Consider the following 115,343-nt stretch of genomic DNA (forward strand, 5'->3'; position numbering starts at 1 on the left):
CTAAGGCAGTAAACAAAGGCACGGCATTTTCAATCGCAGCATTTCTAATCAAGCGGCCATCGCTTTCAGCACGGTCATCTGCTTGAGTTGTGTTAATAACAACCTGCACTTTTTGTTGACGCAGTGCTGCAACCGCATTATTATCTGATTCCGAAATTTTATCGAGTACTTCCACAGGCAAGTCATTGTCTGACAAGTAAGCACCCGTACCGGCAGTTGCAAACAAAGCAAATCCCAAATTATTGAATCTCTTTGCTAATTCGAGCGCCTCTTCTTTGTCATCATCAGCAACTGTGAATAAGACATTGCCGTAACGTGGTACTTTGATGTTAGAAGCAATAAAGGCCTTATACAACGCCTTGGACAGGTTAATATCTGACCCCATGACTTCACCAGTAGACTTCATTTCTGGGCCGAGCAAAGAATCAACATCGGGCAACTTTGTGAACGAAAATATTGGTGCTTTAACGTGCACCATATCATCGTTAGGAACAAGTCCCGTCTCAAATCCCATTTCTGACAATTTTTCACCTAACATAACTCTTGTTGCTAATTGAGCGAGCGGAAGATGCGTGACTTTCGATATGAACGGTACTGTCCGTGATGCACGTGGATTTACTTCGATAACATATGCCGTATTTTCATGGATAACAAACTGCACGTTCATCAACCCTATTGTGTTCATAGCTTTAGCCAAATTAATAGAGGCTTGCACCATTTCATCTTGAACCTTTTGTGACAAGTATTGTGGTGGATAAACTGACATGGAATCCCCTGAGTGGACCCCCGCCCGTTCGATATGTTCCATAATACCTGGGATTACAGCTGTCTCACCATCTGACAAAACATCTACTTCTGCTTCTTGTCCCACTAAGTACGAATCAATCAATACCGGATGATCATTTGAAACCTTGACCGCACGCTGCATGTAGTCCTGGAGTTCATCGTCAGAAGAAACAATTTCCATTGCTCGACCACCCAAAACGTATGAAGGACGAATCAATACAGGATATCCAATGGATTGTGCAGCTGCTAATGCACCGTCTACTGTGGTTGCTGTTTTACCAACAGGTTGTGGTAAAGTAAGTTCTTTTATGACCTGATCAAATGCTTCACGATCTTCGGCACGATTTAGATCCTCTACAGAGGTTCCTAAAATGTTTACGCCATTGTCTAACAAAGGTTGAGCTAAATTAATTGCAGTTTGTCCGCCGAATTGCACCACCACACCGACTGGATTCTCTAAATCAATCACATTGAGAACATCTTCCAAGGTAAGTGGTTCAAAATACAATTTATCTGAGATAGAGAAATCCGTTGAAACGGTTTCTGGATTAGAATTCATAATAATCGCTTCATATCCAGCCCGTTGAATAGCCTTAACAGCATGAACAGTTGCATAATCAAATTCAACACCCTGCCCGATGCGAATCGGTCCAGAACCTAGTACAAGTACCGATTTTTTTGTACTAATAATCGATTCATTTTCCTGTTCATAGGTTGCATAATAATACGGTGTTGCCGATTCAAATTCTGCCGCAACAGTATCAACCATTTTATAAACTGGCTTAATTTTTTTATCTTTGCGTAGTGTTCTAATATCAGCAGCTGTCTTGCCCCAGATTTTAGCAATTGTTTCGTCAGCAAACCCATTCTTTTTAGCATATTGCAACTGATCAATATCTCCAACATGGCTGGCAAGGTCTTGCTCAATTTCGATAACATGCAATACTTTATCCAAGAAAAATTCATCGATTAGTGTTTTATCATGAATAGTTTCAATTGAAACACCTCGGCGCAATAAATCAGCAATCATAAACAAACGATCATCTCGAGCAGGCATTAATGCTGCTAGCAGTTCATCATCTGAAAGATACTTATAGGTTATATCATCTAAACCAATAGCCCCAATCTCTAGTGAGCGAACAGCCTTTAACATGGCTTCTTCCATATTGCGACCGATAGCCATCACTTCACCAGTTGCCTTCATTTGCGTGCCTAGGCGACGATCTGCTGTTGAAAATTTGTCAAATGGCCAGCGTGGAATTTTAAACACAACATAATCTAATGCTGGTTCAAACTCTGCCTTTGTCGTGCCAGTTACTGGATTGATGATCTCATCAAGTGTTAAGCCAACGGCAATTTTTGCAGCCATTTTGGCAATCGGATATCCAGTCGCCTTTGAAGCTAACGCTGAAGAACGACTGACACGTGGATTGACTTCAATAATATAATATTTGTATGAATCAGGATCAAGTGCCATTTGAATATTGACACCACCCTCGATTTTCAATGCACGAATAATTTTTAACGCTGCATCACGCATCATTTGAACTTCGCGATCAGATAATGTTTGAACTGGTGCAGTCACAATCGAGTCTCCAGTATGAATACCAACTGGATCAAAGTTTTCCATTGAAGCAACAACCAATGCGTTGTCATTAGCGTCACGCATCACTTCAAATTCAATCTCTTTGTAACCCGCAATCGAACGTTCAATCAACACTTGTGTTACAGGAGAAAGTTCTAATCCATTGGCCGTAATTTCCGAAAGCTCTTCATGGGTTTGAGCAATACCTCCGCCGGTACCGCCTAACGTGTAGGCTGGACGAACAATTACTGGATAACCATGTGTGTCAGCAAAATTAAGTGATTCTTCTAAAGTAGTTGCAATGATGGACTCTGGAATGGGCTCATTCAAACGTTCCATCAAGGCTTTAAATTCTTCACGATCTTCGGCCTCTTCGATTGCTGATAGCTTAGTTCCAAGTAACTCGATATTTAATTCATCCAAAATTCCCGCTTCGGAAAGGTCTTTAGCCATATTTAATCCAGTTTGACCACCTAGCGTTGGCAAAATAGCATCTGGACGCTCTTTACGTAAAATACGTTCAATAAAGTCAATTGACAAAGGCTCAATGTATACCTTGTCAGCAATTTCAGCGTCAGTCATAATCGTTGCCGGATTAGAATTTACTAAAATAACATGATACCCTTCTTCCTTTAAAGAGAGCGCGGCTTGTGTGCCAGAATAATCAAATTCGGCTGCTTGACCAATAACAATTGGTCCAGAACCAATCACTAATATTTTACTAATGTCTTGACGTTTAGGCATTTGTAGTCTCCTTCTTTGAATCAGCTATCATATCCAAAAATTCATCAAATAAATATTCAGCATCGTGTGGACCAGGTGCTGCATCTGGGTGGAATTGAACAGAGAAAGCATTGTAGCCTTTTAGACGAACACCTTCAACAGTCTGATCATTAATTTCCTCGTGTGTCACAACTAGATCTGTTTTCTCTAAGCTTGCTCGTTCTACTGCGTAGCCGTGATTTTGTGACGTAAAATCTAATCTCGCTTTGGAAATCGTGCGCACGGCATGATTAAAACCACGATGACCGAATTTCATTTTGTAAGTTTCTGCGCCATTGGCGATTGCGAACAGCTGATGTCCCAAGCAAATGCCCATTAACGGTAAATGCTTTTGTAGCTTCTGAATTGTTGGAATGGCATATTTTACATCTTTGGGATCACCAGGTCCATTCGACAATAAGATACCGTCAGGGTTCGCTGCCAATACTGTTTCTGCGTCCACATTAGCAGGAAATACCATCACGTTAACACCGCGCTTGGCAAGCGAGCGAAGAATTGAATTTTTCAGTCCAAAATCAATGAGCGCGATTGATACACCATCAGTTGGGTTTTGATACTGTGTCTTTGTTGTTGCATCTGCAACCATTGTTTTCGATGTTTCAAACGCTTTTAGTCTCGCAACGACTTCGTCCGTTATTTCATCAACAAGCGCTGCTTTCATGGAACCCTGATTACGTAACTCTTTTGTTAAAGCGCGCGTATCAATGCCCGTTATACCGGGCATTCCAGTTTTTTCTGCCCATTCAGGCAAACTCATTGTTTTGCGCCAATTGCTTGGTCGTCGAGCGATTTCGTGCACCACAATCGCAGATGCAGCTGGTCGCAAACTTTCAAAGTCATCACGATTAACCCCGTAATTACCGATTAGTGGGTAAGTAAATACAATAATTTCACCTCGGTATGATAAATCTGTAATTGATTCTTGATATCCGGACATACCAGTATTAAAAACTAACTCGGCCATGATATCAACATCAGCACCAAAAGCTTCCCCTTCATATACTGATCCATTTTCTAATAATAAGTAGCGTTTTTTCATTTTACGTTATCCTTATATACAATTTCACCGTCAACCCATGTGGCCAGTGTTTTTCCATACACTTTCCATCCAATAAATGGTGAGTTTTTTCCCATCGATTCAAAGCTTTTAGTATCGATTTCATAGTTATTATCTAGATCAAACAGAGCGAGGTCTGCTCGCGCACCTTCTTCGATACTAGTGGGCGCTTGCAAGTGAAATGCACTGACTGGAGCAGTGATCATTCGCTCAAGCAAAGTTTCTAGAGTCATCACACCATTTTTAACCAAATAAGTATAAAGCAGTTGGAAACTCGTTTCGATTCCGGTAATGCCAAATGGTGCCTCTCGGAAAGACTTCTGTTTCTCTTCTTTTCCATGTGGCGCATGATCAGTAGCAACCATATCGATGGTTCCATCCAACAATCCAGCAATGACTGCTTCACGATCTCTCTGAGTTCGTAGTGGTGGATTCATTTTAAACATTGCATTATCAGAATTGATATCTTCTTCTGATAATAATAAGTGATGCGGAGAAACCTCTGCAGTAACATGAACACCTTCATGTTTAGCAATTCGCACCAATTCAACCGATTCCTTAGTTGAAATATGCGCAACATGGTAATGAACGCCAGCAGCTTTAGCTAGTACCAAATCTCGAGCAAGTTGTGAACTTTCCGCCAATCCTGTAATTCCTGGTAATTCTAATTTTGTTGATGCTTTCCCCTCGTTCATGACACCATCATGAACCAGCGTATCGTCTTCCAAATGCGCGGCTAAAGGTTTGTTAACCGATGCAGCGGCGACCATTGCTTGGAGCATAGTATTTGCTGTCTGTACACCTTTACCATCATTTGTGAATGCTTTGGCCCCAGCTGCTGACATTCCTTTAATATTGGTTACTTGAGTTGACGTCAAATTATTTGAGATTGCCCCGTACTGTTCAATATGAATCACACCATTTTGTTTATTTCGTGCGATTTGATTCGTTATCTTCTCTTCGTTATCAGGAACTGGATTTAAGTTAGGCATAGCAATCACAGTCGTAAACCCACCGCGTGCAGCCGCCTTAGATCCGCTATTAATCGTTTCCTTATACTCAAAACCAGGTTCACGAAAATGTACGTGCACATCTACTAATCCCGTGGAAAGGAAGGCCCCTTTGGCATCAAAAACGGTAGCTGCTTTACTTTCAAGATGATTACTAATCTTTTGAATGATTCCTTGGTCAATTAAAATATCTCGAAGAACGAGTTGATTGTTCCATAAAATTTTAGCATTTTTTATTAGTTGCATTTACTTACTCCGTAACGTATTCTAAAATGGCCATTCGTGCATAAACGCCATTGGTCATCTGGTCAAATATGCGTGATTTTGGTGCTTCAACTAAATCATCGGCAATTTCAACGTCTCGATTAACTGGGGCCGGGTGCATAATAATACTATTTTCTTTCAAATTTTCATAACGTGATTCAGTCAAACCATACACTTCATGATACTTTTTTGCCGAAAAATTTTGATTTTCAGTATGTGTAATTCGTTCATGCTGTACTCTAAGAAACATCACAACATCTTGTTCCGACCAACCAACATCAAGGTCCACATGTTCGCCAAATGAATCAAAATCAACTGGTTGCCAGTCTTTTGGTCCACTGAATGTCACTGTTGCGCCAAGCTTGTTGAGTATCTCTGCATTTGAACGCGCTACTCGTGAATGTGCTAGGTCACCAATAATTCGAACCTTCAAACCTTCAAAATGTCCAAACTCTTGGTAAATTGTCACTAAATCTAACAAACTTTGTGAAGGGTGTTGGCCGCTACCGTCCCCCGCATTTACAAGTTGTGGAATTGCATGCCCTTCACTCCGTAAGACGTTTTCATACCATGAATTTTGAGAGTGACGAATTACTGCAACATCCACACCAATCGCTTTAAGGGTTTTTAATGTATCAACCAAACTCTCTCCTTTTGTCATTGAACTAGTTTGAGGGTCGATTTGTATCTGTTTCCAATTAAGTTGATTCTCTGCCATTTGGAAACTACTATGCGTTCTCGTTGAATTTTCAAAAAATAAATTTACAGCCGTTATCGATTTTGTTTTAGGTTGCTCACCTGATTTTAACGCCAACGCACGTTGTATTAAGTGTAGCACGTCATTTTTATTAATTGCATTTATATTCAAATAATTTCGCATATTACCCTTCTTTATACAAAAAACCAAGCGATCTGAGCGACCGCTTGGTTCTAGAAAATGAGGGTAAAAGTGTACACTTCACCAAAAGTATCTAAAGCCTTGCAGGTCTCTCTGGACCTGATTAAAGGTTTTATTTTATTGATAGTAATCATAGCATTTTTTAAAAGTTAATGCAACTTACTTACTAAAGAAATTTTTATTCCCTTGATTGACATTTGCTTTAGCTGTTTTGTTACTATTCCAAAATGGAACAATGACTTTACCAACAACGTGCTTTTTATCTACAAATCCAAAATACCGACCATCATTTGAAACTGACCGATGATCGCCCATGACAAAATACTTACCTTTTGGAACTGTAGAATTATTGCGATCCTTTTTCTGCCATAGCGTACCGGAGGAAAGTGTCTTAAGAGACCATGTGCTACCAAAAGACATTTCCGTTCCCTGTGTACGTTCATTCAAACTAATGAAGCTTTGATTAACTTTCTTGCCATTGACGTACAGATTAGACGCTTTGTATTCAACTGTATCACCTGGGATCGCAATAATACGCTTCACATACTTATCGTCCCCAGACTGGTACCTAGGATCTTCATCTTTAGCGTTAAATACAATAACATCTCCACGCTTATAACTTGCCACTTTGTTTAGAAACACATTCTCGTTATCTTGCAAATTTGGTTCCATTGATGGTCCACTAACTTTTACGCGTGTGAATAAAAATGAGCGAATAAGCACAACAATAAGAATTGCAATGGCAATTGGAAAAACCCACTCCTTCAAAAATTTCATAAACATAAATAACTTCCTTTACATAAAATCACCAACAGCATAACTGTCGGTGATAGTGAGCTTAATTTACTTCTGCAACTTAGAATATGCTTCGGCAACGGGTTTTGTAACGATGTCATTTAATTCCGTTAGCAAAGTGTTCAAAGCCTGTTCTGCTTCCATCAGCGCATTAATTTTTTCGTCTTTTTGTACTTTTGCAGCAACAGCATCCCATTCCTTTTCTTGTTCAGGTTTTGGTTGTTGCTGACTTTGCATCATTTGTTGTACTGCCATTTGAATTTCTTGGAATTCACCAAACAACGCCTTAGAATCAGTGTCATTTTGTATTGCGTTAAATGCATTTTGCCATGCAATATATTGTTGTGTTTCTGTCAAAATATTTGCCATTTCATTGGCGTTATCGTAAATATTTACTGTCATGTTATTTTCCTTTTTTTAACGTTATTCTATGTCACTAAAATCATATCACAACCCATAACTAATGTGAAACACTAATCAATCTAAACGATTAATTACCAAATAATCCTTTGACATTATTCCACAATTGACCCGCTCCTTCAACAGCTTTGTCAACGCCACTATTGAAATCATCTTGAATCGTTCCCCATAAGTCACTACTTTGACTTGTACTACTTGATGTAGTGTTAGGATTTGTTACTGTAAAGGCGGTTTGATCCGTATTTGGCAAAATTTGTTCCAAAGACGTTTTAACCAGTGGTCCCATTGTAGACGTTAATCCTAACGGCAAAGAACCAGTATTGTTCCCTTCCAGTCCCATCCAAGTTGCTTGAACAATGTCTTTCGTATACGCCATTGCCCATGAATCCTTTGACGAACTAGCATTATTGGTACTATTAGGATTTTCAGTAGTACCAGTTTTACCAGCAATAGTGTAACCCGATGGTGCAGATCCAACACCTGTACCATCCGTATAGGTACCTAGCATCATACGTGTCATATTATTTGCAACCTTACTACTGATGACCTGTGTTTGTTTTGCCTTTGGTGAGCTAACAATTACTTTGCCACTCGCATCAACTATTTTAGTAATATAATGTGCCTGACTCATCACACCACCATTGGCAAAAGCTGTGTATGCTTGTGCCATTTGTTGTGGGGATACACCTTTGGTCAATCCGCCTAGTGCTAGTGATAGGTTCTTATCCTTTTTGGTTAATGGTAAGCCAAACTTAGTACCACTCTTATAACCAACCTCTACACCCATTTTATTAAGTAAATAAACTGCCGGAATATTATACGAATGTTCCAAAGCTGAATACATAGGAACATCAGCCGTTTCAACGTTCATGGCATTGTTTGGTGTATAATTGTTCGTCCCAAAACTCATCGATTGGTTAGGCAATTTTGTACTAATACTATAACCTCGTTGTAGAGCTGGTGCATAAACGACCATTGGTTTGATTGCTGAACCAGGTTGTAATTGTGATTGATTAGCACGATTAAAGCCACGGAAAGTATGCGATGTTTCACGACCACCAACTACAGCCAATACCCCACCAGTTTTAGCATTCAAAACAATAGATGCTGCTTGTGCGTCATCAACATAGTTAAATAATGCTGAATTATCGAAATCATTTTGTAAATTCGTTTGATCCTTTTGGTTTAACGTTGTGTATATTTTATACCCACGATTCATAACATCGTTTTCTGTTAAACCGTAGGTATTAATGGCTTCGTTAATCACTGAATCGAAATACCAAGGATAATTATAATCACCAGAATCATCATAAGTATCATTTAGCGTATCCGTCGTCGATTTGGCTGCACTAGCCTGCGCTGAAGTGATCTTTTTATTCTCAACCATGGTTGTCAAAACTAAATTACGTCGAGCCTTGGAAGCTTCTGGATAATCGATAGGATTAAATTTGGCGGGACTAGTTAACATACCCGCTAGTGTAGCCGCTTGTGTTGTCGTTAATTCACTAGCATGAACACCAAAATATTTCTGTGATGCATCTTCTACGCCCCAGACACCATGACCAAACCATGCATTATTAAGGTACATCGTAAAAATTTCATTTTTAGTGTAATCTTGTTCAACCTGCATGGACAAAAAGATTTCTTTGGCTTTTCTGGTAAATGTCTGTTCTTGCGACAAATAAGCATTTTTAACCAATTGCTGTGTTAACGTAGAACCGCCGCCAGAAATAGTATTAGATCCGGTTATTTTGTTTTTAACCAATAAAACAGCTGCACGTGCAATCCCTTTTACCGAGAAGCCATACTCATGATAAAAATTACGGTCTTCGATTGATAAAACTGCATCTCGCATGTTCTGTGAAATCTTATTATACGAGACATAGGTGCCTTTTTGTGAATATAATTCGCCTGCTTTTTCACCCTGATCATCGTAAACTGTTGCCGTTTGAGAGAGCGTTGCTTCTAAATTTTTAACGTGTGCAGTTTTAGCTAAAATTGCTAAGTAGGCACTTGTGACCAAAAATAATGTTAAAAATAAAATAATCAGCAAGCGACCAAATTGCCAACGATGCCAAATTGGTCCTAACTTATCCCACACTTTTTGACTTATTGCTTTCAACCACTTCATTCATCAACCTATCAATTCCGCCCAATGATCAGCTAGCTTTGCGGCATCTGTTTCATTTTTACTTGTAACGTAAATTGTGTTAAATCCCGCTAGTGTCGTAATAACTTCAGGTAAATTCGCGTCATCGATAATGCCAGCAACTGAGTTACCACTACCATCAGTCGTTTTAATAATCGTTAAGAACTCAACGTGAGTCACGAATGAAGCATATTCTTTGATTGCTTCATCAACGGCGTTAGTCGTTACCAAATTTTGAACATTTTTCGTTGTATCATTGAGTTGCTGGTAACGTAACTGTCCGCTGTCGCTCTTTTGGCGAATAATATTCATTGCTCGAATATCACGTGATACGGTTGTTTGTGTTGTCTCAACACCATGCTTGATAAGTTGAGCAAGCAATTCTTCTTGGCTGGCAATGATATTATCCTGGATAATATCTAAAATAAGCTTTTGCCGTTCTTGTTTTGAAATCATTGATTTCTCCTTTGTATCATGATGCACGGTTATCTAAAAATATATCATTTACTACCGTTTTGTGCATCACTTTAACAGTTAGCTTAAATAGCACTTGATCTGTCCAGATCAGTTACATTTCTTCAGGTGCCTTGACACCTAATAATCTCAAACTTTCTGTCAAAACAATAGACACTGATTTAACCAACACCAAACGAGCATTTAATTGAACGTCTTCTGTTAATATTTTTGAGTTGGCATAGTACTTGTTAAACGCTCTTGACAAATTCAACGCATATTTAGCAATAATACTGGCCTCGCGTTGTTGCCAAGCACGTTGCACTGTCTTGGGAAAGTTGTTCAGTGTCGTAATAATATCCCATGTTGCTGGATCAGTCAAATTCAAGTCATCACTCGTCAATTGAACCGACGTCTTGCGTAAAATTGATTTTGCTCGGGCATTCGTATACTGTACGTATGGTCCAGTATCTCCTTCAAAACGGACAACTTCTTCTAAATTAAAGTCAAAGTTGTTGGTACGATCATTCATTAAGTCATGAAACACAACAGCACCGGCGCCCACTTCTTCTGCCACTGTATCTTTATCACCCAAAGCAGGATTTTTCTCTTGAATTTGCTTCAAAGCCAATTCATGAGCATCATCTAATACATCCTTCAGTAAAACAACATCACCCTTACGTGTTGACATTTTTTTGCCATTAAACGTAATTAGACCAAAGGCAATGTGTTCAATGTCATCAGACCACTCAAAGCCCATCAATGATAAGACGGCCTTCATCTGCACAAAATGTTCTCGCTGCTCACCACCGACAACATACAACGATTTCGCAAAATCATATGTTTCTTTTCTATAAAGTGCGGCTGCTAAGTCACGAGTCATATATAAAGTTGCACCATCTGAACGCTTAATCATGGCCGGTGTTAGATTTGGATTGATATGGCTCAAATCAACAATCTGTGCCCCCTGTGATTCAACTAGAAGATTTTTTTCTTCTAAGAGATCAACTACCTTGTCCATTTTATCATTATAAAATGCTTCGCCGTTGAATGAATCAAACGTTATATCTAAGCGGTCGTATATTTCAGAAAACTCTTTCAACGACTCAGCACGGAACCATTGCCACAAACGGTGTGCCTCTTCATCACCATCTTCAAGTTTCTTAAACCAAGCACGACCTTCATCATTTAGTGAGTCATTTTCCTTAGCTTTTTCGTGAAACTCAACGTAGTACTTTAACAAAGTGGCAATTGGGTCTGATTTGACTTCTTCTTCAGAACCCCATGCTTTGTAAGCATATATTAGTTTACCAAATTGCGTACCCCAGTCACCTAAATGATTTATTTTAACCGGTGCATAACCATTTTTTGCTGTGATGTTTGCTAGTGCATTACCGATAACAGTCGAACGTAAGTGTCCCATCGACATTGGCTTGGCGATGTTTGGGCTGGACATGTCAATCGTGACTTTGGCACCCTGTCCATCCACATTGTCACCGTAGGCACCTTCCAAGTCAAATACTGTCTTCAATACTTGATTAGACGTAGCTACTTTGTCCAAGAAAAAGTTAACATAAGGCCCAGTAGCAACAACTTTTTCAAATCCTTCTTGATCAATTGCAGCAACGATGTCTGCTGCAATTAATTGCGGTGCTTTATGTAATGTCTTGGCTAATGTAAATGTTGGAAAAGCAACATCTCCAAGGTCAGATGATTTTGGTGCTTCTAGTTTTTCAGAAATTTCTTGTAAAGTAAGGTCAGTTAGCACTGCGTTAAGTGCCTCAACAATTTGTATATTATCTACCATTTTTTTCCCTTTTGGTTTTTAATTATGATTTTTAGTAAAAATACATTATAATCAAAAATTCGATATTCTTATTATACCGTATTTTAGGCATTATTCATCTAAAAATAAATAAGCTCGCCTCTTGTTTTCATCAACAAAGAGACGAGCCTAGCCCGCGGTACCACTCTAATAGCTTTCGCCACTCAAATTTATTAACTTTGGACTCTTAGTACGCGCCGTTTTGACTATGGCTTGACTTCCATCAACTCAAGCTCGCTTAATCATAGTTCCAAAACATCTTTACTTATCTTCGTCTTTTACAGATTTTTCAGGCGCAGGGCCGTGTTTAATCACTTCAACCTCATCCATGCGAACAACCGCACGATGGTTCATTTCGTTAACTGCTGGTTGGTCAGCTGGAGCATTTTCCGTAATCTCAACCAACAATGAGTTTTCATAAATTTTTTCAACTTGACCTGTAAAAGGTTTTTCTAAATTACCATAAGCTGGTGCTAATAAAACATCTCCAAGGTTAAATCCAGAGGTATTTTCTTCTACTTCTTCTGCCATGTTTGCCTCCATTTTAACGTTATTTAACAGTTTATTTTAGCATAAAACAGATGTTTATGCGAGTGTTTTAACTACTCTATCTAATATAGCCCGCGCAATGTCAATTTTTGGTAACAATTCAATTTTTTCTGGGTCTTTATCACGTGATAAAATCGTTACTTTATTATTATCAGAGTCAAAACCACTATCCACATTACTAACATCATTAGCAATTAAGAAATCTGCATTCTTCTTTGATAGCTTTTTTTGTGCAGACGCGAGAACATTTTGCGTTTCAGCAGCAAATCCCACAACAATTTGCCCAGCTTTCTTCATATGACCAATATCTGATAATATATCAGGATTTTGAATTAATTCAATCGTTAAATTCTCATGACCTACTTTTTTTATTTTGTTTTCAGCTTGTGAAGCAGGACGATAATCAGATACAGCTGCCGAACTGATGAAAACATCCGCATCAGAAAATTCTTGCACAACCGCCGTATGCATGTCACGTGTAGAAGTAACAACTATTTCTCGGACGCCGTACAATTCTTCACGTTTTGTTGTGGTTATAAGTACCACCGTTGCACCTAACTCTGCAGCTGCCTGTGCCAAAGCATAGCCCATTTTTCCTGAAGAACGATTTGTTAAATACCGCACTGGATCAAGCGCTTCACGTGTCCCGCCAGCTGTAATAACAAGTTTCTTTCCTTTTAGTTCACCGCCACGCGCCTGTATACGAATAGCTGCCTGATTTATAATTGTCACAGGTTCCGGTAGGCGACCTTGCGACTCGTAACCTTCGGCTAAGAAACCAATCGCTGGGTCAATAATAAACCAACCATCACTTTTTAATAAATTCAAATTACGAACAACCGCGTCATTATTAAACATAACATCGTTCATCGTTGGGGCGACAACTTTAGCCGCAGGTGATGCCATTACCGTCGCAGTCACAGCATCATCAGCGATACCATTTGCTATTTTTCCAATAATGTTAGCAGTGGCCGGCACAACAAATATCATGTCTGCCCACTTAGCCCATTCAATATGAGTAACCGCAGCCTTCTCATCACGAAAAAGATCAGTTAACACATCATGTTTAGATAAAACAGCTAATGTTTGTACAGTAATAAATTTTTGGGCCGCAGTCGTCATTCCCACACGAACATGAGCACCGCTTTTAACAAATTCGCGTACTAATGTTGCTGACTTGTAAGCTGAAATGCTACCTGTCACAATCACTAATATATTCTTATTTCTATAGAAATCATTCATGCCATTTATTATATCATGGAATGTTTTAAACACGATTCAAAAAGCGATATTCTAAGAATATCGCTTTCTTCTAGGAACTTGCAGAACTAGAATTGTGAGATTGTGCTTTAACATAATCAATTGCTACCACTACCGCCACAACAACAGATTCCAAAGACTCGTCCTCAATTTTAATGTCATAGGTGCTTGTCATTGCTAACCAGCGCTGATCAACAGAGCCAATTTCACGTCCATCTTGCAGGATGGCAAAATTCATGTCCCAGATATTACCTTCTACACTTAGACCAAGTCCTTCAATTTCGTATCTTGGTTTTAAAAAGGAAAAGCGTTTAATGATTTCAACTTCTTCTGGAAACTCATTAATAATTAACTTAAACTTTGGTAAAAAAGTAAACACTTGATGCGTTAAACGCGCAATAGGTATACTGTTCAAATCTAGAATATCAAAATACTTTGGAATACTAAATGTACTGCCAGAAACGGTGTAGCGTGTGTTCTCACTGTCGTCAGTTATATCAAACTTTCCGCCCAACGAAAACAAGTGTTGTCTCATCAGTAAATGTTTCATTTAAGTCCTTTTTCTAGTAATTTACCAGCAACTGGTATTTGACCCAACTGATCTAATTCCTGACCATTCACAACTACCAAATTGCTAGATGATTCAGCCAAAGTTGAGAAAGCATTGATTGACTGGTTTTGGAAATACTTATCATCAGCACCAGCTAAACCAGCCTGAACAGTGTCAATACGATATTTTTCAGCTTCAGCACGAGTTTTCGTAGCATCAGCTTCAGCCTTGGCAGTAGCCATCAATGCATCGTTTTTAGCTTTTGTTGTCAATTCAATTGAACGTGCTTCACCTTCAGCCTTAGCAATTGTAGCAACTCGCTCACGATCTGCCGTTAATTGCTTATCCATTGCTTCTTGAATTGAAGCAGAAGGGCGTAATTCATCAATATTGATACGATCAACATTGATACCGTACGTATTCGTTAAATCACCAATGGCATCCGCTAATTGGACATTAATTTTGGTAGTAGAACCAAGCGCTTCGTTTAACTCCATGCGACCAATAATATCACGTAAGTGCCCACGCACAAGTTGTGCCATAGATTCAACTGAATCCGTGTTTTCGTACATATATTTAACTGCGTTAGTTACATGATAATTTAAAGTAACACTTGCCTTAATATCAGCGTTATCGGCAGTAATCACCGAGTAATCAGGCAGACGTAGTGGGCGCATAGCCAAACTTACCTTACGAATTGTTTGAAAGAACGGTACATAAAAATGTAATCCGGCCTCTCTTCGGGCACGATATTTTCCCAACGTCTCTACAAGACCCGCATTGTTCTGCGGAACAATCTTAAAAAAAAGCATAACTTCTCCCTCTAATCTTTCATGATTTGTCGTAATGTCAAGATATTCCCGTTTGCCTCGAGAATCACGTAATCTTCATCACTTTTAGCAACAGCACTATTATCAATCAAATATCGATAATAGATACCAGAAACGTTGACCAAACCGCTTTTAATATCAATATCTTTACCTGAAATGACCTGACCCACAAATTGACGGTCTTCAAAGTTGCTTGGATGATAGTTAGCCATCAGTAATTGGGTGATGTAATTATTTAATGACCTCCCCTCCTTGCTGGCCTGTTCCGCCAAAAACTCATGTAGTTTGGGATCAATTCTCAATGGTATGTTGCCTGACTTCATGTTTTTTTCTTTAACCATATCTTTATGATATCACATTTAAATCATTTTGCAATTATTAAAATTTTTTTTTACATAATAAAAAACGCCTAACTACTGCAAGCTAGGCGCTTTTTATTTGTTAATTACTTTTTATCGTTCTTTAAATTGTCAATACTATCTTTGACAGCATCTTTGGCTTCCGTTACGGCATCCTTAGCTTTTCCAAACAAGCCTTGGGCCTTACCTTCTGCTTCACGCTGCTTATCACCGGTAACCTTGCCTTCAACTTCTTTTGCTTTACCAGCAACCTTGTCCTTAGCATTATCAAACTTTTCTTCAACTGACATATAATACGTTCTCCTTGAGGTTTATTTGATGTTACAAGTTCATTGTAACATTTCTAATAAAAAATGACAGTAAAAAAGAACCACTAGAGAAGTTAGACGTGGTTCTTAACATTGGGAGTTGTGATTTTCGGGATAATTAAAAACCACAATTTTATTCTATGCCTATGCAAAGGCTAAAACAACGTATTTCCCTGGTCAATTGACTATCTTATGTTCAAAAAAACCACGTGGCATGAGCAGACACGTGGTTTAAAGATTAGAGTTCTGGTTTTCGTGGCAAATAACAAATCAAAAACCATACACACATTTTAGTTTTATTGATGGCAGAATACAACAGTATTTGCTGGGCAATCTCATTTAGTTTGTTCAAAAATAATTTTATTTTAATTCTTGGTTTTCCAGATGTTACACACTGGCCATTTTATACACAAATCATTAGCTGATAGTTGAAAAGACTTTTTGCGAGTTTTGCTTGACGTAGATATCCCAATTCAGTCCAATTATTATTTGTTTAAATAGTATTGACAATGAGAAAATTTCGCTATTCACATATGTACGATGCCCCCGAAGGGAAGAAGCAATACATTTTGGGAGTGTATTTAATAATTTCTAGGGACATCTTACCTAAATGTTAGCACGCTAATTACATTTTCTCTAGCAATAACACTTATAACAGCTGGTTAAACGTTCGACAATACATCAATTAGAATTTAATACACAATAAAATGCCCAACCTGAGTTTCGGGATAAAACATACAAATGGTTGGGCATTTGATAATGTCTAAATAACATTACAAAATTTAGTATATCGGATCAATCATTTAAAGATATAAAATATGTTAACTTTCTTGACAAAATTGACAAAACAAATACCGACCAGAATGTCTTCTAGCCGGTATTCTTTGAAATGAGTTTCACTCGTTCTATTTGAGATATTCACTCAAACTAAATTCTTCCCCATGCATAAAGCATATCATGAAACATCAATAGAAAATTCAATTGTTTATTATTAAAATTAACTTATTTAATTCAAATTTAATTATCATTTTAAGCGTTTAAATAGCCAGGATTTAATTTTTTCATCAATATCATTAACAAACTTCAACTTGCCGTAGTAAATATTATCTAACGCGTCTATTGCGTAGACCTTAATTTTTTTCGCATCTTGATCCGTGATAATTACTCCTAACTCCTCCTCAACCCACGGCATATTAAGAGGCAAAGCTGTTTTTCCTATAATTTCTTTGTTGGGCTCAAAGCTATATTTTGCATAGTTCTTTTCTCGCAGATCTTGCCAAGTATCAGCATAAGTAAACTCTTTGTCAGTAATACCAGCCTCAACTATTTTCATATCAATATCACCAACATTTTTAACATTGATTTTAAAATATGTATTTTCGTAATTTTCCTTGGACCGATGATCTTTGTTTTGTGGAACAGGACGTTTGATATCTTTTTTGAAATGATACAAATATCCCTTTATCTCAATCTGAATTTTTTTATCATGAGAACGGTAAAAGGAACCCACAAAAATAGCAATTATCGCCCCTAAACCACCCAATCAGCAAGTGGTCCCATTTCACTTGTTGTTAAAGTCGTCATAGTATAGCGCCCTCCAATAGACAGCAAAAAAAGCATCCGAAGATACTTTTAAGTGATCCAAACAACGGTGTTATGATTTTGTATATTAATCAAGTTTCAGGAAATTACATAGTGCATTTGGATCACCACGAGCTAAATATTAGCACACTAAGCCTGTCTTGTCACTAAAATATTTGTACAATACAAATAATTGGAAATGTAGTGGTCTTTATAAATCGCCTTGCTTATGAAAAACCCTTAGCGAATCTTTCTGGTTGCAGGCTTTTGGTAACAAAAAACAAGGCTTAATCCTCACTCAAGAAAAAGCCTTGCAAACTCAGTAATTCTCGGCTTACCAAGCTTATTGATATACATTTATGGATGAATATCATTCTTGTAAACATTTTTTGGCAACGCTTACATAATGATTATATACAATTTTAATATGATTGGCAATAATTATTTTGCTTAGTTTCTTATAGGTAGTTATTTGATTTTCCATTCATTGTTTTAGTGATATACTTTTAATAAATCAAATAGGGGGAAACATGTTAAATATTATTACTGAAATACTAGTTCTTATCATGTTTGTAAGTGGCGTTGGTTCATTTCTCACCTTAAGGCCAGCATATGAAATACGCTCAAAAACACAAAAAATATGGGTGTCTATTTTTCTTACAGCAATTATTGCCGCATTCATAATAACATTATTAACTGCAGTACCTGACTTCATTCACGGCTTTATAGACGGAATATCAGGCAAATAAATAATGAAACATCATCTTAATTGATGGTGTTTTTTACTTGATTTAAAAATAAAAAACACTTGAGTGCTCAATTAACCCTGGTACAACAAACATTTCACAACTATTAAGTAATACTCTTCCAACTCAGAAGTTAATTCTAACTCGATCATCAATAAAGAAACCGATGTCTATTACTACAATAACGAGCGGATAAAAAAAATGGCCGGAAGCATTCCGGTTCAATACCGAAATCTTGCCAACCAGTTAGCCACTTAAACTTCACACTCAATTTTCGAGGTGAAGTTCATATTTTTTGTTTATATAATACTCTGTAACCCTTGTCGCTCTAAAAATGAGCCTTAATCTTATAAATTGGTTGACCCTTAGCCATAAACTTTTGTTCATACTCGGTCTCAACGCCCTTTAAATTTCTTACAATGCTTATAAGCTGTTATAAAGGTATCCTAATGAATTTAACCACCGTATAGAAGTTCACAAAATTCATAGGAAGTCCCCAAATTTTCCCCAAAATAAAAAGCCGACTAGATTGATTTCTATCCGGCTTTTTAACGAGTTTCATCTAAATAAAAACCTAACAGGATTTGTAATAAATCGATAATCATCTTGGAGGATATTATCATGGAGTCTACATGCCTGCTTGGTATAATTTATTCTACTATGTTCACTTGAGTTTATGCAAATAAAAAGCCTAACAGATTACCGACGAGAAATCATAACTCAGGTAATGATTTTGTATAGAGCGAAGAAAGTCTGTTAGGCTTAAATTTATTATACACTTTATGGTTCTGAAATATTTTTTTATATAGTTTTGTAATAAAAAAACCTGATAGGGGTAAAGCTTCTCGGAATGCTATCAGGCCATGCAATCATAATCTCTACAATTACATGATTATTTTAACTGATAAAATCATCAAATACAATAATTAAAAATTCATATTATTCTAAATCACCAAGTTCCACACTTACGTTTGTCTCTGTTTTGATACGTTTCGCTAATTCAGGCATACGATCCTTTTCAGATTCAACGTATCTGCCTATTTGTTCAGAGTGTGTGGCCATGCCTATTTTAGCGTATTCAAAAAACACGTTTAACTGCTTGGAGTATCTTTGGTACACGATGCGCACCCAATACAAGGTGTTCTTCTTCTTCGTGAACCGCTTCTGGATTTCTTCGATTAGTTTGTCGTCGTAGTTCATAATGTCACCTCTATGACATTATACGAACAAACGTTCTTGCTTGCAAATAAATAATTATTAATATAGTATTTATTTTATATTGTATGTTGAAATGGAGAGACGATGGATACATTTTTAATTACTATCATTAACCATATTTCGCTATTTGAAGTACTATTTTTTGTTCTTTCCTTAGTTATTTTAATGTTTATTTATGAATATTTAACTGCGCCTAGAATGTTGAAAAAGTCTAAAATATTGCCTGATTTACCCGAAAAAGAATCAGATTTAACTACAAATTTATTCGCCTGTTTCTTTATAATTGCTTTTGCGATTGTAGCCTACATGTTAATAGCCGGAAAGTCTAATGGTCTCTTGCCATCCGTCATCACGTCCATGCTATCTTTTTTTGGTTTATCATTTGCAATATATATAATTTTTAACGCTGTGAAAGTATATAAAGTATTTCAAGTCAATATCGGAGTTGCTGTAATATTATTGATTTATCCATTCCTAATTATTATATTCCTCATTGGTTCGTATTTTAGTATCTTTGAATTATTTGTTTACGCTTCGTTAACAAATGGATTGTTATTTTCCGAATCAACTATTTCAGGTTTTACAACAGGAACTATCACACTTTTTGGGGCATTAATGACTGGATTTATTGCTTATAATTCTCATAATCAGCCCCAAAAAACAAATAAAAAAAGCTCAACCAGAGTTTAATCTAGTTGAGCTTTTTTGTTATATTTAATTTTGTAAGGCATTAACCTTTTCTTGTGCAACAGCTAATGCTTGTTGTGCTTTCGCTAGCTCATCAGCCTTGGCTAATTCACTTTGCTGTTGTTCAGCTTGCTCTTGTTCCTTAGCTTGTTCCTCGGTCATTTGGGGATACGTTTGATCTAACTCACTAATCAATAAAGCGTATTCTTTCTCAACTGCATTTTTAATCAATGTTTCATCGGCATCTGATAGACCGAGTGCAGTAAGCATTTGCTTAACGATTGCAACCGCTCCTGATTTCTTGGCTTCACCTTCTAGATACTCAGTAACGCCTAGCTTTTGCATCGCGATTACTGCATCTTTGGCCAGTGGTGATAGCACTTGAATCAAGGTAACAACCTGCTTATTGCCTAGCAACACTTTCCCGATATAGCCACCGATAATCGGAATAGCTGCAATCGCAATCGTTGTAATCAATTTAGTAATTGTATTTGTATCCATGTGTTCTCCTTAAATCATTTAATTGTGGCAAACGCCTTCATCATACTAACGGGTTCACCGCCGATTTCAACATTAACCGTTGTTGCTGTTTGGCTAATTACCTTGTACTTCCCATTCAAAGTGAAGTACTCCATACGTCCGTTGTTCCCTTGGATATATTGATTACTCAACTTATTACCATATTTATCAGTCAATGTCATGGCTGAAATAGGAATATAGTTGTTGTAATCAATAGGCTTGATACTCATATCAAAGTTCACACCATACATCTTGTTGTTATAACCTACCCAGTAATCAGCGACATATACACCACTAAATGTAGCGTATTGAGTCTTAGCTGGTGTACTTGGTGTGTTCGTTGATTGACTAGGCTTAGATGCAACTTGCTCAGCTGGTTTGTTGTTATCCAATGAACCAACCACCATGACATTCCCATCAACACCATAATGATTGTCTGCGTACTGCCAAATCTTCACATTGGAATAGTTAGGGAAATATTGCATAGGTGGTGTTGCTTGATGTGCTGTAGTTAAGTACCAAGCTAACCACAAGGCGTTAGGATAACGAGCGTTGATACGGCTTAAATCAACGTATGAGTTGACATAGCTAGTGTAGCTATAAAACATAGGCTTATACCCTGAGGCATAAATCTGATCCATGAACGCAAGAATAGCCGTTGTGTTGTTGGCCTTATTTGCACCAGCACCAGCTTCATAATCCATCGCAATATATGAACCTTTAGCCAGTCCTGCATTTTGTGCATCCTGAACGGCTAATTGAGCTGAATAAGTAGCTTCACTGACTGAGTCACCTACTTGCGCCCAGAAGTAACCGCCTGTTTGCATACCAACTGCATCAACGTTGTGGATTTGTGCGTAGGCTTTCGGGTTACTATAATGAGCACCCTCACCGCCTCCTCGTCCACCTAGCTTAACCATTGTAAAGTTATCGCCAACTTGCTTAAACGAATTGAAATAACTTGTTGTATCTCCTTGATAACTGGCAACATCAATACCATTAGTATTGGCTGACACGCCTGTGATCATTGCACCAAAAAAGGCAACCGCTCCAATTGAAGCGACTACCCATCGTTTTAATTTATTCAATTTTCAAACCTCCCATTTATCGTGTTTCCACGTTTCCAATTTAGTAAGCCGTATCTCATGGTTGTCCGTGATGCTATTAGATATTTTTAGCTCATCTTTCAAGCTAGCTATATCTGTTCTCAATCCATTAATTGAGTTCACAATGGTATTCTTCAATACCCACCACAAACCACCCAGAAGAATAGACCCCACACTTAGCCAACTCAACAAATCATGTGGCATTTGCATTCATTCACTTTCTTTAATCAATACGGTACATAATTGGTATCTGTAATCAACTATACTCTATTGGTGTTATCCAGCATATGATTACAAATTGCTTAATGTCATTTAACGTGAAAAAATCGGAATGATATTCTTTTAGTAAATTAAACATTATCAGTTTCCTCTCTTATTTGGATTTGTGATAGCAATTTTTCAATGATAACCTTACCCGAATACTTTTGAACGATATCGCAAACCAGACATAAGAGAACATACCCAAGAAAGATACATTAGCGAGTATCATCGTGTTATAAATTCATTTGATGTATAAAGCTAGATAGGTTAACCACTCCCCTTATTCAAGATAAACTAAATTAATATAGGAAAACGGTTGCTTACGCCACCGTTGCTAAATTTTGGGACGTTATGAAATCATCGCTAAAAAACGCCCATATTGATAGATTGATAAAGAGGGATAATTGGTCTCGTGTCAAGATTAGGTCAACCAAAAGCAAAGCACATAATGATGTTTTATCTGCACAAGATTTTGTCAAGTAACAATCCAATCTTTATCAGCATATTGAAAATGACTCCGAGCTCGGTATTTTGATAGCCCTAGAAGCAGGTGCCAAGCTTGGAGAAATAGCCGCCCTAACTATGAATGATATAAAATTTAAAAATAGTACAATAGACAATTCCCCAGAAGACTAAATTACATCTTAAAAAAACTCAATATACCGAGAATAAGATTTCACGATTTACGCCATTCACATGCTAGCTTTTTATTATACAATGACGTATCAATCGATTACGTTTCAAAAAGGCTTGGCCATAAGAATACTCGCATCACCTTAGATGTTTATGCTCACATGTTGAAAGAAAAGGAACAGGAACAAGACCAGATAGCATTGACCTTTTTATCTTCAAGTCTCCAAATGTCCCCAGAAAGCAAAAACAACGCCTAAATTAGACGTTGTTTTTTGTTTATATGATACTCTGTAACTCTTGTCGCTCTAAAAGTGAGCTTTAATTTTATAAATTGGTTGACCCTTAGCCATAAACTTTTGTTCATACTCGGTCTCAACGTTACCCTGTACCTTGTCTTCATCGGCATGCAAGTCCAGCGTGTAATCTTCTGGTGCCCAGCGCATGCCATAGTCCATAAAACTAACCATTGAATACTCAAATAAATGACGATTATCTGTTTTGAATTCAACTTCGCCATGTTCTGGCAAAACTGCTTCATAAGATTTCAAGAATGACTTATACGTTAATCGACGGGATTCATGACGCTTTTTTGGCCAAGGATCAGAAAAGTTCAAGTAAACTTTGCTAACTTCGCCTTTTTCAAAATATGTCTCAACACCATTACCATTACCATAAATATAACGCAAGTTTGGCAATGTGCCGACCTGATCAAAGCTCTTACGTGCTGCAATGGCAATTGCCGTCTCTTGAATTTCCATGCCAATATAATTAATTTCCGGATGTGCCAAGGCCATGCCAAGAATAAACTGACCCTTACCAGCACCAATCTCCAAATGTATTGGTTGTTCTTGGTCAAATAATGATTGCCACTGTCCAATTTGTGCTGTTGCACGATCTTGATCAATCACTATATCTGAATGCTCAGCCAGCCAATCGCTAGCCCAAGGTTTTGAGCGTAAATGCATAAAATCTCTCCGTTACTTTTTCATTTTTTTAATCATGTATGGAATATAACTTTTTTGTAGCGCAATAGTAACTACAATCAACAATACAAATAATAACAGTATCCGTTGTAAAGAGCCACTTGTCACGGCTACCGTAACAATCAACAACGTGCAAACAATGTAGTTCACCAATCTATGCACCTGAATAAATGCGCTCTGTTTCTGAGAATTGGTGATTGGCATCAAACGCGTCCAAATTTTCTTTTGCGTATCTGAAAATAGTGGCAATAACTGAAAATTAACAAGATATACTGTCAATGCACCAACTACAGCAACAAGCCAATCGGGTGCAGTCTGCAACACACCTACGATAATCATCCCCACAATTATTAATCTAAGAACCAAAGGCAATATTTCCGTGTCTCGCGCTAAACGTGTCCAATATAATCGCAACATTGCTGGTTTATTCTTTATCAAACGTTGCAGACAAAAATCTAGGTAACGTCGTCTTTTAATTGATTTAGGTTGATTGGGGATTTCAGCAAAAAGTGCAAAAAAGTGCAATACTCTTTGCTTTTGTTGTTGTGCTTGTTGTGTTGCGATGGCCCAATTGATTGCGAATGAGTTTGCCTTATGATTGCTGATATGAAAATAGTAAGCCGTTACTACCATCAATACCAACCAAGCACTCATCAAAATATATACTTGCGTCTGGGTCAATATAAGGATAAATTCTAAGAAAATGCTAGGCAATAAAACACGGAAGAGAAGCCCCTCAGCTGTTGAATTTGCTTCAAATATCGTAATCGTTTGCACGCGTTGCTTCAAGAATAGCTTATCTCGTTCAAATAACAATAGAAGCAACTTATAACTAATTGCAAAAATCAGCAACGAACTAATTCGTAATAAACCACTGACATAAATTCGCAATAGAATTGGTATGATAGCACTGACAAAAACAGCTTGCCATACGCTAGCATATAAAATACTCAAATTTACAGAACGCGTCAAATATTTCTTGATAATTTCCGAGTCGTTTCCTAATAAGTAAAGCCTATCTGCTGGCTTGAAGTACGTAATTAAATCACCTATCTGTAGCCCTATCAGTAACCACGTAATGATGATTACTTGCCACCAATTAGAGCGCCAAAACATCATCGACTGCGGCGTACTGAGCAGTTCGCGATAAGCAAGCACAATACCACCCAAAGCAATAATCAAAAAAATCACAAAATGATCATTAAATAATAATCGCAGATATTTAGCACTTGTCCGCTGTTCGTCTCGAAAGCGCCGCCAAAATAAATCGCTAGCCTTCATTAGCTAACTCCTTTTGCATTAAATCAAACAAATCATCAAGATGATCAACTGTTAACTGATTTTCTTCTGCTAAAGCGGAAGGTGTGCCCACGAAACGTACTTTACCATCATGTAGAACAACGAACCTGTCCACAAATGTTGCCGCTGAAGCTAATAAATGAGTTGTCATCAAAATACTATTTCCAAGTTTTGCTTGTTCTTTCATCAAAGATACAACATCCCTTTGCGCTAATGTATCTAAGCCCAAAAAAGGCTCATCAACAATTAGCAATGGGGCGTTCAACATAAATGCAGATACAAGCATTACTTTTTGTCTCATCCCCTTAGAAAAATGGATTGGTAGCCAGTTTAACTTATCCTCTAATCTAAACATGGTTAATAATGACACAACACGTTCCCAAGTATTCTCATTGTCTTTTTCATGCGCCGCTAGCATCAAATGTAAATGTTCAGCCAACGTCAATTCGTCATACAATATTGGTTGTTCGGGAATATATGCAAGTTGTGATTTAAAAGCTGTCGGCTCTGATACTATATTAGTATCATTAAGAACTATTGATCCCATCTGAGGCTGTAGTTCTCCAATAATATGATTAACTGTCGTTGATTTTCCAGCACCATTTAGACCAATTAAGGCAACGATTTCACCATTAGGCACGTCAAAAGAAACGTTTTTCAATATATTATTGCCTGCGTACCCGCCAGATATATTGTTAATTTTTAATCCCATACATTTATTATAGCAAGCATTACATGATATTTGTATGAAATCTATAAATATAGATAATGACCGTCTCTTTTCAATTTGTTTACTAAAAATAACACTTCATTTTTGTTATATAACCTTATTTGTTATAATGAAAGATAATAAATAGAAACGGAGATTATTACATTGGATATTTTTGACAAAATTATTACAGGTGAAATACCAAGTTATAAAGTTTATGAAGATGAAGACGTTCTCGCCTTTTTGGATATCTCACAAGTAACCCCTGGACATACACTCGTTGTACCAAAGAAAAACGTTGATAATATTTTTGACTACGATGACGATACCGCCAAAAAAGTTTTGTTGAAGTTGCCTGTCATTGCGCGCGCCATAAAAGCCAGTGACGACAAGATTACAGGTCTAAATGTCCAATCAAACAATGGTCCTTCTGCTGGTCAAACCGTTATCCATTCTCACTGGCACCTAATTCCTCGTTATGATGATGATAATCTAAATAGCGTGTTAGCACCAACTATTGATAACAGTGCTCATTTTTCAGCAGAACAGTACCAAGCCATTGCTGATAGTATTGCTTCGCAATTTTAAAACATCCGACGTAACGATGTTTGGGAGAAATAATATGAAATTATTTGATCAATTCAAAAATCTCATCACGAATATAAAAGAAATAACAGCTTTGCTCAAACAACTCCAGTTACAACAGCATGAATTAACAGAACAATTAAAAGAGATACAGAGTGTTTCTGAGGATATTCAGTCAGACATCGAAAAAATGAATTTCAAAAATCAACCACATATTTCACGTATTAATGAAGCTACTGAGCATTTAAATACTGAATTATCTAAGTTTAAAGCGCATTAGATTCATTTATGGTAAAATACTTAGTATTGCATCTAGAAAAGGAAAGTATTATCACATGCGAAAATTTATTTGGGGGCTTCTCGTCGTTGTTTTTGTCGGCGGACTGGTCTTTCTTGGTTTTAACTCGTCAAAAACATTAATGACTTCAAAAGTTGGTAAAATTACTGAAAAGCAATTTTACGAAGATATCAAAACATCATCAGCTGGTCAGCAAGAATTTGCTAATATGGTTATTAATAAGGTCCTAGGGGCCGAATATGGCGACCAAGTTTCTGACACAGATGTACAAAACGCCTACGACGCACAAAAGGCGCAGTACGGTTCATCGTTCAAGACTGTTTTGGCATCAAACAACACAACTGATGCCCAATTTAAAAAGAATATCAAAAATAATCTGATCATCAACGCTGCCATCAAGGCTAACTATAAGGTAACCGATAAGCAACTGAAAACTGCTTATACAAACTACCACTCAGACACGACGATTTCGATGATTACAGCCAAGAATGAAGCTAAGGCTAAAGAAGCAATTGCTGCATTGAAGAACGGTGATAACTGGAATACAGTGTACAAAAAGTATTCTACAGATAGTACTTATAAATCATCAAATGGTAAAATGCCAGCGTTTAATTCAACAAATACAAGCATCGACTCAGCCGTGCAAACTGCAGCATTCAAGCTCGATAAAGTTGGCGACTACTCAACGGAACCTGTAACTGGTACAAGTGGCAGTTACTATGTCATTAAATTGAATAAGAAAACAACAAAACCTTCAATGAGCAGTTTGCGTAGTACCTTATCAACTCAGATAGTGACTGACTTCATTAATGATTCAAGCAACACCAGTGAAATACAAGCCATTGTCGGAAAGATTTTGCGTAAAAACAATGTTAGTGTTAAAGACAGCGACTTGAAAACTGCTTTGAATACCTATCTAACGGCTGGTATTTCTTCTTCAAGTTCTTCAAGTTCTTCAAGTTCTTCAAGTTCTTCAAGTTCTTCAAGTTCTTCAAGTTCTTCAAGTTCTTCATCAAAATAACTGCTGAATCATTTATTGTCAATGATTGTGCAAAGAAAAACGATCTAATTGCTTAGATCGTTTTTTATACCAATTTTTTTATGTAGGAGCCGTTGAATTGTCCAGTTCTCCTTTCTTCAATAATACGTAACTGATCATTAAGGCACCACTAGCAATGTAAAATAGATTATTCAACGGCATAAATTGACTCAGGTATGCACCAAGAATAGATCCAGCTAAACTACCAAGTGATTGTGCCGATAAACTCATACTAAAAACCGAACTCAATTGATTACTAACTTTTGACAATAATACTTGTATCATTGGCGTCATACCAGCGTTAACAATTCCAATTAAAAATCTTAGTCCTGCAAAAAACATTAAACTGGTGGTCATACCAAGCAAAGCATAAATTATTATTGCTGCAAGTTCACACAATTTAAGTATTTTTAAAGTACCAAAATGGCTACTCATTTTACCAACAAAGGTTGCAAATACAGCTGTTGCGACACCTGGCAAAGCAGAAACAATACCCGTCATGATAGTCAAATAATGCTCTGAAAATAACAAATCTTTAATCATCAAACTAACATAAGGAATTATGGCACTCTCTACAAACTGAATTAGCATGGTAGCACTGAGCAATATTAAGATTGGCACAGTCCAAACGCTTTCCTTTTTAGATGAGGCTAACTTTTCGGTCGGACTTGTATTGATTTTCTGAAAGTTTTCCTGAATACCATAAAAACTGATGAAAGCTACGCATAACAAAATTATACCCGTAATAAAAAAGGTCATTCTAATGCTAAATATTGTAGCGAGTACGCCGCCAATTAGCGGGCCCATTAACCCGCCAATAATATATCCGGTGGATAATTTACTAATCACTACGGATCGCTCCTCAAGTGGCGTTTCAGCAGCAATTAAGGCAATTACACTGGGTGTATAACCATCAAAAAGCCCTTGACAAAGACGGAGAATAATAATCTGCCAAATATTCGTCACACAACTCAATAAGATGATTACAATCCCCATCCCCGCGGCTGTGCGAAGTAGCATTGGTTTTCGCCCGTGTTGGTCTGCAATTTTACCCCAAATTGGTGAGACTAATATCACTACTAAATACGAAGCCGCATATGAAATACCGGCATAAAAACTAACTTGTGCCTGATTAAAATGACTAATTTGCATGATATAAAGAGCCAAAAAAGGCATGGCTTCACTAAATGCCATGCCCGCCATAAATGTTCCTATCCATGCTATCTTGAAATTTCTAATTCTTTGTTCACTTTTGATTTGCCCCACACTTCCACCTCTTAGCTGAGGCTTTTTTGATTGTTTAATTTAGCCACGGCAGCTTGAAACCTGTCCAAAGCTTCTTTTAGAATTGATAAATCCATTGCATAGGAAATTCGAATAAATCCTTCACCAAATTCAGTAAAAGCGGAGCCATGAACAACAGCCAAATCCACTGTCTCTATTAGAAACTTCACGAAGTCTAATGAAGTCATGCCAAACTTTTCAATATTTGCAAAGACATAAAATGTTCCCTCTGGTTTAATATAGCTAATACCAATTTCATCCAATCGTTTCAGAACATAGTCTCGCCTTTCTCTAAATATGGGCACGATCTCAGACGGGTTATCGCGATCCACTGTTAAAGCTGTCATTGCAGCTTCTTGAGAGATACTTGAGGCACAGCCAACATCGGTTTGATGGATTTTATATAATTCATGAATTAAACATTCTGGCCCTAATAAATAACCAATGCGCCAACCCGTCATACTGTGCGATTTAGATAAACCGTTTAATACTAAGGTTCTTTCCTTCATATCGGGCACACTTGCAATAGATGGTGCGAAATCTTGATCGTAAACTAAACGATTATACACATCATCTGTCAACACATATAAATCATGTCTCTTGATGACATTAGCTAATTCTACTAACTCTTGAGAAGATAAAACAACGCCACTCGGATTATTCGGATAATTGAGTATAACTAATTTACTTTTCTCACTAATGACCTCCTCTAATTGATTTGGTAATAGCCTAAAATTACTCGATCGTGTATCAACAACTACTGGAACACCCCCTGCTAAAGTAACGGCTTGCGTATAAGCAGTATAACCAGGTGAAACAAGGATGACTTCATCACCAGGATTCACTAGTGCTCGGATTGCTAGGTCAATGCCTTCACTTGCACCAACTGTCACTAGTACCTCTGTAACAGGATTATAAGGTTCACTGTAAAATTCTTGCGCGTACTCAGTGATGATTCTTCTAAGTGCTAATATACCCATATTATCAGTATATTTTGTGTGATCTTGCTCAATCGCTTTAATGCCAGCTTGCTTGGTAGCAAATGGTGTTGGTAAATCAATTTCACCAACTGTCAGTTGAATGACCTCGTTTACCGGCTTTTTTATAAAATTAGAAACCAAACGAATACCTGACAGTCCTGTGTTATGAACATTTTTATTAATATTTTTTGTCATTAATGGCGTACCTTTCATCACCTAATTGTGCTAGTTTAATCTGTATATCGGCTTTTGGTTGTTAAAAAAATCAAGAACGCTTGCCACTACTTTTTCAGCAGTCAAGTATTCGGATTCTACTGTATTTGCACCAATATGTGGTGTAATCACAATTTGATCATGATTCAATAAAGGACTAGCTGTTTTTATGGTCTCATAACTTGTTGTGTCTAGACCTGCACCTGCTATTTTTCCAGTATTTATTGCCTCAACCAATGCCTCTTCATCTACTAAAGCAGCTCGTGCTGTATTAATTAGAATAGCGTTCGTTTTCATCTTTGAAAATGCTTCATGATTTAAAATACCACTTGTTTCTGGTGTAGCAGGAATATGTAACGATATGATATCTGATTGTGCTAGTAGTGTGTCATACGATACAAATTGACCATAAATCGTTTCTCGCTTTGTTCGACTATAAACCAATACATGCGCCCCAAAACCATGCAATATTTTTTCTAAATTTTGCGCAATTTGACCATACCCGATGAGTCCTATTATTTTCCCAGATAAATTATGACCCATTAAACTTGCTGGATATGTTAATACCTCACCTTTTTGCACGCTATTGGTTGCTTGGTTGACCTTACGCAAAACTGTTAATATCAAAGTAACAGCCAATTCCGCAACAGCAATAGCATTTGCACCGGGTGTATTTGTCACCCACACACCGTGTTTGGTAGCTGATTCCACCGGAATGTTATCATATCCTACACCACGACGGGCGATTAATTTTAGATTTGGCAAGGCATCAAACCAATTCTTGTCAAATGCCATATCAGTCATAATAATGACCGCTGCATCAGAAGCTAAGGACAATAATTTTTTTTCATCATAATTCGGGCTATGCGATACATCATATCCTGCACTGGTAAATTTTTGAATAGCAACTTCGTGTAAATCACCTACAATGTGTATGCGTTTTTCTGACATATATAGTTCCTCAATTTTTCATAATACTTTTCCCAAAAATTCCTTTGTTCTGACATGCTGTGGTGCGCCAAATATCGCATTTGGAGATCCTTCTTCAACGACCACACCATCGGCCATAAAAATAACCTTATTAGCTATTTCTCTGGCAAAGCCCATTTCATGGGTCACTACGATCATGGTCATGCCCTGCTTAGCTAAATCCTTCATTACTTCAAGAACATCATCAACCATTTCTGGATCTAAGGCCGAAGTTGGCTCGTCAAACAATAAGTATTTAGGATGCATCGCAAGCGATCTCGCTATTCCTACACGTTGCTGCTGCCCACCAGACAAAGATTTAGGATAGGCATTCACTTTGTCAGATAAGCCGACTAATGCCAACAGTTTTTTTGCCTCTTCATTGGCCTCATCAACACTCAAGCGCTTCACGCGCTTAGGCGCTAATGTTATGTTTTCTAACACGGTTAAATTTGGGAACAAATTAAAATGTTGAAAAACCATTCCCATCTTGGCTTGAATACTAGAAATATCGTTATTCTCATCTGTTATATCTTCACCATCAACATGGATATACCCGCTTGTTGCAACATCTAAGTGATTGATGAGTCGCAGCAATGTTGATTTACCAGACCCTGATGGTCCAATGATAACAACGACTTCATTTTCTGGCACTTCTAAGTTAATATCTTTTAAAACATCATTGGTACCAAATTGTTTTGAAATGTGTTCTACTTTAATCATTTTGCGCCATTTTCCTTTCCCATAGTTTCATTAGTCGACTTGCTGACAAGGTCAAAATCAAATACAGTACGGCAACTGTGAGATATGGCGTCCAAACAACATAGTATTGTGCATTCATAGCTTGAGCCCAATACGTAATTTCTGGTGCGGATATTGCTGATACCAAAGATGAATCTTTGATTAAACTAATAAATTCGTTTCCTAATGCCGGTATCACTATCTTTATGGCTTGCGGCACTATGATAAAACGCATCGTATCAAATTGAGACAAACCCAATGTTCTAGCCGCCTCACGTTGCCCTTCAGAAATGGATTGAATACCTGAACGAAATGTTTCAGCAATGTAGGCCGCTGCATTCAGGGACAAGGACAGGGCACCGGCTATATATGGATTGGAATGTCCAAAAATTGCCGGTACGACACCAAAGTTGGTAATCAAAATTTGTACAAACAATGGTGTGCCACGAAACAAACCAATATAGGTTTTAAATATTCCAGAAATAACGGGGTTTTTCGACATACGGCCAAGTGCAATAATCAGTCCAAATATCGTTCCAAAAACTACCCCACAAAGGGAAAACAGCAAAGTGTATAGTAAACCATGCATGAAAAATGGGGCGTAATCTAAAATCATTTCATAACTAAAACTCATTGATCATCTCCTCATTGCTGTGACTTTATGACATCAAGTGATGGCTTACTACCAAACCACTTTTCATAAATTTTTGTATATTCGCCATTGTCAATTATTTTTTTCAAAGCAGCGTTATATGTTGAACGGTATTTTGAATTTTTAGTAAACATCAAACCAAAATATTCTGGTTCAAAGTTTTTATCGTCATAAATAACTTTTAATTTGTATGAGGGATTACTTGCCACATACTTTTTAACAGTGGTTTCGTCACCAATTGCAGCGTCTGCTTGCCCATGAACAACCTGTAAAAATGTTGTGCCGCCTTTGTCTTTGCTAATATTTGAACTATTCTTGCCAAGGATTGATTCAGCAGCTTCCTCTCCGGTTGAACCTAGCTGAACAGCAACTTTTTTATTCTTCAGATCAGTTGCATTTTTAATTACTGTGTCAGTTTTCTTAACAATGATTGCCTGTCGAGAAACAAAGTAAGGTTTTGAAAACGAATATGTTTTTTGACGATCTTTTGTAATTGTAATACCAGAAATAGCTGCATCAGCTGAACCAGAATTTAATTGTGTAAACATCGAGTCCCAACCAGTATTCTTAATCGTATACTGATAGCCCGCTTCTTTAGACAAAGATTTCAAGATATCTAAATCAAACCCAACAACCTTACCATTTTTTATGTATTCAAACGGGTTCCAGTTAGCATACGTTAATACTGATATTTTCTTTTCTGATTTACTTTTGGTGGTTGCTGAATGTCCCACCAATTTTGTTGTGCCTATGACAATCCCTACAATAACGACACCTAAGACAATATACACAATATTATTGTGTGACTTTTTTTGACGTGGAGCTACCATGTTTATTCACCTTCCTCTAACTCTATCTGAGATAATGCATACTCAAAGTCATGAATTAAGTCTGCTTCATCCTCAATACCGACACTAACACGCAGTAGTTGGTCAGTAATACCAATCTTTGCTTTCTCTTCTTCTGGCGTATCATAATGAGATGAAGAGACTGGATGTGATATTGTTGTTCGTATGCCTCCAAGGGTCATGGCATACTTCGTCAAGTTTAGCTCCTGTAAAAACTTATTAATTGTTTGACGATCGCCTTTTAATTCAAAACTCAACATGCCCCCATATTGGTTAGAAAATTGCGCTTCCGCTAAGTCATGTTGTGGATGGCTCTTTAAACCAGCGTAATAAACCTTGCTAATTAGCTGATGGTTTTCCAAAAATGTTGCTAATGACAAAGCATTACTTGATTGTTTTTTAACACGTAAGTCTAAGGTTCTGATACCACGTGTTGCTAACCATGAATCAAAAGGATCCCCTGTCGTACCCAGCAGCACCTGAAGGTTATAAATTTTTTCTATTATCTCAGCCTTAGCGCTAATTGATCCTAATGTTACATCACCATGGCCATTTGCAAATTTAGTTAAACTATTAATCACAACATCTGCACCATCAGTTAGTGCGTGAAATAAAACTGGCGTCATAAAGGTGTTGTCAACAATAAGATAACTTTGGTGGCTATGCGCTAAATCTGCAATTGCCTTAATATTTGCAACTGTCATCATGGGATTGCTAACTGTTTCTGTATAAAGAATTCGAGTGTTCGCATTTATAACCGAAGCAACCTCATCTAGGTTTGTAATGTCAACAAAGTCAACTAAAATTCCGTATTTACTTAGTGTCTTAAGCAAATCAATTGATTCACCATACAGCGTTTTATCAGCCACAACGTGATCACCTGATGTCAAAAGTGCTAAGAGTGTTGTTGATATAGCAGACATACCTGTGTTCGTGATGACACTTTTTTCTGATTGCTCCAAGTAGGTCATAAGTTCTGCAATCCCATCACGATTCGCATTATGGGACCTCGTATACGCATAACCTTTTCGATCATAAGTATTTTGCAGATCATCTAAATCTGCCACATTATGAGCTGTTGACAAATATAAAGGCATCACTTCTGGATCACTGACACGATTGGGGTCAATTTTATTCCCTTTGTACAATATGTTTGTGTTTTGTTCATTTTTGTATGTCATTACGACAATACCTCCCTTAAAATAAAAATAAAAATGCACTGATTTGTATCAAAGTTCGTATTTACGGATCCGCTATTTGATATTGCAGTCTACTCTACATACTTATCTATTTTATTTCATTAGTTAAATTGCCTTTTTAAAAATATAATTTGTACAAATTGCACAAATAACATCTCTTTTCAGGAACAAAAAACAGCATACCTAAGTTAGGTATACTGTTTTTAGAAAACTATTTACTCGCAATGTTTAAATAATCTTATCTTGGTTCCACTGAATAAATGCTATAATCGATTAACAACTTTTTTTGAAAGTGTGGTGCGTATGGAAATTAAGCAATTAGAATATTTTGTTACTGCCCATAACTGTGGCAGTTTGAGCAAAGCTGCCGCTAAACTGTTTACAACCCAACCCAATGTCAGCAGGGTCATCAAACTTTTTGAACAAGAGTTAGGCTCTCCTCTATTTGAACGAACTAGCAAAGGATTGAAACTAACAGCGTATGGCAAATCAATTTATAGTTATGCTGAAAATATTTTGAAAAACGTAAATTTGATTACTGATACAAATTCTATATCAAGTAATAATAATTTTTCCGTAGCAACCTATCCCAGTAATATCATGTCATGGCTGTTAGTTGAACTATACCAGAAAAACCCAGATATGATTCTTTCTCACCAACAAGGTACCGTTGAAGAAATAACGACTCAAGTTTCCCAAGGATTCTCTGAGCTAGGCATTCTATACGTTTCTCAAAACCAGTTAAAGGCTTTTCGACATATTATTTCTCACAAGAAACTAAAATTTATTGAGATTGAAAAAAGAGAGGCGTGTATTTATGTCGGACATAACAACCCTCTTTACAATAAAACATCAATCTCGTTTGAAGAACTACTAAAATTAAAATTTGTCCGCGGATTAAATGATTTTTTTTCTATGGAACACCAATTGGAACAAGTTAATGTTGGTGGCTTCGCTACAGATACGCTACAACCAACTGTTTACACCAATAGCGAGCATCTTTTAACAAATATCATTTTAGAAACAGATGTCGTTGAGCTAGGTATTAATATGGTTTCTCCTGGCCATAAACAATATGATATCAAAAATTTAAAAATTGAAGGAGAAGATGCCTACTTAACATTTGGCTATGTGATCCAACAGGATCACAATCTCAGTCATAATGCGCAAGAACTACTAAAAAGTCTCGAAAAATTACTAAAGCCATAACAAAATGTTATGGCTTTTTACCTATAAACTCGTAATTGTTCTAAATAATTATATCAGGTATAGTGATTGTATATTAATCATTCGAAAAAGGCCACTTTTGAATGAAGCAATCATTATACTTTAAAACTTCAAATCAGCGATAACCCACACTCATGCGAAAATTCATCTGCCAGTAAATAAATATTATAATACAAATACTCTTTAAATCTAATTTGTCTACCCTTATTTAATTGTGACATGGATTGACTATATTATATGGAAGAAAAAAATATTTTTTGTTCAATGTCCTAATGTCCAACCACCGTCAATTGGTACTACTGTGCCATTAATATAGTCAGCTTGTGGGCTTGTCAAAAACATTGTTAAATCAGCGACTTCCTGTGGTGCAGCCCAGCGCTTTGCGGGGGTTTGATTGGCAACTTGTTGGGCCATACTAGCATCGCCAGCAAAATCTTTGGCATTCATTGGTGTTTTAATTGCTCCCGGCGCGATAGCATTAATATGTAATCCCTTTGAAGCATAATCAAAAGCCAACTGTTTGGTATATCCAATAATTGCATGTTTACTGGTTGTATATGCCGCCCCGCCCCCACCAGCAGTAAAGCCAGCTATAGACGCCATGTTAATAATATGTCCATATCCAGAGGCAATCATCTTGGGTAATACAGCATTCGATAAAATAAACATCGGTGTTAAGTTTGTATCCATCACCCGTTGCCAAGTCTCCAAGTCAATGGTTAAAGATGGCTGATAATCATCTAAGATTCCTGCTGTATTCAATAGAATGTCAATTGAAACATCACTAGTTATGTGTTCCACCAACATTTCTAGTTTTTTGTGTTGTCTAATGTCAATTTGATACGTATGCAAATGTTTGTGTGTGTACGTAATTTTTTCTTTGTCTAAAGCATACACTGTTGCGCCTTGAGACAAATAAGTTTTCAATTGCGAAAAACCGATGCCTGAAGCAGCACCGGTTAATAAAACATTTTTATTTGTATAATTTTGTTCAATCATTTGTCTAATTTAATAATCTTACTAAGTGCAAAAATCAAAATACCACCAACAATCAATGACACAATTTCTCCTGGCAAAACACTAATATAGTACGCCAACCATTGTGAAAAAAGACCGCCTGATGCGCCTGAAGGAAATGAACCACTGGCACCAATATTAAAGGCAAATGTAAACTCTGCTGCTAAAATACCCATTCCTAATGTAGAAACTACAAAAGAGCTAATTAAAATTTTTACCAGCGTGCTTGTTACTTTGCGAGTCAACAGATAAGTTACAGTGGTCATAATCAAGGTACCTGCGGTACCAAATATCCAATCAACCCAACCTAATGGCGAAATGAGATTGGCGATAAAAACGCCTAGCCCCAATGCCAAAATATATCGTTTATTCCATGCGGATAAGTGATTTAAGCCCTCAGATAAACGTAACTGAACTGGTCCAAATCCGATTGGTGCTATAACTAACGTAATTGCTGCATACAACGCAGCAACAATCGCTGTTAATGTGATATTTCTAGTGCGATTGCTTTGTCGCGCACTTACTGTTTTTTGCATAAATAGTATCTCCTAGTTTTTTTAAGCGGGATGGTTGATGAACCGCTATTATTAAGTCTCAGAACACAATCAATTAATTCGTACTCTCATCCATGAAATCCTTCAATTGTTTTGAACGACTTGGATGACGTAACTTTCGTAACGCTTTCGCTTCAATTTGACGAATACGTTCACGTGTTACACCAAATACACGGCCAACTTCTTCCAATGTACGTGTACGTCCGTCTTCTAATCCGAAGCGCAAACGCAAGACATTTTCTTCTCGATCAGTCAATGTATCCAAAACAGATTCCAATTGTTCCCTGAGCATTTCATATGCTGCAGAATCAGCTGGAGAAACTGCCTCATTATCTTCGATGAAATCACCCAAATGAGAATCATCTTCTTCACCAATAGGTGTTTCAAGAGATACTGGTTCTTGAGCAATTTTTAAGATTTCACGTACTTTGTCGGCCGTCAAATCCATTTCAGCACCGATTTCTTCTGGAAGAGGTTCACGTCCCAAATCTTGTAACAATTGACGCTGTATACGAATCAGCTTATTAATCGTTTCAACCATGTGGACTGGAATACGAATCGTACGCGCTTGATCGGCGATAGCACGTGTAATAGCCTGACGAATCCACCATGTAGCATACGTTGAGAACTTAAATCCTTTGGTATAATCGAACTTATCTACGGCTTTCATTAAGCCCATATTTCCTTCTTGGATTAAATCCAAGAATTGCATACCACGACCAACGTAACGCTTGGCAATCGAGACAACCAACCGCAAGTTGGCTTCTGCTAACTCTTGCTTGGCTTCGACGTCCCCATTTTCAATACGCTTAGCGATATCAATTTCTTCATTTCCCTTCAACAAATTGACACGGCCAATTTCTTTGAGGTACATACGCACTGGATCGTTAATTTTAATACCAGCTGGGGTTTCCTCGGCTTCTGCTAACTCTTGATCAGTGGGTTTGTTCTGCTTGGCCTTTAACACTTCTGGCGCTGGATCGCCATTGTCATCAACAATTGCTATACCGGCATCTTCAACTTTTTCCATCAGACGTTCGATGTTTTCTTCATCTAAGTTAAAGGGCTCAGCTAAACGCTTTGAAAGTGCTGCATATGTTATTTGTTTTGCTGCTTTATACTCAGCAATTAACGCTTTGGTTGCCTTGTCGTACTCAGGATTTTTTAGTGGACCAGACTTTTTGGCTGATTTTGGCTTTGAAGCTTTTCCAGCTGCTGCCGCTTGTTCAGGAGTCTTTCCTTGTGCCAAAGCTAATAGTTCAGCCTTCTTTGCTCGACTATTATAAGCAATTTTTTGCTCATCAAGATAATCTTTAATATCTGAAATTTTACTTGAACTTGAAATAATTGTCATTTTTACTCCTATATTTTACAATGAGGCTATTTAATTAACATCGATTCGACTAATGTTGTCGTTTTTTTATGTTAATTAATTCGGTTGAAAGTTGAACTAGTTTGGCATCATCATGCTGTTGCTTAGCAATTTCAATTAGTTGTTTTAATTCCTGAACACGATTTGACACAGGTGCTTCTTCCATAATTATACGCAAATAATCTTGAACCGCATCATTTTCGACCTTTATATCGCCAAAACTGTGATCAATGGCCATAATTTTTTGATTCAAATTTGGCTTTTGTATAAAATCCATAAATTGAGCAATATCAAATGTCCCCAAATGATCTCGTTGATAAATTTCAGTCAGCATCATTAGCAATTGATACTCAGGATGAACAAAAGCAAATCCCGCTGTCGATTTAACACGTTCCAGCGTATACGGATCTTTAATCATTGCCATGATTAAGGCACGCTCTGCCAACTCAACCTTTGAAATTTTTTGATATCGATTAGGCTCAACTGGAAAACCAAATTCATATTCAGGGACCTTTGGGCTAAAGTCACTCGCAACATGAGATGATTGCGAAACTGATTGATGACTATTTTGCACTTTTACTGACTGCTTAGTTTGTTGTAGTTGTGCTTGTAATGCTTGCTTTGATGTACCAAACTCATTTGCAATCCGAGTCAGCTGAATATCTTGTTCAACTGGCGTAGCTGTATATAAGATTTGCATGACTTCATGCAAGAACGTTAGATACTGCGCTTGATTACTTAGATTCTTACCATTTCTGGCTGCATTGACCAAAAACTCAATTGGTGTTAAGATGCTTTGATTTAGTGACTTTTTTAAAACTTGTAATCCGCGCTGTATTCGAACTTCATCCGGATCAAGCAAGTCAGGCAGATGGACAACACCGACCTCTATATCTTTAGCATTATTTTTAAAGAGCTCAATTGAACGCCTTGCAGCATTTTGCCCCGCTTCATCACTATCATAAACAAGAAGTATTCTTTTCGCAATGCGTGAAAGCTGTCGGACATGATCAGGTGTTAGCGCGGTTCCCATGGTTGCAACGCCAACTTTTTCATCGGCCATGTGTGCTGAAATAACATCCATAAAGCCTTCAAAAATCATCGCCGTACCCGTTTGTCTAATGACGTTTTTCGCTCGATCTAGATTATATAGAATACGTCCTTTAGTAAAAAATGGGCTTTCTGGACTGTTCATATATTTGATTGAATTTTCAGCGTCTAGCGATCGGCCAGAAAAGCCAACAACTTGACCCCGTTCAGTTTTTATTGGCCAAACGATACGCCCTGAAAAACGATCACGCATGTCACCACTCACAGTATTCGTGATAAATAGCTCGGAAGCCATTAATATTTCATGAGATAAATTTTTCTCCTTCGCATAACTCAATAGAAGGTTATCGTCCGGAACAAAACCTATCCCAAATTCCTTAATAATCTCATCACTTAATTGCCTTTTATCATGAAGATAGGCTAGTGCCTGTTCACCAGAAACAGTGTTAAGCAATGTGTGTTGGTACAATCGTTGCGCATCAGTGTGTAGCTGATATATTGCTTGTGTTGTGCCATCAATTTGATTACCATTATTCGCAGAAATACTTGAGTCAATTGGAATATCAACGCTTTCCGCTAATGATAAGATTGCCTCAGGATAGCTGTATCCTTCCTTTTCCATAATAAAGGAGAAAACGGAACCAGAGCGACCACATGAAAAGCAATTAAATACTTGCTTGTTTTCTTCAACAAATAAGGAAGGATGCCTGTCATCATGAAAAGGGCATGAGCCCGTCCATTGTCGGCCTTTTTTTACCAATTGTGTATATTGGCCGATAACATCAACGATATTTACTTTTGATCGCACATTATCAATAAAAGCTTGCGGAATACGATTTGCCAATGGAACCACCTTTCAAACAATAAAAGTCGCAAACTATTTGGTTTGCGACTGAAATCATTCAACTGTTTTAATTATAATAGTTTAAACAAATCTTGTCAACCCCTAGTTTCGAAGTAGGAATACCTCTATACCAGTGTTTGAAGCTATTTTCATTTTAAGGGATATAGGTATTATGTTAACTAAAAAGGTTTCGGAACATGTCAACCCCAAATAGAAAATATATAGCCTTTTTAACGGTTATTTTTAATTTTGACGCCTGTTTATATCTGATACGGTGCGGTTTCTAGCGTTTATTACATTTTGGTTACATTTTTCAGTTTTTCCAAAAGTTTTGCCCCTTTTTTTAACGAAGTTTTGAATCACTTAAAAAATTCATTCTCACTCTCTAATTTAATGACACGAAAAACAGGCATCCACTGAGTGAATGCCATTCTGATTATGCTATTTTATAAGTCAATTTTTGGACTTTTTCTCCCGTCTGGCTAAATTAAATTTATCTGCTGGCGTATGCCAATTCAATACCCTTAAGGGCTTTTCATTAATCAGTTTAGTTACTGAGTTAATTCTAACTTGCAATATTTTAGTAAATACAGTGCCTTTAGGAAAGTATTCTCTGATTCTGGCATTACGTTCTTCATTTGAACCTCTTTGCCATGCAGCAAAAGCATCAGTAAAGTAAATCTTTTTATTAAACTCATGCGTAACGGTCAGAACATTAGACGTATTGGTAAATTCATTACCACGATCAAAGGTCATACTTTTAACTTGATCACCATAAAATCTAAAAAAGAACGCCATAGCCTCTCTAATGGACTTACCCGTTTTGCTTTTGGTCTTCACAGCGACTAAAAAGCGTGTTTTGCGCTCTAAAAATGTCAACAAGAGCGTTGAACTGGAAATTGGGCCTTCTACCCCATCAACCTCCCAATGGCCAAATTCGGTCCTTTCTGTAACTTTCTTGGGCCGTGAACTAATGTGATGAATCTTGAACATCTCTCGGTCCGTCTTTACGCCGTGGTAGTGCTTTTTTTTTAGCCTATATTTCTTCGGTCGATATTTTAATAAGCCATCACGTGCGTAACCATAAAGCGTATTTGTTGAATAAGGTACACGAGTTGCCATAGCAACTTGTTGTAAAGACCAATCTCTATCTAAATACTCGTTGATAACCTTTTGCCAGTGTCTCGTCATCTTTGTTTTACGCATAGATGCTTTCTTTCGACGGTATTCTGATTGAACCTGGGCCCAATCGGCATTATAGGTAAATATTTCGGTATTTCGAGTGACATCTGGTCGCATAGTATTGCGGTGAATTTCATTATAAACCGTTGAGACTGAGCGATGAATTTTCTCTGCGATATAGGCATAGGTATGCCCTTCTTGTCTTAAAGTTTCAATTCTAACTCGGTCACCATGCTCTAAATGTCTAAAACGTCTCATTTTGTATTTCCTATTTTTATCTACTAATTGTTAACAGAGAAAAAAGTTTGACCCCCACAAACGACTAGGAATCAAACTTTTTAATATTTATTCACTGCAATTATTGACCACTTTTGTTATTGTATATCATCTGGGTTGAACATAGTATTGTCCTTGTTGAAATCCTTCACCGTATCATAATAACATCCCAAATCTTTTAATTTGCCTGTCTTAACTGCATCATAAATTGTATCTAGTGCTTCCGTATCATAATCACTGTTTTTTATGGAATCAGGGGTGCCAAAACTTATACTTGCAGCATATTTTTGTTTTTGAGTCATTTGTGAGTATTTTTCCGCCCACTGGTTCACATAGGTTTGAAAATCCGAAAAAGTCCATTTAGTGAAGTATACATCATTTTTCCCACTACCTAGGGCAATCACATGTCCTTTCATCTTAGCGGCTTTTTTAGCATAGGCTTTTTCTGTATTTTGATCCTTTTCAGATGTTGAAGCAGATGATGCCTTCACACTTGAGGCATAACTTGATGATTGTGCTTTAGGACTGTTTTGTTTTTGTTGGTGCAACATGGCCAATAAAATGGCGATAACAATAATTCCAATAACCACAATTGTGATCCAGATTTTATTTTGCTTTATTTTCTCCATCGGTATACTCCCTAAAATCAACTAACGTTAATTTTACCGTATTAGCCTACAAATTAAAAGTTTCACTTGTCATCTTTACTTGACATGGTCTGTTGAGTTTGATTTTTGGCTTTCTGTTTCGCAATCACACTCTCAGCCCAAGCACGATCCTTTTCTTTTTGTTGCGCTGGTGTCAACGGTTGCGTTACCGTCTTTTTGCCAGGCAATGTACCGCTCAAACGTGGTGTGTTTGGACGTGACATGGTTGCTGGCGTTGCACCTACTCCTTTAGGTTGAACAACTGTCCCACCACTAACAATTGGCCTTTTTGAATTAGTAGCATTAGGTTTGTTTGAATTATTCCCAGTTGGTAAGCCACGGTGTGCATCTGCCATAGAACGGCTCATGTTGGATTGACCTGCTGTCTCTTTTGGATGAGCATTAGGTGAATTTGTCGCAGCCTTTGAAAGTGCTTCATGAACGTTACGTGGTTGAGCAGAAGTAGATGATGTATTACCAGTGGTTGATTTCGGTGTCACAGGTGAATGTCTTTTGTTAAAGGCTTCAACGGCTTGTTGTCCACCAGCAAAGCTATCAGCGACACCACCAGCATAATCTTTGACATTGCCAACGGCTTTGTTCACGCCACCTTTCACTTTTTCACCAGCAGCCCGCCCAGTGTTTTTCAATAAACTACCTGGATGCTTCATTGCGCCTACTGTACGTCCTGCTACCTCAGCGGCTTTAGCTGCCTTTCCTGAGGTTTGTGCGGTACTATCAATACCAGTATCACTTAGGCTATGATCAGTAAGTGCTTTACTATTATCCAATCCTTGAACACCACCTGAATTGGCAATTTTCTTACCTAATTCCCGATTCTTCTTTTTTTGTTCTGGTGAGAGAGCATTCAAGCCTTTACCAATATTTTTCTTAGCCGCTTTAGATGCGCCACCAATCATGTGTGCCGCTTGATTAGCCAATATCATTGAAGCCACTGGATTATGACCAGAACGGACACCAGTCCATTGCTCAATCATTTCAAATCCACCTGCAAGCCCTTTACCACCAGCTAACAGGGCAGCAATCGACAGAATGGTGAACGGCCACATTCCAAGGTTTGGAATGCTTTTAATGGTATTAAAAGCAAATTCAACCCAAGCAAAGAAAAATATTAAGGAAATTGGCATCATTACAATGCCTGTAATTTGTCCCTCAATCATGCCTAAAATTTGCATAACTCGTTTACCTTGTGTGCCATCACGTAGCCCGAAATAAACAATTGAGCCTGCCATGAAAGCCATTTTGTAAACCGAGGCTAGCAAACGCACAATAGCCCCCGCTACAACGATTATAAAGACAATCTCGCCGCCAATAATGCCTAACCAATTGGTTTTCATGACTGGGTATTCATCCGCAAATGTTTTACCCAAAACAAGTGAGTCACCAGTAATGTCAATCATCTTACCATTGCCACCAATCTTTTTAGTGAAAACAGACTTTTGCGCATCATTTAATCCGTCTGTATAACCTGCATCACTCATTACTGAATGATAGTCAGAGCCAGTTATTTTGGCATCCGCATCAGCGAAAACATTCTTATCAAATTTGTACTTAGTCATATCGAAATTGTGTTTGGCCAAATACTTTAAATCGGTTGAATTTCCTTTCCATAATTGTGTGATAATAGTTGGTTGATCAGTGCCAGACACATCTGCCACCGTAGTCGTACCAATATTTGACATTAAACCAATAATCATTGGCAAAGCACTAATCACTGCAACGGTGATGGTGATGCCCTTAGGCCATTCACGTCCTTTCCGACCAGAAGTAGCCGTGTATTGAATCCACTGAACTAGCATCATAATGCCAAAAATGACAAAACCTAAATACAGGAAATCTTTTAGAATATTGCCTAAGTTCCAATCTGTATAGACTGCATTCTTAGGCTCAAAGAAAATATTCATAAAGTCTAACAGTTTAAATGAGTCTTGATAGGCCTCATAAACGGTATTGGCAATGTAATAGAATATCAAAGCAATACTATGCATAAATAGCATAATTAACGTTAAAAATATGTGTGGTAAAGGGCTGAGATACTGCGACCATTCACTGTAAAAATCTGGTGTTGGCCCATTTACTGGTAATGTTTGTGCTAAAGTTTGGAGCATTATTTTTCCCTCTTTTCAATGCGGGTGTTTTCCTGCACGTACATTTTCGTTTGTACTTTAATACAGGTATGGCTCACTCTAGCAGCTTTTAATAAAATGTCATAAGAAGCCCCACTTTTTCGTGAAGACCCCCCCAGTCCCCCTGATCATTAACTTGACGGGCGTGGTTGATACCACACCAGTAAAGTTAATTGGGGGTTCAAAATCCTCACTTCCGTTCGCATCGCCCAAATTGTTCTGTTTGCTCTGTGCCGTTTTCACAATCGCATGATAAAGAGTCTGTAAGGCGCAAGCGCCAAACAGGCTCTATAAAGAAACACAAGGACGTGGCAAGTTGCTGCGCAATCCTTGTGTTGCTTTGGTTATCATGCCAATTGTTACCCGTCACGACGCAACCAGCTCAATTGGAGCGATTGCCAACAGGAAAAAGTTTTGAAATGGAGAAAAAATAATGACCAAGCAATTCTATGATGATTTTAGTAAGTTACCAATCGCCAAAATGGCACAATCAATCGCTGATATGACTTATTTGTTTAATGAGACCAAAGTGCCAACCAGTCACTATAAAGCCCAATTAAGTAAAGGCTTTGAAGAAATGGTTGAAGCGAACGTTAGTATCTCATTAGTCAGCACCATTTTTAACACTTTACAAGCCTTGCAAAAAGAAAGCCCAAAGTTGTTTTATCAAGCTATACTCTGCCTTGATACCAAAGTAAAGCCTAGCAGTATTACGCCTAGTCAATATCAAGCAATGGAATTTACTTGGTCACAATTTGAACTGAACAAAAATAAAAATATGCTCGATAAGGACTTTATCCAAATGTTCAATCAAGTTGAAGAAAATGGACTAACCTATTACACGAAAAACCAACAGAAGACTAATGACAATGAATGATGAAGTCATGGAAAATATAGCCATACGTTACTTTTCATGGTCTGATGACTTTCCTATGGGCGGGAGTGAAATTCATGTCAGTGAGTCCACTAGCAACGACAGTGGCGAAATTGATTTATCAGATGATGAAGCGCTACGTTTAAATTCATTTATCCTGCAAGAATTAGCTGAGGGTAAACACGTTACCCTCAGAACCACCATTTAAGGAGAAAATTATGGCAATCGTCAACGTTAAATATACGGAAACATTGGTTAGGACTGTGGCAGTTAATGTCCCTGATACATTCACAGATGAGCAGAAACTGACACAGGCTGTTGAAATTGGTAAACGTCACTATTTTGACGAAAAAGTTATTTTAGGAGCAGATGATTTAGATTTACGTGAAATCAGTGCAGAGTACAAACAAGAGACAACGGACTACGAGGAATTTTAATCACAGATAGGAGTGTGTTTATGGGTGTATTCGTTTTCAAACTTCTCATGCTAATTGCCATGCTGGTCTATATTTTATATTACCTAGTCGATGTGATTATGATTGCGCGTGAAGATGGTAAGCGGTAAATATTTTTTGCCGTGTTCCCCAGACCCGCAAGCGGGATCAAACACGCTACGCTTGTATGCCTTGCTCTTGGGTGCCACTTCGCTTTGAGTCAAACATTGTGCCACAACCAGTGCCTTGTAAGCTGTGGTGGTTATACCACAGCAACAAGCACTAGCCCAGAATAAAAGGGATTCGTAAATTCGCTACGCTCACCCTTGTATTCTGCGCTGCTTGTGTCCCCATGTTCTTCGTCAAAACGAAATAACACACCAATCACAGGCAGGGCCGACAGGAAATGGTTTCTGCCTGGTGCGTACATAATCAAGGAGAACTACTATGAATCAAATTACCAAAGTTATCACTACTATTGCCGCATCAATTATCAGTGTGGATGTCATCTTGATGGTCATCAATGGCACAATGTTGTATGTCTTACTCACCCTGGCTGGCTTTTATGTCTTAGCTAGCTTGGCTTTTAAGCAGTCCGCTTATAAAACGATGCGTAGCTGGACTAACACTGGTCACCTGCCCCATAAGGAGGAAACTCATGTCAAAACTCACAACTAAAACATTGTCTACCACTAATAATGCCAACAGGTTAGTCATTTTAGAAAGTAATGGCCAATATATTTATCCAGGTTTGGCACAAGCAATCTTTGACGATGCTATTTTTAGTCCGCGTATTTTAAAGCGACTGCAACGTCTTTTTGTTGATCACCCACATGGTCTGAGTGAATCAGGTCATGACTGGTATTTTGGTTACCTGGTCTGCGCTTATACGCAAACGCATTTTGGGATTAAGAACCTATTGAATTATCCCTCAGTGACAAAGGAACTCTTTTCACTCTGTCTGACAAAACTACCCGATTAGGATGATACTAGTATGTTAATTTTCTGTTTATGTCTATTAGCAATGTTCCTTTTTTGGTTATTTGGTCACATTTTAGGAACTTTACTTTATTTATTAATTCTTATTTTTGGTCATCTTTTTAATTACTGGCACTTCTACTTACCCGCTTTTATCGTTGCTTGCATTTGGCACCATATTGGCACCCAAAATATGATTGTTTTCATACTGGGTTTAATGGCATTGGGATTCATATATATAACTGAACTCATTCATTTTGGCAAGCAAAAGTAATTCTCAAAAAAATGTGGCATACATTCAACATTAAATTATTATCTGTTATAGTATTCTCGTGATAGAAATTATTAACATTTGAGTTTCACATTTTGATCAATTAAAAAGTCAATCGCTCCTGTTTAATATATAGGATCAAAATATGTTGGGTTAACTCTTCCTCGGTTTATTTTTATCACTAGACATTGTGTGGCTGTGTGATTGGAGCATTGTCAGGTAGTCTATCTACTCGTCAATTAAGCACATAAATACTTTGTTATTCACAAAAGGCGCTAACTTGCTTAATTTGCAAGTTAGCGCCTTTCGCCTTTTATACAACACTTATCAGCAACTAATCCTACCAAGTATTAAGACAAAGGCTCCAAAGACTTTGTTATAGTTTTTGGACCCATCAATTTTTACACCTTTGAAAAGTTTACATATTGATGGTTTGTATGACTGTTTTTTTTGTACAGTTTAATTGATATACAGGAACATTATGATGCACACGTTACCCTAATTGCTCTCTAAGATTTTTAGAATACTCTTTGTTTTTATAGAAATTTTTTAATTAATCTTGTTGAATATAATTTAAAATAGTTGTGCGCAAAATATTGTTAATCAACTTCGAATTCTATTAATTAATATTTAACATTCTCATAAAAATGTTTTTTATTAATTAAAAAAAGTAAATAATTCTTCTAGTGGTCTCCAATGGACACTATCCGACACACTTTCATCCCACTGAGTATTGTTGTACATTAATCTGTTGAGCTTTTTATCTTTTCTAACAAATGCAAAGCGGGCGTTGCCACTCCACCTACCCTTGACATATTCGCTCAGCGCATTGAATTTCTGTTCTGAATATTTATCAATATTCTCACCATCTGCTCCTTTTGTCTCAATGATGTAGGTAAAACCATCGACACCTTGTACCAAGTAATCTGGAAAAAAGCCCTCTTTCTTAGAACCGTAAACAATTGAAAAATATTGTTCCCCTCGGTCTTTTGACCTATAAAACCACCTAACATCATCAGACTCTTGCATCCATAATTCAAATTCTTTTTCTGGTTGAGATTGTTTCACCCAGTTTCTTGTGGAATACCCTTTATAAATATTCTTATCCAGAATGGTATATTTTTCCTCATCCATAGTAGCATAAATATCAACTTTGGGTGTTTTAAACGGAATAATATCTGCTCTACCTTCATTAATCTCAGTAAACAATACCAATTGCTTTGAAAAAATGCCACTGTCCATTTCAAAGGCATCAGTTCTAATTTTCTTGAAATTGTTGATTATAAAAGCCCATAATTCCAAATTCTTTAGCATTGTAATCGGTGGCTGTATAATTCCTGCTGCTCGATTACTAAATAATTCAACCAATATTTTATTCACATCAGACGGTGAATTTACATGCATTGGTTTCATTATTGATTGTTCTGCATCTAAGAGCCTTAGCCTATGTAAATCAGTGTTTATCGGAATACTAATATCAACATTTTGCAAAGTGTTTTCTAATATATCAACTGATAAATCATCTGAAGTTGCTATTGTCTGACTAATATTGTTACCAAAAATATAACCAGACTTCTGTAGAATTTCTTTATTTTTTTCAGGAACTTTTGTTAGCCCGTACTTAGTGTAGAGATGATTATAAAACTGTCTTACCACTTCTTCATTTGTTACCTTAGCATTGGCGTTCGGCTTTATTGAACTAACACCAAACTCAGGTGACTCAGGATTCAATTCAAAACTCACCAATTTTGTTGCCAAACCTTTATTCATAACGTCCGAAATGTATTGTGGATCATCTGAATAAATATATCCATTATCCAATAAAGGAAGACCATAATGCTTGTGCTCTGGCATTCGCCTAATACGTCCAATAGTCTGTAAAGTAAATGTAGCATCACTTCGCAATCTAAATTTAACAAGTATTTTTGCTCTCGGTGCATCCCATCCAGTTGAAATAGCCTGTTTCATCAATAAATAATTAATTGGACTATTGTTTTTTTCAATTTCTTTGATGTTCAGATGATCATTACTTAACCAACGTGCAATTGTAGGATAATTATCCTCTATCTTTTGCCCAAGCCCTTCAATCAAATAATTTTGTACACGATTAATTAATGCGTTGCGTTCTTCCTTGTTTCCAGCCTTTTCATCTGGAAATTGAATAAGTACTAACGGATTAATTTTTTTCCCTAAATGAGAATATTCCTTACGTATGTCTATTCGTTTTTGATCAGCCAGGTCTAAAAAATACGTAACTGTGTCTGAAATACTTATGTTCTGAGGCACGTCCTGATTTAATGCAATTTGGCGGGTAATTAATCCTTGGGCAATCACATCTTCATCATTTACACGTACAATATCCTTATCAGGTCCATTTGAAAGAGGTGTTGCGCTTACCCTAATTATTTTATCGGCATCAAATAGGTCAATGATTGTCTGAGCCTTTGATGTTTGATCTCTGTGCTCTTCATCTATTATCAAAACAAAATGAATACCTTTTTCTTTAGCATGTTTAATCTGATCAGACAAATTTTCTCTTTCTCCAGACTTCAATGCAATATTAAATTTACTGTTCTTTACCAATTCCCAATTTATGAACGTTGCTGTGTTCGGTAAAAAACCATTTGTAAGAGCATCAGTGAGAAACTGTGATTTTAGTTCCAACGATTTTTCCGATGATTTCTTCCAAGACTGTTCTTCTAGTTCCCCGTTACCAGGAGTCAACCAAATAAACGAATAATCAAATGAGGATGGATTCGTGGATATAATTCTATCCATCAAAGCAATCATCATAACTGTCTTTCCAGATCCTGTAGGAGAATACAACACACTAATTTTCTTGGAAGATTTAAAAAATTTATCCCTTAACGTATTTACAGCTGTCTCCTGAAAAGCGAATAGTGAATAGCTCATAGTCCTATCTCCCGTAGTTCCTTGTTGAAATAATTTTCCGGAATATCTATAATTTTAATACCTTTCTCGTTGATTCTTTGCATCTGTTTTCGGTTTAACATTCCATGAACTTGTTCGCGCATATAAATTTTCTCTATTCCTTCAAGCTTAGTGTGCTCTATAGACTTTAAATTTATGATGATTTTTATCGATGATTTTTCAAGTTCCACGCCATTCTCTAGCTCCACCATAGCCCGAACATTATCTATTAGCTGATTTTCCACGCCGTGGGAAGCTTTACTAATAAAATCTGTTTTAAAGTATTTTAAATTCCCCCCTAAACCAGCAACAGTCTCCTGATAATTTTTTGTTCCGATCAATACAATTGACTGATCAATTAACTTGACATTCAAGGAATCATAATCATTGTTTACACTGGCAATCTTATCGATTTCATTCATCAAAAGTTCAAGCCTACCAGTTTTGCCATCTAAATTTTTAAGTTGAGTAAAGTCTAAAATACGAAGCTTTTTTTCAAACAGTTTGTCAACTATTTTTTCAGGTGATTTGTACCCTAGGATTACACGCTTAATTCTTTCATACGTTATTTTTTCAGCAATATTATTTTCATTGTTTGTAGCCAATATAAATTTGACATCGTCGTTATTTTTTGCGTTCCAATCCATTACAGAATGCCCAGTTGTACCACTGCCTGCAAAAAAATCTAAAACTAGTTTTGCCCCTGTATGTTTGATTAAATATTCAACTAATTCAATAGGTTTGGGATTAGAAAATACATCTTTTTTACCGAAAATCTTTGTTAATAACTTATCCCCATCAGTATTAGTAGCAAAATTGTACAGAATGCTTCGTTCTTTAATTATTTTTTTTGCTTTTGTATCTATGGGCACTTTTTCAAATGGTACTAATCTGTCATTATTTTTTAACCACTCAATATTGTCAGTAGCTATCAGTTTATCCATTCTGCTTTTACCGACACGCCACCTTCCAGGTTCGCCATCGGGTGCAACTGGATAGAAGTCATTTCCATTTGGATTTTTAATTGAAAAATACATGCTTTCACGGTCCTCTTTATGGGCTGATGAACCCCATTTTTCAAGTTTTACCAAGCTGTATCCTCTTTGTAGTGATTTAAAGTCATATTCTTTTTCTACCATTTCATCAATCCATCTGAATTGATTTGTTCTTCTCCAACCGAATATATACTCATGTTCAGTTACAAATGTAGCTCCTTGTTGCCCCCCACCTTGTTTTTTCCTCCAAATAATAGTGCCAATAAAGTTAGCATCCCCAAAAATTTCATTTCCTAAAAGTTTTAGCGTTGCTTGTTCTTCTTCATTTATAGAAATAAAAATAGCACCAGATGAGCTAAGAAGTTGCTTAGCTAAAGTTAACCTACGCTCCATGAAGCTTAACCATTTTGAGTGTAAGAAAGAATCATTTTTTTCTACATAATCATCATTATATTTAAAGGTATTATTTCCAGTATTGTATGGCGGATCGAGATAAATCAAATCTACTTTTCCACGATGAGTTTTCTCTAATAGGTGAAGACTATGAAGGTTATCCCCTTCTAAAATAAAATTATATTCCTTTTCGGGATTCGTAATTATTTCTTTATCTTTATCCTCGGAAAAAATCGGGATTTCAAACTTCATACGTTCTTCAACTTTTTCAGAATGAGGTTCCCAAATCAATCCATACTTTTTGGTATCCAGCAATCTTCTAATTTCTTCTAACTCTTGTATTTCCTTCTCATTCTCGTTGTTTAGTGTCTGCTCTCTGGCAGAACGTTTTTTATCAATCGTTTTGTTTAAATACTCAAGGGCTCGCTTCTTCTCATTTTCGTGCGGCCTATAATCAATTTGTTTTTCCATGAACATTATTACCACCTTTTAAACCAACTTCAATAATAACATGCAATGCCGATTTTCTGTTAATGATAAACATGTATATTGATGTCGTCTTAGTTTGTTTTATGAAAAAAGTAAAATAGAAACTGCGTATTAAACGCAAGAATAAATATTTTTAAAATGTGTAACTGAAAAATATTGAATTTTTGTATGATTGCTTATCTGGCTTACATCCTAAATTAAGAATGGTATTTTTATTCAAGGGGTTAGTTTACTTATACAATCTACCCTGTCCCTTTTACTTTAAAATTGGTTGCACTAGCATAATAACAACGCTATAGTATTAATTATGGAAAATAAATATTTTGAAAACATAAAAATCAAATTGAAGGAACGCCCTAATAAAATTTTCAGTTTAAATCAATGGTTGTTTATAACCGTAAATACCGCTAAATCGATCATCGATAACTCAGATAAAACTCAGTTTGAATATTTGAAAAACTTTTTGCTTTGTAAAACAACGAGTGAGATACAACACTTATTTGACACAATACAAGGCAAATTTGGAGATTTCCGTTTTTCGCAAAGAAATAATCCGAATTATCTTTATCTGTGTTCATTAGTTGCAAAATTCCCAGAAACTATACTAACAGATGATGAACAAGAAACAATCAACACTTTTTTTGACATAAATCAATACTTAATATATGAATTATAAATAGCCTGATCAATTGAAAAATCAAACTCTCTTAACGTTAGTGATTGGTCTAAAATTTAATCCCTTGTGAAATTTCAAAAGGCTAGTAATCAAATAAAGCTTCCGAGAACTTTGTGAAAATTTTTTGGAAGCCCTATTTTTTTACACTTGTTAAACGTTGATACAGCAATACTTTGGATAGTCATTGTTATGTAAAGTTCAATTGGTATACAGGAAATTTATGAGTGCCCTTCCCTAATTACTCTTTATTTTTATAGCAATTTACTTTCAATTAAGCTATGGAAATATCATTCACAACAATCACCCGAAAAATGTTATTAGTGGATTTCGAACTTAATTAATTAAAACTCGAAATTCCCATAAAACTATTTTTCAATAATAAAAAAAGTAAATAATTATTCTAGTGGTTTCCAATGAAGATAAGACACTTCTTGACTATTTCAAATTCTTTTATTTTTTACGATGATTCCATAATAATAATGGGTTGCTAAAATAACTTGACAACAAAAAAATGGCAAAACATGGCAAATTATTTTTTAAGCCAAAAGTTAGTTGAATAAAAAAAGCTAAACTTTTTATAAACAGAATAAAAATAAATAGAAAAACTTAATGATTTCTACCAATGTAAACAAAATCAATTAGAGAATGTAATTTTTTTATTTCAGAATTACATTCAAAACTTTTATTATTACTGTAAAAAGTAAATGCTGAATCGAATGAATCATAAAGCTTTCCCTGCTCATTAACCGACGTTTTTGGATCATCAATTTTGTTTTCCAACAAATCATAAACATTGTCAAAGCAAGGAAATTTTATACTGATTACAATTTGTCCGAAATCATTTTCAACTCCACATTTTTCAATATAATTAGTAATTTCTGAATTAGTCGGATACTGAATACTTCTTATTCGTGACTCGTTATTATGGAGCCATAAATAAGCAGACTTTTTGCCATATGTCTTTATTATTGCAAGTATAAATTTGTTTAAAATTTGTATATTTGCTGGATCATCTATCAATAATCTATCAAGCGTTTTAAATCGTATAATAGGAGGTAACAACGAAAAGTCACTCATGACCTCATTTTGAGTAGTAAGTTTCATTGGATGCTCATTAAAGTAATCAACAAATTGGTAAGCAATTAAGTCAAATATAGCATCTAATGCTTCATCGTATTCTTCAAATGAAAACTCCTCTGTACGTTGAGTATGTGTCGCTTCATTCGCCAATTTTTTTATTCTATCAATAATTTCAATTAGTTCATTCTTTCTATCTTCGGACAGAATACCCACCTTCAGCTTCGCCAAAAATTTCTCATTCTTTAACTCACCTAGTGTAAAGGGAAATTCAGAACCCAAGTTCAAAATTCGTCTAACGTTTATTTCTGCGTATTTTCTTAATTCAGTTAACTTTGTTTCTATAGAGTTATCATCGTTATCCGCCGCTTTGATTATATTCAAAATTCTTGGAGTATATTCATTCTCATCAAAGTTATCCATAATTTTTCCCCAATAATCGAAATACCGTTAACAAAATTACGTTTCGTTATATGCCAACATATATATCTGTTAACCTTAAAGGTGTTGCTTTTTGAATTAAAATTTCTTAGTTTTAAGATGTTTTGAAACACGTCCAACAAATATAGTTTTTTGTGAATTATCAATGTAAATAGACCAATTTCTATTCAACTTTAAGTGAAAATATATTTCTTTATCTTTCCCACTAAACTTTACTATTCGTTGCGTTTTTAGCTTTTGATTTTGCTTGACAGACATTGACTCATCATGAATTTTGTAATCCTCAAATCTCTTCCTGCCAAAAATAATTTGTGAAAAAATTGAATAAATTTTGGTTTGAATGTTAATAGGCGCTTTGACAATTTGAGATTCAAAGTTATCATGAAATAATATCTCTTCAAAATCATACACATTATTCCCACCACGAGAGAACCTATCACCATTCAATATTTTTTGCTCTAATATATTATGACTCCAATAATTTTCTAAATAATCTAAAGTACTATCATCATCAAAAACGTTGTTTAGTCGCATCGAAAAATTGTTACCAACAACGTCAATATAATCCGTTTCCCAATTCTGACCCAAATTTGGAGAAACTAAGCAAAAAAAGACATTTTGAACAGGCTTGCATAAAGAGACAACATCAGGGAGTTGTCCAATTACTGGTGAACTAAAATGGACAGGTCCCGTTTCCTTAGCATGAATGCTTGCTAAAAATAAAGTTAAAATACTTCTTAGACTAGAATCTGAACAAACAATTGGGTCTGCAAGTATCTTCTTCATGTTTTTGTCGTAATTCAAGGTTACTTCATCAAATTTTTGAATAAGATTTCTCATTGCGATTAATGCGTTAATTCTCTTTACCAAAATGTCTCTGTCTAAATTGTCAAACAATTGTGTATTACAATAAAATTCAATTCGATTCATAGTAACTCCAACAATTGTTTTTCATATTGATCAAAAAAGCCATCTAGGGATTTACTCATTCTGCCATCAGAATCAATTGACAGTGGCTCAAGTCTAGCGACATTCTTAAGAAAAAGAATACTTAAATCAGTCATTGCTAAATCAGAATTTTTAACCAAAACTCTTAGTGTATTTATGACATGATCACTATGAGTTTCCATAATTACTTGATTATCCATTTCATAGGCAAGTTTATTTATTACTTTGACCAACTTTACTTGTGCACTAGGATGCAAATGGAGTTCAGGGTTTTCAATACATATAGTTGATTTATAATTCGAAATAAGTGTTAGTAGCAGAGGTAATGTATATTTAATACCAGTTCCAACATGGTCAATTTCGACGTCATCGACGAGAATTTGGTAACTATCATATTTCTTATTGATTTTAATGTCATTTTTGATTAACCCTATTTCAACCATCAGTTTCGAAATCTTTTTAATCAAACCATCATCTGATAGTGATTGAGAATTAGAAAATAAATAATCAGCAAAGAAAGGGTTGCCACTTTCAGGTACATAACCTGATTCAATCCAGCCCCCCTCTTTTTGTCTGGTAGTACTTAGAAAACGATCAGCCCTAATAAAAATAAGATTCAATTCATTATTACGCTCTTGGTTCGACTTAACAGATGCATAATTATTTTTCGGAGCACGTTGGAAAAAAAACTCGGAATATACTTTTTTCTCACCATCAATTCCGATTTCAAATGATTCAGAGTTTGCATCATTTTTCAAGAGTTCACTGAAGCCTATGAAATCCCAATCTTTTTTGAATCTCAAATCAATTGTGAACTGTGCATTAGCTTTCATGGAAAAAAGCTTTAGAGACTGTATTATTGTTGATTTGCCTGAAGAATTTGTTCCAGTCAATAAATTTATTTTTTTAAAATTAATAGTTTGATCAGAATAGCATTTAAAATTTTTTAATGACAAATCTTTAATCATGATGAATGACTCCTCGTTATTTTGTTTAATAATTTTTTGATTTGTGAATCTACAAATTGAATATTTTTGGTATTATTTGTCGCTGATGATATAGACAACAACAGTTCTGAGTCAGTATTTAGAATATTATCAAGATCAGACTTGAATATTCCAGCTTCTTGATTAGCTGGAATTTCAATGTCGACATTTAGCAAATTAATTAGTATTTGAGTATATAGCAAAGTATTGATTGGGCCCTTACGTTTAGTGTAAGGCTTCCTAAAGGCGTCCTTGCCAAAAAGCCAATATGCTTTAAATAAAACTTTATAGTAAACATTTTGAATTTCATTAAGCTCATAATTATCCAGATTTTTCATATGAATTAACAGTTTATCCAAGAATGTATTCATATTTCCGTTATAGTTAATTTCATGTTTAACTTGCCACAAAAATGTACCTGCAAATCTCAAAATAAACTCGTGATGAACAAATCTATTGGTATTTACTGAGCTTGAGACTAACTCCTTAAAGTATTCATTTTCTTCAATTTTTTTATAAAACTCACGAATGCGGTTTGAAGTTACCGAATTTCGAAGTTCTTGTGGTGATAACCTAATTCCGGTCGTATTTAATCTCTTAAAAATATCAAGTTTGACTTCATCCGGAGTACTGGAATTTATAACAAAACAAGTTATTTGATAATCCCTTATTCTTCTCTTAATGTGTATCGGAAGTTCTTTATCACTATTGCGAATTTTTTTATATTTGAAGCCATTCAAATTCGACAGGTATTCCAAACCACTGAGTTTAAGATCCCCTGACATAAATTCATAAATAGCATTCAATCTTTGTAATCCGTCAGCTGGTAAATAGCTTTCTGAACTGTTTTGATTCAAGTAAATTGACGGTATAGGAATATTTAATAGCATCGATTCAATCAACAAACTTTTGGCTCTATTTGTCCACACAAAGTTTCTTTGAAAATCTGGCCTTAAATTAATAGTTGGTTCTTCCTCCCCTTCATAACCAGAAATGTAATTAAAAAGAGTTAGAACGGAAAAAAGTTTTAATGCATATCCAACATTTTCAGGATTATAAGGAGGTTTGTCAATATCATCATCATCTAACTCAGTACTTTCTAATCCATCTAACTCCCGTTCCGATTTCTCATTGAACTTTTTTTGATAAAACTCAATAATTTGATTTTTAGGGATTGTACCATTGTAATTTTCAACGACGTCATAAATATCGGTATTTTCACCAATTTTTATTTTGATATCTTTATCGATTAAGATATATTCATTATCTGCTTTTAAATCCATTTACAAACCACCTTTGACTGTGTTTTTTCACTTACACTATTAATCAATCTACAGCTAGATAGCAGTCGACTCACAATTCGTATTAAAAAATTACTTATATAACAATATTAATATAAAGACTTTTAACCATTTTATGTCCAATATTATACTCGTTTGGAATCATTAATCAAATACGCTTCAACTATTTAAGGTAAGAAACAATTTTAAAATTCATTTTCTTAATTAAATACAATTTAAACATTGTTGTTTCTAAGACAAGAGATACAACAAATACATAATCAAAACAATTCTGAATATTGTTAATTTATAAAAAGTCTATCTTTAACTACTATGAACTCTAGAATGGAATTACCTATTTATGGGGATTATTTGACTACAACCACTTCGATTTGAAACATCTTGAAGCGCTTAAATATTAAAATATCAAAAGAAAAAGATATAATTAAATTTTTCTACAATTTAATTATATCAAATTCATTGTTGTCAATAGTTATCATTTCCAATAGCCTATCCAATCCTGCATCAGTGACTTCAAATTTATCAGCCAACATTTCTTTTCGATTTTGGTCAAACGTCTTAGGCGTAAAACGTCCTGATAAAATACTGGTTATTTTTTGTGCAACAGATGGCGCTGGCAAGTGATGATATTGATCGCTTTTATCATTCGCATATATTGTTAAATAGTCATTGATTGTCATGAATTAATCCTCTATCTTCCCCTTGAGACATGATTTTCATATTCCTCTTGTTGTCGTTCCACAACCTCTTTGTGTTGATTTTCCATAAAGCGCCGCTCAGCGGTTAATTCAGCGCGTACTTCTTGTTGCCAAATTCTACTAATTTTATTAATTGAGCGGTTATTTTTAAAAATTTGAGGCTCTGATTTACGATTTAAGACAGCTTGATTATTCATTGAATATCTTTGCTTATCAATATCTTTTAAAACCTCAGAACGCCATTGAGAGCCATTTAACTCTTTGTGAGAGTTTTGCGTTTTTATTCGTTCAAATATTGGTGCCAACTGCCGATCAATCGTCTCTGACTCTTCTATGTCATTCAAACGTCGATACAATTGATTAGCTAAGCGTTTTTTAAGTTCTGCCTCTTTATTCTCGGACCATTTACGTTGCCCTTTCCTCATCACACCCTGATCTTCGATATTAATATCGTCGTATTTTTTAGCCAACGAGACAAACCTATTGTAAGCGTTTTCTTCGCTATTTTGCAAGACTTTTTTAATTAAATCATTGGTTAACAAATTGGCTTTACCCATCCTACCTCTCCCACTGTTCAGAGTTGTATTACCAACTTGCCATTTGCCATGCATCTCTTGTGGTAATGCCTGATAAATTTTTTTGATATGTTTAGCATATTGATCACTGGTTAAATGCTGGTCTGTACTGGCAATGATTTCATCTTTACAGGAAGCTACACCTTTCAATATTTCTTGTCGCCTATTAACCTCTGATTCAGACATTAACTGATTGCGAAATTGTCGTTTAGCCTTCTCAATTTTTTTTAATGGTATGACACCAACTTGCTGTCCTTTATATGGCCCAGTTTGTTTTAACATCTCAGGGCGAGTTTCAGGACTGATTTTTGCAAACCATAGATGCATATTTAAGTGGTCCGTATCTTGATGAATAACACCAAACCATGCCACATCTTCTGGGGTTTCTCCTAAGGGCAAGCTAAAGCCCTGATTAATTAATTTTTTGGCAACTTCTTGCTCTGCGCGTTTTAATTTGTTTTGATCTAATATTTTTGTTTCAGGCTCATAGAGTTTATTCTTCACTAACCAATCACCCCTGATAGAAAAAGCCAACTCATAGATATTGTTGCCATTTTGTTGTGCTTCATCCAGTCTTTTTTTTAAACGAGAGATATCATGGTTATCATAGTTTAGCTTGTCATGACTAAATACTGGTTGATTTTCAGTAACTGCGCTTGAACGTGTTGCATAGCCCTGACTACGACTACCTTCAAATTGTTCTGACAACGTTATCACATCCTCTATTGTGCCGTTATTGGCCTCACTAGTTTTAACCTTGCCATTTTGGTCTTTAAGAGAGTAATCAACTAACTCACTATACTGCCAACCATTCTCGTTAGCGATATTCGCCGTGACAAAATGGGCCGGCATATTCACCATAGCTGTCTTTTTTTCACCCATTGTAAATGCGCCTAATTTACCAGTCTTCACCATTCTCAAGTGCCTCCTGAATTTCTTCTAGAGATGAAAAATCTTGTTTATATTTTTTAATTAAGTCAAAACCGTGTTTAACTGATATCTGTAAGATATAGTCAATATTGTTATACGACATTTGATAATTATTTTTTAAGATCAAAGCCATCTGAGCTGTATAGTAATTTGTTTTGTCCCGTTCATATTGACTATCCGCCATCTCATTAGCTTGCTCTGGATGATGCCAATTAAACTCATCAAGCTGCTGTATATACTGTGCAAGTTGAACTTCTCTTTGTGTTTTGTTCTTAATCGTCATCTATTTGTCCTCCTGCTTGATGATATTTTTTGATCAGCTGCTTATCACGACTACGAATCTTTTTATACTCAGCATAGGATTGTGCTAACTCATTGTTTGGATTGAGTTCTGTTGGTGCGCCAAATTGTTGAAACTCTGTTGGATTGATTGGATTAATGGCATATTTGACAAAGCCATTATCTAAATTAATCCCTTCTGGTATGTACTCTAATTGTCGCTGTTGCATGGTTAACAGAAAGCCGAGTAACGTCTCGATATTGCTGAGCTGTGTGTCCCGTTTTTTGTCCGCCTTAGAGGGGCCAGTGTGATTTACCTTCTGGGCAAGATCACTATAATTCAACTTTGCATTGCTAGGACTTAATGCAATGTTTTCTACGAAAAAGTGCAATGCAAATTTGTAGATGCCGCCTTTTGAAAGTTGTCCATTTAAAGCAGCTGGATGACGTTGCACCCAATGACTCATCTGCTGAAAATACCACTCTTCTTCTCGCGAGTTTCTGATATTGATTGCTTTGGATTGCACGTTGAATACCTGCTCATCAACATCCATTTCACGAACTACGTTATCAATAAAATCTAACTCTGATTTCACTTCTAGCGGAATATCTTCGGGTAAGTAAGTATCGTAAGCCTTCAGTAAATAGTTTTTTCGCTTCAACAGTGTTTTCATGTGTTGTGCTCTAATTTCAACAGTGTCTTTCATAATTTGTGTCCCTACTTTCAAGATAAATAATTATATTGTGTAACCAATATCAGTAGCTCGATTAACGTGATGACAATGAGCTGCCTACTAGCATTGGGTTTCATTAATTTGTCTTGAATGCGCCAAACCTTGATACCATAAATCACATCCATACCCAAGTGGATAATGAGGGCAAAGGGCATTACTAAGATACCGTTAGGAATATTAAACTTTTTAAAAAAACAAGCATATAGCAATATAAACACAAAACTACCAATGGTACTTTGTATAATGATCAATAGCTTGATCTTTTTACTATCGTTAGATATTTTTTTATTTTGCATCATTAGCTTCTTTCTCGGCCGAACCGTTTAAATAATTAATTTTCCAATCATCCTCAACATTGAAAACGTAGACGTTAAATTTTAAATTTCCATCACCTGACTGTGCCATCATGTGAACACCACGAGGGACTAACTCAACATTTTTGTAAACTGGTGTGACTTGATACCGAACATAATTATCTTTCGATTGATGTAAGTAATCGGCCACTTCTGTTTCGTACGTCACCATACTTTTAGCTTTGACATGGCTATCTGCGTTCAACTGTCGTGTCCCCGTGATCAAGTTTTTTACTTCGTTATTTAGTCCAGTAAATTGATATCCAATCAGATGACTACGGTTGTATAACCAGTCTGTGTTATTCGTACCCGTTTTAATGGCATGGTAGCCTGTTGTTTTAATCGTTAACCGTTCACGTGCTTGATACTTTTGAGATGGTGGCATCAGCTTTTGATTTAATAAGGCGTTAGCAACCTGTGGTCTGCCTAGCCAATCTAGTGACGAAAGTTTTTGCCAGCCACCCTGTTTAATTTGCAAATCCTCTTGACTAAATGTTGGTTGATTATTGTTGACCTCGACAACGGTTTGGCCCGTATATTTCAAATTAACTAACTCATCATTTTGTGTCGGTGAGCTACTTTGTTTATCAATATTAATCAGTTGTGAGTGAGACCCTATTGCGACTATTTTTTGCAAAATCGACACACGGTTTAAATACACAACGCCTGTCAAAATGACAATAACTAATAAAATTCTTCTCGCAAATCGACCACGTTTATAATTTTTCATCTGCACTCCTTTTGTTTATTCAAACTCATCAAAGTTAATCGACTTTGGCAAATTTTTTTCCTGAGGGCGAGCCTTGTTTTGTATTTGCTCAATATCATCTGCCAATGGTGGTAAATAAAAATCTAAACGTGAAATAATCTTTTTAGCTAACTCACCAAAGACAAGCGTGTTGTCATTATGGGCTTGAATTAAATTATTGTTTGCATCAATCAGTTCATCAATATCCGCATTCAATTTTTTTGAAGCATCTATTCTTTCTAATCGTTGCGCATAGGCTTCAATTAGCTCTCGAATTAATTGATTAGCTGTCACGTCTTCTTTCAACGCATGTTCTTCAATAATTTCTAGTGCGTGCTTATCAATATTTTTAACTGTTTTAGTTATCCCTGACATACAACCTCCATAAAATTATTTAGTGAACTAGGAACAGGTTAAGGGGAAAGGAAATCCTAATCGGATTTATCCCGCCGTTCGGGCCTTTCAAAGGATTTCCAAACTATTGTCGTGTAAAGGCATTTCTTTACGCCTGTTTCACTATTTCTTTACGCTCAACACGGATAAAAAATAGCTCTTTTGTGAGCTTTTTTCATGATTGTACTTTTACAAATCAATTGGTTTTGGCAACAACGACTTGCCATCTTCAACTTCCTTTTTTGTCTTTTGATATTGACTAATATTTGTCTTGGCACGTTGGATATTATTTTTCGCATCACTAACTTGTGTCCGTATTTGAGTAATAGCATCACGCGCATTATTAATGCTCGTTTGGGTATCGGAGTCATCAGATTGTGCGAGTATTTTTTGGTACTTTTTGATTGAAGCCTGTTGTTGATCAATTGCTTTTTGGTATTCAACAATCGCGTTCGTATTCTTTGAAATCAGTTTTTGTTGTGCCGCTATTTTAGCTTCACTTTCACTAACTTCGAGTTTCCTTTGAGTGGCAAATGTTAGCGTATTTGATTTAGAAACTTTGTCACGATTGATGATGAATTTACCGCTGGTTGTATTACTATTTGCAGCCGTTTTCTTTGCACTTGAGCTGTCAACAACTACGCTACTTGGTGCTTCGACTGTCGCCGTGTTGATGCTTTTATCATGAGCTGTTAGTGTTACAGCATTGAAGTTATGACTCAAGTTTTTAAATTGAACGACGAGTGTATTATTTGAAGTTGGTACGACACGACCAGTGACTTGATTCCCACCATGATCAGTCATAGCAGTAAATTTAATTTTGCTAATATCGACCAAGTCTTGGTCAGAAACAGCACCGTCAGAAATCGTATAATGTAATTCCAACACGCCATTATTTTTATTAAAAACACTTTTTGTTAGACTAGCTGTTTTGTTCAAAGTGCCAAATGAAACAGGTGTATTTAATTCCGTACTTGGCAAATTTGAAGGTCGAGGTGTGATGCTAACCAGCACAGTTGTCCCGAAAGCTATCAGAATAAATAGGCTAAATATGCCAATTAAATTGCGACGCTGATGCTCCAAAAACCAAGTACCAAAGCGACTAAATCTTTGAAAGATATTTCTAAATTTATCAGCTATTGTGATTATTGCAGACATTTTCTTACCCCTCTACATATTCAAATGCGTTGCTACTAAAGTCAGGGTATGGTGGCAAATCATTATCGGTCATTTCAGTCCTCTGAGTATCAGCAACCTGTGTTTGATCAACATACTTTTTTGACGTCGGATTAGATTTATAGATGCGGAATTGTGTCACTTGATTTTGCATGGCATAGATTTTTTGTCCAGTGTTTTTATCAGTGTAATTGTGGTTGCGCATCACAAATTCAACCTCAACTACTTGACCAACATCAGTCACATAATCACGAATCAATTCTGCCGTTTTGTTAAAAGCCACATAACCAATGTAGGTGGCTTTGCCATCTTTTAAATCATTAATAGCTAATTTGAAGTAGGCAATTTTGGTTGCTTTTTCACCTCTTACGGTGAAGTTTACGTCACGAACTAAACGTCCTACGTGATGATTATTTTGCATAATAATTGTTCCTCTTTTGTCTTAGTATTTTTAAAATTGGCTCAGCTTGGGTTGCTAAATAATCACGCATAGCCGTTGACAAAATAAATACTTCGGTATCACATTGAATCTGTTGACTTGTTAAATCTTTGACGATTGTACAACCAACATAATGGTTGCCTGCTGAGTCGGTAAATAGCTTTCCTTTGATTCTCATGCTCCCTTCACCATGCCAATAGGAAACCAATTTTTTGTCCAAATCAATATGATCACCACATATTTTCTGAACTCTAATAACGTAGTATTTTTTGCCAGCCATCTTCTTTTGAGCTTTCTTTTTAAGCGTATTTGTTTTCGTCATGTTGTTGCTCCCGAGGTTTAGCTACTTGATGAAACGGTAAGCGATAATTTTGCATCAATCTTTGGATCACCCTAAATGATTGATAAGAGGTACGGTATAACCTCACTGCACCATCACTTTCTAATTCATGATTTTCAATGGCTTTAATCACTTGTCGGCTGAGTTCACCTGATGAGTTAGCCACAAAAAGTATATCTGCGTTGAAAAAGTCTACTGCGATAAAAATATTGTATTGGTTTGCCATTTTGTCTCTCCTCACTCAATTTAAAGTTAGAACCCCGATACTGATTGACTTGTTGTAACAGCGATTTTTAGACGATTTTCAAGTCCCTTAGCAAAATAATTACCGTATTGGTTAATATCAACCAAGTGATCCCGCATATACTCCAATTGCTTACCACCAATCTTTAACAAAAATAATTTGATACTGTCGTCACCTTGCAACTGCTTTTGTAGTGCCAAAACAGAATTATCTTTTTCAAGCTCACTTGTTAAAAATTTATAACCTCGATCAAGTGCAGAAACAACAGTTTGTGCTTGTTCGGGTTCGTTCAGCAGTAAGTCAGGAATCAAGGTTTGAACTACTACTCTTAAGGCTGGATTGTTCTGAATTGTTTTCCCGATAACCACCAAAGGTTGTTGAAAATTATTTGAACTCTTAATATTATTTGTTTCATCCTCATCCAAAGAATCTGTTTCAGTATTAATCAACTCAGTATTACTTAACTCAGTATTACTAGTGTCGTAATTTGCGACTTCTTGAAGTCTCGTTTTACGACTTCCGGTATTCGCATTTTGAGACTTCCGGAAGTCGCATTTTGCGAATACCTTGGTAATATTGACATCATGCGACTTTTCTGTGACATCTTTAATTTCTAAGTTGCCAACATAAATACGATTTGGCTTGTTGAGACCTTGTCGTTCTTCTTCTAAAAGTCCGTACTGTTGTAATTCCTTCTTGATTCTAATAACCTTGTCTTTTCCAACGCCCAACATTTTAGCCAGCTTGTCGTTTGGATAATATAAATACACATTGCCAGACTCATCAATCCATTTATGTTTGATAGACAATTTGAAACGTTCTTTCAAAATGCTATAAGCCATTTTGGATTCAATTCTCATCTGCTGATAAGGTTCAGCAACAAATAGAGCTTTTGGAACCATAAAAAATTGTTCACTGGTCTGAACTTGGTTTAGGCTAATTCTTTGCATATTCTTTCCCCCAATCAGTCACATCCGTCTCGATACTCATTAATAATCCTCAACAATTCAATTTCGGAAATATCCAAGACTCTGGCTACTTTAGAAATTTCGTCCCCGTATATTTTGACTGTTCCTCGCTCAATTCTGGATAAACGGCTTCTATCAATTTTCATTAAATCGGCTGCTTCATTTTGTCCCATCCTTTTAGCCAATCTTTTCTGAATCAAAAAATCACCTAATTTCATAATTGCTCTCTCCAATCAAATATGAGTTACTTTTACTACTCTTTTTCTGGTACAATATACTTTCCACAAAAATCATGAAATTATTTGACGCTTATTTTGGTCAAAAAAAAAGCATCCTACTCTAAGAGTAGAAATACTATCATATCAATCATTAAAACGTTATTTTAGAGTAATATTCTATTTCATAATAGAATGTACAACTAAAAAGGTTTCTCTGTCTAAACAGAGAAACCTTTAAAATTTATTTAGGTTTGACTAGTTCATCATATCGTTCAACAATCACACTAACATTTTGTTGTCCTCTATAAATGGCATAACCAATGATAAAAACAATTAAAATATTGATTGTGCCTAAAACTAATCCTGTACCAAATAACCAAACATTTCGATGGACAAAGAAATAAGTAAGAAGAATGCTTAGACCAACAATCATTGAGAAAAAGGATTGCCAATGTTGAAGATTTTTAATCATTTTCTGCTGATAAGAGATTTCACTTTGATATCCCTTGTCCAAATTTTGTATGCTCTTTGCCATAATAAATACCTTCTTTATGTCTTAATAACTTAGTCCAGGATTGAAAAATCCAACTAACACGCCGATCAAAGCAACAACCACCAAAATGAGCATAACCCGAATAGGTGAAATGTTTTTCTTAGCCATTAACCACCAACAAAATACAATAAACAAAGCGGTCAATAATCCTGGATACACCGAGTCTAATTTGTCTTGCAAAACTAAGTACGCTTTTCCAGATGAGTTTGTTAATTTAAAGGACGTTTTTACGGTCACCCAAGTGGCAGCGACGCCACCGACAACCATACCACCGACGGTTGCAATCGCTTTACGAATCGCTTTTCCTTGAGCGCCAACTAAAATTCCTACCGCCTTATCTCCTAATTCATAACCTTTGAAGTAAGCAAAACGCATACCGAAGTATCCAAGTAAGTTCCAGACAATAATATAAAATATTGCACCAAGCGGTGATCCACCGTCGGACATCCCCAAAGCAATTCCAAGAATAACTGGGATCAATGTGCCGACAACTAGTGAGTCCCCAATTCCTGCAATTGGCCCCATTAAACCGGCTCGTAACCCATTGATTGTTGTATCATCAACATTGCCATGATTGGCTCTTGCCTCTTCCAAACTAGCCGTAACACCGACTATAACAGTACCTAACTGTGGCTCTGTATTGAAAAAAGCCGTGTAGGTTTTCATTGCCTTTTCTTGATCTTCCTTGTTGTCATACAATTCTTCCACAATAGGCAACATTGAAGTCAAATAACCAAATGTCTGCATGTGTTCTTGAGAGAACGCTGTAAGATGGCCATAAAACCAGTAATGAAACGACTTGTTTAAAGTCTTACGAGAAATTTTCTTTTTTTCTAAGTTATCCATCTTAAATATCCTCGTCTTCCTCATCATCGTCGGTCACATCAGTATTTGATCCCGGAGACGCAACTTGTCGATTGGTGCTAATTGCCATGTCTAACTTGTATGAAATCATGGCGAAAATTAATGAAACCACTGTCACTGAGACCAAGTTCAAACCTAGAGAAGCAGCAAATGTAAAGCCTACGAAAAACGGAATGAAATCAAGTGGGCTATCTACTATTTGCTTCAACAAAATTGCGATACCTACACAGGGGAGTAAGGCACCAACTGTGAACAAGGTTTTCATTGGAATACCATCCATTGGTAATGCTGTCTTCAATGCAGTAACAGCACTAGACCCAAAATGTGTCATGAATAGTGTTGGAATAAATGAGAAGAAAAAGTGTGAAATCCATGGTAGTCCCCAATCCACAACATACAATTTCTTAAATTGCCCTTTTTCAACTGCTCGCCATCCAATGTGTTGCCAAACCAAGTTCATAGTTGCTGTTCCGTAGAACAACACCGTTCCAACAGTTCCGACTAATGTACCCATTGATTTAGCTAAATCAGCAGCATTTCCTGATGTTGCTACTAATCCTTGAGCATGAATAGCAACCATTGCTAATGGTATACCGATATAGGAGACCGCTCGAAGATCCGCCGAAACAGTGCCTCCAGGAGTAACCAACGCGATATAGACTAACTGCATCGCGACACCAGCAGCAATACCTGTTTTAAGATCTCCCAAAACCAATCCACAGACTAAGCCACCCACTAACGGACGCCCTAGTGTATAATTTCCAATTGTGGATCCTGCCATACCTGGCATGGAAGACAAACTTGCAAAAATACCTAAAATACTTGCTTGTACCCAACTAATTGTCATATTTCTAACCTCTTTTTATGTTAGACTACAGATTAAATTTTCCTCTAAAAGCATCCCAATAGCCAATTGATACATCTGGCAACAATTGAAACTTAACTTGGTACCCTTTCGCTTGAATATCATCAAATGCTCTAGCTTCCTCAGACGTAATAGACTGATTATTTCCTAATTTCACTGCGTCAGGCCGATCATTGGCTGGACCAACAATCACCGTTTTTACATCATCAGGCTTGAACCCAAAATCAACCAAAATTTTCTTCATATCCTGTGGTGTTTTCGTAATTAGAAAATATTGTCGATCAGAATCCAAAACTTGTTGAGCTTTTTCTTTAAAGTGGTCTAGTGTCCAAACAAACGTTTTCTTTTCTGAGGCACTTTTGAATGCATCCTTTAGAATAGGATTTGTGGCTGCTGCATCATTAACTGCTATCAAGCCATCACAAGGATATTCTTTAGCCCAACGGGTCACGGTCTGTCCGTGAATAATTCTATCATCAATACGTACAAATGAAATACTCATAATTACTTCGTCCTTTCAAATCTCATCATCGTCCTCTGGATCATCATTAATCTCAAATTGTTTCAACGCAGAGGCTCCTTCACGTAATACATTGCTAATTAGTTCGTTTTTACTGGAACTGTCTTTCAAAATAGCAGCATTGAGTGCCATTGGGAAATTCATCCCACCAAGAACAATTGTACTTTCTAACCTATTTTCTTGATTCAATACGTTTACAACGGTAGTCAGTGGACTACCGCCGATGATGTCCCCTAGAATAAGCAATTCTGAATTTTGTTCAAGTGTTGATAATAAAGATTTGAAACGATTTTCAAAATGATCTGTATCTTCACCTGATTGGAGCCCTATTGCTTTCACAGTTTTAATACCATCACCAACAAACATTCCCAGAGCGTCCTTGAGCCCCTCTGAGAACTGGCCGTGGCTAACCAAAATAAGATAGTTCATTCTTTTCTCCTATCTTTCATAAACGGAATGTTGTTTCATTTGTTACTATGAAACCCTTTGTCAGGTATTATGTAAGCGCTTGCATAACCTAAATCTTATTCTACTCTTACTATCGATAAAATACAATAATAAATAACAATATTATATGAAGTCTCTCATAACTAAAAAACCATAGCTCTTTGCTATGGTTCGTCATGTATTTCCTTTAAAGATGTAGACATCTCAAGTATTTTCTTTCTGATGTTTTCCACAAATAACAGCGTTTCATCATCAATGCCATTTTCAAAGGTCCAGTTAAGCGTGTCAAAGACAATACTAGCGCCAAATTTTGCAATCAATTCGTTATACTTCAAAGATGATTTTTCACTGAGATACCTCAGCCAATGCTGATATAATGTATCCTCAAATTTTTGTTTTAAATTAAATTCCGGTTCATTGATTGTAAATAAAGCTCGAATAATCTGTTTGTTGTTGACTAATTCATTGTAGAAATGTGTAATCGTTTCTTCAAATTGCCCAGAAATCAACCCCTCAATCCTTTTATCCACAATTTTTTCAAATACTGAAAACTGTGTTTCGACAAGCTGATTTAAGAGGTCATATTTATCTAAATAGTGCAGATAAAATGTTGATCGGCTTGTCATAGCTTGCTTACAAATTTCTTCCACAGTTATTGATTTGAAATTTCGTTCATTCAGCAAGGTAACAAAGGCCATCTCAATGTTTTTCTTCGTCTTTATTTTTCTAATATCCGCCATACAAAATAATCCTTTTCTGTCCATAACTAGACAGGTCAAATCATATCGTCCATTTATGGACATTACTAACATCAACTGATAATTGTTTGACCTTATTTTATTAATTATAATGAGTTTAACAAATAAAGAAAGAGGTACTAATATGTTTTATGAATATATCAAAAATAATCCACAATGGAATTTGCAAATAAATCGTCAACTTGAAGGAATCAAAGAAAGTTCAAAAGTGAAAGATGATTTAAAAATAATCATACCTAAACTAACAAATGACGCTTCTTGGTACAAAACTTGGTTCTCATTCGGTGAATTACGCGAAAAAGAAGAAGATCATGCTCTCGCTTGCGCTTATTTTGGCCTTGCCCAGTTTTACTTAAACCAAGATGACGAAAATAAGCAGACAGTTGTTCACCGATACTTAAATAATTTTTACCGTGCACATACTGAAATTGATTATGAAAGTTATCAAGTACCCTATCAAAAAACATTTTTGCCTGCCATAAAGGTCAATATAAATCCCACAGCCACTAAAACTTTGATTATCATCAACGGTTTTGATAGTTTTATGGAAGAAATATTAGTTGCGGTCAATTTCTTTAAGGGAACCGATTATAATGTGATTTTATTTGACGGTCCCGGTCAAGGACGAGCCTTAATTGATAATAACATCAAGTTCACACCATATTTTGAAAATCCTGTCAGTGCAATCATTGATTATTTTAATTTAGACGAAGTTGATGCGATGGGTGTTTCATGGGGCGGTTATTTCGTTATTCGTGCTGCTGCCTACGAAAAGCGAATCAAGAACGTTGTTTGTTATGATTTCTTTTATGACGGATTAAATACTTTTTTGAAAGATTTTTCAAAAGACACACGAAATCATATTCGTCAATTACTACAAAATAACGACGTTGAAAAAACAAATCAATTAATCCCTACTTTGATTCATTCTGATGCCAACTTAAACTTTCTCTTTACAAAAGGCTATGAAAATACTGGTACTGACACCCCTTACTCACTGCTAAAAGAAATTGAAAGGCATACAGTGAAAGGAATTGGACATTTAGTGAATCAAAATGTATTGTTACTCGCCGGAAAGGATGATCAATATGTACCTTTTAATGACTTGGTACTAGAACAACAAGAATTAACGAACGCAAAATCACTTGAAACTAAAATTTTCACTAAAGAAACTGGTGGTGAATAGCATTGTCAAGCTGGAAGATATGATTTAGCTTTAGTTGCCATTCAAAAATTTTTAGCTGCACACAGTGAGGATTAAAATACACTGGTTTGATCGATACTTTTGATTGTTTTAACCAATTCATGCTTTTTGGAATCTGAACCTATGGTATAATGAGAACTTCAAAAGGAGTTTAAAAACATGGGACGATATCAAATTGACTTTAAACAGAAACAAGCTAATGCTAAGTACAAGTCTAGTCAACAAACGCAAGCTACTAAAGCCGAAAAAGTCGCTGCTATTAAGTCAGCCTTACTTTCACAAGCAAAGAAACAAGATAAGTAATTGTCTTGTTTTTTGTTTGTTCGGCAAAAACCTAATTTGATCAGCTAAAGGTTCGCACACTTTCAATGACTTCCTCTGAACGACTAATTAATTTTGCACCTAATTGTAATAACTCATTAGTTCCCTGAGAATTTTCAGAGAAAATAGACCCAGGTACAGACAACACTTCTCTGTTATTTTGTAGCGCATAGTTAGCAGTTATTAAACTACCAGACTTTATTTTAGCTTCAATAACCAATGTAGCCGATGATAGACCAGCTATGATACGGTTCCTTGCTGGAAAATGAGACTTATGCGGCCCAACATCGTGTGCATATTCACTTAAGACAATACCATGTTGTGCAACTTGTCGTTGTAATACTTTATTCTTTGCAGGATAAGCAATATTCAATCCTGTACCTATAACTGCTATAGGCACGCCCTGATTGGCGAAGGTAACTTGGTGAGCCATTACATCGATACCTTTAGCCAGCCCTGAAACAATGGCTGTTCCCCTATTTATTACATTTGGCAATAGTGATCGTAAGCATTCTAATCCATAGGGCGTAGCAGTTCTTGTGCCCACTACCGCTAAATTAGGTAATTCCAGTGCGTTTAAGTTACCTTCATAAAACAGAATTAATGGCGGGTCAAATATTTCTTTGAGCTGTATCGGATAGCAGTCATCAAAATAAGTAAAATAATTTTCCTGACTTGTTTCTGCCTTCTGACAAGCTGCTACATATGTAGCTTTTATTTTAGCAATATGTTGCGGTAATGGTCTGACTACTGCCAGTAAAGTTTCAATATTCCAAGGATAATTCTCTGGTATCAGATGATTAGCAATTACATCAATGACCCTTTTTTCTCCAGCATGACCAATGCCTGAAGTTAAATGTAAACCTAATAAAAACTGTTTTAAAATCATATTATTTTCCTCTTGAAATAATACGAAGACCAAAAATAAAAAGCTTATGATTTATCACAAGCCTTCCACAATTTCACTCAAATATTCCCAACGATTCATTTTTTCTTCCAAGTCCTCATTTAGCGAATCTAACTCTTTTTGTAAGTCGCCTAGCAAGACATAATTTGTACCATTTTGAGCCATCTCTTCAGGAATTTCGGAGATTCTTTGTTCAATTGAAGCTATATCATCTTCAATTGTTTGCCACTCTTTTTTCTCATTGTATGTCAACTTCTTTTTTTGCGGCTTCTTATCAGCAACTACTTTTTCTTCTTTTTGTGCTGGTGCTGATTTTGCTAAGTCCATCGCCAGATAGTCACTGAACAGGCCATCAAAGCGTTTGATAACACCATCCCCTTCAAACATATATAGTTGATTAGCAACTTTATCCAAAAAATAGCGATCATGGGAAACAGTAATCACGGCCCCAGCAAAACCAGACAGGAAATCTTCTAGAACAGTTAATGTTCCAATATCAAGATCATTAGTTGGCTCATCAAGCAAAAGCACATTAGGTTGTTGTAATAGCAGTTTCAATAAGTACAGCCGCCTTTTTTCACCACCAGACAACTGTCGAATTAATGTTCCATGCATAAATGGTGGAAATAGAAATTGCTCTAATAAGTCCGAGACACTAATTTGATTGCCATCTTTGTCCTTTACAGTAGTTGCAACATCTGACAAATAAGCAATCACACGCTTATCATCTGGAATCTCTTCAGTAACCTGTGTATAATAAGCCATCTTTACAGTTTCACCTAATTCAATGATTCCGCTAGTTAATGGCACTCTCCCAGCTATTGCGTTCAAAAAAGTAGACTTTCCCGCGCCATTAGCACCTGTGATACCAATACGATCACCAGAGGAAACTCGTAAATTGAAATTTTCAAAGATTTTTTTATTGTCGAATTGAATAGTCGCATCTTCAATAACAATTACTTTTTTACCTAAACGTTGCTGTCCAAGATTAACAGCCACATCTTCATCGAGCTGCAAGGTACCCATATTAGCTTCTAACTCAGCAAAAGCATTCTCCCTACCTTTTTGTTTGGTTGTTCGCGCACGAGCGGATTTACGCATCCATGCTAGCTCTTGTTTGTATAGTTGCTGTTGCTTGTGTTCAGCGACCTTTCCCTGCTCAATACGCTGAGACTTTCCACTCATATAATCTTGGTAATTACCTTGGTATTCATACAAATCGCCAAATGATAATTCGAATATTCTTGTTGTGACAGCATCCAAAAAATAACGATCATGAGTAACAACTAAAACTGCCCCCTTATAGGCAGCTAAATACTTTTCTAACCAAGAAATAGAATCAAAATCTAAATGGTTGGTAGGTTCATCCAATATCAATAAATCTGGCTCTTGAATTAAAACTTGGGCTAATCCAACTCTTTTTCGTTGTCCCCCTGAAAGTTCGCTCACTTTTTTATGCAACTCTGGCATATGTAGCTGTGTTAGAATTGTTTTTACCTGAGATTCCGTTGTCCAAGCATCATCTCGGTCCATAGCATCTTGTGCTTTTTCAAAATTTTGGGCAACTTTTTCATCTGTTGGTTGCTCCCCATATTTTCGCAAAGCATATTCATACTGTCGTATCGTCTGGAATACTGGTTGATCACCAGACAAGATTGCATCCATCAATAAGGAGTGGTCATCCAAATAAGGGTCTTGCGCCAGATATCCGATTGTATAGTCATTTTGCTTCGTGATTGTTCCAGCATCAGCTGGCTTTTTTCCAGAAATGGCATTCAGAAGAGAAGTTTTTCCACTGCCGTTTACACCAATTAAACCAATTCGATCACCTTCCGTAATCAAAAATGAAATATCATTGAAAAGAACCTTTTCGCCATATGTACTTTTTAAATTGTCTACTCTAAATTGTTTCATAATACTATTATAACCATTATTGGGGGTTTATATCTCAATAAGTTTTAGATATAATAAGATAACCATTTTAAGGTAACAGAAAGGATTATTTTCATGAATTTAACTGCTAACATCGCTGGTTTCAACTTCGACCATATTTTACTCAACGCTGCAGGTGTTGTGTGCCAGACTAGCGACGAATTAGATAGTGTTCTAGCATCAGACTATACAGGCGCAGTTGTTACGAAATCAGCAACTCCAAGCCTTCGCCCGGGTAACGTCTCACCTCGATATCATGAATTGACCAATGGCTTAGGCACGATCAATTCAATGGGCTTACCAAATGAAGGCTTTGACTATTACATGGATTATGTTACCCAAAAACAAACAGACAAGCCGATCTTTTTCTCTGTTGCTGGTTTATCAAAGCAAGAGAACTTAGATATGTTGCTCAAGATAGAAGAATCAGAATTCAATGGTCTTGTTGAATTAAATCTATCTTGTCCTAATGTGCCCGGCAAGCCTCAAACAGCTTATGATTTTGAAACAACTGAAGAAATTTTAACTGAAGTATTTTCATTTTTCACCAAGCCTCTTGGCGTTAAGTTACCACCCTACTTTGATATTGTGCATTTTGACAATATTGCAAACATTTTAAATAAATTTCCATTAGCCTTTGTCAATGCTATCAACTCAATTGGTAATGGCCTTGTGATTGATGAAGAAACTGACACAGTTGTGATTAAACCGAAAGGTGGTTTTGGTGGTGTCGGTGGTCCCATTGTCAAAGCAACAGCGCTAGCTAATGTTAGAGCACTACGTCAGCGGTTAAACCCAAGTATTAAAATGGTTGGAACTGGTGGTGTTACTTCTGGACGTGATGTTTATGAACACGTTTTGTGTGGCGCTGACTTAGTTGAAGTTGGTTCACAATTGGCAATCGAAGGAACATCTGTTTTTGAACGTTTGGAAAAAGAGTTAGCAGCTATTTTAACAGAAAAAGGCTATAATTCTCTTGATGAAGTCCGGGGTCAATTGAAAATAATTGAGTAAATAAAAAAAGTTGGCTTACGCCAACTTTTTTATTTTGTGTTTTGTAATGTTACCACATCACGTGCAATCATTAATTCCTCATTTGTCGGAATCAATAACCCAGTTACTTTAGAACCGGATGTTGTAATAATTGTTTCTTTACCACGAACATTGTTTGCTTCTTCATCTAGATCAACGCCCGCAAATGCAAATGATTTCAATACTTTAGCACGTGTTACTGCATCGTTTTCACCGATACCTGCTGTAAAAATAATAGCATCCACACGACCCAGTTCAGCAAAATATTGCCCTGCATAACGAATCACACGATCGTAGAACATATCCAATGCCAATTGCGCATGAGTATTGGTTTCCTGAACATTTTCCAAATCACGCATATCACTTGAAATAGTTGAGATGCCTAATAGACCAGATTTTTTATTTAAGACATTAAGCATTTCTTCATTTGAAAGGCCTTCACGTTCTTGAATATAATAAATTAATGATGGATCCACATCCCCAGAACGAGTCGCCATTGTCAAGCCAGCAAGCGGTGTGAATCCCATCGACGTATCGTATGACTTACCATTTTTAATTGCCGTTACTGATGCTCCAGCACCTAAATGAAATGAAATCGCATTAAACTCATCTAATGGTATTCCTAATTTGTCTGCCGCACGTTCAGTTACATAACGATGTGAAGTTCCGTGCGCACCATATTTACGAGCACCGTAGCGTGCGTAGTATTCATATGGCAAGCTATATAGATAATTCTTTTCAGGCATTGTTTGATGAAATGATGTATCAAACACTGCAACAGAAGTCGCATGTGGCAACAATTTTTGGAATGCTCGAATCCCCATTGCATTAGCTGGGTTGTGCAATGGTGCGTAATCAGCTAAGCGATCTATCTTAGATAACACGTCATCATCAACAACAACTGAATGATTGAACCACTCACCACCAGCAACAACGCGATGGCCAACACCTGTTATTTCTTGAAAATCTTTAATAATTCCTAAATCTGATAATTTTTTTAACATCAGATCAATTGCTGCATGATGATCTTTAATTGGTAATTCAGCTTCGTATTTCTGATCACCACTTTTTGTTAATGAAATTGTACCATCTTCAGTACCAACCAAACGAACAGGTTCAACATCTGCACCATACTTAACTGTGATGATTGCATCGTCCATACCAATTCGTTCGATTACCCCTTGTGTAATAACTGTTTCCTCGGGCATTTCTAACAATTGAAACTTAAGTGAAGAACTTCCGGCGTTTACTGCCATTATTTTTGACATCTGCGTCTACTCTTTTAATCCTTTTCTTTTCTAAAACTATATTATACAGTAAATTTAAGATAATAACGATAATATATTCCAAATTAAGTAAGCGTTTTCAAAAATAAAAATATGGTAAACTACTATATATAAATAGAAAATGTGCGCAAGGATATTATGGTTAAAAAATGGCTTTTAAGTAATTTGATTGGCATCATCATTACTGTCAGTATATTAATTACAGTAGTAGGATTAATTATTTCACTCGTTTCAAAAGAAGAGATTATTACCCATCCCAACAATGTTCAGTTTCGAAATGGCCCTGGGCGACAATACAAATCATTAGCTTCACTAAAAAGTGGTACACGACTAATTGTGATAGACAAGAAACACGGCTGGTGGCAAGTCCGCCGTTCTGACAATGAAAAAGTCGGCTGGGTGGCCAGTTGGGTGGCAAATTCAACCATCTTGAAAACAGCAAAACCGATTAGTGAAGCCACTATTGTTTTAGACCCTGGTCACGGCGGTTCTGATACTGGCGCCCTATCATCAAACGGCAAGTATAAAGAAAAAACATACACTTTACGTACTGCCAGGCATGTGAGGGCAGCCTTAAAACCTACTGGTGCTCGTGTCATCATGACAAGAGATAGTGATAAAATTGTGCCACTTTTGAAAATAGCCATTCCTGGCGAAAAAAATAAAGCCGATGCACAGATATCCTTTCACTTTGATTCTTCCGCAGAGGGTACCAAAGCAACCGGTATTTCACAATATTATTATCACAAAAATTCTAAAACGCTAGCAGAAGTAGTTAGTTCCTCGTTAAATAATATGCCTTTGAATAATCGAGGTGTTGATACAGCTGCTTATATAGCAATAAAAAATACTAGTCAACCTGCAATCTTACTTGAAAATGGCTTCATCAATAACAATGCTGACTTGAAATATATTCGTAAAAGCAGTTATCAAAAGAAAATTGCCAAAAACTTAACTACGGCCCTAACGACTTACTTTAAACAAAACACGGAGATGAAATAATGTCACTATTTAAAAAAGCAAAATCACAAATTGAAGAGAATGCAGCTAATCAAGCCACAGAAACAGTTGAAAATCGTTTAGATGGTATGATTGTCCAACCGTTTGCTTATAAAAAGCTACTTATTATCTACCGTATCGAACAATATCCTAGTACTAGTAATCACATTGAAAACAAAATATTATCATTTGATCGCAAGGAACCATTGTCCGAAGCTCGTTATAACGAAATTATTACTCGCTTGAAAAACGATGAAAGTGATCGTATCGCCATTGTTAATATCTTACCTCTAGTTGATTAATGAAAATTAAAAACCTTACCCGCTAAGCGGTAAGGTTTTTTTATTACAACCAACGTCTGTTATTGCGGCGCCAACATGGTTAATCCAATGCGATTTCTTTTTTCATCAACATCAACAATCCAGACCTCAACAATATCACCAACAGATACAATTTCAGATGGATGTTTAATACGACGTGTACTTATTCTAGAAATATGCACAAGTCCATCGTGTTTGACGCCCAGATCCACAAATGCGCCAAAATCCACAACATTGCGAACAGTACCTTGTAGTTTCATACCTGCTTTCAAATCTTCAATGTGCATAACATCAGATTTTAGCAATGCCCCTACCATTTCTGAACGACCATCTCGTCCCGGCTTTTGTAAGCTCATAATCATATCATGCAACGTTTGTATACCAACATCTAATTGCTCCGCTGTGTGCTCATTATCTAATCGGTTCAATACCGTATTAGCTTCATCTGTCGCTAAGTTTACTGGGTTTATGTTTGCTAATGACAATAACTTTTTAGTAGCGGTATAACTTTCTGGATGAATATCCGTGTTATCTAATATATTCTTACCATCCACAATACGTAAAAATCCAGCAGCCTGTTCATACGCTTTAGGACCTAAACGTGGTACTTTCTTGATTTGTGTACGTGATGTAAATTCACCAAAGTCGTTTCGATAATTAACGATATTTTGAGCCAAATTCTTATTTAGGCCTGCAATGTGAGCTAATAACGCAGGTGAAGCTGTATTTAAATTAACCCCAACTTGGTTAACTGCTGTTTCGACAACGTTATCTACTTGTTCATCTAGTGTTTTTGCATTCAAATCATGCTGATATTGACCAACACCAACGGACTTTGGATCAATCTTGATTAATTCAGCTAACGGGTCCTGAATCCTGCGCCCAATAGAAATCGCACTGCGCTCTTCCACGTGTAAATCAGGAAATTCTTCCCGCGCCTGCTCGGAAGCAGAATAGACTGAAGCGCCCGCTTCGTTGACAATGGTATACTTTACACCGGCTGGCAAATTTTCCGCAACAAACTCTTCAGATTCACGAGACGCTGTGCCATTCCCAATTGCTACCAGCTCTACCTTGTAATCTGATACCAATTGTTTGAAAGTGTTAATTGCTTCGGACCGTTTCTGCACATTAGCTGGTTTATGCGGATAGATAACCTGCTTAGCTAAAAACTTGCCATTGCTGTCAATAATTGCTAATTTTGATCCTGTACGAAATCCTGGATCAAAACCCATCACAATTTTATTCTTCAGAGGTGCTTGCATCAAAAGATGATAAAGATTGTCACCAAATACCTTAATGGCTTGCTCTTGTGCTTGGCTTGTCAATTCTTGTCTAATTTCTCTTTCGACTGCTGGACGAATAAAACGTTTATAAGCATCTTCAATGGCATGTTGTAATATCTCATATCCTTGGCCTGTCGGATTTTGCCCGTTCAACTCTTTCGTTTGAATAAAGTGCATCATACGCACCTCAGAAAAATCAATTTTCACTGATAATATGCCCTCTTTTTCACCTCTGTTCACTGCTAAAATACGAAATTTATTGTTGTGAAGTGATTTAATTGTTTCAGTAAAATCGTAATATTGCTCGTAAACTTTTTGCTCATCTTTTCCAGCCATACCACGCTTTAAGCTAGAAACCAACAACCCATCTACAGCCATTCTCAAGCGTAGCCATTGACGATAATTAGCATTTTCACCGATTTGTTCAGCCAAAATTTCATGCACTCCTGCACGCACATCGACCATAGTTGGTAAAGCTTCATTAACGTAATTTCGAAAATCATCATCAATATTACTATTAATATGCGTCATTAACCAGTCGGCAAGTGGTTGCAGACCATTTTCTCGTGCAACCATCGCTCTGGTCCGACGTTTTTGTTTATATGGTAAATATATATCTTCTAGTCCCTGAAGCGTCTGAACGTCTTGAATACTCTTTTGCAAAGCATCAGTCAATTTGCGTTGTTCAAAAATGGCTTTCAAAACTGTATTTTTTCGTTCTACTAACTCTTTTGACCTTTTTGCAATAGATTGGATATCACGAATCTGTACTTCATCCAGTTCACCCGTCATTTCTTTTCGATATCTGGCGATGAAAGGGACAGTTGATCCTTCGTTAAGCAAGGTTAGTGTAGCATTAATTTGCTTTTTAGTTATATTCGTTACTTTAGCCGCAACACTTTGCGCAATAACGTCTTGCGTTGGCTCATGTTGTATTAATTCTGTCATGTTTAGTGTGTTTCCTCCACAAAAACTATTATACTAGATTACTGCTGGAATATATTTAGAATAATAATCATGACTGCACAAAAAAAACACTACCAAAAAGTAGCGTAATCATCTTTATCAAATCTATTGTACTAGCAATACACTGGTTTCAGCATGCTCTGAAACATATCGAGCCGTTGAACCCATGAATACACGCATGACAATATTAGTACCGGTTTTTCCCATTACGATTAAATCAGGACTGAGTTGTTCTGGGACCTGATCAGCCAAAACAAAACGAGCATCACCTTGTAGGACATGTGTATCAACTGCAATTTCAGCGTCTTTGACAACAGCTGCTGCCTCATCAAGTTTTGCTGATGCTGTATTAGTCATTCTCTGCACCAAAGAATCATAAAAAGATTGGTCAGAGTCGTAATAAGTGATGGTTGGATACTGAATTACATTAACGATATCTATTTTAGCATCAAACTTCTTTGCCAATTCAACGCTAAAATCGACTGCTCTTTGAGCTGCTTCGCTACCGTCTATCGCAACAACAATTCTACTAATCATAAGTGCTTCCTCTCTGATATAATCATGCACGCTACGCTACTCAAATAAATTATCTGTTAGCATACCATCGTTTTGAGTAACAAAAAACAACTTGCTTTTTGACGAAAACTGCCCTATATTCTCACTTTGGGGAACATAAACATCATCTTGCTTAAACTAGTCATTTAACATCATGCACGTGGCAATACTTGTAAACTAATAGCATAAACTACGAACAAGTTGTTTTGGGGTCAGCTAACCGTCTTTAGAAACTCACCTAACCTATAACTTCAGTATAACCCTTATTGATTTCTTTTGCAAACGCTTACAGGCAGGCCAAAAAGCCTCTGCTTGACATGAATTAATCCCTTTTCTCTTCAGTTCGATTCAATAATTTTTCTTGCAGATTAACTGATTTCTTGAGTAGCTCATTGGTTTCATGCTGTATCTTAATTAACTTTTTCGTTTCTTCAAGTTGTGCGTTATAACCCAAAGTCTCTGAGGCCTCTTTGATTAAAAATTTATTGACCAATTTAACAAAGAAAAAGACACATGCAGCAATAGTACATAACGTTAGAAAGTTTTCAAAAACACTACGTAATGGGTCTAAGACTAAGTTGATTTTGGCCGAGTGGTTTTTTGAAAATAGTAGTAAAGACAAATAATAAAACAAATTAGAAGCAAAACTAATCACACTTTTGATTAAATCAGTCAAACTACCACCGACAATGACACCTATAGATAATTGAATAATAGCTGGAGAAGTTATAAACTTTCTAAATTCATTAACTTGTTCGGTAGCAATATTATCAGTTATTGGTAGTTTTATTTTTTGCATATTTTTCATCCCTTTTAGTCTGCCATTAGTATGATGACAAAATAATGTTTAATAATTACCTGTTTATTATTCCATGTTGCACTAAATTTTTCAACCAACCGTTCTAATCAAAAAACCGTTTATAATAAACGGTTTTTCTAACGATTCATGAAAATAATAATTATTTAGTCTCTTTTGATGTTCTATACTTAGTTCTTAATCCTGCTAACAAACCAACTTGTACCAGTATCGCAATTAAACTAGATAGCACACTAGCGTTACTAGTCCCTGTTTTTGGTAAGGATGAGGATGATGAAGTAGTAACTTTTGTACTCTCGGCTTTGTCATCATTTTCGTTTGTTATTGATGTTTCATTAGTAGCAGTCGTCACTGATGAAACATTTTCTGCAGGGTCATTACTTGTTTGAAGTGTTTGTTCAGCATCGTTGCTTTCTAAATCAGCCGTAACTGTTACAGTGCTGTCCGGTGACTCAACTGTATTGGATGAGTTTGTGTCCGTTTCGCCAACAGCGTCTTCTGCAACTACTGTTGAACCATCTTCTGTTTTGGGCGCTGACGATGTGGCCGAATCATTATCTGCTGGCGCACTGTTATTAGTTGATTCTTGGGCATTGTTTTCAGAAGGACTTGGGATACTCTCTCCTGATGGTGCTGACGGTGCACTATCCGGCTTATTTGCAGGTGCTTCTCCACCAGGAAAACTACCACTACCTGGAAAAGTTCCTTGACCAAATTGTCCATCTGGTGGTGTCCCCATGTTGCCCATACCACCTTCAGCGGTCATACCTGAGCCACCACCTTGACCAGCAATGATATCCGTCGAGGTACCGTTAACGCTTACTTGATACGTTTCACCGGATACAATGCCCTCCGTTGATATATTTAGATACGTTGTCGCGTCAGGAATAGTTGTGGAGAAAATTTCCTGCCCATCTTTTGAAATAACAATTGTTGACCCAGCTGTTACGGATCCAATAGCTACATAGCTTTGTGTTGATTCCGTATCTGGCGTCCCTTCTGTTCCGGTACCACCCCAAATAATTGTTCCACCTGTAAATGTAATTGTACCATCTGCATCAAGCGCACCATTATCAGGCGTTGAATTAATTAAATCTATGATTGTACCGCCACTAATATTGATGTCACCGTTGGAATCTAGCCCATCACCATTTCCTCGAATGGTTAAGATGCCACCGTTAATATTAATTGCTTGTGTATCAGTAGATCCTGCATCGTATTTAGTTTGATCTAACTGAGCATTGATAATATCGTCACTTGAATTCAGGTTAATCGTTCCACCGTTAATTGTTACGATTTCCCCTTCCAAAGCTTCATATGACTTAGTAATATTTAACGTACCAGAATTAATAGTTAAGGTGCCATCAGAGGATATACCATTCATAGTTGAACTAATATTTAAGGTACCATCACCATCAATTGTTAAGTCACCATTAGCATATATGGCGCCATTCGGATTTGTTGTATCTAATGACTCTTCATCTTCAACGACTACAGAAGTTGTGATATTGTTTGTACCCACTACTTCAATCGACAAACTACCAAATTGCTTACCATTAAGCACAGCACCAATTTGGTTGGCTAAATCAACATTGTTAAATACTAACTTTACTGCCGCAGTTACTGGTGCGTTAACAATTATTTGTGCATCAGTCGCTGTACCCTCAATATTGTAAGTTCCAGCTTCGCTAATTGTGACTGTGTTTCCATCACTAGTTGCACCATCTCCTGTAATTATCGCTGAGGATGAATTAAATGTTATATTACTCGTGTTTCCCGTAGATGCATTTAACGTATTACCTGTTGTGTCAGTCACACTACTTGTTATATCACCTGTGTTATCAGCTGTTGATGTATCTGTCGCACTGCTTGTTGTGTCGCTTGTACTATCAGCCGTTGTTGAGTCGTCTGTCGTACTGCTTGTTGTATCACTTGTGTTATCAGCCGTTGTTGATTCGTCTGTCGCACTGCTTGTTGTGTCACTTGTGCTATCAGCCGTTGTTGATTCGTCTGTCGCACTGCTTGTTGTGTCACTTGTGCTATCAGCCGTTGTTGATTCGTCTGTCGCACTGCTTGTTGTGTCACTTGTGCTATCAGCCGTTGTTGAGCCGTCTGTCGCACTGCTTGTTGTATCACTTGTGCTATCTGTTGTTGTTGATTCGTCTGTCGCACTGCTTGTTGTGTCGCTTGCACTATCTGTTGTTGATGCTGTGTCTGTCGTATAAACAGGGTTTGTCGATGTGGTATCCGCACTAGCAGTGATCTGACCAAGACCACCAATAACTAATGCAGATAAACCAGCAAATAGCCAAACCTTACCAGCCTTATACATTTTATAGCGTTTTGAAATAACAGCATGTGCAACCTGAGACTTTTTATTCATTTTTTTCCTCACTTATTCAGTAGTGTTTTACCAGCAGAGATTAAATTACTCATTGAAAGTCACATCATTGTGACAACCCTTAATTGGCATACGTTTATCATATAGACTGGAAATTAAAAGAAGATTAATTTAAAATTCTATCAATATTAAAATCACTTCCAACATTGTTTGACAAAATATTTTATCTATAGTATATTTAACTCAATTCATAACTAGGAGTTCATTATGGTGTTACCTTTTGCTACATTTAATTCAACATGCTGCAGTACAACGCGTTTTCGATGTTGTACTGTTTATTGAGCATGAATTTTTTGGGTATATCATAACTTAAAATTTTCTACTTACACAGTTAAACTATCAAAACGCGAGAATTCAATTGAATTTTCGCGTTTTTTGTTTTTTTTTTACTAAGAAATATACAAGGATACATTATGCTAATCAAAAACATACATCAATTAATTGGCCAAACACCGTTAATTGAACTGCAAATACCTGTTCCAAACCAAAGTCGCATTTTTGCAAAACTGGAGATGTTCAATCCTGGTGGTAGCATTAAAGACCGTTTAGGACAATTCTTACTATCAGATGCTTGGCAGCGAAATCTAATTAATCAAAATTCAACGATTATTGAACCGACTGCCGGAAATACTGGTATTGGCTTGGCATTAGCTGCGCAACAATATAAATTACCAACCATTCTTGTTGTACCTGAGAAATTCAGCGCTGAAAAACAGCAACTCATGAAAGCCTTGGGCGTAACAATCATCAACACACCTTCTAACGAAGGCATTATAGGTGCCATTTCCAAAGCAAAATCGATAGCAGCTGACATTGAAAACAGCTACTTGCCAATGCAATTTGCGAATCCTGCGAATCCTGAAACATATTACAAAACGCTGGCACCAGAAATCGTTACAGATTTGAAAAACGAAAAGATTGATGCTTTTGTTGCTGGTGCTGGTAGTGGTGGAACTTTTGCTGGAATTGCCAAATATCTCAGTGAATATGATCCAACTATAAAAAATATTGTTGTAGAACCCGAAGGATCTATTTTAAATGGTGGCCCAGCACATGCTCACCGTACAGAAGGTATTGGTGTTGAATTTGTACCACCATTCTTCGAATCAATTCACATTGACAAAACATTAACTATTAGCGATGACAATGCCTTTCAGCAAGTTCGATATGCTGCCGAGAACCTAGGACTTTTTATCGGTAGTTCAAGTGGCGCGGCCTTGGCTGCTAGCCTACAGATGGCAGAAACTTTGCCGCCACAAAGTAATATTGTCACGATATTCCCAGACAGCAGCGAACGTTACATGAGCACAAACATTTATGGAAACTGAGGAAAGAAAAATGAAATTTGATACACAACTTATTCATGGTGGCATTAGTGTTGACCAATCAACTGGCGCCGTATCTGTCCCTATTCATATGGCTTCAACCTTTAAGCAAACTAAAATTGGCGAGGCAAAATATGAATATTCAAGATCTGGCAACCCAACCCGTGAAGCCGTAGAAAGCTTAATTGCAGACTTAGAGAATGGTACTGCTGGCTTTGCTTTTGCATCAGGATCTGCGGCGATAAGTACTATTTTTTCACTATTTTCATCTGGGGATCACATTATTGTTGGAAACGATGTTTATGGTGGTACATTTAGGCTAATTGACAATGTCCTAAAAAGAACAGGTCAGACATTTACAATTGTCGATACCCGTGATTTATCTGCTATTCAGGAAGCTATTCAAGATAATACTGTCGCCATTTACCTTGAAACACCAACTAATCCTCTATTACGCATTAGTGATATCAAGGCAATTTCCGAACTTGCTCATCGTCATAATTTATTAAGTATTGTTGACAACACATTTGCTTCTCCCTATGTACAAAAGCCAATTGATTTAGGTGTGGACATTGTTGTTCACAGCGCTTCAAAGTACTTAGGTGGTCATAGCGACCTCATTGCCGGCTTAGTTGTTACTAAAGGTGAGGAACTTAGTGAGAAAATTAAGTTCTTACAAAATGCGATTGGTGCAATCTTGGCCCCTCAGGAAAGTTGGCTCCTACAACGAGGTATGAAAACGCTTGGATTAAGAATGCGTGCTCACCAGTCAAATGCGCAAACAATATTTGACTACCTTAAAACACAAGATAAAGTTGGTAAAATATATTTCCCTGGTGATCCTGATAATCCTGACCACGCTTTAGCCAAGCAACAGATGAATGGTTTTGGTGCCATGATTTCATTTGAGCTAAAGGCTGGACTGGATCCAGAACAATTCATTAGTAACTTAAAAATCATTACCTTAGCAGAGAGTTTAGGTGCACTTGAAAGCCTAATTGAAATCCCAGCTAAAATGACTCACGGCGCCATTCCTCGTAATATCCGGCTATCTCATGGTATTCAAGACGAACTAATCCGTCTCTCTGTGGGTGTTGAAGATATTGAAGATTTAATTGAGGACCTAGAACAAGGTTTTAATCAATTGAAATAATAGTGGAGAAAAAATGTTTTTTACTGCTAAATCAATTCTAAAGCGTGATCCAGCCGCAAAAAGCCTTATGATGGTGATTTTAACTTACCCTGGGTTACATGCACTGTGGGTTCATCGCGTTGCTCATTGGCTTCATATTCATCACCGTTATTTGCTCGCTGCCATCATTGCTCGTTGGTCAGCCAAACGAACTGATATATTTATTGCCCCCGGTGCACAAATTGGTCGTGGCGTATTTATTGATCACGGCGTAGGTGTTGTTATTGGTGAAACTGCAATTATTGATGATGGTGTAACCATATTACATGGTGTCACTCTGGGTGCTCGTCATACGGTGACAGAACGTAGACACCCTCATATCGAGAGCTACAGCTTCATTGGTGCTCATGCGCAAATATTGGGCAATATTACTATTGGTGCAAATAGTAAAGTTGGTGCTAATGCTGTGGTTTTAAACGATGTGCCCGCCTATTCTACTGCTGTGGGTAATCCTGCACGCCTAGTCTAGTCGCTTTTTATCGAGATCAATTAATGCAGTACTACTGCGTCATTTTTTTAATGATTACTTTTATAATTTTGAGGATTAAGCCGTATATTTTTGTTTAAGCGTTTGTAAAGTGGTATTCTTAAGTTACTAGCTCATTTAGAGTTAAGTAAAATTTATAAGGGGGTTCATATGGCTTTTAATAAACAAGTTGCCGATATGATAAAGGAAAAAGTGGAAAAGGGCGAAACAGGATTCTGTTTATCGCAATTCAATCAAATTGATGTTGCTAATACTGCGAATGCACTCGCAGAAGAATTAAACCTCGTTCACACGGATATTTATCCTGAGGTAAACGCTGTTGTCAGTGTTCGTTCGCATAAATCTCTTTAAATACCACACTAGTAATACTCATACTCAATCTAATGAATTCCATAATGACATGGAATTCATTTTTAAATTGACTGACCGCTTTGCCGACCTTTTTTCATACGTCTTCTCAATATTTTGATTTAGTCTAGTCATAATTTTAGATTGTATCTAGTCAGTTCCCTTAATGATTATTTAAAACACCATACTAAAAAGAAAAAGAAAAAGAGCAAGCCCATGTTGAGCTTGCTCTTAATATACTGGATAATATTAGGAATCAATAAGTTGCTTTCCCAAACTTTCCCCAGAAACGCTGTAAAACAGCGGTATAAATGGCTATTAATTACTTAACGGCATCCTTCAAAGCTTTACCTGGCTTAAATGCAGGTACCTTTGAGGCAGCAATTTGAATTTCTTCACCAGTTTGTGGGTTACGGCCCTTACGAGCAGCACGATCACGAACTTCAAAGTTACCAAAGCCGATCAATTGAACCTTTTCACCGTTCTTCAATGCTTCTTCGATTGATGCAAAAACTGCGTCAACTGATGCAGTAGCATCCTTCTTTGTCAAACCTGTTGCCTTAGCAACTGAATCTACTAATTCTTGCTTGTTAGCCATTTTCTTGTCTCCTAATAAGAGTTTTTTTAACGCATGATGCGCTCCGTGAAATCTGTCGAAACATTATTTCATGTAACTAGAATAACATAAGAAACGCCAAATGTGTAGTGTTATCAAGGGTTTTCGGGATTTCGTAACATTTGTGTTACATTAAAAACATATTTTTGCAACGTTTACTTTCGTGCGCGAACAATGAGTTTGATTGGCGTACCAGTAAAGTCAAATGATTCTCGAATTTTATTTTCTAAGAATCGTTCATATGAAAAATGCATAAGTTCAACATCATTAACAAATATGACAAATGTTGGTGGTTGCGTTGCGACTTGTGTCGCATAATATACTCGTAAACGACGACCATTATCTGAAGGTGTTGGATTTATTGCAATAGCATCCATAATGACATCGTTTAATGTTGAAGATGTTATACGCTTACGATGATTATCGTCAACATCTTTAACCATTTGTGGCAATCTATCTAAACGTTGCCCTGTCTTAGCAGAAACAAACACAATTGGTGCATAATCTAAGAATTTAAATTCTTCGCGAATTAAATTCTCAAAGTCAGACATCGTCCGATCATTCTTTTCAATCGCATCCCATTTATTGACAACAATGATCATTGCTCGCCCAGCTTCATGAGCAAACCCAGCCACGTGTTTATCTTGTTCTCTAATTCCTGCTTCCGCATCAATAACCATCAAAATAACGTTGCTATCATCAATAGCTTTCATAGCACGCATCACGGAGTACTTTTCAGTATTCTCATAGATTTTCCCGCGCTTACGCATACCGGCTGTATCAACCATCACAAATTCGTCCCCTTCTTCAGTCACAAATCGTGTATCAATAGCATCACGAGTAGTCCCTTCAATATCAGAGACGATCACACGTTTTTCACCAAGCATAGCGTTGACAATTGATGATTTACCAACATTTGGGCGGCCAATTATACTAAAACGAATCGCATCGTCTTCTTGTTCGGCAGCTTCATCAGGAAAATGTTTTACAATTTCATCAAGTAAATCACCTAATCCCAAACCGTGTGATCCTGAAACTGGGAATGGATCCCCAAGACCTAGTGCATAAAAATCATAGACATCATGGCGCATTTCAGGATTATCTACTTTGTTGACAGCCAGAACGACAGGCTTATCAGATTTATATAGCATACGTGCAACTACTTCATCAGCCTCAGTTAATCCTTCTCGGCCGGAAACAACCATCACAATAACATCAGCTTCATTAATTGCTAATTCTACCTGTCCACGTATTTCCGCTAAAAACGGTGCATCACCGATTTCGATACCACCGGTATCAATCATTCGAAATTCATAATTTAACCATTCAGCTGGTGCATACAAGCGATCTCGCGTGACACCGGGCATGTCTTCAACGATCGCAATTCTTTCTCCCGCCATACGGTTGAAAATAGTTGATTTACCAACGTTTGGTCGACCGACAATTGCTACTATTGGTGCTGACATTTTGGCACCTCCTTTGTATAAATAAATTTATCATAAAAAAAGAACTGGCGAACCAGTTCTTTTCAATAGAATTCTTAGAACTTACCATCAAAGAGGTCGCCCAATGTTGCAGCTGAATCATCTTGTTGCTTATAAGCAGCAATATCTGCACGTGATGCTGAACTATCCTTTGAATTTCCACGATCTTCACGTTCTGGCTTTTCTTCCAATGCCTTCATTGACAATGAAATACGTTCTTCGGCAGGCTTAACATCCAAAACTTGAACTTGAACTTTATCGCCTGACTTCAAAACTTCTGAAGGGTTTTCGATACGCTTGTGTGAAATTTGTGATACGTGAACTAATCCTTCGATACCAGGGAAAATTTCAACGAATGCTCCGAAGTCTTTTACACGCTTAACAGTTCCTTCAAGAACTGTTCCGGCAGGAGCTTCTTCAGCAACCTTATCCCAAGGTCCAGGTTGTGTAGCCTTGATTGACAATGAGATACGTCCCTTTTCAGCATCTAAGGCTAAAATTTTAACGTTAACTGTTTCACCCTTTGTCAAAACATCAGCAGGGTTCTTAACACGATCATGAGAAATTTCTGAAACGTGTACCAAACCATCAACGCCACCTAAGTCAACGAATGCTCCGAAGTCAGTCAAACGAGCAACTTTACCTTCAACAACTTCACCAACTGATAGCTTTTCAAATGCTTCTGCTAATTGTGCTGCACGTTCTTGTGCTGCAACTGCCTTACGTGACAAGATTAAGCGTGCCTTGGCAGCATCAATTTCAATAACTTGTGCTTTAATATCTTTATTCTTAAACTGGTTCAAATCTGACACGAAACGATCAGCAACCATTGATGCGGGTACAAAGCCACGAACACCATTAACATCGACAACTAAACCACCACGTACAGCATTGATAACTTTAGCATCAACTGTATCACCTTCACCAAATGACAAGTTTTCCCATGCCTTACGTGCTTCCAAGCGCTTCTTTGACAACAAGTAAGATACGCCTTCCTTGTCGCTTGTTACATTAGAGATGACAACAGCTTCAACACTGTCACCAACCTTCAATTCGTCTGCCAGATTAATGTTACGATCGTCTGAGTACTCACGCGCTGGCACAACTCCTTCTTCACCGGTATGCAAACCAATAACTGCTTGGTTATCGTTATCAACGGCTAGTACTTCGCCCGTAACGACATCTCCTACCTTAATTTGATCTGCACTCTCGAGAGCTGCTAAAAGCTCGTTGTTTGTTTCACTCATGACGTCAAACGTCCTCCTACAATTTACACTATGAATATAGTGTACCAAATATTTTAGTTCTTGTATAGTAAAAAACACGGTTTAACCGTGTAAATTAGAAACTAATAGTATTTTCGATAATGTTGGCTATTTTAGCCACAACATCGTCAATACTTTGTCCCGTTGTATCCACTAAAATAGCGTCCTTCGCTTGTGTTAATGGACTAATTTGACGATGAGAATCTTTGTAATCTCGCGCTTCAATTTCGCGCTTCAATGTTTCGAGATCAGTAGTCATCCCTTTAGCAACATTTTCTTTATAACGTCGTTGGGCACGTTCATCAACACTTGCTACAAGAAAAATTTTGACATCTGCTTCTGGTAACACAGTTGTGCCGATATCGCGGCCGTCCATAATCACACTGTTGTTATTAGCTATTTCACGTTGACGATTGACTAAATTAGAACGTACATCCGCAAAGGAAGCCACTACAGACACATTGTTTGTCACTTCAGCGGAACGAATTTCCTCCGTGACATCGGTATCATTCAAAAATACACGTTGAACTGGTGTACTAGGTTCAAAGCGTATTTCCGTTTGTGACAATAAGTTTTTTATTTTTTCTTCATCATTATAAGCAATGCCGTTCTTTTTTGCAGCTAAAGTTATTGTTCTGTACATTGCACCTGTGTCAACATACACATAATTTAGCTTTGTTGCTAAAATTTTGGCAATAGTAGACTTACCGGCAGAAGCTGGGCCATCAATGGCAACTTGAAAATTCGTCATAATAATAAAAAGTCCTCTTACTGAATGTTTAGTGCAGTACCAGCATACTGTGTGTAATTATCAACTGTTAACCCTGGATTTAATGCAATAACTTGGCTAGTTGTCATCCCGTGTGTAACTGCAAAATTATACAACGTTTGACTAGCACCCAAAACTGCAGTAGTGGTTGTGGAACTACTTGATGCTGAACTTGATTCAGCCGTCTCAGTAGAAGATGAACTAGCAGATTCCTCACTTGAAGCAGCTTCACTGCTACTTACTGATTCTTCTTCAGAAGAACTTGATGCACTTGATTCGGAAGATGATGATTCAGAAGACTCAGAAGACGTAGATTTAGTAGTTGATGAACGCTTTGTACTTGAAGAAACAGCCGTTTGTGGCTTTGATGATTTTTGATTAGCAATCATGCCATACACAGGTACAAAAGATATAACTGCAAGCGCTAATACAACAAGCAGAACACGAAATCCTTTATTTGGGGATTTTGAATCTGACTTTCGGGAAAATTTTGGTTCGAGCTTATCTTTTTTGGGCCGCTTTGAGCGGCTCATGTTGTTTGGGTCAAAATCGTTCATAGAAACGACCTCCATTTTATTGGTTCACATAAAATTTTACCACACCAACACCGACTTTGCTCATAATGTTTTGTTAAGAATGAAACCTTCTCTGGAGCGGCTGTATTGCCCTTAATATGATCATACTCACGACAAACCATATAATACCCTCGATAAGATTGAACGGTAATACCATACCGATAAAATAGTTTTTTAAACCAATGAATTTAGCAATGTCGAAATTAGCAAACCTCGCATACAAAGGTATAGCTACAAACCAATTGATGACAATCGCAACAATTGTCATGACAAACGTGCTGCTTATTAATGGTATGATTTTTTTTTTCCAATTACTATACTGCTCAAGGTTGGGCATTGTAATTTTTAAAACTGTGATAAAGGCCAAAACAACCAATAAATTAACCGGCAATCCTAAATAAGTGTTAACCCCCTCATTTGCCAAAATTAACTTTAGCAAGGTACGAATTAAAATGATCCACAGTGAAGCAGAATAATTTAACCAATATAAGCCAATGACAACTGGTACGATTGAAAAATCTAGCTTTAAAAAATCAGCACTAGGAATGATTGGCACTTGGGGAAACAGCATCAAACCAAATGAAATAGCGCTTAGTATTGCAATTAATGTAGTACGTTGCACTCGCGTTACAGGAACAATTGACATATTTCTTTCCTCTTGTTTGCTCACCTCACCAGTAGATGCAAACAAAAAACCACAGATTTTGTCAGGGTACAACAAAAAATGCAGCTTTCACTTTCTTTTTTAGACTTCTTTATACCCGACTTTACGGTCGGCTCTGGATTTTGACCAGATCAGCTGCAAAAGCAGGTCGCGGGCTTACCATGAAAATTCATGTCTCACCGCCGGTTGGGACTTACACCCGACCCTGAAGTTATTATTAAATTTGATTTTATTGTATCACGGTGTTACTTACGACGCAACAATTTGTAATCTTGTGCCTTTAAGCGTTTGATCTCTACGCTTGTTAATTTACGATACTCGCCCGGCTGTAGACCAGTGACATCAAAAAAGGCATACTGCTCACGCTTAAGCTTTTGCACTGGTAGGCCAACCTTCGCGAGCATGTTTTTGACCTGATGATTACGGCCTTCATGAATAGTTAGACGGACCATACTTGTTCTTTTTGTCGGTTCAATTCTTTCAATGGAAACACGAGCTGGCGCAGTTTTACGTCCTTTTAGGACCACTCCACGTTTCAAAGGAGCTAGCTTTTCTTCGGTTGCAATGCCTTCAACCTTTGCAACATAAGTCTTATCGACTTTAGTTTTAGGATGCATTAATTGATTAGCCACTACACCATCATTTGTTAATAACAAAACACCAGTTGTATCATAATCTAGACGGCCAACTGGATAAACACGTTGATCCACATCCTCTAAAATATCCAATACCGTACGACGACCTTTTTCATCATCATTGGTTGTCACAACCCCACGAGGCTTATTTAACAGGTAATAAACTAACTTCTCACGTCCTTCAATTGGCGCACCGTCGACCTGTACTTTATCATTTGCAGTAACTTTCGTACCTAATTCGGTAACAGTTTGCCCATTAACTTGGACACGCCCATTGATGATCAATTCTTCTGCGCCCCGTCGGGACGCTAGACCCGCTTGGGCAATAATTTTTTGCAGTCTCTGTGCTTCTTCAGACATTTTCTTTTTCACTTTCTGATTGATGTACATCAAATGCACTCGTAAATAGTTCGCCATCAATATCATCACTTAAATCTAACATATTAAAATCAGGTAACGGAGGTAATTCTTCAATACTTTTCAAACCAAAATAGTCCAAAAATTCATCGGTGGTACCAAACATGATGGGACGTCCTGGTTCGTCTTTTCTGCCAACTTCGTGGACTAGTTGCCGTAATGCTAGCTTCTGTAAAGTTCCTGAGGATTGCACACCACGAATTGTATCAATTTCAACACGTGTAATTGGTTGCTTATAAGCGACAATAACTAGTGTTTCGAGTTGTGCTTGCGATAATGTTGCATTTACAGGTGAATCAAAATACTGTTTTACTGTGCCACCAAGTTCCGGTTTAGTCACTAGGCGATACACATCGTCACTTTCACGAATTTGTAATGCACTACTTAAATCAGTATCATACTTTAACACAAGTTCTTCAAGCAATCCTTGTATTGCTGAACGATCAAATCCAGTGATAATGCTCATATTTTTCACGGAAATGCCTTCATCGCCAGATACAAACAATAGTGCTTCTATTTGACTTAAATTATTCATCTTCGCCAAACGCCTCAATTTCTACATAAATTTCTTGTTGTTGGTGCTCTTGGTGTAATTTTAATCTTTTATCTTTGGCCATTTCTAATAACGCCAAAAAGGTGACTACCAAATGCTCCCGCTCGTAAATATCATCAAAAAAAGAAGCAAATGGAATCATATCCCCCGTTTGATGCTGTAAGAAATGTTTATTGATGTTGTTAACAGCTTCCTCAAGAGAATATGTTTCCGCAGTAACATGCCTTCTGATGGGTTTTTCCTGCTTTTTTCGCCGCAATAGTTGAGCAAATGCTGTTTGTAAATCCCCTAACGATAAACCAGGAGCTAAAGTTATGGGATGTTTCAAATTATCAGGAGCCTTCATTTGAGTACGTGGAAAGGATTGTTGTTTTAATTGTTCACGTTCACGCAAAGATTCGCTTGCCACTTGAAATTGTTTGTAGGTCAATAATTGTAGCATCAGCTCTTCACGTGGATCCGCATACTCTTCATCTACGGCATAATCATCTGGCTCTTCTTCTGGTAACAAATCAGCGGACTTTATCTTAACTAAAGTAGCAGCCATCACTAAATATTCACTTGCTACATCAAGCTGCATAGCCTGTTGTGCATGAATAAAATCTAAATACTGAGATGTAATGTCAGCAATTTTCAAATCAAAAATATTCATCTCGGATTTCTTAATTAAGTGTAATAACAGATCGATTGGCCCTTCAAAATCACTTAATTTAATTGTTAGACCGTTTTTCGCGATGTTGCTTTTCTCCATTTGTTAATTAACTTTTGATTATCCAAGGTACCCATTAAGAAGGCTTCAGAATGTTGCTCTTGATAATCAGAAATCATGTCGAAGTAGTTTCTGACACTGCGTGACTCTGGGGTTAAGGCAACATGACGAATTATAGCAATATTATTATTATAAATCTCAACACCTAGAACACCAAGTACTTGTCCTTGAGACTCTTTTTGCCAAACATATAAAGATCTTGCTTCATTATCATGATACCATGCTATTTCCGCATTTAAATGAGATATTTCACGTAGCCCTGGCAGCAACGATAAAATACCCATAATTGTTTTTTCATCTGATTGTCTTGATTGTGTCAACATAATTTTTACGCTCTGGGGTGGTATTCATCATACACTTCACTAAGTCTTTTTTTCGAAATATGGGTATAAATTTGTGTTGTCGAAATGTCCGCATGCCCCAATAATTCTTGAACTATACGCAAATCAGCACCGTTCTCTAAAATATGGGTAGCAAAAGAATGACGAAGTGTATGGGGAGAAACATCTTTAGTTATTCCAGCGGTTGTTACCAACTTTTTTATAATCTTCCATATTCCCTGTCGTGAAATTTGATTTCCACGATCATTTAAGAAAACATAAGGAGACTCTTTGTCTTTAAGTAAAACGATACGGCTTTCATTAAAATATCGAGTCAGCCAATCAATCGCAATTTCACCAATTGGAATAATACGTTCTTTGTCACCTTTTCCAAGTGTTTGAATCAGTCCCAATTGCAAATGAAGGTCACTCATTTTTAAATTAACCAATTCACTGACACGCAAACCAGTTGCGTACATCACTTCTAGCAATGTTCTATTTCGAAGACCAAGTGGTGTATCTTCTATCGGTGCTTGTAATAAACGGTCAATTTCCTCTATGCTCAAAACTGCTGGTAGGTGCTCTGCTTTTTTGGGTGGGCGAACATCATTCATTGGATTATGAGCGACGACTTTTTCTCGCACTAAATAGCCAAAAAAGTTACGCAATGTCGTAACCATTCTAATCACTGAACTATTGGATTTTCCTAGATCTCTGAGTTGATTCAACCACGACAAGATAACAATATGATCAACTTGATCAAGCACCAGTTTCTCACTATTTAGATACTCACCAAATTGTACCAAATCTTGGTGGTAACTCTTAATTGTATTTTCAGATAAGCCACGTTCAATTCGAATATAGTGTAGATAATCCACTATCGCATTGTCAATTTCTTGCATCATTTCTCAACTAATTTTATACCATCGTCAATTTGTTCAATTAGTCTATCCTTGTATAAATGACCCAAGGCTCGTTTGAACTGACTCTTACTAAATCCAAATTGACGCTTGATTGCCTCTGGGTTACTTTTATCATTGAATGGTAAGAAATGATCCGCCCGTCGTTGCAATTGCAACAATAAGAATTGTGCATCCTCATCCATGGTCTTATAGGCCAAAGGTTTCAGTGATAGATTTAATGTGCCATCATCACGGACGCCGATAACACGTGCATCTACAACTTGTCCTAAACGTGGCTCATCGTCACGTTGCGAAGGATGAATAAAACCAAGATAATATTCATCAGTAATAACCAAAGTACCTGCCATTTTGTTACGATAAACTGTGGCTTTAACTGTGGTCGACTTCATACTTTCCGGTGCGCGACGCGATACAGCATTAATAATATGCTGTTGTGCTATTTCACCCCACAAACGGCCTTTATGATCTTCTTTAATGGCAATCATCAATTTGTCGCCTTTTTGTGGCCAAAGTGTTGAAATCGTTGGTAGATCATCAAGAGAAACAACGATATCCTTATTCGGCAAACCAATTGAAACAAAGACGCCCAAATCATGTCGATTCGCTACGACTGTTCCCCAACCGTATACTGATTTCTGTACAGCAGGCGTTTTCTTGGTAATTTGTAATTTGTGTCCTTCATTTTCATATGCAAAGCCAGTCACAAATCCACCGATTTTGAGAGGCTTCTCAAGTTCTGACTTATCAATTTCATATGTAAAGCCATCGACTTGTGCAAAGAAATATTTCTCATTTTCATCAGTAACGTTTGCTTTAATTATTGTTCCAACTTTTGGATTCATAGCGGTTTCCTTAACGTACGCAACATCACGCACTTTTTATAATACTTATAGTTTACCATGTGTGGTTTACATAATCTATAACGGTCAATTAACCTTTTAACAGATTTTTCACTTGATTAGCAACAAATTTACCGTCAGCTTTTCCTTTGACTTGAGGCGTGACAATAGCCATCACTTTGCCCATATCTTTTGGAGATGTAGCGCCCGTCTTTTGGATTGCGTCCTTCACCAATTCGATAACCTTTTCGTCACTCAAAGGTTCTGGCAAATACTTTGCTAAAATAGCTAGCTCTGCGCGAATACCAGCAGCTAAATCTTCTCGATTGCCTTTCTCAAACTCTGTCAACGAATCTTGACGTTGTTTAACTTCACGTGAGAGGACTGTTAATTCTTCTTCCTTTGTTAAATCATGGCCTAAATTAATCTGCTCGTTCATAACCGTTGATTTAACCATGCGAATCACTGACAAAACATCTTTGTTTTTGTCTTTCATGGCCTGCTTTATATCATTATTTAACTCTTCTAATAAACTCATGTATATCAACCTTTCAAAATTTAATCTATTGTTATTCTACCATAAAAGAAAAACGCCACCTAAGTGACGTTTTAGAATCGAATTAACGACCCTTCTTCTTGTTACGCTTTTGTGCTGCTTCAGACTTCAATTTACGAGCAACTGAAGGCTTAACATAGTATTCGCGCTTACGGTATTCTTGGAGAGTACCGTCTTTTGAAACACCACGCTTGAAGCGACGCAATGCATCATCCAAAGATTCGTTCTTACGTACGATGACCTTTGCCATGTGATAACCCTCCTTTCTCGCATTTTATTTCGTTAAACGACATGCAGTAAATACTTATCTATTATGACAGACTTTCACGTAATCGTCAATACTATAAACACTGTAATCATGCATTTTATAGCAATTTCCAACATAATTAGTGATCAAGCTTAGATGTGTGCTTTGTATCCGTCATGCGCCAATAAACTAGCAAACTAATGAACACAACCACAGTAACATAGACGAAAAACAAATTTTCGTGATTTATTTTTTTCAGGTACAAGGCAACGTATTCAACCGTGCCACCAAAAACGGCGACCGTCAAGCCATAAGGCAATCCAACACCTAATGCACGAATTTCAGTTGGGAACATTTCAGCTTTAACAATTGCATTAATTGACGTATAACCTGTAACAATAATTAATCCAGCCAGCATGAGTAAGAAAGCCCCCATCCCCGTCTTCACTTGTTGCAAAGTGAGAAAAATAGGAATTGTAAATATTGTCCCCATAATACCGAACCAAAACAATAATGGTTTACGACCTATTTTATCCGATAATGCACCGGCGATAGGTTGTAAAATCATAAAAATAAATAATGCTGCAAAGTTGATCAGTGTGACTTCTTGTGTTGGTAACCCAACAGAATTAATCATAAATTTTTGTAAATAAGTTGTATAAGTGTAGAAAGCGATTGTCCCACCGAGTGTTAATCCAACTACCGTCATGACAGATTTTGGATACTTTAACAAAAGTCGTAGACTACCATTATTGTTTTTCTTTTGTGCCTTAAATTGGTCAGATTCTTCCATGCTCAAACGAAGGAACAATACTACAATGGCTCCCAGAGAACCAATAACAAATGGAATACGCCAACCCCAGTCAGTCAACATCTCTTCTGATAATACTGATTGTAAAATAATTTGAACACCCAAGGCAATGAGCTGTCCACTGATTAATGTTACATATTGAAATGAAGCATAAAAGCCACGATGCCCGCGGCTGGCCATTTCAGAAAGGTAAGTTGCTGAAGTACCATATTCTCCACCCAACGATAATCCTTGGAATAGCCTTGCCAACACCAAGATGATTGGTGCAGCAATTCCTATTACATGATAACTAGGTGTTATCGCAATTACAAGCGATCCTGCGGCCATAATCAATACTGATAAGGTTAATGCGGCCCGTCGACCATGTTGATCCGCATATTTACCTAACACTAGACTTCCTAGAGGTCTCATCAAAAAGCCAATTGCGAAGACTCCTGCCGTACTTAATAATGCGGCCGTTTTGTCATGGCTGGGGAAAAATGATGGGGCAAAATAGATAGAGAACGAGGCATAAACATACCAATCGAACCACTCAATTAAATTACCTAAGGATCCCTTTAAAATATTACTGACAATTTTCTTTTCTGTACGTTGCATACGCTCACCTCATAATGTTTTCTTTACTGTAACGAACGCATAAAAAATAATCATCGTCATATTGCACAACTTTTTTAATTTTATTTGTACACAATAAGCAAACATGGCATAATAGTAACAACACAATTGGAGGTCAATTATGAACGTTAAAGAATTATTAGCTAACCCCGTATTAGCAGAATACCCAATTTTAGCAGGCGCCGAAGGGCTCAATCGCGAGATCAACCAAGTGGGTATGATTGATGCACCAGATTTTGATGAATATATTGCTCCTGGTCAATTACTGCTCACTACCGGCTTTTTGTTCAAAGAAGATTGGACATTACTGCGAGACTTAATTATCGCGCTAGATCATCATAATGCTGCTGGCTTGGGCATTAAGACGAACCGGCATTTATCACAGTTGCCACGTGATATTATTATATTAGCCAACAAACGTCGAGTACCAATCCTCATGACCCCAACTGATGAATTGATGCCACAAACAATTCAAAATATTACTGATATTATTCTGAACACTCATACGGGTGAACTGCATCAAATTGTTAATATTAATCATCAGTTGTCAACGATGCAAACTAATAATACTTATCAGCATCTGTTAAATCTTAGCGCGGAAATTTTAGAAGCACCACTAACCTTGTTGGACTCACATTTTCGTGCCTTATATGCCAGTACTGATTTACTTCCGCAACGTGACTTTTTCACCAAATTTTTACGAGAAGAATCTGGAATTGATTATTTGAATTTAACTCAAAAGGTGCACGTTACCTTCAATAATACAATTTTCGAGATTTCTCCCATTTTTTCTGCTCTAAACGAAAATAAAGCCTTTGCAGCTATTATGAGTTCGAATAAGACACTATCAGATTTTGAACTTTTAAAACGCGAACAAGTAATTACTGCATTGGGATTTTCAAATTCGAGAACCGATTTGTTAAATGAAACTGAGTTTCGCAACCGTTCTGGCTTCTTTTTGAACATTATGCAACACGGGCTAAGTGATGACGCGATTGACAATTATCTAAAGAACGCAAATATTGATTCTAAAAATCCCTATCGCGTAGCGGTTATTGACTTTACAGCAAAAAAAACAGTCATTGAAACACATCAATTTGAAATATTACAAGCACTGACACGCTGGTTTGTTAACGAATCAAACTGGTCTGTACTCCTATTTTCCTATAAACAACAACTGATTTTGTTAGTTGATAACAAAATTGATACACGCGCATTTCTCAAAGAACTATACGATTTTCTAACATCACAATCAAAGTTAGAATATAACTTTACCATCGGCTTTTCTCGAGTCGCAGAACCCATTCGTGCATTAGCAGATCTTTATGAACAAGCTAACCATGCGCTTCAGCTGACATCAGTAGCACATCCGATTATGCGATTTAGACCCAAGAGTGCCCAAGAAATGTTAAACTTGTTACCCAAGCAAGAGAGCGATGCTTTTGTGGAAAGAATTCTAGGCCCAATTTTAGACAATCCAAGTCTTCTCAAAACTTTGGAAACCTATATGTTCTTACATCAAAATGTAACAGCCGTCGCTTCTGATATGTTTGTACACCGGAATACCATTAATTATCGCTTGAAAAAAATATCTGAGTTATTAGATGTTAACCTTGACATGCCTGATGTTTTGGTCGATATTCAATTGGCTTTTTTGTTACTTGATTAGGCATAATGCACAATAGATTACCCTATTTTTTGTTCACTAATAAATGAGGGTTTAATGATAACTGTGTTAGAATTGTTATCAATCGAGGAGGCATAATATTTATGAGTCAACAAAAAAACGCAACGATGAATGCCGATGGTACCATACGTGGTTTGAAAAAGAAGCACGTACAGATGATTGCCATTGGCGGTACCATTGGTACAGGACTTTTCTTGGGAGCCGGAAACTCTATAGCTAAAACTGGGCCATCTATTTTGATTGTATACGCAGTACTTGGTGCATTTTTCTTTATGATGATGCGGGGAATTGGTGAAATGCTTTATGCAGACCCTTCCCAACATACATTTGTTTCTTTTATCAGTAAGTATGTTGGTGCTGGAGCGGGATATTTCGCTGGATGGTCCTATTGGATTGGACTACTTTTCGTAGCTATGGCAGAATTAACAGCCGTATCAACTTACGTTAAGTTTTGGTTCCCAAGTTGGAAAACTTGGATAATTCAAATTCTCTTTTTGTTTGTTTTAACTATGATTAACTTAATTGCCGTCAGAGTATTTGGTGAAACAGAATACTGGTTTGCCATGATTAAGATCATTGCTATTGTAGCGATGATTGTAACGGGTCTAATATTAATCTTTACAGGATTTAAGGCGCCCGCAAGTGGTGGTCATACTGTCGCTTCATTTAGTAATGTATTCTCAAACTTTTCACTATTTCCAAATGGTGCTTCGATGTTCTTCGCTGCCTTTCCAATGGTATTTTTCGCCTTCCAAGGTATGGAATTCGTCGGTATCACAACAGCTGAAACGGAAAATCCACGTGAGGTTCTGCCAAAAGCCATTAATACAATTATTATCCGTATTTTGATTTTCTACTTAGGTGCCATGATTATTATTATGTCGATCATTAATTGGCATGTTATCGCTAAAACACCTGAATCAAGTCCCTTCGTTATGGTGTTCCAATTGGCTGGATTCAAAGCGGCTGCTACAATAATTAACTTTGTCGTACTAACATCTGCTGCTTCAGCCTTAAACTCAGCTATCTATTCTGCAGGACGACACTTCTACCAATTAGCTGAAGAGTCAGATTCAAAGTTTATGATCAATTTTCGTGAAATTTCATCAAATGGCGTTCCTGCTAAAGCAATTATATTCACAGCTATCTTAGTGTTAATATCACCAGTGATTAATTCGATACCACAGATTACCAGTGCATTCGGTTTAATTACATCGATCTCATCAAACATGTATATCATCGTTTATGCAATGACAATGTATGCTCATCGTAAATTCCGTGAATCAACTAATTTTATGCCAGATGGCTTCCTGATGCCAGGATACAAGTGGACTAGTCCACTAACATTGCTATTCTTCGTCAGCATTTACGCCAGTTTGTTCTTTCAAGCAGACTCTCGTGTTGCTGCCATCGGCGCAATTTTGTTCACGATAGTATTCGGTTACCTTTCTCACCGAAAGTTTTCTACAAAAAATGCAGTAACCGTGTAAAAAATAAAATAGAACAAAAAAAGGAGACAACATGATGTTGTCTCCTTTTTTATTAACTATAACTCTGGCTCGTAGAAACGTCCCACAGTGTGTTCGATTTTCCAAGTAGAAGAGAAAGCTTGTTCATCAACCTCTTTGATTGCTTCTCGTAACTCAAATCGTTCTTGCTGCGTGATAACGGTTAGTAGCACCGAACGCTCCCGCCCAGTGTAACCACCACGCGCCTCATCGATAATGGTAACGCCTCGTCGAAGCTTATTTTGAATACTATCCACCATTTCATCTGGTTTAGTAGTAATAATCATCACTTGCATTTGCTGCTGTCGTGTATAGAAAACATCTATCATTCGTGAACTAATAATAACACCTACAATTGAGTACAAAGCATACTTCCAACCATATGTTAGCCCAGCACCGACCATAATCAAGGCATTGAAAGATAAATTAATTGGTCCCATTTTAAAGCCGTAATGCTTCTTAACTAAGAGACCAATAACATCTAAACCACCTGTTCCAACGCCATACCGTAATGCTGTACCAACCGCCATACCATTAAGCGCGCCACCAAACATAGCGTTTATTAACGGGTCAGTTGTTAAAACACGCGTGGTATCAAAGACAGGAATTAACGCCGAACTGAGCAAAACTGCTAGCGTTGTAAAGATAGCAAATCTCCACGACAACTTCCACCATGCAACGGCTAACATTGGTAAGTTAACCAAGGCTAGCGCTAAAGCGACGGGAATTCTATCGCCAGTTAAAGTCGAAACAAGTTGGGCAAATCCTGTGAATCCAGAGGAATAAATATGCCCTGGATGCCAGAAATAATTCATTGCAAAGGCAACGATTACACCATAAAATACCGCGCCACCAATACGACCAGCGTACTGGTTTTTCATAAAATTGTGAACAATTTTTTGCATAATCAATATGTATGTTATACGAGAAAAAATCTAATGTATAACACACATTTATCTCCAAGTTTTATCTAAGCTAATAATAACACGAATTTGTTTGATAACAATTACTCTGCTTCTGGAACAAACAATCCTAATTCGTTCAGTTGTTTGCCTTCAACACGAGTTGGTGCCTCAGTCATTGGTTCAGTAGCTCGTGAATTCTTTGGGAAAGCAATCACTTCACGAATATTTTCTTGGCCAGCTAGTAGCATTGCCAAACGATCCAATCCTAGTGCGATACCACCCATTGGTGGGAAACCATATTCCATACCCTCAAGCAAAAATCCAAAGGCTTCATGTGCTTTTTCAGGAGTAAATCCAAGTGCCTTTAGCATCTTTTCTTGGATATCCATACGATGAATACGAATTGATCCAGATCCTAGTTCGTAACCATTTAGTACTAAATCGTAGCTTTGCGCATGTGCCTTATGAGGATCTTCACCATCATTCAAGTAGTGTAAGTCTTCTTCATTTGGCATCGTGAATGGGTGATGAGCAGCAATCCAGCGGTCAAAGTCTTCAGAGTATTCAAACAATGGCCAATCCACAATCCAAGCAAATGCCCAAGGATTCGTTTGATCAATCAAATCTAATGCTTTAGCTGTTTCACGACGCAAATAATCTAGAGTCGCTGAAACGACATCAGCACGTCCGGCACCAAATAACAACAAATCTCCGACTTGAGCGTCTGCCGAAGCAATCAATGCTGCCTGTGCTTCGTCATCAAAGAATTTAGCAATAGGACCGGTCAAGCCTTCTTGCGCTACTTTCATCCAAGCTAGACCTTTTGCACCGAAACGTTCGATGTATTTTGTTAGCTTGTCAATGTCTTTACGTGAATAATGGTCAGCCCCACCAGGAACAGCCAATGCTTTAACAACACCGCCACCATTAATAGCATTTGCAAACACACCAAATTCACTATTTTTTACTGTTTCAGACAAATCCTTGATTTCGTAGGCTATACGTAGATCTGGCTTATCAGTACCAAAGCGATTCATAGATTCTTGCCATGTCAAAGTTGGAATTTTATCCGTGTCAAGATCAAAATCTACAACGTCATGCATCATCGCCTTAACCCATGCATTGACCAACTCACGGATTTCATCGGCTGTCATAAATGACGTTTCTACGTCCATTTGCGTGAATTCTGGTTGACGGTCACCACGCAAATCTTCATCACGGAAGGCACGGGCAATTTGGAAATAACGATCGAACCCTGCACCCATCAACAATTGTTTAAATAATTGTGGTGATTGTGGTAAGGCATAGAATGACCCTGGGAAAACACGAGATGGCACTAAATAGTCACGGGCACCTTCTGGTGTTGATTTTGCTAGTACTGGCGTTTCGATGTTAATAAAATCATGAGTATCCATAAAATGCATGGCGCTACTCATAATTTTTGAACGAATGCGCAAGTTTTTTTGCATCTCAGGGCGGCGCAAATCTAAGTAACGATACTGTAGCTTCAATTCTTCATTGGCATTCACATCATCTTCAATATAAAATGGTGGTGTTTTTGACGTTGACAAAATTTCCGCCTCTGTTACATCGACTTCGATTGTTCCAGATTTTATTTTTGTGTTAATTTGATTTTCAGCACGTTCAATAACATGCCCAGTAATCTTTAGAACATATTCACTACGAACTTTTTCAGCGACTGCTAGTGCGTCCGCATTTGTTGCGTTAAAAGTTAATTGTACGATACCTTCTCGATCACGTAAATCAACGAATATCAAGTCTCCAAAATCACGTCGTTTTTGCACCCAACCGGTCAATGTGACTGTCTGATCTAAATATGTTTCATCAATTAATCCTGCGTAATTAGTACGTTTCATTCCTTGTTCCCTTCTGCATCCATGATAAGTGGTAAATTGGTATAAAGCTCTGACAATTGAACAGACTTTTGTTCGCCATTGGTCATATTCTTGATGTTAACAATTTGTTCTTCAAGTTCTTGCTCGCCAATCGTTATGACATATTTGGCATGATGACGATCAGCTGCCTTGAACTGTGCTTTCGCTGATTTTGACAAATAATCACGTTCAGCAACGTAACCAAATGAGCGAACAGCTTGAACAATTTTTGTTGCGATAACATCAGTAGTATCACCGATGTTAACTACGTAAAAGTCTAAATTCTGTTCCTCTGTTGGAGCAACATTTTGCGCTTGCAATAAATCCAGCAAACGTTCTACACCAATACCAAAGCCAACACCTGGTGTTTCCGGACCACCAAATTCCTCAACCAAACCAGAGTAACGACCGCCACCAGCAATCGTTGCAGCGCCTTTTAAACTTTCATCTGTAGTCATGATTTCAAAAATTGTGTCGTTATAATAATCCAATCCTCGAACCATTGTTGTGTCAATGTCAAAGTCTAAATTCAATGCAGTTAAAATATCTTGCAACTTTTCCCAGTGTTTAGTCGATTTTTCAGACAAAAAGTCCAGGATTGATGGTGCATCTGCAACAAAGACCTGATCACGGGGATCTTTAGAGTCCAATACACGTAATGGATTTTTTTCTAACCGAGCTTGTGAATCTGCAGATAGTTCATCAAAATGAGGTTTCAGATAATCAATTAAAGCTTGTCGGTAAGCATCCCTGGACTCCTTATCTCCCAAGGTATTAATCGCAACTTTCAAATTTTTTAACCCAAGCGTTTGGAAAAAATCAATGACCATCGCAATTACTTCAGCATCTAATGCGGGCGAATCTGATCCGAATACCTCTGCACCTATTTGATGGAATTGACGGAAACGACCAGCCTGTGGCCGTTCATAACGGAACATCGGCCCCATGTAAAATGCCTTATATGGTTTGTCAAATTCCGGTCCATATAATTTATTTTCCACATATGCTCGGACGACACCTGCGGTACCTTCCGGACGCAAAGCGATATGACGATCACCCTTATCATGAAAATCATACATTTCTTTTGTCACAACATCAGATGTATCACCAGCTGAGCGTGAAAAGACTTCGAAATTTTCAAATAACGGTGTTCGAATTTCTTTGAAATTATAGTCACCAAATAAAACACGGGCAACTGCTTCTACATGTTGCCACTGTACTGTTTTTTGAGGCAGTAAATCTGCTGTTCCTTTGGGACGTTGAAATATTGGTTTTGCCATAGTTGTTATCGTTTTTAGTGTTTTTTATCAGAATTTTGAAGTATACGACATGTTAGTTAACATATTCATCGCTATCCAAAAATAATCAACAACTGTAAACGTATTTCCTCCATTATTTTTTATCTTGCTGTATAAAATCCGAAAAAAACGCCCTCAACGATTTCTCGTTAAGGGCGCAAATGCACGGTACCACCTTAGATTTTAACATTTTCATGTCACTTTAATTGCTTAACGCGCAACCACGAGCTATCTTGATCAATAGCAACCTCCAAGGTGTCCAAAATTACGTCTTTGTTTTGCTCGCATCTTCCGCAAAATTTCTTCATGTCCAGACAGTAATTTTTCCAATTCATCGGTTCTAATATAGATAATCATAGCTGTAAGGCTGAATAAAGTCAAGTGAAATATTTAATCTGTTATCTTATAAGTCACCGTGTATTCCTTCACCTGATTAGCTGGTAGCACAATATCCCCAAATCCCTCATGATTCACGGCGTCCGGCAATGTTTGCATTTCAACAGCAAGTGCTGTGAATGGTGCATTTTCTGCCCAATCATTATCGTGATCTTTGATTCCTGGATTAGTCATAAAAATAACAACACCATTCCGATCTGAATCGACTGTTAGTGTTCGACCACTAACAGGCTCTTGCACAATAACACCAACTTCATCACGCTGCTCATCTAGCAACCAGGCGTCATCAAATTGATCATCCCCAATTTTACGTAGCTGTGAGAAGTCAAATTTGGAATGCTGATTTTCTACCAATCGGCCAGTAGGAATTGTTTCGTCATCTACTTCAACATGTTTGTGAGATGCCACTCGCAACTCATGATTTGTGATATCAGCATCTTTTCCAGCTAGATTAAAATAAACATGTGTCATAGGATTATACAGTGTTGGTTCTGTTGATTCACCACTAAACTTAATTGTTAACTTATCGTCGTCATAAAGTGTGTAAGTCACATTCATCTGTAATTGGCCAGGAAATTCATCCTCAAACGTATGTGACAAAACAACTTCTGCAGCGGTACCCATGTTGCGTGCTGTTCCTTGCCAGTTAATCGTATCAAAACCATTTACACTTGAATGTAAGACATGCCCATTTTCATTTGGTGTTAATGTGAACGACGTGCCGGATAAATTGTATGCAGTTTTAGATAATCGACCACCCACACGTCCAATAGTATTTCCAAAATGAAAAGGATTGTCTAAGTAATGCTCTAAATCATCAAATTGAACAAGCAATTCTTTTTTCTCTCCTGATCGCTCAATAGAAAAAGACTGCCATGTCGCGCCATACGATATAACCGTTACTTGAGTATGATTAATGTTTTCTAACGTGAACGCGGTTACCTTTTCGCCATCAGGCAATGTACCAAACACTTCTTCTGTAACTTTCATATGCTACCTCTTTCATTTAATTAAAAATTTTGTTTAAACTATTTATCTAACCCAATAATAAATCACTTGAATAACACATAACAAGTATTATCACTTATCAATAAATATTTTTAAAAAATGATATACTAATGTTGGAAGCGCTATCATTTTATTTTTAAAAAGGTCGTTAAATTATGGAAAAATCATTATTTAATATCGTTAATGAGCACACGCTTGAATCAAGTATATTCTTTGATTTCTCTGGCGTTAGTAAGACTTTTTCTGGTCATGCTTCTGGCCCATTAAAACGTTCACATTATTTGCTTCACTTTGTCTTAGAAGGCCAAGGAACTTACTTTACCATGAATCATAAATATACCCTGAAAGCAGGTGACTTTTTCCTTATACGACCTGATGAAACAATTTTTTACCAAGCTGATTTGAATAATCCGTGGCATTATGCATGGATATCCATTGGTGGTACTGAAACAGCGCAATTAATTGAGAACTTCTCGCCTTTTCGCAATCACCATGATACTTTCTCTTGCGCAACTGTTGAAAATTATCTTAAATTAATTGTTGAATCACTAACGTTAACAAGTCATAGGCCACAAACCGAATTGCGATTAAATCAAATTGCTAGTGAAATACTCCTGTTGCTAATGAAGGAAAACACTTGGAACGTCGTTGAGCATCAAAACGCAACAATACGCCCCATGTCAGAATACACTAAATTATCATTGGCCTATATCAATAATAATTTTACTTACGACACATCTATTACTGACATAGCTGATGCTATCAAAATCAACCGTTCTTACCTCTCACGACTCTTTCGACGAGATGTAGGTATTTCACCAAAAAAATTTTTATTACGACTTCGTATTAACGAAGCTTGCCAATTACTTCAAACAACCCAGTTATCAATTAATCAAATTTCCGAAAAGGTTGGTTTTAGCAATCCTTCTGTTTTCGGCCACTCATTTACAGAGCTCATCCATGAAACACCTAGTGCATATCGAAAACGAAGAAGTTTCAATAGTATCCAAGAACAACACTCATTAGAATGGCAACAGATCAATGATATTTTAGGACATTTAAGTGCTGTGCAGCAATCTACTTAATCATTAAGCTTAGTCGTGCCATTGCCGACATGTGCCACGTAAAATTCTGGGGCATAGCCGACCACATTCATATAGTCATCATAGACTTTGTTTTCAAAATTGGAAATGGCTGTTTCTTTAACAAGTGCTATTGCACAACCACCGAATCCAGCACCTGTCATTCGTGCTCCTAAAACACCTGGCTGTTTTTGTGCGGACTGCACTAGCGTATCTAATTCAAGTCCAGTAACTTCATAATCTTCTTTTAGAGAGGCATGAGAATCATTCATAAGTTGTCCAAATGTTTGCAAATCACCGTCGGACAACGCTTTTTTTGCTTTTAAAGTGCGCTGATTTTCATAAACTGCATGACGTGCTCGTTTTACGAGTGTTTCGTCGTGAATTAATGCAACATTGGCATCAAATTCTTCATCAGTCAATTCACCTAATGAGTTAATATTAAGTTCTGTTTGTAATAACTTTAAAGCAGTTTCACATTGTGCGCGCCTTTCATTGTACTTCGAATCGCCTAATTCACGACGTTTATTCGTATTCATAATAACAATCGCATATTCACCAAGAACAATAGGAACCAACTCATACGTCAAAGTATTTGTGTCTAACAAAATAGCCTTTTGTTCTTGACCAAAACCAATTGCAAACTGATCCATAATGCCAGTATTGAGACCAAAGTATTCATTTTCAACTTTTTGACCAATTTTAACTAATGATAACCTAGAAACATCCAGATCAAACAAATCCTCTAAAACAACACCCACTAATAACTCTAACGACGCTGATGAGGAAAGGCCTGCACCATTGGGAATGTTGCCCTCGACCAACAGATCAAATCCTGTGTCGAGTACATAACCCTGCTCTATTAATTTGACGATAACGCCTTTAACATAGTTGGTCCACCCATCATTTTCGTCAAAATCAAGCTTCTTATAGTCTAACTGAACTACGCCTTTTTCATCAAAATTAACCGAATAAACTAAAATACGATCATCATCTCGTTTTCTGGCAACACCGTAAGTCCCATAGGTAATTGCAGCCGGAAAAACGTGACCGCCATTATAGTCCGTATGCTCACCAATTAGATTAATCCGACCTGGCGAAAAATACTGTTGGGTTTCGTGAGGGCCAAACTTTTCAGCAAACTTCGTGTTTAGTGCCTTAATTCTTTTCATGAGTAGTCAACCTTTCAAATTATACTAATTACTTCTTGCTGTAGCGTAATTCAAGTTCTGCAACTATCTTCGCATGCTTTTTTTCAGTTAGTGTCACTTTAAACATGAAAATAAGTAAAGAAATAATCATCAATGCTGCAGGAATATAAAATGCATATAATTTATAAGTATGGATGCCGCTGGCCGTTATATCATTAAATGTTGCATTTCCGGTCATACCAGCAGCAATTGCAACAAACCCAACAATAGCATTTGAAAATGCGCCAGCTAATTTATCTAATAATGGACGTAATGACAGTGTTACGGCCTCGTTCCGCTGACCATTTTTCCATTGTCCATACTCCACAGAATCTGTAATCGTCATTAACACTGACAAAAAGATAAGTTGTTGTGGGAAATAAAAGAATACTAAGCCAAGGCCAACAATCCACAAGTTACTACCGGCTATTGTAAACATGACATATGCCAGTACCATCAAGGCAATACCACTAGCAAACACATAACGACGTGTCATTACTTTGGCCAAGAATGGGAATAAAGGCACAGCAATTATACCAGTAATCATTGAAATCACACCAACCATCGCAAACTCTGTTACGTGACCGATAACAAATTTAAAATAAAACAGCAGCACGCCTGTGGTTGCTACGTTGGCAATTGCGTAAAACATGTAAGATAGTGCTAACCAAAGCAACTGATCATTCTTAAGGATGGCCTTAAAAACGTCAATAATATTGTATTTTTCGCTGGCTTGTGTCCTTAAAACGGTTTCGTTTTCTTTTGAAAATTTAGCTGTTACTATTGCTGAACCAGCTGACAAAACCGCAACAATTAATGCAAACCAGAACCAGCCAGTTGCACTCTCTTTACCACTACCACCCGTGAGCACAGTAAAGAATGCCACAATAGGTACAACCAAGGCAGTTGTACCATTAGCACCCAATGATGAACCAAAGCGAGCAAATGTTGCTAAAGTACCACGTTCCGCGGTGTCAGTTGATAACGCCGGAATCATTGACCAAAAGGCAATATCTTTGAATGAGTAGAAACTATCCAAAATGATAAAAACAATTGTAAACAGTACGAGGTAGAGTGTTGGGTTACTAACAGATAAACCGAAAAAGTTTGTGAAGATTGCCAGTAAGGATATACCCGAGACAACTCCACCAATCACTAACCAAGGTTTGAATTTTCCAAATTTGGTTCGTGTATTATCAATAATACTACCAATAATCGGATCAAAAATAATTTCTACTAAGCGAATACCGACGACTAGTGAGGTAACAATACCAATATACTTGGACTCAGTCGCCTTATCACTCCCCGCAAATAGTGTGCTTGTAACAAAAATCATGAAATATGTTGATAACGTTACATAATACGCATCGTGCCCGAATGCACCAAAAGCGTATGAAAAACGTTGCTTCATTTTATCAGACATCTTTCGACTCCTTATATTTTATTAAGTTCAGGGTATGTATTAACAATACTATGTAAGCGTTTACAAATAAAGTGTAATTTGTATCCTTTTTTCGTTGTTTTGTGATATTTATTGAAAAATAAAAACCCGTCGCCGGCGAGACGTTGGGTTCTATCTTTTAGATAAATTGGAATAATCCAGAATGAAAGAAACTATTACGCTTGATTGGGTGCATATTCGCTCAATGCGTGATCAATTTCAAGCAACTCTTCTGGTGAAAATGGTAGATTGTCCAAAGCTTTGACATTTTCTATGACCTGTTTTGGATTACTAGCACCAATCAAAACACTAGCCAACTCAGGAATTCGTAAATTCCAAGCAAGTGCCATTTGTGGTAGCGTTTGACCTCTCCTTTGTGCAATTTGATTCAACTTTTGCACCGTATTAATTGTTGGTTCAACTTTTTCTGTTGTCAAAAAGGGGATTGTTACTTTGTTCGCACGTGAATTATTTGGAATACCTTTCAAGTATTTATCTGACAACAATCCTTGCGCTAAGGAGCTAAATCCAACCGCACCTTTTTTATTTTCTCCTAATGTCGTAAACAAACCTCGCTCAGCTTTACGATCAAACATATTATAACGTGGTTGATGAATGATGAATGGCGTCTTTAATTCTTTAAAAATATCGACAATCTCTTGTGTTTCTTGACTCGAATATTTAGAAATACCAATATAAAGCGCCTTCCCTTGACGAACCAATTGGTCTAAAGCTTGTGCGGTTTCTGCAAGTGGCGTCATCGGATCAGGACGGTGACTATAAAAAATATCAAAATAGTCTAAACCAGTGCGTCTTAAACTTTGATCTGCACTGGCAATGATGCTTTTTCGAGAATTCCAATTACCATAAGGGCCTGGCCACATTTCGTGACCAGCCTTGCTTGCAATAACCATTTCATCTCGATAAGGTTTCATATCCGTAGCCATAATCTTGCCGAAATTTTCTTCAGCACTTCCTGGTATAGGACCATAATTATTGGCTAAATCAAAATATGTGATACCTAAATCAAAAGCTTGGTGAATAATTTCCTTTTGGTTTTCGTAGGGATCCACACTACCAAAATTATTCCAAAGGCCCAAACTAATAGCTGAAATCTGTAATCCACTGTTACCAATTCTGTTATATATCATTTTCTCGTAACGATTTTTATTAGCTCTATACATTTGCTTCTCCTTCTGTATTTGACCACGAAAAACTATAATGATAATGATCGTTTGATAATAAAAACTCTGGCGACACGCTTGGAGACCAAGAATCATCGCCACCAACACCCATATGATAGCCATCAATGTTCAACCAAACACCCTCTTCAGGTTTTAATAGGTGTTGATGCGTGACTGCTGACAATTGCGCTTGACTAAATTGACTCAAATTAAATGAAAAACGTTGTTCAAGTGCCCGAATGACATGATGATCAAATTTAAGATACGCCACTTCAGTACGCAAGCCATTTTCACTAGGAAAAACATACGGTGTATAAAGTTCCTTCAAGGAAGCATCCCATTTGCCACGAATAGCCGCTGAACGCCTATCTGGATAGTTTTCCATTGGTCCCAATCCACTATAAGTCACTGCGTCAGTCGTTGCGTTAATTTGAACACTCAATCCAATACGTGCTGGTTGTGGATCGGCAACTTGCCGCCAAACATCCACATACACTTTTAAATCACCAACATGATTTATTCGATATTCTTTACTAGATATAAACATGATATGTTGATCAATCGGTGATAAAAATTGATGTTGTGTCGTGATTCGTACCTCATCTTTTAATGCTGTCCAATTGAATTGCACAAGCTTTTCATTCAAGTGATTGAACCCTGTTGCTTGCCATCTTTCAAACCAAGCATTTGGATCAATATTTGTTACCTCACTCACTCCAATATCATTATCCAAAGCTGCTCTACTAAATTGATCTTTCAATGGAGTCAGTACTTTTTCCTGCCCATTCTTTATCCAATTAGATAACCAACCTGTACGCTTATTAAACTGCCAGATAGCATCATCTAAAGAAATGGACAAGGAGTCTGTCGCATCATTTATAAGGAAATCTTCATAATCATCAGATGATCGTACGTCACTAATCATTATCGGTTTATTTCTCAAAATAAATTGCTTGTAAGCCAGTAATGTACCAGACCGGATAAGGCCATCAGTGCTATCTTGAACAATCTGGCAGTTCATATAAACATCTTCATTGCTGTTATCGGAGAAATTCAAACTGACTCTCTCTTCAGTTTGGGGTGCCAAATTGAGTTTGATTTTTTTAGTCTCAATCACCTGATCATTTGACAAAATTTGATAAATTAAGGTTGCATCATTGACTGTTTTGAATAAATGCTTATTTGAGACCGTCATATAGTTAACTTTTCCAGTTGGATCTTTTTCAAGTTGGAAAGCGAAATATTGTTGACAGTATTTTGCCTCCAGCAAGGCTGGTTTTGGAGTGCGATCGGGAAATAGTAACCCATCCAAGCTAAATTGGCGATCATTAGGATAATCACCAAAATCACCACCATAAGCATAATATGATTGGCCTTCGTTATTTTTTGTGAGCAGGCCCTGATCTACCCAATCCCAAATGAAGCCACCCTGAAGTCTTGGATATTTTTCAAAAGCCTCCCAATATTTATTAAATCCACCTAAACTATTCCCCATGCTATGCGCATATTCACACAATATCAGTGGTCGATTTTCTTTTGGCAAGCCAATCCATTTTTTAATAGCCCATTTTGAGTTGACCTCTTCCACTTGATCTTGGTCAACACGTGCATACATCGGTGCAATAATGTCCGTTGCCGGTGTATCAGCACCACCACCCTCATACTGAATTGGACGAGAGGGGTCGGTATTTTTAAGCCATTGATACATTGCATCATGATTATGTCCATAGCCAGACTCATTCCCCAACGACCAAATAATAATTGATGGATGATTATAGTCTCTCTGAACCATTCGTGTCACTCGCTCCATCATCAAGGGTAAGTATTTAGGGTCATTTGTAAGGTAATTCATTGGCTTGACACCATGTGTCTCGATATTTGCCTCATCTACTAAATATAATCCATATTGATCACACAGCTCGTACCATCGTGAAGCGTTGGGATAATGAGAAAGCCTTACTGCATTAAAATTATGCTCCTTCATCATACGGATATCATCAATCATTGTTTTTTCATCAACATAGTATCCTGTTTTTGAATTAAATTCATGCTTATTGACACCACGAATTAATAACGGTTGATTATTTAAAGTCAGTAAACCATCTTTAATTTGAACCTTCCTTATACCAACTTTCTTATTTTCAATTTGATAGTTTTCTTCCCCATCGTGCAAAGAAACTTTTATATCATATAAATTTGGTACTTCAGCTGACCATAATGCCGGATTTTTTACTGGTAATTCTAAACTAACTTGACCATCATTAGTACCACGTTCGTCGATTACTCGATTACCAAATTGTTCTGTTGCTTTGAACAAGCTCATACCATGGTAAAATAATTCAGCAGTCACACTCAAGTTATCCGCCGAATTTCCAACTAATTGTGCCCTAACCTCAACAGTTGCGTCATCAAGATCTTCATCCAGTTTTGTCTCAATTGCTAAATCCTGAAATCTTGTTTTTGGAACACGAATAAGATCAACATCACGGAAAATTCCCGACATTCGCCACATATCTTGATCTTCAAAATAGCTCCCCTTGCTCCACTTCAACACCAAAACCGCGATACGATTTTCACCAGCTCGCAATTCTTCAGTGATGTCAAATTCTGCTGGTAAGCGACTGTCTTCCGAATAGCCGACCCATTCTCCGTTAACCCAAAGATAAAATG

Annotated in this window: 118 protein-coding genes, 2 pseudogenes and 2 riboswitches (2 of these 122 running past the window's edge); of the genes and pseudogenes, 26 read left to right on the forward strand and 94 right to left on the reverse strand. The window is 37.0% G+C overall.

Annotated elements, in window-relative coordinates; genetic code table 11:
• From carB to RHP64_RS06085, 16 genes are all read right to left on the reverse strand, one after another.
• A protein-coding gene (carB, locus tag RHP64_RS06010) for a carbamoyl-phosphate synthase large subunit (protein WP_025268161.1) crosses the window boundary here: on the reverse strand, positions 1–3,115 show its 5' portion. It extends 65 nt beyond the left edge of the window; only the first 3,115 of its 3,180 coding nucleotides appear in the window; it begins with the start codon at positions 3,113–3,115; the stop codon falls past the left edge of the window.
• Positions 3,108–4,193 carry a glutamine-hydrolyzing carbamoyl-phosphate synthase small subunit gene (carA, locus tag RHP64_RS06015; protein ID WP_011679934.1) on the reverse strand — a complete coding sequence of 362 codons (1,086 nt, stop codon included), beginning with the start codon at positions 4,191–4,193 and terminating at the stop codon, positions 3,108–3,110. The genes carB and carA overlap by 8 nt, the downstream gene beginning before the upstream one ends.
• Entirely contained in the window at positions 4,190–5,467 is a 1,278-nt protein-coding gene (locus RHP64_RS06020) for a dihydroorotase (protein WP_025268162.1), read from the reverse strand. The genes carA and RHP64_RS06020 overlap by 4 nt, the downstream gene beginning before the upstream one ends.
• Before the next feature lie 4 nt (positions 5,468–5,471).
• Positions 5,472–6,365: an aspartate carbamoyltransferase catalytic subunit gene (locus RHP64_RS06025; RefSeq protein WP_011679936.1), complete on the reverse strand. Its 894-nt coding sequence runs from the start codon at positions 6,363–6,365 to the stop codon at positions 5,472–5,474.
• Positions 6,366–6,542: 177 nt separating this feature from the next.
• On the reverse strand, positions 6,543–7,166 hold the full coding sequence (gene lepB / locus RHP64_RS06030) for a signal peptidase I (protein WP_011679937.1): 624 nt from the start codon (positions 7,164–7,166) through the stop codon (positions 6,543–6,545).
• A 60-nt stretch (positions 7,167–7,226) separates the two neighbouring features.
• Positions 7,227–7,580, reverse strand: coding sequence for a YlbF family regulator (locus RHP64_RS06035; RefSeq protein ID WP_010290990.1), 354 nt, complete (start codon positions 7,578–7,580; stop codon positions 7,227–7,229).
• Positions 7,581–7,668: 88 nt separating this feature from the next.
• Positions 7,669–9,729, reverse strand: a complete 2,061-nt coding sequence (locus RHP64_RS06040) for a PBP1A family penicillin-binding protein (protein ID WP_011679938.1) — start codon at positions 9,727–9,729, stop codon at positions 7,669–7,671.
• 3 nt (positions 9,730–9,732) lie between these two features.
• On the reverse strand, positions 9,733–10,203 hold the full coding sequence (locus RHP64_RS06045) for an arginine repressor (RefSeq protein ID WP_011679939.1): 471 nt from the start codon (positions 10,201–10,203) through the stop codon (positions 9,733–9,735).
• A 112-nt stretch (positions 10,204–10,315) separates the two neighbouring features.
• Positions 10,316–12,007, reverse strand: coding sequence for an arginine--tRNA ligase (gene argS / locus RHP64_RS06050; RefSeq protein WP_025268164.1), 1,692 nt, complete (start codon positions 12,005–12,007; stop codon positions 10,316–10,318).
• 279 nt (positions 12,008–12,286) lie between these two features.
• On the reverse strand, positions 12,287–12,556 hold the full coding sequence (locus RHP64_RS06055) for a hypothetical protein (RefSeq protein ID WP_010292892.1): 270 nt from the start codon (positions 12,554–12,556) through the stop codon (positions 12,287–12,289).
• A 54-nt stretch (positions 12,557–12,610) separates the two neighbouring features.
• Positions 12,611–13,816, reverse strand: a complete 1,206-nt coding sequence (gene coaBC / locus RHP64_RS06060; RefSeq protein ID WP_038534133.1) for a bifunctional phosphopantothenoylcysteine decarboxylase/phosphopantothenate--cysteine ligase CoaBC — start codon at positions 13,814–13,816, stop codon at positions 12,611–12,613.
• Positions 13,817–13,886: 70 nt separating this feature from the next.
• Complete coding sequence (locus RHP64_RS06065) at positions 13,887–14,384, reverse strand: LURP-one-related/scramblase family protein (protein ID WP_025268166.1); 498 nt, start codon at positions 14,382–14,384, stop codon at positions 13,887–13,889.
• The gene (locus RHP64_RS06070) at positions 14,381–15,196 is read right to left on the reverse strand and encodes an SPFH domain-containing protein (protein ID WP_011679943.1); all 816 of its coding nucleotides are present in this window, start codon (positions 15,194–15,196) and stop codon (positions 14,381–14,383) included. The genes RHP64_RS06065 and RHP64_RS06070 overlap by 4 nt, the downstream gene beginning before the upstream one ends.
• 11 nt (positions 15,197–15,207) lie before the next feature.
• A complete protein-coding gene (locus tag RHP64_RS06075; RefSeq protein ID WP_011679944.1) occupies positions 15,208–15,555 on the reverse strand; it encodes a toxin-antitoxin system HicB family antitoxin in 348 nt (115 codons plus the stop codon).
• Positions 15,556–15,659: 104 nt separating this feature from the next.
• Positions 15,660–15,863 (reverse strand): CsbD family protein, encoded by a 204-nt coding sequence (locus RHP64_RS06080; protein ID WP_011679945.1) that lies wholly within the window; start codon positions 15,861–15,863, stop codon positions 15,660–15,662.
• Positions 15,864–16,905: 1,042 nt separating this feature from the next.
• Positions 16,906–17,424: a hypothetical protein gene (locus RHP64_RS06085; protein WP_025268168.1), complete on the reverse strand. Its 519-nt coding sequence runs from the start codon at positions 17,422–17,424 to the stop codon at positions 16,906–16,908.
• A 568-nt stretch (positions 17,425–17,992) separates the two neighbouring features.
• On the opposite strand from RHP64_RS06085, the gene RHP64_RS06090 reads away from it, so the two are divergent.
• A complete protein-coding gene (locus RHP64_RS06090) occupies positions 17,993–18,211 on the forward strand; it encodes a hypothetical protein (RefSeq protein ID WP_011679947.1) in 219 nt (72 codons plus the stop codon).
• A 147-nt stretch (positions 18,212–18,358) separates the two neighbouring features.
• Entirely contained in the window at positions 18,359–18,466 is a 108-nt protein-coding gene (locus RHP64_RS06095; protein WP_223317352.1) for an IS3 family transposase, read from the forward strand.
• Positions 18,467–18,536: 70 nt separating this feature from the next.
• Here RHP64_RS06095 and RHP64_RS06100 read toward each other — a convergent pair.
• A pseudogene (locus tag RHP64_RS06100) lies at positions 18,537–18,608 on the reverse strand (tRNA (guanosine(46)-N7)-methyltransferase TrmB); the annotation flags it as partial.
• A 539-nt stretch (positions 18,609–19,147) separates the two neighbouring features.
• Positions 19,148–19,408: a hypothetical protein gene (locus RHP64_RS06105; protein WP_061514902.1), complete on the reverse strand. Its 261-nt coding sequence runs from the start codon at positions 19,406–19,408 to the stop codon at positions 19,148–19,150.
• Positions 19,409–19,510: 102 nt separating this feature from the next.
• Here RHP64_RS06105 and RHP64_RS06110 point away from each other — a divergent pair, with 102 nt between their 5' ends.
• Positions 19,511–20,116: a hypothetical protein gene (locus RHP64_RS06110; protein WP_061514903.1), complete on the forward strand. Its 606-nt coding sequence runs from the start codon at positions 19,511–19,513 to the stop codon at positions 20,114–20,116.
• Between the two features lie 24 nt (positions 20,117–20,140).
• On the opposite strand, the gene RHP64_RS06115 is transcribed toward RHP64_RS06110, so the two are convergent.
• Genes RHP64_RS06115 through RHP64_RS06125 form a run of 3 tightly spaced genes read right to left on the reverse strand, consistent with a single transcriptional unit; the run spans position 20,141 to position 21,948 of the window.
• Positions 20,141–20,614 (reverse strand): holin, encoded by a 474-nt coding sequence (locus tag RHP64_RS06115; protein ID WP_061514904.1) that lies wholly within the window; start codon positions 20,612–20,614, stop codon positions 20,141–20,143.
• 14 nt (positions 20,615–20,628) lie between these two features.
• Positions 20,629–21,720 (reverse strand): GH25 family lysozyme, encoded by a 1,092-nt coding sequence (locus RHP64_RS06120; protein WP_160212044.1) that lies wholly within the window; start codon positions 21,718–21,720, stop codon positions 20,629–20,631.
• 3 nt (positions 21,721–21,723) lie between these two features.
• On the reverse strand, positions 21,724–21,948 hold the full coding sequence (locus tag RHP64_RS06125; RefSeq protein ID WP_011680273.1) for a hypothetical protein: 225 nt from the start codon (positions 21,946–21,948) through the stop codon (positions 21,724–21,726).
• Between the two features lie 677 nt (positions 21,949–22,625).
• Between RHP64_RS06125 and RHP64_RS06130 the strand changes: the two are divergent.
• Positions 22,626–22,889, forward strand: a pseudogene (locus RHP64_RS06130) (site-specific integrase); the annotation flags it as partial.
• A 48-nt stretch (positions 22,890–22,937) separates the two neighbouring features.
• Here RHP64_RS06130 and trmB read toward each other — a convergent pair.
• The 3 genes from trmB to RHP64_RS06145 are packed head-to-tail and all read right to left on the reverse strand — an operon-like array spanning position 22,938 to position 25,626.
• Positions 22,938–23,597: a tRNA (guanosine(46)-N7)-methyltransferase TrmB gene (gene trmB / locus RHP64_RS06135; protein ID WP_025268169.1), complete on the reverse strand. Its 660-nt coding sequence runs from the start codon at positions 23,595–23,597 to the stop codon at positions 22,938–22,940.
• 12 nt (positions 23,598–23,609) lie between these two features.
• Entirely contained in the window at positions 23,610–24,896 is a 1,287-nt protein-coding gene (locus tag RHP64_RS06140) for an ABC transporter permease (RefSeq protein WP_025268170.1), read from the reverse strand.
• On the reverse strand, positions 24,886–25,626 hold the full coding sequence (locus tag RHP64_RS06145; RefSeq protein WP_025268171.1) for an ABC transporter ATP-binding protein: 741 nt from the start codon (positions 25,624–25,626) through the stop codon (positions 24,886–24,888). The genes RHP64_RS06140 and RHP64_RS06145 overlap by 11 nt, the downstream gene beginning before the upstream one ends.
• Before the next feature lie 162 nt (positions 25,627–25,788).
• On the opposite strand from RHP64_RS06145, the gene RHP64_RS06150 reads away from it, so the two are divergent.
• From RHP64_RS06150 to RHP64_RS06160, 3 genes are read left to right on the forward strand one after another with little or no spacing between them, the layout of a single operon-like run.
• On the forward strand, positions 25,789–26,211 hold the full coding sequence (locus tag RHP64_RS06150) for an HIT family protein (protein ID WP_014324831.1): 423 nt from the start codon (positions 25,789–25,791) through the stop codon (positions 26,209–26,211).
• A 34-nt stretch (positions 26,212–26,245) separates the two neighbouring features.
• Entirely contained in the window at positions 26,246–26,488 is a 243-nt protein-coding gene (locus tag RHP64_RS06155) for a hypothetical protein (protein WP_014324832.1), read from the forward strand.
• 55 nt (positions 26,489–26,543) lie between these two features.
• Entirely contained in the window at positions 26,544–27,527 is a 984-nt protein-coding gene (locus RHP64_RS06160) for a peptidyl-prolyl cis-trans isomerase (protein WP_111303424.1), read from the forward strand.
• Between the two features lie 78 nt (positions 27,528–27,605).
• On the opposite strand, the gene RHP64_RS06165 is transcribed toward RHP64_RS06160, so the two are convergent.
• Genes RHP64_RS06165 through RHP64_RS06195 form a run of 7 tightly spaced genes read right to left on the reverse strand, consistent with a single transcriptional unit; the run spans position 27,606 to position 34,413 of the window.
• On the reverse strand, positions 27,606–28,811 hold the full coding sequence (locus RHP64_RS06165; protein ID WP_025268173.1) for an MFS transporter: 1,206 nt from the start codon (positions 28,809–28,811) through the stop codon (positions 27,606–27,608).
• 11 nt (positions 28,812–28,822) lie between these two features.
• Entirely contained in the window at positions 28,823–30,004 is a 1,182-nt protein-coding gene (locus RHP64_RS06170; RefSeq protein WP_025268174.1) for a pyridoxal phosphate-dependent aminotransferase, read from the reverse strand.
• A 30-nt stretch (positions 30,005–30,034) separates the two neighbouring features.
• Positions 30,035–30,973: a D-isomer specific 2-hydroxyacid dehydrogenase family protein gene (locus tag RHP64_RS06175; protein WP_025268175.1), complete on the reverse strand. Its 939-nt coding sequence runs from the start codon at positions 30,971–30,973 to the stop codon at positions 30,035–30,037.
• 18 nt (positions 30,974–30,991) lie between these two features.
• Positions 30,992–31,714 (reverse strand): amino acid ABC transporter ATP-binding protein, encoded by a 723-nt coding sequence (locus RHP64_RS06180; RefSeq protein WP_014324836.1) that lies wholly within the window; start codon positions 31,712–31,714, stop codon positions 30,992–30,994.
• On the reverse strand, positions 31,707–32,366 hold the full coding sequence (locus RHP64_RS06185; protein WP_011679957.1) for an amino acid ABC transporter permease: 660 nt from the start codon (positions 32,364–32,366) through the stop codon (positions 31,707–31,709). The genes RHP64_RS06180 and RHP64_RS06185 overlap by 8 nt, the downstream gene beginning before the upstream one ends.
• A gap of 11 nt (positions 32,367–32,377) precedes the next feature.
• Positions 32,378–33,214, reverse strand: coding sequence for a basic amino acid ABC transporter substrate-binding protein (locus RHP64_RS06190; protein ID WP_011679958.1), 837 nt, complete (start codon positions 33,212–33,214; stop codon positions 32,378–32,380).
• A gap of 2 nt (positions 33,215–33,216) precedes the next feature.
• Positions 33,217–34,413: a trans-sulfuration enzyme family protein gene (locus RHP64_RS06195; protein WP_025268176.1), complete on the reverse strand. Its 1,197-nt coding sequence runs from the start codon at positions 34,411–34,413 to the stop codon at positions 33,217–33,219.
• A gap of 321 nt (positions 34,414–34,734) precedes the next feature.
• Between RHP64_RS06195 and RHP64_RS06200 the strand changes: the two genes are divergently transcribed.
• Positions 34,735–35,640: a LysR family transcriptional regulator gene (locus RHP64_RS06200; RefSeq protein WP_071952144.1), complete on the forward strand. Its 906-nt coding sequence runs from the start codon at positions 34,735–34,737 to the stop codon at positions 35,638–35,640.
• Positions 35,641–35,919: 279 nt separating this feature from the next.
• Here the strand turns inward: RHP64_RS06200 and RHP64_RS06205 are convergent, their stop codons facing one another.
• The 7 genes from RHP64_RS06205 to RHP64_RS06235 form a co-directional block, all read right to left on the reverse strand.
• The gene (locus RHP64_RS06205) at positions 35,920–36,657 is read right to left on the reverse strand and encodes a 3-oxoacyl-ACP reductase (protein ID WP_011679961.1); all 738 of its coding nucleotides are present in this window, start codon (positions 36,655–36,657) and stop codon (positions 35,920–35,922) included.
• Positions 36,654–37,211, reverse strand: a complete 558-nt coding sequence (locus RHP64_RS06210) for a QueT transporter family protein (protein WP_011679962.1) — start codon at positions 37,209–37,211, stop codon at positions 36,654–36,656. The genes RHP64_RS06205 and RHP64_RS06210 overlap by 4 nt, the downstream gene beginning before the upstream one ends.
• 6 nt (positions 37,212–37,217) lie before the next feature.
• A riboswitch (PreQ1 riboswitch) is annotated at positions 37,218–37,263 on the reverse strand.
• Positions 37,264–37,284: 21 nt separating this feature from the next.
• Positions 37,285–38,583 (reverse strand): RNA polymerase sigma factor RpoD, encoded by a 1,299-nt coding sequence (gene rpoD, locus RHP64_RS06215; RefSeq protein ID WP_011679963.1) that lies wholly within the window; start codon positions 38,581–38,583, stop codon positions 37,285–37,287.
• Positions 38,584–38,632: 49 nt separating this feature from the next.
• Positions 38,633–40,495, reverse strand: coding sequence for a DNA primase (gene dnaG, locus RHP64_RS06220; RefSeq protein ID WP_025268178.1), 1,863 nt, complete (start codon positions 40,493–40,495; stop codon positions 38,633–38,635).
• A 453-nt stretch (positions 40,496–40,948) separates the two neighbouring features.
• Positions 40,949–41,935, reverse strand: a complete 987-nt coding sequence (locus RHP64_RS06225) for an IS30 family transposase (protein WP_462784971.1) — start codon at positions 41,933–41,935, stop codon at positions 40,949–40,951.
• Between the two features lie 116 nt (positions 41,936–42,051).
• The gene (locus tag RHP64_RS06230) at positions 42,052–42,582 is read right to left on the reverse strand and encodes a hypothetical protein (protein ID WP_462784972.1); all 531 of its coding nucleotides are present in this window, start codon (positions 42,580–42,582) and stop codon (positions 42,052–42,054) included.
• A gap of 62 nt (positions 42,583–42,644) precedes the next feature.
• Complete coding sequence (locus RHP64_RS06235) at positions 42,645–44,729, reverse strand: pLS20_p028 family conjugation system transmembrane protein (RefSeq protein ID WP_462784973.1); 2,085 nt, start codon at positions 44,727–44,729, stop codon at positions 42,645–42,647.
• Between the two features lie 451 nt (positions 44,730–45,180).
• Here RHP64_RS06235 and RHP64_RS06240 point away from each other — a divergent pair, with 451 nt between their 5' ends.
• From RHP64_RS06240 to RHP64_RS06250, 3 genes are read left to right on the forward strand one after another with little or no spacing between them, the layout of a single operon-like run.
• Entirely contained in the window at positions 45,181–45,624 is a 444-nt protein-coding gene (locus tag RHP64_RS06240) for a hypothetical protein (RefSeq protein ID WP_462784974.1), read from the forward strand.
• Positions 45,611–45,829, forward strand: a complete 219-nt coding sequence (locus tag RHP64_RS06245) for a hypothetical protein (RefSeq protein WP_462784975.1) — start codon at positions 45,611–45,613, stop codon at positions 45,827–45,829. Before RHP64_RS06240 ends, RHP64_RS06245 begins: the two co-directional genes overlap by 14 nt.
• Positions 45,830–45,839: 10 nt before the next feature.
• Positions 45,840–46,058 carry a hypothetical protein gene (locus RHP64_RS06250; RefSeq protein WP_462784976.1) on the forward strand — a complete coding sequence of 73 codons (219 nt, stop codon included), beginning with the start codon at positions 45,840–45,842 and terminating at the stop codon, positions 46,056–46,058.
• A 259-nt stretch (positions 46,059–46,317) separates the two neighbouring features.
• Here RHP64_RS06250 and RHP64_RS06255 read toward each other — a convergent pair whose 3' ends face one another.
• Entirely contained in the window at positions 46,318–46,485 is a 168-nt protein-coding gene (locus RHP64_RS06255) for a hypothetical protein (protein WP_462784977.1), read from the reverse strand.
• A 17-nt stretch (positions 46,486–46,502) separates the two neighbouring features.
• On the opposite strand from RHP64_RS06255, the gene RHP64_RS06260 reads away from it, so the two are divergent.
• Both RHP64_RS06260 and RHP64_RS06265 read left to right on the forward strand, forming a co-directional pair.
• Positions 46,503–46,733, forward strand: a complete 231-nt coding sequence (locus tag RHP64_RS06260) for a hypothetical protein (protein WP_462784978.1) — start codon at positions 46,503–46,505, stop codon at positions 46,731–46,733.
• Entirely contained in the window at positions 46,714–47,037 is a 324-nt protein-coding gene (locus tag RHP64_RS06265) for a hypothetical protein (protein ID WP_462784979.1), read from the forward strand. Before RHP64_RS06260 ends, RHP64_RS06265 begins: the two co-directional genes overlap by 20 nt.
• A gap of 924 nt (positions 47,038–47,961) precedes the next feature.
• Here the strand turns inward: RHP64_RS06265 and RHP64_RS06270 are convergent.
• Together RHP64_RS06270 and RHP64_RS06275 are read right to left on the reverse strand one after the other, a co-directional pair.
• The gene (locus tag RHP64_RS06270) at positions 47,962–50,217 is read right to left on the reverse strand and encodes a DEAD/DEAH box helicase (protein WP_462784980.1); all 2,256 of its coding nucleotides are present in this window, start codon (positions 50,215–50,217) and stop codon (positions 47,962–47,964) included.
• Positions 50,214–52,094 carry a site-specific DNA-methyltransferase gene (locus RHP64_RS06275; RefSeq protein WP_462784981.1) on the reverse strand — a complete coding sequence of 627 codons (1,881 nt, stop codon included), beginning with the start codon at positions 52,092–52,094 and terminating at the stop codon, positions 50,214–50,216. Before RHP64_RS06275 ends, RHP64_RS06270 begins: the two co-directional genes overlap by 4 nt.
• Before the next feature lie 325 nt (positions 52,095–52,419).
• On the opposite strand from RHP64_RS06275, the gene RHP64_RS06280 reads away from it, so the two are divergent.
• Positions 52,420–52,788, forward strand: a complete 369-nt coding sequence (locus RHP64_RS06280; protein WP_462784982.1) for a hypothetical protein — start codon at positions 52,420–52,422, stop codon at positions 52,786–52,788.
• Between the two features lie 606 nt (positions 52,789–53,394).
• On the opposite strand, the gene RHP64_RS06285 is transcribed toward RHP64_RS06280, so the two are convergent.
• The 23 genes from RHP64_RS06285 to RHP64_RS06395 form a co-directional block, all read right to left on the reverse strand.
• Positions 53,395–54,288: a hypothetical protein gene (locus tag RHP64_RS06285; RefSeq protein ID WP_462784983.1), complete on the reverse strand. Its 894-nt coding sequence runs from the start codon at positions 54,286–54,288 to the stop codon at positions 53,395–53,397.
• Between the two features lie 96 nt (positions 54,289–54,384).
• Positions 54,385–55,236: a hypothetical protein gene (locus tag RHP64_RS06290; protein ID WP_462784984.1), complete on the reverse strand. Its 852-nt coding sequence runs from the start codon at positions 55,234–55,236 to the stop codon at positions 54,385–54,387.
• Positions 55,233–56,222: an AAA family ATPase gene (locus RHP64_RS06295; protein WP_462784985.1), complete on the reverse strand. Its 990-nt coding sequence runs from the start codon at positions 56,220–56,222 to the stop codon at positions 55,233–55,235. Before RHP64_RS06295 ends, RHP64_RS06290 begins: the two co-directional genes overlap by 4 nt.
• Positions 56,219–57,523 carry a GmrSD restriction endonuclease domain-containing protein gene (locus tag RHP64_RS06300; protein ID WP_462784986.1) on the reverse strand — a complete coding sequence of 435 codons (1,305 nt, stop codon included), beginning with the start codon at positions 57,521–57,523 and terminating at the stop codon, positions 56,219–56,221. Before RHP64_RS06300 ends, RHP64_RS06295 begins: the two co-directional genes overlap by 4 nt.
• A 452-nt stretch (positions 57,524–57,975) precedes the next feature.
• Entirely contained in the window at positions 57,976–58,221 is a 246-nt protein-coding gene (locus RHP64_RS06305) for a hypothetical protein (protein WP_462784987.1), read from the reverse strand.
• An 11-nt stretch (positions 58,222–58,232) separates the two neighbouring features.
• Positions 58,233–59,729, reverse strand: a complete 1,497-nt coding sequence (gene mobP2, locus RHP64_RS06310; RefSeq protein WP_462784988.1) for a MobP2 family relaxase — start codon at positions 59,727–59,729, stop codon at positions 58,233–58,235.
• Entirely contained in the window at positions 59,713–60,027 is a 315-nt protein-coding gene (locus RHP64_RS06315; RefSeq protein WP_462784989.1) for a hypothetical protein, read from the reverse strand. The genes mobP2 and RHP64_RS06315 overlap by 17 nt, the downstream gene beginning before the upstream one ends.
• On the reverse strand, positions 60,017–60,730 hold the full coding sequence (locus RHP64_RS06320; protein ID WP_462784990.1) for a hypothetical protein: 714 nt from the start codon (positions 60,728–60,730) through the stop codon (positions 60,017–60,019). Before RHP64_RS06320 ends, RHP64_RS06315 begins: the two co-directional genes overlap by 11 nt.
• A gap of 17 nt (positions 60,731–60,747) precedes the next feature.
• On the reverse strand, positions 60,748–61,056 hold the full coding sequence (locus tag RHP64_RS06325) for a hypothetical protein (protein ID WP_462784991.1): 309 nt from the start codon (positions 61,054–61,056) through the stop codon (positions 60,748–60,750).
• The gene (locus RHP64_RS06330) at positions 61,043–61,840 is read right to left on the reverse strand and encodes a DNA/RNA non-specific endonuclease (RefSeq protein ID WP_462784992.1); all 798 of its coding nucleotides are present in this window, start codon (positions 61,838–61,840) and stop codon (positions 61,043–61,045) included. The genes RHP64_RS06325 and RHP64_RS06330 overlap by 14 nt, the downstream gene beginning before the upstream one ends.
• 15 nt (positions 61,841–61,855) lie before the next feature.
• Positions 61,856–62,233: a hypothetical protein gene (locus tag RHP64_RS06335; protein ID WP_462784993.1), complete on the reverse strand. Its 378-nt coding sequence runs from the start codon at positions 62,231–62,233 to the stop codon at positions 61,856–61,858.
• A gap of 207 nt (positions 62,234–62,440) precedes the next feature.
• Entirely contained in the window at positions 62,441–63,409 is a 969-nt protein-coding gene (locus RHP64_RS06340; protein ID WP_462784994.1) for a hypothetical protein, read from the reverse strand.
• A gap of 4 nt (positions 63,410–63,413) precedes the next feature.
• On the reverse strand, positions 63,414–63,848 hold the full coding sequence (locus RHP64_RS06345; protein ID WP_462784995.1) for a single-stranded DNA-binding protein: 435 nt from the start codon (positions 63,846–63,848) through the stop codon (positions 63,414–63,416).
• Complete coding sequence (locus RHP64_RS06350; protein WP_462784996.1) at positions 63,838–64,188, reverse strand: hypothetical protein; 351 nt, start codon at positions 64,186–64,188, stop codon at positions 63,838–63,840. Before RHP64_RS06350 ends, RHP64_RS06345 begins: the two co-directional genes overlap by 11 nt.
• The gene (locus RHP64_RS06355; RefSeq protein ID WP_462784997.1) at positions 64,166–64,432 is read right to left on the reverse strand and encodes a hypothetical protein; all 267 of its coding nucleotides are present in this window, start codon (positions 64,430–64,432) and stop codon (positions 64,166–64,168) included. Before RHP64_RS06355 ends, RHP64_RS06350 begins: the two co-directional genes overlap by 23 nt.
• 26 nt (positions 64,433–64,458) lie before the next feature.
• Positions 64,459–65,400 carry a replication initiator protein A gene (locus RHP64_RS06360; protein ID WP_462784998.1) on the reverse strand — a complete coding sequence of 314 codons (942 nt, stop codon included), beginning with the start codon at positions 65,398–65,400 and terminating at the stop codon, positions 64,459–64,461.
• 14 nt (positions 65,401–65,414) lie between these two features.
• Entirely contained in the window at positions 65,415–65,636 is a 222-nt protein-coding gene (locus RHP64_RS06365) for a helix-turn-helix domain-containing protein (RefSeq protein ID WP_223321768.1), read from the reverse strand.
• A gap of 241 nt (positions 65,637–65,877) precedes the next feature.
• Positions 65,878–66,171, reverse strand: a complete 294-nt coding sequence (locus RHP64_RS06370; protein ID WP_010279016.1) for a hypothetical protein — start codon at positions 66,169–66,171, stop codon at positions 65,878–65,880.
• Between the two features lie 21 nt (positions 66,172–66,192).
• Positions 66,193–67,035, reverse strand: a complete 843-nt coding sequence (locus RHP64_RS06375; RefSeq protein ID WP_011679989.1) for a PTS system mannose/fructose/sorbose family transporter subunit IID — start codon at positions 67,033–67,035, stop codon at positions 66,193–66,195.
• Position 67,036: 1 nt separating this feature from the next.
• On the reverse strand, positions 67,037–67,900 hold the full coding sequence (locus tag RHP64_RS06380) for a PTS mannose/fructose/sorbose/N-acetylgalactosamine transporter subunit IIC (protein ID WP_011679990.1): 864 nt from the start codon (positions 67,898–67,900) through the stop codon (positions 67,037–67,039).
• 25 nt (positions 67,901–67,925) lie between these two features.
• Complete coding sequence (locus RHP64_RS06385) at positions 67,926–68,420, reverse strand: PTS sugar transporter subunit IIB (RefSeq protein WP_011679991.1); 495 nt, start codon at positions 68,418–68,420, stop codon at positions 67,926–67,928.
• Between the two features lie 15 nt (positions 68,421–68,435).
• Positions 68,436–68,867, reverse strand: a complete 432-nt coding sequence (locus tag RHP64_RS06390; RefSeq protein WP_025268179.1) for a PTS sugar transporter subunit IIA — start codon at positions 68,865–68,867, stop codon at positions 68,436–68,438.
• A 182-nt stretch (positions 68,868–69,049) separates the two neighbouring features.
• A complete protein-coding gene (locus RHP64_RS06395; RefSeq protein ID WP_025268180.1) occupies positions 69,050–69,625 on the reverse strand; it encodes a TetR/AcrR family transcriptional regulator in 576 nt (191 codons plus the stop codon).
• Positions 69,626–69,767: 142 nt separating this feature from the next.
• On the opposite strand from RHP64_RS06395, the gene RHP64_RS06400 reads away from it, so the two are divergent.
• Positions 69,768–70,829 (forward strand): alpha/beta fold hydrolase, encoded by a 1,062-nt coding sequence (locus tag RHP64_RS06400; RefSeq protein WP_462784999.1) that lies wholly within the window; start codon positions 69,768–69,770, stop codon positions 70,827–70,829.
• Positions 70,830–71,006: 177 nt separating this feature from the next.
• A complete protein-coding gene (locus RHP64_RS06405; RefSeq protein ID WP_011679995.1) occupies positions 71,007–71,150 on the forward strand; it encodes a hypothetical protein in 144 nt (47 codons plus the stop codon).
• 40 nt (positions 71,151–71,190) lie between these two features.
• Here the strand turns inward: RHP64_RS06405 and dprA are convergent, their stop codons facing one another.
• Both dprA and RHP64_RS06415 read right to left on the reverse strand, forming a co-directional pair.
• The gene (gene dprA, locus RHP64_RS06410) at positions 71,191–72,057 is read right to left on the reverse strand and encodes a DNA-processing protein DprA (protein ID WP_025268182.1); all 867 of its coding nucleotides are present in this window, start codon (positions 72,055–72,057) and stop codon (positions 71,191–71,193) included.
• Positions 72,058–72,111: 54 nt separating this feature from the next.
• On the reverse strand, positions 72,112–73,989 hold the full coding sequence (locus RHP64_RS06415) for an ABC-F family ATP-binding cassette domain-containing protein (RefSeq protein WP_025268183.1): 1,878 nt from the start codon (positions 73,987–73,989) through the stop codon (positions 72,112–72,114).
• 93 nt (positions 73,990–74,082) lie between these two features.
• Here RHP64_RS06415 and RHP64_RS06420 point away from each other — a divergent pair, with 93 nt between their 5' ends.
• Positions 74,083–75,021, forward strand: coding sequence for a dihydroorotate oxidase (locus tag RHP64_RS06420; protein WP_025268184.1), 939 nt, complete (start codon positions 74,083–74,085; stop codon positions 75,019–75,021).
• A 29-nt stretch (positions 75,022–75,050) separates the two neighbouring features.
• On the opposite strand, the gene RHP64_RS06425 is transcribed toward RHP64_RS06420, so the two are convergent.
• Positions 75,051–76,307: an acetate/propionate family kinase gene (locus RHP64_RS06425; RefSeq protein WP_025268185.1), complete on the reverse strand. Its 1,257-nt coding sequence runs from the start codon at positions 76,305–76,307 to the stop codon at positions 75,051–75,053.
• A 156-nt stretch (positions 76,308–76,463) separates the two neighbouring features.
• Here RHP64_RS06425 and RHP64_RS06430 point away from each other — a divergent pair, with 156 nt between their 5' ends.
• On the forward strand, positions 76,464–77,327 hold the full coding sequence (locus tag RHP64_RS06430) for an N-acetylmuramoyl-L-alanine amidase (protein WP_011680000.1): 864 nt from the start codon (positions 76,464–76,466) through the stop codon (positions 77,325–77,327).
• Positions 77,327–77,626, forward strand: coding sequence for a hypothetical protein (locus RHP64_RS06435; RefSeq protein ID WP_011680001.1), 300 nt, complete (start codon positions 77,327–77,329; stop codon positions 77,624–77,626). The genes RHP64_RS06430 and RHP64_RS06435 overlap by 1 nt, the downstream gene beginning before the upstream one ends.
• Positions 77,627–77,685: 59 nt before the next feature.
• On the opposite strand, the gene RHP64_RS06440 is transcribed toward RHP64_RS06435, so the two are convergent.
• From RHP64_RS06440 to RHP64_RS06455, 4 genes are all read right to left on the reverse strand, one after another.
• On the reverse strand, positions 77,686–79,878 hold the full coding sequence (locus tag RHP64_RS06440; RefSeq protein WP_025268186.1) for a Tex family protein: 2,193 nt from the start codon (positions 79,876–79,878) through the stop codon (positions 77,686–77,688).
• 123 nt (positions 79,879–80,001) lie between these two features.
• Positions 80,002–80,433, reverse strand: coding sequence for a universal stress protein (locus RHP64_RS06445; protein ID WP_010290893.1), 432 nt, complete (start codon positions 80,431–80,433; stop codon positions 80,002–80,004).
• A gap of 340 nt (positions 80,434–80,773) precedes the next feature.
• Entirely contained in the window at positions 80,774–81,250 is a 477-nt protein-coding gene (locus RHP64_RS06450) for an MscL family protein (RefSeq protein WP_025268187.1), read from the reverse strand.
• A 160-nt stretch (positions 81,251–81,410) separates the two neighbouring features.
• Positions 81,411–83,651: a carbohydrate-binding domain-containing protein gene (locus RHP64_RS06455; protein ID WP_025268188.1), complete on the reverse strand. Its 2,241-nt coding sequence runs from the start codon at positions 83,649–83,651 to the stop codon at positions 81,411–81,413.
• Between the two features lie 431 nt (positions 83,652–84,082).
• Here RHP64_RS06455 and RHP64_RS06460 point away from each other — a divergent pair, with 431 nt between their 5' ends.
• The 4 genes from RHP64_RS06460 (at position 84,083) to RHP64_RS06475 (ending at position 87,024) form a co-directional block, all read left to right on the forward strand.
• Positions 84,083–84,997: a PLP-dependent cysteine synthase family protein gene (locus tag RHP64_RS06460; RefSeq protein WP_025268189.1), complete on the forward strand. Its 915-nt coding sequence runs from the start codon at positions 84,083–84,085 to the stop codon at positions 84,995–84,997.
• Between the two features lie 10 nt (positions 84,998–85,007).
• Positions 85,008–86,147 (forward strand): trans-sulfuration enzyme family protein, encoded by a 1,140-nt coding sequence (locus RHP64_RS06465; RefSeq protein WP_025268190.1) that lies wholly within the window; start codon positions 85,008–85,010, stop codon positions 86,145–86,147.
• A gap of 13 nt (positions 86,148–86,160) precedes the next feature.
• On the forward strand, positions 86,161–86,655 hold the full coding sequence (gene epsC, locus RHP64_RS06470) for a serine O-acetyltransferase EpsC (protein ID WP_025268191.1): 495 nt from the start codon (positions 86,161–86,163) through the stop codon (positions 86,653–86,655).
• A 168-nt stretch (positions 86,656–86,823) separates the two neighbouring features.
• Complete coding sequence (locus tag RHP64_RS06475) at positions 86,824–87,024, forward strand: hypothetical protein (protein WP_025268192.1); 201 nt, start codon at positions 86,824–86,826, stop codon at positions 87,022–87,024.
• 319 nt (positions 87,025–87,343) lie between these two features.
• Here RHP64_RS06475 and RHP64_RS06480 read toward each other — a convergent pair whose 3' ends face one another.
• The 15 genes from RHP64_RS06480 to RHP64_RS06550 form a co-directional block, all read right to left on the reverse strand.
• Entirely contained in the window at positions 87,344–87,619 is a 276-nt protein-coding gene (locus RHP64_RS06480) for an HU family DNA-binding protein (RefSeq protein WP_002814789.1), read from the reverse strand.
• A gap of 173 nt (positions 87,620–87,792) precedes the next feature.
• Entirely contained in the window at positions 87,793–89,103 is a 1,311-nt protein-coding gene (der, locus tag RHP64_RS06485) for a ribosome biogenesis GTPase Der (RefSeq protein WP_011680007.1), read from the reverse strand.
• 74 nt (positions 89,104–89,177) lie between these two features.
• Positions 89,178–90,368, reverse strand: a complete 1,191-nt coding sequence (gene rpsA, locus RHP64_RS06490; RefSeq protein ID WP_011680008.1) for a 30S ribosomal protein S1 — start codon at positions 90,366–90,368, stop codon at positions 89,178–89,180.
• Positions 90,369–90,462: 94 nt separating this feature from the next.
• Positions 90,463–91,140 carry a (d)CMP kinase gene (cmk, locus tag RHP64_RS06495; RefSeq protein WP_164908970.1) on the reverse strand — a complete coding sequence of 226 codons (678 nt, stop codon included), beginning with the start codon at positions 91,138–91,140 and terminating at the stop codon, positions 90,463–90,465.
• Positions 91,141–91,154: 14 nt separating this feature from the next.
• The gene (locus RHP64_RS06500) at positions 91,155–91,712 is read right to left on the reverse strand and encodes a hypothetical protein (protein ID WP_002814796.1); all 558 of its coding nucleotides are present in this window, start codon (positions 91,710–91,712) and stop codon (positions 91,155–91,157) included.
• Positions 91,713–91,785: 73 nt separating this feature from the next.
• The gene (locus RHP64_RS06505) at positions 91,786–92,376 is read right to left on the reverse strand and encodes an ECF transporter S component (protein WP_025268194.1); all 591 of its coding nucleotides are present in this window, start codon (positions 92,374–92,376) and stop codon (positions 91,786–91,788) included.
• Between the two features lie 98 nt (positions 92,377–92,474).
• Positions 92,475–92,611, reverse strand: a riboswitch (FMN riboswitch).
• A gap of 28 nt (positions 92,612–92,639) precedes the next feature.
• Positions 92,640–93,389 carry a pseudouridine synthase gene (locus tag RHP64_RS06510; RefSeq protein WP_011680011.1) on the reverse strand — a complete coding sequence of 250 codons (750 nt, stop codon included), beginning with the start codon at positions 93,387–93,389 and terminating at the stop codon, positions 92,640–92,642.
• A complete protein-coding gene (scpB, locus tag RHP64_RS06515; RefSeq protein ID WP_014324860.1) occupies positions 93,382–93,981 on the reverse strand; it encodes an SMC-Scp complex subunit ScpB in 600 nt (199 codons plus the stop codon). Before scpB ends, RHP64_RS06510 begins: the two co-directional genes overlap by 8 nt.
• On the reverse strand, positions 93,974–94,750 hold the full coding sequence (locus tag RHP64_RS06520; protein WP_010293839.1) for a segregation and condensation protein A: 777 nt from the start codon (positions 94,748–94,750) through the stop codon (positions 93,974–93,976). Before RHP64_RS06520 ends, scpB begins: the two co-directional genes overlap by 8 nt.
• Positions 94,717–95,091 (reverse strand): hypothetical protein, encoded by a 375-nt coding sequence (locus RHP64_RS06525; RefSeq protein ID WP_010293841.1) that lies wholly within the window; start codon positions 95,089–95,091, stop codon positions 94,717–94,719. Before RHP64_RS06525 ends, RHP64_RS06520 begins: the two co-directional genes overlap by 34 nt.
• A 5-nt stretch (positions 95,092–95,096) precedes the next feature.
• Positions 95,097–95,993 (reverse strand): site-specific tyrosine recombinase XerD, encoded by an 897-nt coding sequence (xerD, locus tag RHP64_RS06530; protein ID WP_025268195.1) that lies wholly within the window; start codon positions 95,991–95,993, stop codon positions 95,097–95,099.
• A complete protein-coding gene (locus RHP64_RS06535) occupies positions 95,990–96,853 on the reverse strand; it encodes a CvfB family protein (protein WP_011680014.1) in 864 nt (287 codons plus the stop codon). The genes xerD and RHP64_RS06535 overlap by 4 nt, the downstream gene beginning before the upstream one ends.
• Before the next feature lie 88 nt (positions 96,854–96,941).
• Positions 96,942–97,388 carry a GatB/YqeY domain-containing protein gene (locus RHP64_RS06540; RefSeq protein ID WP_014324863.1) on the reverse strand — a complete coding sequence of 149 codons (447 nt, stop codon included), beginning with the start codon at positions 97,386–97,388 and terminating at the stop codon, positions 96,942–96,944.
• Between the two features lie 82 nt (positions 97,389–97,470).
• On the reverse strand, positions 97,471–97,656 hold the full coding sequence (gene rpsU, locus RHP64_RS06545; RefSeq protein WP_011680015.1) for a 30S ribosomal protein S21: 186 nt from the start codon (positions 97,654–97,656) through the stop codon (positions 97,471–97,473).
• Between the two features lie 136 nt (positions 97,657–97,792).
• A complete protein-coding gene (locus RHP64_RS06550; protein WP_025268196.1) occupies positions 97,793–99,061 on the reverse strand; it encodes an MFS transporter in 1,269 nt (422 codons plus the stop codon).
• 139 nt (positions 99,062–99,200) lie between these two features.
• On the opposite strand from RHP64_RS06550, the gene RHP64_RS06555 reads away from it, so the two are divergent.
• Positions 99,201–100,748, forward strand: coding sequence for a PucR family transcriptional regulator (locus RHP64_RS06555; protein ID WP_011680017.1), 1,548 nt, complete (start codon positions 99,201–99,203; stop codon positions 100,746–100,748).
• Between the two features lie 101 nt (positions 100,749–100,849).
• Positions 100,850–102,256, forward strand: a complete 1,407-nt coding sequence (locus tag RHP64_RS06560; RefSeq protein ID WP_011680018.1) for an amino acid permease — start codon at positions 100,850–100,852, stop codon at positions 102,254–102,256.
• 56 nt (positions 102,257–102,312) lie between these two features.
• Here RHP64_RS06560 and RHP64_RS06565 read toward each other — a convergent pair whose 3' ends face one another.
• From RHP64_RS06565 to RHP64_RS06580, 4 genes are all read right to left on the reverse strand, one after another.
• Positions 102,313–103,179 carry a YitT family protein gene (locus RHP64_RS06565; RefSeq protein ID WP_002814812.1) on the reverse strand — a complete coding sequence of 289 codons (867 nt, stop codon included), beginning with the start codon at positions 103,177–103,179 and terminating at the stop codon, positions 102,313–102,315.
• Positions 103,180–103,280: 101 nt separating this feature from the next.
• Positions 103,281–105,056 carry an aspartate--tRNA ligase gene (gene aspS / locus RHP64_RS06570; RefSeq protein ID WP_025268198.1) on the reverse strand — a complete coding sequence of 592 codons (1,776 nt, stop codon included), beginning with the start codon at positions 105,054–105,056 and terminating at the stop codon, positions 103,281–103,283.
• The gene (gene hisS / locus RHP64_RS06575; protein WP_011680020.1) at positions 105,053–106,354 is read right to left on the reverse strand and encodes a histidine--tRNA ligase; all 1,302 of its coding nucleotides are present in this window, start codon (positions 106,352–106,354) and stop codon (positions 105,053–105,055) included. The genes aspS and hisS overlap by 4 nt, the downstream gene beginning before the upstream one ends.
• 408 nt (positions 106,355–106,762) lie before the next feature.
• The gene (locus RHP64_RS06580) at positions 106,763–107,758 is read right to left on the reverse strand and encodes an aldose epimerase family protein (protein WP_025268199.1); all 996 of its coding nucleotides are present in this window, start codon (positions 107,756–107,758) and stop codon (positions 106,763–106,765) included.
• Between the two features lie 173 nt (positions 107,759–107,931).
• On the opposite strand from RHP64_RS06580, the gene RHP64_RS06585 reads away from it, so the two are divergent.
• The gene (locus RHP64_RS06585; RefSeq protein WP_025268200.1) at positions 107,932–108,861 is read left to right on the forward strand and encodes an AraC family transcriptional regulator; all 930 of its coding nucleotides are present in this window, start codon (positions 107,932–107,934) and stop codon (positions 108,859–108,861) included.
• On the opposite strand, the gene RHP64_RS06590 is transcribed toward RHP64_RS06585, so the two are convergent.
• From RHP64_RS06590 to RHP64_RS06605, 4 genes are all read right to left on the reverse strand, one after another.
• The gene (locus RHP64_RS06590; protein ID WP_025268201.1) at positions 108,858–110,030 is read right to left on the reverse strand and encodes a galactokinase; all 1,173 of its coding nucleotides are present in this window, start codon (positions 110,028–110,030) and stop codon (positions 108,858–108,860) included. The genes RHP64_RS06585 and RHP64_RS06590 overlap by 4 nt on opposite strands.
• A gap of 28 nt (positions 110,031–110,058) precedes the next feature.
• The gene (locus tag RHP64_RS06595; protein WP_025268202.1) at positions 110,059–111,471 is read right to left on the reverse strand and encodes a glycoside-pentoside-hexuronide (GPH):cation symporter; all 1,413 of its coding nucleotides are present in this window, start codon (positions 111,469–111,471) and stop codon (positions 110,059–110,061) included.
• A 194-nt stretch (positions 111,472–111,665) separates the two neighbouring features.
• Entirely contained in the window at positions 111,666–112,673 is a 1,008-nt protein-coding gene (locus RHP64_RS06600; protein ID WP_462785000.1) for an aldo/keto reductase, read from the reverse strand.
• Positions 112,666–115,343, reverse strand: the 3' portion of a protein-coding gene (locus RHP64_RS06605; RefSeq protein ID WP_061514975.1) for a beta-galactosidase. 433 nt of this gene lie beyond the right edge of the window; only the last 2,678 of its 3,111 coding nucleotides appear in the window; its start codon lies beyond the right edge, outside the window; its stop codon occupies positions 112,666–112,668. Before RHP64_RS06605 ends, RHP64_RS06600 begins: the two co-directional genes overlap by 8 nt.

It is taken from the genome of Leuconostoc sp. XM4 (assembly GCF_055698815.1).

Coding starts and splice junctions, on each gene's coding strand:
- RHP64_RS06025 (WP_011679936.1), bottom strand. CDS start 6,365: ATGCGAAATTATTTGAATATAAATGCAATTAATAAAAATGACGTGCTA.
- RHP64_RS06065 (WP_025268166.1), bottom strand. CDS start 14,384: ATGAAACATTTACTGATGAGACAACACTTGTTTTCGTTGGGCGGAAAG.
- RHP64_RS06245 (WP_462784975.1), top strand. CDS start 45,611: ATGACAATGAATGATGAAGTCATGGAAAATATAGCCATACGTTACTTT.
- RHP64_RS06040 (WP_011679938.1), bottom strand. CDS start 9,729: ATGAAGTGGTTGAAAGCAATAAGTCAAAAAGTGTGGGATAAGTTAGGA.
- RHP64_RS06480 (WP_002814789.1), bottom strand. CDS start 87,619: ATGGCTAACAAGCAAGAATTAGTAGATTCAGTTGCTAAGGCAACAGGT.
- RHP64_RS06275 (WP_462784981.1), bottom strand. CDS start 52,094: ATGGAAAAACAAATTGATTATAGGCCGCACGAAAATGAGAAGAAGCGA.
- RHP64_RS06330 (WP_462784992.1), bottom strand. CDS start 61,840: ATGAAAAATTATAAACGTGGTCGATTTGCGAGAAGAATTTTATTAGTT.
- RHP64_RS06140 (WP_025268170.1), bottom strand. CDS start 24,896: ATGAAGGCTAGCGATTTATTTTGGCGGCGCTTTCGAGACGAACAGCGG.
- RHP64_RS06430 (WP_011680000.1), top strand. CDS start 76,464: ATGGTTAAAAAATGGCTTTTAAGTAATTTGATTGGCATCATCATTACT.
- RHP64_RS06070 (WP_011679943.1), bottom strand. CDS start 15,196: ATGCTTTTTTTTAAGATTGTTCCGCAGAACAATGCGGGTCTTGTAGAG.
- RHP64_RS06460 (WP_025268189.1), top strand. CDS start 84,083: ATGCTAATCAAAAACATACATCAATTAATTGGCCAAACACCGTTAATT.
- RHP64_RS06320 (WP_462784990.1), bottom strand. CDS start 60,730: ATGAAAGACACTGTTGAAATTAGAGCACAACACATGAAAACACTGTTG.
- RHP64_RS06555 (WP_011680017.1), top strand. CDS start 99,201: ATGAACGTTAAAGAATTATTAGCTAACCCCGTATTAGCAGAATACCCA.
- aspS (WP_025268198.1), bottom strand. CDS start 105,056: ATGAAACGTACTAATTACGCAGGATTAATTGATGAAACATATTTAGAT.
- RHP64_RS06585 (WP_025268200.1), top strand. CDS start 107,932: ATGGAAAAATCATTATTTAATATCGTTAATGAGCACACGCTTGAATCA.
- RHP64_RS06280 (WP_462784982.1), top strand. CDS start 52,420: ATGGAAAATAAATATTTTGAAAACATAAAAATCAAATTGAAGGAACGC.
- RHP64_RS06600 (WP_462785000.1), bottom strand. CDS start 112,673: ATGTATAGAGCTAATAAAAATCGTTACGAGAAAATGATATATAACAGA.
- RHP64_RS06440 (WP_025268186.1), bottom strand. CDS start 79,878: ATGACAGAATTAATACAACATGAGCCAACGCAAGACGTTATTGCGCAA.
- RHP64_RS06155 (WP_014324832.1), top strand. CDS start 26,246: ATGAAATTATTTGATCAATTCAAAAATCTCATCACGAATATAAAAGAA.
- RHP64_RS06355 (WP_462784997.1), bottom strand. CDS start 64,432: ATGGCAAACCAATACAATATTTTTATCGCAGTAGACTTTTTCAACGCA.
- RHP64_RS06505 (WP_025268194.1), bottom strand. CDS start 92,376: ATGTCAATTGTTCCTGTAACGCGAGTGCAACGTACTACATTAATTGCA.
- rpsU (WP_011680015.1), bottom strand. CDS start 97,656: ATGGCAAAGGTCATCGTACGTAAGAACGAATCTTTGGATGATGCATTG.
- RHP64_RS06270 (WP_462784980.1), bottom strand. CDS start 50,217: ATGAGCTATTCACTATTCGCTTTTCAGGAGACAGCTGTAAATACGTTA.
- RHP64_RS06385 (WP_011679991.1), bottom strand. CDS start 68,420: ATGAGTATTTCATTTGTACGTATTGATGATAGAATTATTCACGGACAG.
- RHP64_RS06250 (WP_462784976.1), top strand. CDS start 45,840: ATGGCAATCGTCAACGTTAAATATACGGAAACATTGGTTAGGACTGTG.
- RHP64_RS06115 (WP_061514904.1), bottom strand. CDS start 20,614: ATGGATACAAATACAATTACTAAATTGATTACAACGATTGCGATTGCA.
- RHP64_RS06450 (WP_025268187.1), bottom strand. CDS start 81,250: ATGCAAAAAATAAAACTACCAATAACTGATAATATTGCTACCGAACAA.
- scpB (WP_014324860.1), bottom strand. CDS start 93,981: ATGAATAATTTAAGTCAAATAGAAGCACTATTGTTTGTATCTGGCGAT.
- RHP64_RS06370 (WP_010279016.1), bottom strand. CDS start 66,171: ATGGCAAAGAGCATACAAAATTTGGACAAGGGATATCAAAGTGAAATC.
- RHP64_RS06110 (WP_061514903.1), top strand. CDS start 19,511: ATGGATACATTTTTAATTACTATCATTAACCATATTTCGCTATTTGAA.
- RHP64_RS06190 (WP_011679958.1), bottom strand. CDS start 33,214: ATGGTAGCTCCACGTCAAAAAAAGTCACACAATAATATTGTGTATATT.
- RHP64_RS06580 (WP_025268199.1), bottom strand. CDS start 107,758: ATGAAAGTTACAGAAGAAGTGTTTGGTACATTGCCTGATGGCGAAAAG.
- epsC (WP_025268191.1), top strand. CDS start 86,161: ATGTTTTTTACTGCTAAATCAATTCTAAAGCGTGATCCAGCCGCAAAA.
- RHP64_RS06400 (WP_462784999.1), top strand. CDS start 69,768: ATGTTTTATGAATATATCAAAAATAATCCACAATGGAATTTGCAAATA.
- mobP2 (WP_462784988.1), bottom strand. CDS start 59,729: ATGGTGAAGACTGGTAAATTAGGCGCATTTACAATGGGTGAAAAAAAG.
- RHP64_RS06290 (WP_462784984.1), bottom strand. CDS start 55,236: ATGAATCGAATTGAATTTTATTGTAATACACAATTGTTTGACAATTTA.
- RHP64_RS06425 (WP_025268185.1), bottom strand. CDS start 76,307: ATGTCAAAAATAATGGCAGTAAACGCCGGAAGTTCTTCACTTAAGTTT.
- RHP64_RS06500 (WP_002814796.1), bottom strand. CDS start 91,712: ATGAACGATTTTGACCCAAACAACATGAGCCGCTCAAAGCGGCCCAAA.
- RHP64_RS06565 (WP_002814812.1), bottom strand. CDS start 103,179: ATGCAAAAAATTGTTCACAATTTTATGAAAAACCAGTACGCTGGTCGT.
- RHP64_RS06435 (WP_011680001.1), top strand. CDS start 77,327: ATGTCACTATTTAAAAAAGCAAAATCACAAATTGAAGAGAATGCAGCT.
- RHP64_RS06335 (WP_462784993.1), bottom strand. CDS start 62,233: ATGTCAGGGATAACTAAAACAGTTAAAAATATTGATAAGCACGCACTA.
- coaBC (WP_038534133.1), bottom strand. CDS start 13,816: ATGAATGATTTCTATAGAAATAAGAATATATTAGTGATTGTGACAGGT.
- RHP64_RS06395 (WP_025268180.1), bottom strand. CDS start 69,625: ATGGCGGATATTAGAAAAATAAAGACGAAGAAAAACATTGAGATGGCC.
- hisS (WP_011680020.1), bottom strand. CDS start 106,354: ATGGCAAAACCAATATTTCAACGTCCCAAAGGAACAGCAGATTTACTG.
- RHP64_RS06535 (WP_011680014.1), bottom strand. CDS start 96,853: ATGAATCCAAAAGTTGGAACAATAATTAAAGCAAACGTTACTGATGAA.
- RHP64_RS06255 (WP_462784977.1), bottom strand. CDS start 46,485: ATGTACGCACCAGGCAGAAACCATTTCCTGTCGGCCCTGCCTGTGATT.
- RHP64_RS06590 (WP_025268201.1), bottom strand. CDS start 110,030: ATGAAAAGAATTAAGGCACTAAACACGAAGTTTGCTGAAAAGTTTGGC.
- RHP64_RS06090 (WP_011679947.1), top strand. CDS start 17,993: ATGTTAAATATTATTACTGAAATACTAGTTCTTATCATGTTTGTAAGT.
- RHP64_RS06145 (WP_025268171.1), bottom strand. CDS start 25,626: ATGGGATTAAAAATTAACAATATATCTGGCGGGTACGCAGGCAATAAT.
- dprA (WP_025268182.1), bottom strand. CDS start 72,057: ATGATTTTAAAACAGTTTTTATTAGGTTTACATTTAACTTCAGGCATT.
- rpsA (WP_011680008.1), bottom strand. CDS start 90,368: ATGAGTGAAACAAACAACGAGCTTTTAGCAGCTCTCGAGAGTGCAGAT.
- RHP64_RS06520 (WP_010293839.1), bottom strand. CDS start 94,750: ATGGAGAAAAGCAACATCGCGAAAAACGGTCTAACAATTAAATTAAGT.
- RHP64_RS06595 (WP_025268202.1), bottom strand. CDS start 111,471: ATGTCTGATAAAATGAAGCAACGTTTTTCATACGCTTTTGGTGCATTC.
- trmB (WP_025268169.1), bottom strand. CDS start 23,597: ATGCATTTACGCTCAAAACCTTGGGCTAGCGATTGGCTGGCTGAGCAT.
- RHP64_RS06235 (WP_462784973.1), bottom strand. CDS start 44,729: ATGCTCCAAACTTTAGCACAAACATTACCAGTAAATGGGCCAACACCA.
- RHP64_RS06475 (WP_025268192.1), top strand. CDS start 86,824: ATGGCTTTTAATAAACAAGTTGCCGATATGATAAAGGAAAAAGTGGAA.
- RHP64_RS06200 (WP_071952144.1), top strand. CDS start 34,735: ATGGAAATTAAGCAATTAGAATATTTTGTTACTGCCCATAACTGTGGC.
- RHP64_RS06055 (WP_010292892.1), bottom strand. CDS start 12,556: ATGGCAGAAGAAGTAGAAGAAAATACCTCTGGATTTAACCTTGGAGAT.
- RHP64_RS06415 (WP_025268183.1), bottom strand. CDS start 73,989: ATGAAACAATTTAGAGTAGACAATTTAAAAAGTACATATGGCGAAAAG.
- RHP64_RS06045 (WP_011679939.1), bottom strand. CDS start 10,203: ATGATTTCAAAACAAGAACGGCAAAAGCTTATTTTAGATATTATCCAG.
- RHP64_RS06160 (WP_111303424.1), top strand. CDS start 26,544: ATGCGAAAATTTATTTGGGGGCTTCTCGTCGTTGTTTTTGTCGGCGGA.
- RHP64_RS06105 (WP_061514902.1), bottom strand. CDS start 19,408: ATGAACTACGACGACAAACTAATCGAAGAAATCCAGAAGCGGTTCACG.
- RHP64_RS06540 (WP_014324863.1), bottom strand. CDS start 97,388: ATGAGTTTATTAGAAGAGTTAAATAATGATATAAAGCAGGCCATGAAA.
- RHP64_RS06210 (WP_011679962.1), bottom strand. CDS start 37,211: ATGCAAAAAACAGTAAGTGCGCGACAAAGCAATCGCACTAGAAATATC.
- RHP64_RS06195 (WP_025268176.1), bottom strand. CDS start 34,413: ATGACATACAAAAATGAACAAAACACAAACATATTGTACAAAGGGAAT.
- RHP64_RS06175 (WP_025268175.1), bottom strand. CDS start 30,973: ATGTCAGAAAAACGCATACACATTGTAGGTGATTTACACGAAGTTGCT.
- argS (WP_025268164.1), bottom strand. CDS start 12,007: ATGGTAGATAATATACAAATTGTTGAGGCACTTAACGCAGTGCTAACT.
- RHP64_RS06240 (WP_462784974.1), top strand. CDS start 45,181: ATGACCAAGCAATTCTATGATGATTTTAGTAAGTTACCAATCGCCAAA.
- RHP64_RS06285 (WP_462784983.1), bottom strand. CDS start 54,288: ATGGATAACTTTGATGAGAATGAATATACTCCAAGAATTTTGAATATA.
- carA (WP_011679934.1), bottom strand. CDS start 4,193: ATGAAAAAACGCTACTTATTATTAGAAAATGGATCAGTATATGAAGGG.
- RHP64_RS06375 (WP_011679989.1), bottom strand. CDS start 67,035: ATGGATAACTTAGAAAAAAAGAAAATTTCTCGTAAGACTTTAAACAAG.
- RHP64_RS06225 (WP_462784971.1), bottom strand. CDS start 41,935: ATGAGACGTTTTAGACATTTAGAGCATGGTGACCGAGTTAGAATTGAA.
- rpoD (WP_011679963.1), bottom strand. CDS start 38,583: ATGACAATTATTTCAAGTTCAAGTAAAATTTCAGATATTAAAGATTAT.
- RHP64_RS06205 (WP_011679961.1), bottom strand. CDS start 36,657: ATGATTGAACAAAATTATACAAATAAAAATGTTTTATTAACCGGTGCT.
- RHP64_RS06295 (WP_462784985.1), bottom strand. CDS start 56,222: ATGATTAAAGATTTGTCATTAAAAAATTTTAAATGCTATTCTGATCAA.
- RHP64_RS06525 (WP_010293841.1), bottom strand. CDS start 95,091: ATGTTGACACAATCAAGACAATCAGATGAAAAAACAATTATGGGTATT.
- RHP64_RS06305 (WP_462784987.1), bottom strand. CDS start 58,221: ATGACAATCAATGACTATTTAACAATATATGCGAATGATAAAAGCGAT.
- RHP64_RS06080 (WP_011679945.1), bottom strand. CDS start 15,863: ATGTCAGTTGAAGAAAAGTTTGATAATGCTAAGGACAAGGTTGCTGGT.
- RHP64_RS06550 (WP_025268196.1), bottom strand. CDS start 99,061: ATGCAACGTACAGAAAAGAAAATTGTCAGTAATATTTTAAAGGGATCC.
- lepB (WP_011679937.1), bottom strand. CDS start 7,166: ATGTTTATGAAATTTTTGAAGGAGTGGGTTTTTCCAATTGCCATTGCA.
- RHP64_RS06315 (WP_462784989.1), bottom strand. CDS start 60,027: ATGACGATTAAGAACAAAACACAAAGAGAAGTTCAACTTGCACAGTAT.
- RHP64_RS06180 (WP_014324836.1), bottom strand. CDS start 31,714: ATGATTAAAGTAGAACACATTTCAAAACAATTTGGTACCAATGATGTT.
- RHP64_RS06390 (WP_025268179.1), bottom strand. CDS start 68,867: ATGAACTATCTTATTTTGGTTAGCCACGGCCAGTTCTCAGAGGGGCTC.
- RHP64_RS06170 (WP_025268174.1), bottom strand. CDS start 30,004: ATGACAAAAAATATTAATAAAAATGTTCATAACACAGGACTGTCAGGT.
- RHP64_RS06260 (WP_462784978.1), top strand. CDS start 46,503: ATGAATCAAATTACCAAAGTTATCACTACTATTGCCGCATCAATTATC.
- RHP64_RS06350 (WP_462784996.1), bottom strand. CDS start 64,188: ATGACGAAAACAAATACGCTTAAAAAGAAAGCTCAAAAGAAGATGGCT.
- RHP64_RS06360 (WP_462784998.1), bottom strand. CDS start 65,400: ATGCAAAGAATTAGCCTAAACCAAGTTCAGACCAGTGAACAATTTTTT.
- RHP64_RS06420 (WP_025268184.1), top strand. CDS start 74,083: ATGAATTTAACTGCTAACATCGCTGGTTTCAACTTCGACCATATTTTA.
- RHP64_RS06465 (WP_025268190.1), top strand. CDS start 85,008: ATGAAATTTGATACACAACTTATTCATGGTGGCATTAGTGTTGACCAA.
- RHP64_RS06020 (WP_025268162.1), bottom strand. CDS start 5,467: ATGCAACTAATAAAAAATGCTAAAATTTTATGGAACAATCAACTCGTT.
- RHP64_RS06230 (WP_462784972.1), bottom strand. CDS start 42,582: ATGGAGAAAATAAAGCAAAATAAAATCTGGATCACAATTGTGGTTATT.
- RHP64_RS06405 (WP_011679995.1), top strand. CDS start 71,007: ATGGGACGATATCAAATTGACTTTAAACAGAAACAAGCTAATGCTAAG.
- xerD (WP_025268195.1), bottom strand. CDS start 95,993: ATGATGCAAGAAATTGACAATGCGATAGTGGATTATCTACACTATATT.
- RHP64_RS06265 (WP_462784979.1), top strand. CDS start 46,714: ATGTCAAAACTCACAACTAAAACATTGTCTACCACTAATAATGCCAAC.
- RHP64_RS06185 (WP_011679957.1), bottom strand. CDS start 32,366: ATGAGTTTTAGTTATGAAATGATTTTAGATTACGCCCCATTTTTCATG.
- RHP64_RS06325 (WP_462784991.1), bottom strand. CDS start 61,056: ATGATGCAAAATAAAAAAATATCTAACGATAGTAAAAAGATCAAGCTA.
- RHP64_RS06455 (WP_025268188.1), bottom strand. CDS start 83,651: ATGAATAAAAAGTCTCAGGTTGCACATGCTGTTATTTCAAAACGCTAT.
- der (WP_011680007.1), bottom strand. CDS start 89,103: ATGTCAGCACCAATAGTAGCAATTGTCGGTCGACCAAACGTTGGTAAA.
- RHP64_RS06510 (WP_011680011.1), bottom strand. CDS start 93,389: ATGTCTGAAGAAGCACAGAGACTGCAAAAAATTATTGCCCAAGCGGGT.
- RHP64_RS06125 (WP_011680273.1), bottom strand. CDS start 21,948: ATGCAAATGCCACATGATTTGTTGAGTTGGCTAAGTGTGGGGTCTATT.
- RHP64_RS06445 (WP_010290893.1), bottom strand. CDS start 80,433: ATGATTAGTAGAATTGTTGTTGCGATAGACGGTAGCGAAGCAGCTCAA.
- RHP64_RS06075 (WP_011679944.1), bottom strand. CDS start 15,555: ATGGTTAAAGAAAAAAACATGAAGTCAGGCAACATACCATTGAGAATT.
- RHP64_RS06300 (WP_462784986.1), bottom strand. CDS start 57,523: ATGGATTTAAAAGCAGATAATGAATATATCTTAATCGATAAAGATATC.
- RHP64_RS06345 (WP_462784995.1), bottom strand. CDS start 63,848: ATGCAAAATAATCATCACGTAGGACGTTTAGTTCGTGACGTAAACTTC.
- RHP64_RS06560 (WP_011680018.1), top strand. CDS start 100,850: ATGAGTCAACAAAAAAACGCAACGATGAATGCCGATGGTACCATACGT.
- RHP64_RS06340 (WP_462784994.1), bottom strand. CDS start 63,409: ATGTCTGCAATAATCACAATAGCTGATAAATTTAGAAATATCTTTCAA.
- RHP64_RS06365 (WP_223321768.1), bottom strand. CDS start 65,636: ATGAAATTAGGTGATTTTTTGATTCAGAAAAGATTGGCTAAAAGGATG.
- RHP64_RS06035 (WP_010290990.1), bottom strand. CDS start 7,580: ATGACAGTAAATATTTACGATAACGCCAATGAAATGGCAAATATTTTG.
- RHP64_RS06380 (WP_011679990.1), bottom strand. CDS start 67,900: ATGACAATTAGTTGGGTACAAGCAAGTATTTTAGGTATTTTTGCAAGT.